Consider the following 109,077-nt stretch of genomic DNA (forward strand, 5'->3'; position numbering starts at 1 on the left):
TTCGAACCCTTGCGGCTGTTACACCCTAACGCTTTAGCAAAGCGCCCCCTTCGGCCTCTTGGGTACCTCTCCATATGGCTCCCCGAACAGGACTCGAACCTGTGACAACTCGATTAACAGTCGAGTGCTCTACCGACTGAGCTATCAGGGAAAGTACAAGTTCCAATTTATCAGAATTTGTCGCACTAGTCAAGCGCTTCCCACACGCTGAAATCCGCTCCAACCAAGAGGCTCAGCTTGTCCGCCAGCCACTTCACCCCAGCGGCTCAAGCTTGCCCGCCCCCCGCTCCAGCCGGCTCCGGACGCAGCTCCAGCAAGTGCAGCTTCCCCCGGCACCGCCCGCAGGAATACTTGCGCGGATCCATCCGCCGCCGCCGCAAATACTCCATGCCGCAAGCCCGGCAAGCCAGCTTGTACCGAAACGGCGCAGGCGCCTTGCGCGGAGCCGCCGACTTGCAAAACCGCGAGCCCCCGACCGCCTTCAGCAGCTGCTTGAAGTCCTCGTCGGCATGTTTGTACCCTTTACGCTGCAGATGCAGATGGTAGTGGCACAGCTCGTGCTTGATGATTTTCTCCACTTCCTCCGCCCCGAACCGCTCATACTGCTGCGAGCTGATGTCGATGTTGTGGCTCTTCATGAAATACCGCCCGCCGGTCGAACGCAATCGCGCATTCCAGACCGCCTTGTGCCGGAAAGGACGCCCGAACGACTCCAGCGAAATACGCTCCACCCACATCTGCAGCTGCTGATCATCCATCGCGCTTCCCTCACTTTTTCAGGCCGGTTTACTTGAATTTTTACCTTACCTTAGGCTACACTGTCAAGTAGAAGTTCGACGAACGAGAAGCGAGAGGAGCGTCCTGCACCCCGTATGGCCAAAATGAAATACGCCCTGCTGCAACAAAACGATCGCGTGGATTTCGTCGAAATGCCGGCGACCCACGTCTACCAACTGACCGCCCTGAACCGCAGGCTGCACAAGGAGCTCGACAAGCTGACAGCCGGCAACGTCCCCAATCTGGGGCATATTCTCGCGGAATGCGAGCAAGTCGAAGTGGTCGCGGGTCAATGCACGATCCTGCACGGCCTCCATTATTTGAATGAGCTGGAGCATACATTTGCCTCGGTCGAGGAAAAGTCCTACCCGCTCATCTCCCTGCTGACCGAGATCCGTGCCCTTCAGGCGCAACTGGAGCAATGGTACGAAGAGGACGAGGAAGGCCTGCACTAATTTCGACTCCCCCGTTGCGGCCGCCCGCTGGACCTGCACCCAAGCGCCCGTTTGCCCATATGCTAGTAGAAGCTAACTACGAATGCGTATGGGCGACGGCCCCGCAAGGCAGGAAAGGGGATGCGACAATGCCGCAATGGCTTTGCCATCAATTGGAACGTGCGTTTCAGAAGAAGGATCTCCGACAGATTCGGCTGCTCAACGACTGCTGGTATTTCTACCGCACCAGGAACACGATCGACATGAAAGATTCCATTCCCCTCCCCCAAAAATAACGTCCGCAACGCCAAACAGCCCAACCGGTCTGCTCGCCATCCGAGCCAAAAACCGATCAGGCTGTTTTTTCATCCAACCACCAAACCTTTATTGCGCAGACTTCGGAGCCTTCATCGTCAAACTGACGCGCCCCTTCTTCTCATCTACGCCGATGACCCAGACCGTCACCGTATCGCCCACCGACACTACATCCCTCGGATGCTTCACGAACCGGTCCGCCAGCTGCGAAATGTGGACGAGCCCGTCGTTCTTGATCCCGATGTCCACGAAAGCGCCGAAGTCGATCACGTTGCGCACCGTCCCTTGCAGCTGCATGCCGGGCTTGAGATCCTCGAGCTGCAGCACGTCCGTACGGAAAATCGGCGGAGGCAGCTCCTCCCGAGGGTCGCGCCCCGGCCGCTGCAAGCTCTCCCAGATGTCGCGCAGCGTCGGCACCCCAACGCCCAGCCTGTCCGCTACCTGCTCCGGCTGCAAGCCCTGCAGCTTGCCCTTCAGCTGCGCCGTACCGATGCCGCTCTTCGCCAAGCCGACCTCGCGGAACAGCTTGTCCACCACGTCGTACGACTCCGGGTGGATCGGCGTGTTGTCCAGCGGATTGTCTCCGTCGCTGATGCGCATGAACCCGATGCACTGCTCGTATGTCTTGGCGCCAAGCCGCGGCACCTTCTGCAGCTGTTTGCGGCTCGTGAACTTGCCGTTCTCCTCGCGGAACTTCACGATGTTCTTGGCAATCGTGCCGTTGACGCCCGAGACGTACGACAGCAGCGACGGAGACGCCGTATTCAAGTCCACCCCTACGTGGTTCACCGCGGACTCCACGACCACCTTCAAGCTCTCCTCGAGCCGCTTCTGCGCGACGTCGTGCTGATACTGCCCGACGCCGATTGCCTTCGGCTCAATCTTGACGAGCTCGGCGAGCGGGTCCTGCAGCCGCCGCGCGATCGAGATCGCGCTGCGTTCCGCCACGTCCAGCTCGGGAAACTCCTCCTGCGCCAGCTTGGAGGCCGAATACACGCTCGCCCCCGCCTCGCTCACGATCATATACTGCACGCGGCCCGGCGCCACCTTGCGGATCAGGTCCGCGATGAACTGCTCCGTCTCGCGCGAAGCCGTCCCGTTGCCGATGACGACCAGCTCCACGCCGTACTTCTGGATCATGCCGGTAACCCGCTTCTCCGCCTCCGCTATCTTGTTGTTCGGAGCGGTAGGGTAGACGACAGCAATCTCCAGCGTCTTCCCCGTATCATCCACAACCGCGAGCTTACAGCCTGTCCGGAAGGCAGGGTCGACGCCGAGCACGATTTTCCCTTTCACCGGCGGCTGCAGCAGCAAGTTCCTCAAATTTTCCGCGAAAATAGCGATCGCCTGCTCCTCGCCCTTGTCCGTCAGCTCCCCGCGAATCTCACGCTCAATTGAAGGCGCGATCAGCCGCTTGTAGGCATCCTCGATCGTCACCCGAAGCAGCTCCTTCACGACCGACTCGCCGCGAATCGTTTGGCGCCCCATGTAGTCATGGATCTTGTCGGCCGCCACCTCTAGCGACACCTTCAGAATCTCTTCCCGCTCCCCGCGGTTGATCGCCAGCGTCCGGTGAGGCGGCAGCTTCTTCACGGGCTCCCGGTACGCATAGTACATCTCATACACGGACTCCGCCTTCGCATCCTTCGCCTCGGACACGATCAACCCCTGATCCCGCGTATAGCCGCGAATCCACGTCCGGATCTTAGCATCGTCCGCCAGATTCTCCGCAATGATGTCCATGGCCCCCTGAAGGGCTTCCTCCGCGCTCCCCACTTGTTTCTCAGCATCTATGTACTTGGCCGCCTCCTGCTCCGGAGAACCGTGCCTAGGCTGCGTCAGAATCCACATCGCCAACGGCTCCAAGCCACGCTCCTTGGCCACGCTCGCACGCGTCTTGCGCTTTTGCCGGTACGGCCGGTACAGGTCCTCGACCTCCTGCAGCTTGGCCGACTTCTCAATCGCGGTCCGCAGCTCCGGCGTCAGCTTGCCCTGCTCGTCGATCAGACGCTGCACCTCAAGCTTGCGATCCTCCAGGTTGCGGAGATATTGCAGACGCTCCTCAATACTGCGCAGCTGCACCTCATCCAGCTCGCCCGTCATCTCCTTGCGATAGCGCGCGATAAACGGAATCGTATTGCCGTCGTCCAGCAGCTCGATCGTCACCTTTACCTTCGACAAAGGCACCCCAAGCTCCGCCACGATTTGCTTCAGGATGCGCTCCTGGGTCGCCGCCTTGTGCGCCTCCGTCAGCTTGCCCTTCTCCTCTTTCTTTTCCTCCGCCGTCAAAGTCGCTTCGATTTCCTGATTCGCCATCTCTCTCGTTCCCCCTCTATGAAATAACCCGACTTGCCGTTTGTCCATCCCGAAAAAACCAAAAAACGAGGGAGCCCAAACACCCTCGTCTCAAGTCGAATCTTAGAACTCGATCAATCCCACGCTAATTTGCAAAGAATCGTCCACCTTGCGCATCGTTTCGTCGTCCAAATGCGTAATTTTGTCCGTCAGCCGCTGCTTGTCGATCGTCCGAATCTGCTCCATCAGAATGACGGAATCCCGATCAAATCCATGCGTCTCCGCGTCGATCTCGACATGCGTCGGCAGCTTTGCCTTCTGAATCTGAGCTGTAATCGCGGCTACAATGACCGTCGGGCTAAAGCGGTTGCCGATGTCGTTCTGGATCACCAGAACCGGTCTCACCCCGCCTTGCTCCGAACCTACCACCGGAGACAAATCTGCAAAAAACACATCGCCACGTTTTACAATCAAGCTCTACACCCCGCTAACTAAGCGATCGAGGGTACTATCCGCGTCTTCCTCCGCCTGAAATGCCTCCGCTGCCATGTGAAGATTGATTTTTGCCATCTCCATGTACCCGCGTTGCATCATCTCGCGAAGATGCCGCTTCTTGCGTTCCAAGAGGTACAGCTTCATTGCTTGACGGATGAACTCGCTGCGGTTCGAATTTTCCTTCTCCACAATCCCGTCCACCTCTTGCAACAAATGATCCGGCAAACTAATCATAATCCGTTTGGTGTTATGCACATTGGCCACCGATTTCGCACCCCCAAAACATTCGGTCACCCGAGCCAGCCAAAATTGCCAACCGCCCCCAATGACCCCACCCATGTTACCATTATGTCGTTCACGAAACCATTTTATACAAGATAAATATATGCCCTTGATGTAGCAATTATGCTATACCGGTTCTGCATGCACAGATACTCCGGCTCCCACCATAACCAATTCGATACAAACCTGCAAAGTCCTGCTCAATTCGCCATTTTTCACGCTGGAAACTGTTTCCTCCGTGCCCTCGGCCGCTACCGTATCAAGGGATTCAGCACTTTGAAAACTTCGCCATTCTTGGTATACACCCTCGGCACGCGATGCGAGATCATGCAGGTCACTTCATAGTTGATCGTCCCCAAACGGTCCGCGATCTCCTCCACCGGCAACCGTACCGGCCCCTGCGTTCCGAACAGCACAACCTCATCCTCCAGCGTCACTTCCGTCGACACATCCGTCACATTGATCATGCACTGGTCCATGCAAATTCGCCCGACCACCGGCACACGCACCCCTTTCACAAGCACTTCTACGTGCCCGGACAGCATACGGCTGTATCCATCTGCGTATCCTACAGGCAGCGTGGCAATCCTCTCCTCGCCTAACGTGCGGTACGTCGTGCCATAGCTGATCCCCGAATCCGGCGGCAACGTCTTGATCATCACCGGCCGCGTCACCAGGCTCATAGCAGGCTGAAGCTCGATGCGATCCTGCAGCACCTCCTCGGAAGGGTACAAGCCGTACATGCTAAGTCCGATCCTCACCATGTTGTAGGACAGCTCCGGACAATCGATCGCCGCCGCGCTGTTGCCTGTATGGATGTAGGGAAAGCGGATACCTTGCTGCTGAAAATGAGAAATAATGCGATCAAACTTGCGATGCTGCATTCGCGTATACGTCTTGTCGCTGTCATCCGAGCTGGCAAAATGCGTGTAAACGCCTTCCACTTCCACGTGGGGGAGTTGCATGGCTTCTTCAATAAAGGCAGTTGCTTCGTCTTCGTCGTAAAGGCCCAGCCGGCCCATGCCCGTGTCGATCTTGATGTGGATCTTGAGCTTGTTGGGCGCTTGTGGTTGTTGCGGTTGTTGCTGCTGCACTGCGGCTTGCTGCAGGGTTGCATGTTGCTGGGTTGCCCCTAGCCTTCGGTCGTCTTGGCCCGCGTCGGCTTGCTGCGGTAGGCTTGTTGCTGATGGGGATGCTATTGGTACTGTTGTTGCACTTCTGAGTGATGCTGCTTCATTTTCGAATGTTTGCGCGGTTGCTGCGCCTGCCGCAGCTTGCTCGGCGGCCAGCAGCACTTCCCGGCTGAACACCGTCAGCGTGATGTCGTGGGTTAGTGCGGTTGTTACCGCTTCAGGCGGCGTGTAGCCCAGCACCAGGATCGGAACTTGGATACCGGCGTGTCTTAGCTCGATTGCCTCGTCCAGGAACGCTACGCCTGCGTAGGACGCTCCTGCGTCGAAAGCCTCTCGCAGCACTTCAACCGCGCCGTGCCCGTAACCGTCGGCTTTCACCACCGCGAGCATCGCCATCTCGGGCGGCAGCAGGCTGCGAAACGAGCTGACGTTGTGATGCAATGCATCAAGAGACACCTCTACCCAAGTCGGGCGGTAAAACGTGTCCACCAGATTCACCTTCTTCATTTACACACATGTAACCATGTTAAACGCTATCCAATCCGACTGTCAAATGGGAATGGTTCCATCTGATTGCTCGGTGATGCTATTGCAAGGGGCTATAGCTCTTGAGCGTAGAGAGGATCTTGTTTGGGTACATCTTATTGAGAGTGTCCCGTTCAAACGCAAGGAGTTCGATTTGATTGGCGAACATCTGATAGCCTTTGTATGCAAACGAAGTATGGAGCTTGGCTTTGAAGGTGCAGTTGCTTTCCACAAGCTGGTTAGCAATGCTATAGCAAAATTGAAGCAGGCTCGGCCTGCCAAGGCGCGCCAATAAGGCGAGCCTTTTTTATTGGAGGCGCGCCATGGAACGACTTGAAACCTATGGCGGTAGTAAAAAAAGGGAATCCTGGCAGCCAGATTATCGGAGCTGCAGCGATTCCCTTCTTTCATGCTTCAATAAAATTACTTGCCGACTTGCCCTTGCACCGACTGCGCGATTCGGATCATCTCCGTCTGCAGCGGCAGATCGCTAGTGGACAAGCGGTATTCCATGCCGTCATACGTCCATGTCAACGTGCGTAAGCCGTTCTTGTCGCCCGTCACGACGCCAAGCGTATAGCCCAGGTCCACGATGTCGCCCGGCAGCGAAGTTACCGTCTTGGTGCGTGGCTGCGTCTCGATCAGCGTGTAGTTGTACTTGCCGGAATAGCGGAACAGAATGGCTTGCTCCTCGCCGAGCTTGACCTGCTTCACTTCCTGCTTCTTCACGCCCTCAGGCGTGTACTCCGGCTCTACAATGCCCAGCAACTGCTGGAGGGCCTCGTTGTTCGTTGTGCCTGTTGTGCTGCTTGTAGTGGCGCCGTTAGCGGCTGGCGTAGTTGTGCCAGGCTTCGCTCCGGTAGCCGTATTGTTCGTCGTGCCCGTCGCGGAATTGTTCGTGCCGGAGTTCGTCGTGCCCGTCGCGGCATTGTTCGTGCCAGAGGCAGCGTTGTTGGAGCCTGTAACCGCATTGCTTCCAGTGCCAGTTGTTGCTGCTCCGTTAGTACCGTTGGTTGCAGAGGAGCCTGTCGACCCGTTAGTCGCATTGTTGCTGCCACTGGTAGCAGGTGTGTTTGCGCCAGTTTTTGACGCGTCCGTCGTTGTGGAGCCACTCTTCGCCCCTGTAGCAGAGCCAGTTGTGCCGGCTGTTCCTGTCGTGCCAGATGCACCAGTTGTGCCTGTCATGCCTGTTGCACTCGTTGCCGCATTGCCATTAGTGCTGCCAGCTGTGTTGCCCGTGGTACCTGTGCCTGACGAACCGTTCATCGCGCCTGTCGTTGCACCTTTAGCGGCATCCGTGGTCTTCGTAGCTGTGTCAGGCGAGCCCGCCTTCGTATTCGTGCTCATCCCGCCGCTCGCATTCGTCGGCAACGAACTCAGGTCCCAGCTCGTCATATTCCGCTGCATATCAAACGAATCCTTCTCAAACTTCTTGCCAAACTCAAACGCCGTAAAATCCACTTCCACCATAATATTGTTGCGCTCATCGGACACTTGCACCTTTTGCGGCGCGAGCGACTTCTTGTTGAGCCAGATCTTCTGTCGGGCCAGGAGGCCGTTCTGGTAGTTGGCGGCCACGTCGAACACATAGGTATCCTTCTCGGCGTTAAACTGCCGCTCCGTGTCCGTCACGATGCTCTGAACGAGCGATTGGTATAAATACACCTGACCCGAGTTTTCCGGCCAGTCGCTTTGGAAGCGGAACATCTTATTCAGATGAGGCGTCAGCACGAACACCCCTTCGTCATTGCGGAGCACGATTTGCGTCACATCTTTGGACTCATTCGTCAGGGAGATCCGGTAATAATGCGGCTTCTGGTACCACACTTCCACATCATACTTCTGTGGCTGCTGCCCCGTCTGAAGCACCATCTTCCCCGTTCCCTGATAACTGTCCAATTTGCTGACCACATGATCGAGATCATTTACCACTTGCCCTGCGTTCCTTGTCCCACAACCGGTCGCAACCAGTGCTATGCTTATCACGATGGCCAATATCCATGTGATCCGACGCATTGCCTCATCCCCTCTTCACGAGATAGTGAACTACTTGTACCATCTGTATGAGGGAGGTTGTTCGATTATGCAGACAAGAGTGACAAGTTGTTTCTCATATTCCGCACCCCTGACAGTTATAAATCCAATAAAGCTCAATCTTAAAAAAATGAAAAACAAAACAAATCCGCTGACTCTAATTAATTCTTAGAATCAGTCGGACTTTGTAATATGAATTATATTAAAACTACATGATTGTCGGTTGATTTTTTATATTCTCTGTCACAATGAAAACACTTAGCTAAATTCTTTTCGAACTCAAGCTTTTCCCCACATTCACACACCCAACCAATAATACGAGCAGGTACACCTGCGACTAATGCATAATCCGGCACATCTTTAGTTACTACCGCTCCTGCAGCAACTAAAGCAGCTCTTCCTATTGTTCCGCCGCATACAATAGTTGCATTTGCACCAATCGACGCCCCACTCTTGATCACCGTAGGGAGATAGTCACTACTAGTATTTCTTGGGAAAGCCGAGCGCGGGGTTTTAACATTGGTGAAGACCATACTTGGCCCACAAAACACATTATCTTCAAGAATTACTCCATCGTATAACGAGACATTGTTTTGAATTTTACAGTTTGTTCCAACCTTCACTCCGGACGCAACGAATACATTTTGTCCCAAATTACATCGTTCTCCAATTACTGCCCCCCCCATTATATGCGAGAAATGCCAGATCTTTGTGTTATCACCAATGATAGCACCTTCATCAACATATGATGAAGAATGTAAAAAATAATTTCCCATTCAAAGATTCCCCTATCTATTTAGTTATAGTACTCTTTGTACCAACTGACGAATGATTGTAAACCGCTTTCGATAGTTACTTCCGGTTTAAAGCCCGTAACTTGGTAGAGTTCCGATATATCTGCATATGTTTCTTTAACATCCCCAGCTTGCATTGGTAAAAACTCAATTACAGCCTTTTTCCCGATATATTTCTCTAGTAAGTTGACAAATAGCATCAAGTCCACAGGCTGATGATTACCAATATTATACACTTTATATGGCGCACTGCTTGAACTAGGTTCCGGATTTAATGGATCCCAGTCGTAGTTCGGTTTTGGAGATAGATCGATTAATCGGAAGATACTCTCTACAATATCATCGATGTAGGTAAAATCCCTTTTCATATCCCCTTCATTAAAGATTTGAATGGGTGTACCCTCAACAATTCTTTTGGTAAAAGAAAAATATGCCATGTCCGGACGACCCCAAGGACCATAAACCGTAAAAAACCTCAAACCCGTTACTGGCAAACCAAAAAGATGACTGTATGAATGTGCCATGAGTTCATTTGATTTTTTCGTTGCCGCGTACAGGCTAATTGGGTGATCCACATTATCTTGGACGGAAAAGGGCATCTTCTTATTTAATCCGTATACAGAGCTGGAGGATGCAAAAATCAAGTGCTTGATATCGTACTTTCGGCATGATTCTAAGATATTCAAAAAACCGACAACATTAGATTCAATATAAGCATTTGGATTCTGAAGACTATATCTGACTCCTGCTTGAGCTGCCAAATTAATGACGATTTGAGGTCGAAACGCTTCAAAAATCTCATTAACTACATACCTGTCTTCAATGTTTGCCTTGTGAAAGGTAAAGTTTGGATGAACTAACAGGCGAAGTCGAGCCTCTTTCAGACTTATGTCATAATAATCGTTCATACTATCGACTCCGTAAACTTCAATACCGGAATCAAGGAGCCTCCGAACGACATGTGATCCTACAAAGCCGGCGGCCCCAGTAACTAGTACTTTCATGTTACCCCCTATTGATTGACAATACTTTTTGTTTTATTTATATCCAATTGCTCAGATGCCTTTTCCAAAATGCGTATGACATCTAATCCATTACGTCCATCGGAAACCGGTGTAATTCTGTCTCGAATACAGTCCAAAAAATGTTTACACTCCAGCGAGAGAGGCTGGTCATTATTTTGAAGAACAATTGAACTACCGTTATCGATATTCGATAAATCCTCACCGATTTTTTTGTTATGAAGGACTAATGATTGACGCTCCTCTTCGAATACAATCATTCCTTCTGTTCCTATAGCCGTCAAACGTCTTCTTATTTCCGGCCATAACCAAGAATTATGAAGGTGAGCTGTCACACCATGGATAAAGCCAAGATGCAGATATACATCATCTTCAACCTGTTCTTGCAATATGGATTGACCGAAAGTGTCGATCCGATTTGGCTGACTCCCAATTAGAAACAACATCACAGCAATATCATGAACTCCAAAGCTCCACAATACATTTTCGACGGATCTTACACGTCCTAGCTTCATTCTTTCCTGATGAATCGATTTAAGTGTGCCGATTGTTCCCTCTTCAATTAGTTGCTTCATTTTTTGTATAGCCGGCTGATACAAAAGCAGATGTCCTACCATTAGTATTCGATTATGTTTATTGGCGATATCAACTAACTTTTCTGCATCAAGGGATGACAATGTAATTGGTTTTTCTACGAACACATCTTTTTCCAATTGCAATAATTCGCTAGCAATCGAGTAATGAGTATGAGCAGGTGTAGCAATGATGGCCGCCGTCGCGTCCACTGTGTTAAACGCTTCTAAGTACTCTTGGAAAACCGGAATATCAGGGTAGTTCTCCACAATTCGATCCCGCAATGTTTGTTCAGCCTCAACAACTCCCGCTAATGCGCCCAATTGATGAAAAGTTCGAACTAAATTAATACCCCAGTTTCCCGCGCCAATAACAACAACCTTGTTCGACATGATACAACTCCTCAAAAAATTCTAATCACTGTAAATAAAATAATTTGCATATCTTTTTTAAGCGACATTTCACGAATATATTGAAGATTTAAATCCAATTTATCCGGCATAATCTTATGAATATAGAAGTCTTCCGGGTCTTTCACTTCACCCAACAATCGATTTTCATCAAAATACTTAATTGAAGCGTAATCTGTTATTCCAGGTCGTACACGGAATACTTTCTTTTGCTCTTCCTGATAAAATTTCACATAACGAGGTACCTCAGGCCTCGGGCCTACTAAACTCATTTCTCCTCGCAAAACATTAAAAAGCTGAGGAAGCTCGTCAAGCTTATAGGTTCGCAAGTAATGACCTATAGAGGTAATTCTGGGATCCCGACCAATCGTTATTTGAGTGCCCTGTGTCTCTGCATTGATATACATTGTTCGAAATTTGAAGATCTTAAATTCCTTCTGTCCCATTCCAATTCGAATCTGTTTAAAAAAAATTGGCCCTTGTGAAGTAAGTTTTATCAAAATAGCGGCTATCAGCAGCAGAGGACTCACTAAAACAAGACCTACCGCTGCAAAGATAAGATCAAAAAGTCTTTTATACGGAAGATAAGATTTCATGGGAATCGTTACCTTTTCGAATTATTAACTGTCGTCAGAATCATTTCAATAATATAGTTCACTTGCTCTTCTGACAAGCTTGGGTATAACGGAATGGAAACGGCTTCCTCGTAAGCCTTGCTAGCATTTGGATAATCTTCGATACTATACCCGAGTTTCTTATAATACGGGTGTTTTGGAACTGGAATGAAGTGTACGCTTGTCCCAATCCCTTTATCTTTCAATATTTCAATAAACTCGCTTCTTGTAATAAATAGTTTTTCAAAATCAATTCTTAGAACATAAAGATGCCAAGCGTGTGTGTGTTCGCTCGAGTCGAAGGGAGTTGTAATCAACTCTTGGTTGGAAAATGCTTTTTGATACATTTCGGAATATTTATTCCTTAGCGACTGCATCTCTTCCAATTTTGTTAATTGAACAAGTCCAAGAGCAGCTTGAATATCTGTCATGTTATATTTATAGCCAGGGTAAATGACCTCATAGAACCAAGACCCCTTTTCCGTATAACGGTTCCAGGCATTGCGATCCATTCCGTGCAAACTCATCACTCTTAAACGATCGGCCAACTCCTCGTCTTTAGTCGTTACCATCCCGCCTTCGCCTGTTGCTAGATTTTTAGTGGTATAGAAACTGAAGCAAGTCATATCTCCAATACATCCAATCGGCTCTTTCTTATATCGGGTATATACCGCATGAGCTGCGTCTTCGATCACTTTAAAATTATTACTTTTTGCCATATCCATTATAGTATCCATTTCACAAGGCAACCCTGCGAAATGAACAGGAATAATTGCTTTCGTGTTAGCTGTAATATGTTTTTCTAGTTTCGTATGATCAATGTTCATCGTAATCGGGTCAATATCACAGAACACAGGCTTGGCGCCAGTGTGGAGAATGGTATTCGCAGTTGCTACAAAAGTATAAGGTGTAGTAATAACCTCGTCACCTGGACCAATCCCTAGCGCAAGTTGAGCAAGATGTAAGCCAGCTGTACATGAGTTTAACCCAACCGCGTACTCGGAATCGACGTAATCAGCAAACTTGCTCTCAAACTCTGCCGTTTTGGGCCCCCGGCTCAACCAATTTGATTTGAGTGTTGATATCAGTTCTGCGATCTCTTGATCATCGATGTATGGCAATGCATATGGTATCTTCATCAAAGTACTCACTCCAAGGGAAGTTATGTTATTTTTTTTTTTCAATCCAGCATAATTTATGAGTTCTAAGCAAAGAAATGCAGTTGAAAATCGTATACATGGAAGGATGAAATTTTGTAACCCTTCTGCTAATAGGAGGAGCCAGAGTCAAACTCCACTCTCTTATCTCACCTAACGGGAATAACTCTTTGATTCTTCTAACAGGAATCCCCTTAACGTCCCGATTAGATGGATTGTCATATATAAAGTCATACCACAAAACTCCTCCACCTGGCTTTGTTTTTTCCCATATACGGCCTGCCAATTTTTGTTGGAAACTATCATCAAGTATTGAAGAAAATACGGTTGAAACATATACGATGTCGAATAGCTGTCCACCAAAATCATTTTCTGATGCATCCCCAACAATAATAGCAGTGTCTTGAGGAAGTTTTTTCCTTGCTGCTAGAGCTCTGTCCTCTTGTAGTTCATTTCCAGTCAAATTTTCTGGCAAAAATCCGAGCTGAATCAATTGGAGTAAGTTTCCCCCTCCTCCACAACCAACCTCCAAAACGGTTTTGATCTCGATCGGTTCAACCTTGCAATCTTTGATCCATCGAATCAATGCACGTTCCTTTTCCTGAAGAGACATATAAACGGATGGAATCAAGGAATTATACAGATTATTTTTTTTAAGGGAATTCCTCTCACTGTACCGTTGCTTAATTTGATCAATTTCGTTCATACGTACGTGTCCTTCCTGTCAAAATGACTTAATCAGATAGTACAGATATAAATTTTTTCGCCAGAATTTGGTAATCATGATTCAACACCACGTACTCTTTTCCTTTGTTACCCATTTCTAATAATTCACTTCTTGTCAGACGCATTAGCTTCTCAATGGCTTCCTTTACCTGTTCAGGTTTTTCAGCAGGCACAGATATACCGCATCCCGATTCCGCCACAATATCATTTCCCGCATCAATGGAATGGATCACCGGCTTGGCCGCCATCATATAATCCATTAATTTATTTGGGCTCACTCCATATTCATAGATTCTTTTCTTGTTCCATCCAATATACAGCACATCCATTTTACACAGAAAAGTCGGAATTTCATTTTTCGTTATTGAAGGCAAAAAATAGATGTTGGTTAGACCTAGCCGTTTAGCTTTTAACTCCAACTCTTCCTTTAATGGACCATTACCAACTAAAACAAAAGATATAGGACTCTCTTTCATTAATAACGCTGTTTCGAGCATGGGAAACAGAGCATTCGCTAACCCATGGTACCCTGCGTACCCTATGAGGAAGTGCTTTTTTAACGCAAGTTCTTCCAATACCGCTTGGTGGTGCGTTGGCAAGCTTTGAATACTGTTCTGCCAGTCCGAGATATGAACGCCATTAGGAATGCATGTGAATTTATGATCCTTCATCCCTCGAGATAACATGTAAGACCTCGCATACGGCAACATTGAAACAACTCGATCCGCTTTGCGGTACCCGTCGTCCTCTGCTTTCTGCATGAGCATAATTAGCGGGTGGTATGGGGACATCCCTCCTATTTCAACCGGCGTAAGAGGCCACAAATCATGCACTTCATAAATAAATTTAGCTTTTGCTTTTTTTGCAATGGCTTGAGCAGCATAAATATCAAACGGGTATGTGGAGGATGCTATAACGGCATCTGGTTTAACTTGATTTACTATATCCTTGGAATTCCAAATTAGCTTAATAACGAAGTTGAAAATATTGATAACCCTTTTTACTCCATTATCTTTGTAGGGTGTTGTGCGTACCCATAAATATTGAATTCCATCAATCCATTGCTCAGTCAGCAGACCTGTTGTTTCTGGGGCGTTAATACGCAAATGAGACTCCGTTGAAGCTACGATGGTTACCGAATGTCCTAGAGAAACCCATTCCTTCGCAAGGAAGTAAGGCCGGTATTCCATACCATGATAGGGCGAACCTGCATAATGATTAATAACTAATATGTTCATGAATTCACCATTTCTTTCAAATTCACTTGCCCCTCAGGATTCATATGCCCCACCAATTGATCGACAATGATCTGAATGTCAAACTGACTTTTGAGCACAAATCTTGCCTTCACAATCATTTCATTCCTTAGTCCGAAATCCGTAACCAAGGTCTCTATTGCATGAGCCAAAGCTGTCGGATTTTGATGGGGAACTATAATGCCTGCTCCGTTTTGCAACAATTCTGGAATGCCACCAGTGTCTGTGGATATTACGGGAATATCGAATGACATCGCTTCAATCAGAGATACAGGGATTCCTTCATGTTCTCCATTACCAAGGTCCACACTGGGTAATACCACACCAAATACATGACCATTCTTATACAAATTCATCAACTCGTGATGTGGTTTTTGTCCGACAAATCGTATGGATTGCGTTAAGTGGAGTTGGTTACAATAATCCATTAGTTCCTGTTTAAGCGGGCCGTCTCCAATTAGCCATAAATCTATTCTACAATTCTTATCCCGAAGCTGCTTAACAGCTTTAATTAGATATCGATGTCCTTTTACTTCTATTAAATTTGCAGGACATACAATTACTTTAGGATTCTCGTTAACAATGGGTTCCCGACACTCAAATTCCGGAAGTTTCACACCCATATGTAATACAACCATTTTATCCAGTGGCATTTCATGTACTCTCTCGCTCGCCAGCCGTACCCCGCTTGATGAAATGAATCTGCAAAATTTAGCCTTCTTTATTTTCAACTCTAAGAGATTATTATCGACGATATCCCACCTGTGTGCAGTAAAGCTCCATTCGATGCCGGACAATATACTTGCAATAAGGGCAGCCGTTGAACTATACGATACCCAATGGGCATGAATATGTTCAATTTTATGTTTTCGGCAAAACCAACTAAGCCAGGAGGCCTTCAGCAAAACTGAAAAATTTTTGACCAGAATGGATTTGTTACGGCTCTGAAAAAGGATGGAGATGGAACGAATCATTCTATTCGGATGACAAAAGAATTCATAAATAAAGAATACAACATAAATCAAGTGAAGTAATGGTTTTAATAGTAGTGGCAAGTTCAACTCTAATATGCTTTCATGAAAAACTTTTCCCCTTGGATGTATAGGTGCGATGTAAACCTTATGTCCTCGATTGGATAGTTCCGCAAGCTCAGGAATTAGGAATGACTCACCTGGTCCACAAGGAAAGCTGGAAGTAATGTATAAGATTTTCATATCTAAATACCTGTCTTCTCAAAGGATATTAACTCGTTCAACCCATCCAGAATGCTCCATTGGGGTTCAAAACCCAGTTCCTCGCTGATCTTTGAAATATCGGATACAGAGTGCCTTATGTCACCTTGACGATCCTTTTCATAGAGAGGGGGAATATTCTGCTGAAAAATTTCATTTAACAGTTGTATCAACGCCCTAATGCTTAGAGTTTGTCCCGAACCGACGTTATAACACTTGAATCCGGATTGAGTGGAAAGCATCGCGCCGATCATGGCACTTACCACATCCATCACATAAACAAAATCTCTCGTTTGCCCACCATCTCCGTAGATTGTTGGACTTTGCCCATTCTTCATCAAATGAATAAACTTGCTAATCACACCTGAATAAACGGAGCAAGGGTCTTGATTCGGTCCATATACATTAAAAAATCTTAGTGCTACAGAATCAACCATATAGGTTCGGTTGTACATTTGACCTAGCTGTTCCGTAATATACTTGGCGTATCCATACGGATTAATTGGATTCGGCAATAAATCCTCGTGAATAGGCGTTTGCGTGGTATCTCCGTATACCGCAGCACTGCTCGCATAAACTATTTTTTTTATATGATTCAATCTAGCTATTTCAAAAACATTATGGGTTCCCTGAATATTTTGTTCAAAATTGAGTTGCGGTTCTCGTATGGACACAGGTACCGAGACTAATGCAGCTAAATGAAAAACCCCATCCATTCCATACATGCTATTATTTAGTTCATTCCAATTAAGAACATCTCCATTAATAATTTCGAGCCTGCTACAGTTAACAGTCTCCTTTAAGTTTTCCATCTTACCGCTGCTGAAGTTATCTAGTACCTTGACTTGATGCCCTGCTTTCAAGAGCTCTTTGACCAAGTGCGAGCCAATAAATCCACTACCCCCGGTTACCAAAAAGTTCAACGAAATCCCTCCCCTCCATATTAGTATTTCAATACTTTTTCATACTGCTTTATTATCTGGTCCACCATGAAACTACTTGACAACGGCTCTTTACGATAGTCAAAAGTTAATGAATCAGGCAGAACGGAAACGTATTGACCTTGGAGATTATGAATCTGCATTATTTCATGGGTTCCACCTGGGTTTTCGACTGCTAGCACAGGGCACCCGCATGCGATAGCCTCAAGCATTATATTAGGAAGTCCTTCATAGCGGGAGCATAGGATAAATAGATCTGCATGACTTAGCCATTGATACGGATTATCCTGAAACCCGGAGAACTCAATGTGATCCGATACTCCCGCGGCTTTAGCCTGTTCTTGTAATGATGCCTTTAGTTCGCCTTCTCCAAGTATCCACACTTTAAGATCCGGGTTGTCTTTCTTCCATTCTACAAGCTTCACAATTATGCGATCAAAGCCCTTCTGATGAGTCAACCTCCCGGCACACACGATATGTGGACCGCGCATCCCCTCAAATGGGTTTATCACGGATGCTGTTAATTTACTAATTTTCTGTATATCCACAGGGTTATAGATTCTTAACATATTCCCTTTGTCCAACCCAAATGAAGCGGACATATCCTCAATCATATGATCGGATTGGCAAATAATAAGGTCTGCCTGTCTGTAGAACATTCTAAATAAAAATTTCCAAAGCGCCGGCCAACTCATCGTTGGTAAAAAAGCACTTGGTGTATTGGATTCCCTAATAATAAATTTCATTTGTTTTGGAAGCAATGGCTTAATCATTAGAAGAGCCAGATTCAAGTAACTAATTGTCGATAAGACTACATCTGGCTGAATCGCTCTTATAGTTCTTACTAAAGGAATAAAACTGCTTCTAACTCTCGAGCAATGTAAGTGATGAACTATAACGTCGCTAGAAACGTCCTTCTCATACTTTCCCCCATAATTTATTATTACTAGATGAGGATCAAACAAGTCTCTACTTAAGTGATTGAGCAAAGTAACAATCACCCGTTCTGCCCCGCCTCCATCCAGCGTTGGAACGATGAAAGCAACTTTTTTCTTTCTCATTGTAAGTCCTCCGTACTACTTCCACTTGATTTTTGTAACAAACAGAAATCCAATTATCGTTATGGCTAATATTACCAATTGATAGAACAAGATAAATGACTGTGTCGCTGTAATCGTAAAAGTAAAAACGGATAGAATGACCGCGATCACACCGGATGCAATGTTGCCATACTGAACGAACATGTTGTAGAACTTTTGACAATAAGAAGTAATTAGGCCTAGAACAAATCCAATTAACATTACTCCAAACCAAGAAAAATTGATAAATGCTTCGCCAGGCATACCAATGATCGGATGCGATCGATGGCCGTACGGATCAATCTCAGCTTTCCATGCTGCGAATTGTTCGATGTTAAGTGGTCTGCTAAACGGCCATACGTAATTAGGTAATGGATGAAGTAAGGAAGCGATAAATGTGCTGCCCAAGGTAATATCTCCTTGCAAACTATGTTTGAACATAACAACTGTTGGCAATACACGTGATAAGTCTATGCCTGCTACAAATGTCACAGCAGAGGCATTGATTGTGTATGTCAACAAATCAACGATTGACCCTGGTCGTTGTCCGATATTGGCAAAATGGGAAACTGAGTTCATAAATAATGCCAGAAACACAATTACGAATCCTAATAATACGAAATTCTTGAACTTGATTGGTTTTATCAGCATGGAATGAATAATTAACAACCACAAAATAACGATAAGTACCGCGGTCCTTGATCCGATATATCCATAAGCTAGAAAGCTTAACACAAATCCGATTACCCAAATAATAGGACGTGCCAGCTTGTTCCTAAAAATTAAATACAGAATGATGATAAAAATAATGATTCCAACATCTGCAAACTTGTTTATGATCTCGATGTAACCATAACCTGATTGTCCGACAAAGCGCACACCTTGCCCCCGAGCAATAAATGAGCTTATGGTAGCTGATAACCAATTGAAGATTCCGCCTAGCCAAAGCCAAACGACAGCAATACCAAGAAAATAAAATAAGAGCCCAGCAATCATATAGGATCTAAATCCATGTTTCGCCTGTTTCATTTTATCACGATATACATCTAAACTTTGTTGTTCCTCGCGTCCAGTCTTCTTCAATCTGGTCCAAAACAAACCAATCGTGAACGCAACCCAGAACAGGAATAAACCAAGAATACTTAAAGTAAAGGTAGGTCCTAACTGAGTAAAGTCACTCGCAGATACGCCATAAAGCCTTTCAGATACATCTAAGTTATATCGTTCGAACATGACAAAGGGAGCACATAAAAAGTATAAAATAAATCCTAACACTGCCATACCCTCAGGACATAAAAAGTTACCGTGGTTATCTTTAATAACTTTAAATAGGACTTCTAAGCTGACTGACATTAATAGCGATCCTAAAACCACAGATAAAAAAATCCAAATAAAATGGAATGGCGGTGTGTAAACGTAAGCTTGCAGCGAATAATAAATAAGTGCCAGCACAAAATTCCTTACATACCTTATCATCAAATTAACGTTCCTTTACACGTATATTTAGACGGTTCACCCATTTGTGCTTAATAGTTTTTGCTACTGACTGGATATGACTTTTGAAAAAAAATGCAGATAAAATAAGCTGCATCATCAAAAAAGAAATATTGTTCATAAAGGACAATGTACCGACTCCATTAGCTTTAGTCGATAAGATTGCAAGAGTAATGGAGAGGATGCCAAATACGAATAATTTTACATATTGCATCCTAATTGGCAGATACCGATTGGACACATAAGACCCGACCACCAAGTAGATCAATACGCCGAACAACTCTCCTAATACCACTCCTACTATACTTAGTTTAAAGTGAAATACGAGCACATAGGATGATGCTGTTGCTACAAGGATTGCAGTTGCCTGGATCCATAAAGAATGAAACGATTTTCCTTTATAAATATACCCTGACGAAAACACGGAGCCGAGCATTCTCAGCCCTACAGTAAGCGAGAATAATGCGGATACATTTGCTGCAACTTGCAGATCTTCCTTTTCTACAGTATAGGGTAATAATACCTCGATTACTATTTGCATTATTTGTGAACCAACAGTTATGACCAATAACAAAGTTATTGTGATTGCATTTACCTTATTTCTGAAGCTTTCATCTGCATGATGATCGAGCATGTGCGGTCCCCAGGCAGACAAAAATGCGGAAGTTATTAAGGTCATAGGTTGTGCCAAACTCAGTGCCAATGCGTAAACGGCCACGTCTGTTAATCCATTGCCAAAATGAATAAGAATAGTGCGACTTGCAATGGCTGGCACAACTGCAATAAGTGCCGTCAAACCCAAAGGCGCAGAAATTCGATATAATGATTTGAATAAGTCTGACCTCATCCAGTTGAACTTAATAGGTAAACCGTGCTTAAAATAAATATATAAGGCCACCAATAGCAGCGTAATTGACGAAGACCATAACAGCATAGACGAGTGATTGCTTACAGCGAGAAGTAATACAATCGAAAGACTGGAATAGAGCAGTCCGTTAATAATTCCTGTAACCAAAACCAGTTTTTTTTGGTAAGAGTACCTCATTCTCACATTGTTCATTTCAGTAAGGATTGTTGCTAACACAAGGAACAAACATGGAATCAAATAACTGTATGGCATTTCGTGTTCTAAAAAAAACATGCTTGTCTGTTTCCAAAAGAATGCCAATAGGATAGAAACCAGTCCGAATCCAATAATACTTCCAATATGAGCAGACGAAAGTATAGAATCCTTTTCATTAAATTCCTTATTCTTTTGTAGAATAATATATCCTTGATTCAACCCCATCATCGAGAGTAATGAGAACATTCCGCACATAGCCAATGCGCTCGATGCTCTCCCATACTCTTCTGTAGGCATAAAATTAGCTACAAGTATAATGAAAACAAAAGCAATTCCACCATTGGACAAAGCGGAGGCAAAGTATACTCCAAAATCTTTGAACACTCGCTTTTGTGAAAACAAAATTTAACCTCCTGACTTTATTCCCTCTCGATATATTCGTTTAGCCAGGCTTGAAACATTAGGATATTCCAAAGCACATAGCCCCAGTCTTTTTTTCCATCAGCATGCTCAGACCATAATTTTCTAACCAATAGCGGAGACAGATACCCCTGTTTTCGAATTTTGTTATCATCAAGAAGTGCATCCGCCCACCACTTAAGTGGTCCTCTTAGCCATTTACTGATTGGCACGCCAAAACCCATCTTAGGGCGATCAACTAGTTGTTGGGGTAAAGATTTTTTTAGTAATTTTTTTAGAATATACTTGGATTCACCATGATTTATTTTTAGACTTGTTGGTATGGACCAAGCAAACTCAACAATTCGATGATCTAGAAGTGGAATTCTAGATTCCAAACTTGTTGACATAGAAGCACGATCAAGCTTCACCAAAACGTCATCCGGCAAGTAGGAAATAGTATCCATATAAATCATTTTATGGAGGTCATCCAGATAAGAAAGAGGCGAACTTGAAAGTAAGGACTCTATCCCAGCTTGAGACGGCTGCAATACTAATTGCCCCATAGAACTGGTGTGAGATATATACTTCAAATACATATGCTCCATCGATTTGCTTTTCAGTAGCTCTGCCAAAAGCAGAATTTTACTTTTATCCCCCCAAATCATAGGAGAACTACTTTTCAAGAAGCTAGATAGCGGCGTTCGTATAATATTAGGCAGTTTAGACATTTGTCCCCAGATTCTAATTACATTGGTATACCTCGAATATCCACCGAATAACTCATCACCCCCGTCACCAGATAAAGTAACGGTAACATGCTGCTTAGATAGCCGAGAAAGCAATATTGTTGGAATTTGCGATACATCTGCAAAAGGTTCATCATATATAGTTTGAAGTTCAGGAATTACATTCAACGCATCTTTCGCAGTGACATAAAACTCCGTGTGAACCGTGTTCAAATAAGCTGCTACGTTTTTGGCGTGATGAGCTTCATTATAGGCTTCCTCATCGAATCCAATACTGAACGTCTTGATGGAACGTTTGCTCTGTTTTTGCATGGAAGCAACCACAGTCGACGAATCAATTCCACCTGATAAAAAAGCGCCTAATGGAACATCTGCAAGCATTTGTTGCCCTATGGACTTGTCCACCAATTGTTCTAAATGGTTAATTGCTTCTTCTTCACCGATTTCAATGGCTTCCTTGGTAGCAAGATCCGATATGCTCCAATAAGAACGGGTGGCGAACTCCTTAGTCGGAACTATTAATTCCAGCATAGTTCCTGGCATCAGCTTCTGGATCCCCTCCAAAATGGAATGAGGGGAAGGGATATAATTATGTTGAATAAATTGTGCTACGGCATTTCTGTTGACTGTCGGAACAAAGTCAGAATGACCTATCATAGCTTTTAACTCAGAGCTGAAAAAAAAATTGCCTTTATTAAATCCATAATACAAGGGCTTCTCACCCAACCGATCTCGGGTCAGGGTTAGTTTGTGATCCCTGCGGTCCCATACAGCAATAGCAAACATACCTACAGCCTGCTCTAAAGCAGCCTTTATTCCCCACCGTTCTATTGCGGCCAAAAGAATCTCGGTATCGGAATAGCCACGAAAAGTAAGAAACGCTTCTGATAGAAGCTGTTTCTTAATGTCTGTATGATTATAGATTTCGCCATTAAAGCTAATTACATACCGACCAGTCGAAGAAATCATAGGTTGCTCTCCATGTGCGGAAAGATCAACGATTGATAGACGACGATGTCCGAATACTACACCGTTCTCCTCATCGAACCAATAGCCTCCGTGATCAGGACCACGGTGCAAAATACGTTTTGACATACTCTGAATTTCTTTGATCGCTCGTTCACGATCGAAACTGTTATTGTATTGAATAAAACCAACTATCCCACACATCGCATTTCGCTCCTAGAACTTGCTTTGTTTGATTACTGATCGATACAATTTGATATATTCGGGCATTACATTCCGCCAATCATGCTCATCTCTTAGCCATTCTGTTCCTTTTCGCCCAATTTCACACAACTCTGGCCAACTTATTGCCGCAGCTTCTTGTAGTTTTGCCAGAATAGCCTCCACTGTCGGTTCTGTTACGGTGAATGCTGGTGGTGCATTTTTGTGCAATTGTTCAAAGTACGGGGAATCAATTGAAATATGAGTGATTAGTGGAGCTCCGATCATAAGCGCATCCCGGCTCACTCCGCCAAGTGCAGCCGAATCCGAGAACGAACGAATGAACTGATCCACCACAATCGTTCCTGGCTTTGACATTTCGTTGTATAGATCTTTCTTAGTCAACACAGGAAGCCATTTCACGCAGGGGGTAAGACCTAGCTCCTCCACTAACTTTTTTGATCTCTCCAGATCAGGTCCCCACTCGATCAATTCAAGAAGAGGTTCAACAGGAAGTTCAGATCTTAGTTCGCTGAACGCGTTGAGAAGAAGGTCATTCCCCTTGAACCCCCACATTTGTCTCGCCGGTGCAAAAAATCGCAAAGGATGATTCGTTGAATCCTTTTCAAGTTCGCCGGTTTCCGGGACTATATTGTAGGGAACCGGTAAGATTGATAGTCTTCCTGAACAAAATTGTTGTCCATACGGTATTTCGTACAGTTGAGAAAGAATCAATTGATCCACTTCTTTCAAAACTTTTCGAAACCGCCAAACTCGAAATATCTCACGAAGGTCCAATATATTTTTTAATGGTTTTTCCCTAGCGACAATGTAGGGATGTTTATCCAAATCACCGACCGAGTGATAAATCATCGGGATATCAAAATTAGTTAACCCACCTAGGAGGTCAGGACTAAAGCTGTGTATAACATCGCAATCCAATATATCCCTATACAAGAACGCAAGCTTCTTCTTGCTAAGAAACTCTTTACCGAAAGGCATTTCTACATATTTAACAAATTCCGGGATTTCACCTTTTACGAGACTATCATCATCCCACCACGGCATGTCTCTCTCAATAGTATTTGGCGAAATGAAAAGCTTTGCCTCCAAGCCTAGTTCAATACACCATTTTGCCATCCAATATGCATAATTGCATGTATTGCCTAAAAAATGCACTTTCAAATGGTTTCACTCATTTCTTCATTTGCTGAATAAATGCTTCGAGTTCTCTAATCTTACTATGCAGGAAATAAATTTCTTCCTCTACATGCATTCCCAACCGGGTTCTCATCGATTTTATTACAGAAGCTGCCGGTTGCTTTGGGGCCGACTCCAGCTGAACAGTCTTCAGAACTACAACCCCATCTCCTGAGGCAACATCAACTGTTCCATCTTTTTGAATCCGTACTACTTGCCCGGGAACATATAAGCTTGGATATTCAAATTCCGAGAAAGTTGCCTCCCACACAATTAACTTTTGTGAATTCAAATAAGTATAGGCGCCATTGAACGGCTCAGATGAAGCATTTATGATTCTAACCAGTCGCTTCGCATCCGATTGCCAATCTAATAAGCTATCCGATGGAATACGCGGGTAGCATCGCAATGCCAATTGCGGTTCTTTCGGTTGCGGCTTAGGTGCAATTGCCCCATTACTCAATCCATTTATCGATTTCACGAACAGTTCTGGAACAATATTCTCGAAGAAAGTATAGATATTACCTATCGTAGTTTGTTCATTTATTGGCAGATGTTCTTGTGTAACGATCGGTCCAGAATCCAGTTCTCCTGCTTCCATCTGGTGGATGGTCATTGTTACCCGTTTCTCATACTCAATTAATGCCCAATTTGCACACGCATTACCTCGATATCTAGGCAAGTCACCGCCATGGGCATTAAGAATCCCGAATGGAAAAGCACTTATCGCATCCTTACCGATAATGGTTAACCAGTTCACACTAATTGCAATCTCTGCCCGGCTGTTACTCATTAGTTCAACAATGCGGGGACTGTTGATTTGGGTATCATAAAAAAAAACAGCCCCCAGTCGTTCAGCTAATTCTTTAAAGTCCTCTGCAGTTTTGTCGTATTCAGGGGCTTCTTTGCATGTTCCAATTAACACGACTTCATGACCGGCCTCATGTACTTTAAGAATACTTTCGTAAAGCATATTTGTTCGCCCTAAGGCTGCAATTTTCATTTCCCCTCCATGGTACCCATATGAATAGGTTGAGCAAGTTCAGCCCAGATCTTGTCCGTTTCAATTTGGGACACGATTTCGGATATCGTAAGATTTGGTTTTTTCGCCCGCCTCATCAATTCTCCGACTTTAAGTCCAGCTGCTAATAACTCAATGGTCGGCATTGGCCCCACATGTGCCAGTGTCCTACTCATTCTTACAGGTTCCAAATTCATCATTGGATACATCTGAATGCCTAGACTCTTAACATACTCCATCTCACAGTGACCTGCAAATGGCACCAATACTATCCCACTCGATTGTTCCGCAATCTTTTTCAAATCGATTAGCCCTCGTTCACCAACCAGGACATTGCGATTCATATAGTCAGCAATAATCAAAGCATCTAAAGAATCCAAGTTGCTCTCGTTCAAGCTTTTCACACACTCAAAGAGTGTTACGTCTGCCTCCAGTTGTTGCAGTAAGTCATGAATAACATGGCCGAAATGATCAGAACTAAAGATGGCGATTTTATTTTTTCTAATCTCCAATCCAGCCTCAAATAACAGCTTGGCCACTAAATGTCCACAAGTTTTAAAGCAATTTACACCCGGATGAGTTTCATTTGTGCCCATCACAGGGATATTGTTTAATAAACACTCATTAAGATCAACATCACCTGGTCTAACTTCCCACGCCTCGCACATATATGGAATGACGACCTTGTCATTATTTAGTTTGTTGATCATAGTCTTGTCAATAGGCCGTACATGTCCTAGATTGGTAACAATATCGGCTTCAAATAGTTGCTGATCAATCTTGTTGTGGATATGACATATCCGGTCTACTAGGGTATCATGGATAGCAGCGGCGATTTGGTTCACTTCACGGACCGCTTGTTCGGATGTGCCATATCTTGTATCCCGGGAGATAGCATACACCTTCTCTGCACCGGCCAGTGCAGCAATGACAGGCGTGCATGCATACATGCCTGTCCCAGCTTCTGTATAAACGGTGAGACCCTTTAGATCGAGTTGCAAGGTCTCTTTAACCTCTTTAATTATTTTTGCTATTCGAAGGATATTCATCTAGCATCACAACCTATTCTATTGATCGAAGGACCCTTACCAACTGCTCCGATACTTTATTAATCTCACTGGCAGTCAATTTGTCATGAATTGGAATAGCTAAGCCATGCTTAAATAAACGTGCAGCAACACTAAAATCATTTTCATGATACGCGTACTTTTGCTTGAAATAACTCAACATATGAAGAGCCTGAGCCCCTAAATTCGTCTCAATCTCTCTAGACTTCAATTCGTTGATAATGGTCCGTCTGTCATATTCTTCATTCAGAACGATCATGAAGGTCTGCCAGCTGTGACCGTCCAAATTCTCAGGTAATTGAAACATCTCAATATCTTTCAATAATTGCTGATATTGTTGAGCAATTTCAAATCGTATATTTAGCATACGTTTAAAATATTCAACTTGGGTAATGCCTAATGCAGCTTGAAACTCAGTCATTCTATAATTCAAGCCTGGAACAACAAAATCAATAGATTGGTTCGAATATTCAATCCCGTGATTTCTTAGTTTCAACAATTCCAAATATAGTGATTTGTCATTGGTTGTAATCGCGCCGCCTTCACCCGTGGTTAATGATTTCCTGGGGTGAAAGGAGAAGCAGCCCATATGGCCAAAATCACCCGCAAATCGACCATTAATTTGAGTCCCCAGTGCACATGCCGCATCTTCTACAACGAATAATCCGTGCTCTCTAGCAATATCCATTACTTGATCCATTGCAACTCCGGCACCAAACTCATGAACTGGAATAATTGCCTTCGGTTTCTCGGGCCCTTCAAAACCTTTAATAGCAGCTAACAATGTCTCTGGTGTAATACAATATGTGCTCGGATCCACTTCTACCATTATGGACCTGGCTCCTACTAGTTCAACTGCGTTAGCCGTCGCCGGGAAAGTGAAATCAGGCACAAAAACTGCATCACCTTTTGAAATGCCCAAGGCGATCATAGCCAGATGCAGCGCCGCAGTTCCGCTACTAACAGCTACAACATACGGCCCATTCATGTAATCGGATAATAGTTCTTCAAATTGAAGAACTTTTTTCCCTTGTACCAGCATTCCGCTTTTCAATACTTCAACCACACTGGTTATTTGCTCCTCGGTAAAACTAGGCTGAGACAATTTGATCATAACAACGTCCCCTTGAAGTACTCGGCTGTTCTATGGATGCCTTCATCCAAATCCACTTTTGCTTGGAAGCCCAGTAATTCCTTAGCTTTCCCTACGTGCGGGATTCTCAACTCGATATCAGCTGAGTGTTTCTCTACAAACTCAATCGATGATTTGGAGTTCGTGACTCGGATAATTGTATTCGCCAATCCGTAAATTGTGGTGATAGCTCTTTGATTCCCGATATTGAAGGATTCGCCTATGGCTTCCTTTCTAGTCAGACAGCAAAGGATCCCATCAACCATATCGTCGACATAGCACCATGCTCTAATTTGCGTGCCATCACCGTGAATGATTAACTTATCGTTCTTGATGGCATTGAAAATAAAAGCCCGTATTGCACCCTCTCCAACTTGTCCAGGTCCATACACGTTAAATGGACGCACAGTTACACAAGGCAAATTGGTTTCTTTGTAATAGGAGTAAGCCAAATGCTCTTCAGCTAGCTTGCTCACAGCATACGTCCAACGAGCTTCCCCAACCGCACCCATTACAGCAGGACTCGTCTCGTCGGAACGAAATGCCATTTGTCCGAAAACTTCACTAGTACTAAAGCAAACAACTCTTTCACAGTGGTCCAATGATGCGGCAGCCTCTAATACATAAGCGGAACCGATCATATTCACTTTCATTGTCGTAACCGGGCTCTTGATAACTGTATCGATTCCGGCAATTCCAGCACAATGTACTACATAATCCGAGCCTACCATAGACTTTTTCAATAGTTCAAGATTCAGAACATCGCCTTCGATCACGGTCAAGTTCGGGTGACTATAGTAAGATTTGTATTTAAGGGCGTTCCGAGACATATTATCGAATACCGTGACCTGATTGTGTTCAATCAATCTGCCAATTAAGGTAGAACCGATAAATCCTGCTCCCCCGGTAATAAATATTTTCTTCCCTCTAATTTCCACCAATTTAGACACTCCTACTTTTTAGAGTAAGTAATAGCCCTTCGGCTTATTACTGTGTTTCATAGCATTTCGTGTATCAAGTAAGCTATTGGCCCGGTTCCCCAATAGATCGTAATCGAGATTGGTATGATCAGTAGTAATTACTGTAATATCAGCTGCTTGAATCAATTCTCCAGACAATGGAATTGATTCATACTTCTCTCCTTTATATTTGAAGGATGGGATGTATGGATCATGGTAGCTGATATTTGCGCCAAGCTCTTTAAGAATTTCAATGATTTTGAGAACAGGCGACTCCCGATAATCGTCAATATCTTTTTTATATGCAACCCCTACAATCAAAACATTAGATTTTCTTATGGATTTGGCTTCAAAGTTAAGAATATAAGAGATTTTATCGACAACAAACTGAGGCATCGCGTTGTTAATCTCGCCAGCTAACTCGATTAACCTAGTATGGTAGTTGTATTCTCTTGCTTTCCAAGTAAGATAGAATGGATCAATTGGAATACAGTGACCGCCCAAACCAGGACCGGGATAAAAGGCCATAAAACCGTATGGCTTTGTTTTGGCAGCGTCAATCACTTCCCAGACATTGATGCCCATTCTGTTGCAAAGCACCGCCATTTCGTTTGCAAGCGCAATATTGATATGACGGAAAGTGTTCTCATAAATCTTCTCCATCTCTGCAATGGCCGGACTTGACACCTCGTGAATTTCGCCGTCCAAAACATTCCTATACAAAGTAGCAGCTACGGTTAAGCACTGTTCGGTTACTCCGCCTACGACCTTAGGAGTGTTTTTCGTATGAAAATATTTGTTACCTGGATCGACGCGCTCCGGCGAGTAGGCTAAGAAAAATTCTACTCCGCAAACTAATCCCGAGTGCTCCAAGATGGGTTTGACTAGCTCTTCGGTTGTTCCGGGATATGTGGTGCTTTCCAGAACGACTAACATGCCAGGATGAATATGTTTGGCAATTTCTCTTGTTGATGATTCAACATAACTAGTATCAGGTTGTTGGTACACATCCAGAGGAGTAGGTACGCAAATCGCAACAGCGTCGACGTCATTGATAAAAGAATAATCCGTAGTGGCTCGCAATTGTCCGGAATCAACAAGTTGCTTCAAGTCGGAATCGACTACATCGCCGATATAATTTACTCCGCGATTCACCATGTCCACCTTTTCCACTTGTATATCGAAGCCTACAACTCGATACCCAGCCTTTGCCTTCTCAACTGCTAATGGAAGGCCGACATAGCCTAAACCGACTACACCGATTACTGCTGTTTTCTGATTCAGTTTATCTATTAACAGCTGTGCTCTTTCGACTACATTCAGACCCGATTTACCCATAATGCTCATTCCTCACTTCGCACAAAAATTTGCAATCGTATCAATAATATAGTCTTGTTGATCCATTGTCATCTCAGGATAAAGCGGAAGCGCCAACACTCGCTTCGAAACCGCCTCAGAAACTGGGAAATCCCCTGCTTTATACCCTAGGTCATTATAGACATGTTGAAGATGTAAGGGAACGGGATAATAAACTCCGCTAGCAATTCCTTTCTCCGTTAATTCGAGTTGTAAATCATCGCGAGCTTCAGACTCAATTACGTATAGATGGAAAACAGCTTCTCGACCAGATTTTACAGTAGGAGTCTTGATCGGTAGTGAAGAGAAAGATTCGGAATAATATTGCGCCTTTTCCCTGCGAGCTTGATTCCAGTCATCAATCTTTTCGAGTTTAACAAGCAGTAAGGCCGCCTGCAGCGTATCCAATCGACTATTGTACCCTATCATATCGTGATAATATTTCTTCTTACTACCATGAACTCGAAGCGTTCTAATTCGATCGGCGAGAACATCATCATTTGTTACAACAATACCGCCATCTCCGTACCCCCCAAGGTTTTTAGTTGGGAAGAAGGAAAAGCACCCCGCTTTTCCAATGGAACCTACTTTATTTTCATTAAGCGTGGCACCAATCGCTTGACAAGCATCTTCAATAACTGCAATCTCTTGACTTTTTGCTAGTTCCATAATCTTATCCAGATCTGCAGGCTGGCCGAAGATATGAACTGGAATAATGGCTTTGGTACGTGGAGTTATAGCTTTCTTAAGTTGATCAACATCAATGTTGTAAGTGTTCGGATCAATATCCACAAAAACCGGACGCGCTCCCACCTGCGAAATGACTTCCGCGGATGCAAAAAATGTAAATGGCGAGGTAATGACTTCATCGCCTGGGCCAATACCAAGAGCATCCAATACCAGCAATAGGGCATCAGTACCATTCGCAACACCAATCGCATATTTTACACCGCAGTATCGTGCCATTGCCTCTTCGAATTGCTTCACTTCCGGACCCATTATATAGTGCCCGCCATCCAATACCCGAGTAACGGCCTCAAGAATTTCCGGTCTAATCGTAGCATGTTGAGCTTTTAAATCTAGCAATGGAATATTCATATTTTCCCCTCCGAGATTCATCATAATAAAATCATTTTGAACCATTAACCGATTTTACCAGTTGCTCTACTTTTTCTTTTTCGCTTGGATCATGGTAGTACAAGATGTTCTGGATATTCTCATCATTCTTTTTCTGAACCTGAAGCGATGCCAAGTACCATCTTGCATACTCTCTACCTTGCGGAGTTTCAAAATCATTAGTGAAAGACTTGTATAATAATCCTTCAGCCTGCTTATAGTCTCCTCTAATAAACCACATTCTTCCTACGGAAAACGCCATTGGAGGCGTTACTTTGAACTCTCTGTTGGTGACCGGGTTGGATAACACATTTTGGAACTCATCGATCTTAGCAGAGAGCTGTTGATATTTCTCCCATGCTTGATCCCAATGAACAGTCATCTTTACTGTATCTTGCTTTTGCAAAGCATCGATGCCTAACGTGAACTTCAGATTAAAATAATTTTCATACAGCGAAATCTCCCAAGGATTGCTTTTTAGCGCAGTCTCCAGAAATTCACTCGCTTCCTCAGACTCGTTTTTGAACATGTAAATATTATACACTCTGTAGATTGTGCCAATATTATACGGATCAACATCAGACAACTGCTCTGTATAACTTTCGGCTTCCGATAAATATTTGGGATCCTTTTTTTGTTTGTAAATTTCTAGAAGTATATCAATTTTATACATCAGATACGCGGGATTATCTTTATCCAGTTTTAAGATGCTATTCGAGAACTTGTTAAATTTCGCTTCATCTATACTCGATAGACTCACCAAGTACGTGTAATCTCGAACGGCATTAACTTTCTTGGCACTTGTCACCAATAACAAGCACGCAAGAATGACGAGCACAGAAGGATAAACTAATCTAGATTTACCACTTGTTCCACTTACTCTGTTCTGACTATTGCTTGATGAAAGACTGGACAAGCCGCCAAGGCACATAAACAAAATAATGGTTAAATAAACAAAACTAAAATCAAAATCGATCAAACTATGAATGAGGAGGGGCAGTATAAAAAAGAAATAAACTAAATGACTCAATTCTAATCGACCAATACCACTAGTGAAGTAATTCCGGATGAATCTAATAAATATATACATTAAAAGCAGGATGAAGATGGCGAATCCAAGGATACCTACTTCATTGAGATATTGAAGATAGAAACTATGTGCTTGACGACTAATATATGGGGTGGAGGCATAGTTGTTGAACAATGCTGACCACGCACCGCCACCAGCCCCTAACCATGGATAATCTTCTACCAATTTCAATGAATCTTTATAATAATCCAACCGCATAATAGAACTATTGTCACTCAGATTAATTGATTGAATTCTCTCCGATAATCCCTTAGGCAGAATCTCAAGAAGCAGATTCGAAATAATCACAACGGATAGTAAACCTAGTACACAGATTAGTATCGGGATCAAAAAGTTCCGTTTAATACTCCTCAAGCCTAAGTCTACCGTTTTCCATTTTTCAAGTTTGGATTCAAGTAGCACAACGATAGCACCAACAAAGGAAGAAGCAACGATTAACACAAACAACCACAACCACCGGTTGTTTCCATTTGAAGATTGAAGAGCAGCAATTGAATCCAAAAGGAGGACAGAAATCCCTATGCTAATCAAGATATACGTCAAGGAGACAACTTGCTTTTTCCAGTGGATGAACACCAGAAAAAGCAGTATGCACACAGGCAACAGCAAGTAACCGCCCCTGGAGTAAGTCAATAAAAAAGACAACAGGATTGGAACCAGCATACTGCCATTGATGAACTTGGTACTCGTCTTAGACGAGAAAAAGATTAAGATCAGACAACATACGAGCAAACTAACAAGAATGGCAGAATAAGTATTCGGATATTGAAATACACTGGATAGCCGGTTGCTTAATATTGCATCTCTGTAGTGAAAAAAACCAAACCAATTTGCTAGCCCAAATACAACTATCAAATATCCTGAGTATACTAGCAGTTTTTGCAAAACATTTCGTTTATGCGAGTAATATTTACCTACCAGGAAGATAACCGCGCACATGGTACTGATCAGTACCATATTCATAGCCAAATATTTCGAGGCTGCTTGGAGTGATGATAAAAAATAGCTGAAGGGAACCAACCAAATATATACATCCAGAGATGTATCTCGGAGGTTAAATGTCCACCCTTTATATAGTCGAATAGCAACAAAGACAAGAAGAATGGCCCCAATCATATAAGTAATATATTGCGGCTTGAAAAACTCGACCGTGTTGCCGTTAAATAGAGCACGATAAAAAGGGGCTATGAACAGAAGCCCCCCAACAATACACAATACCAATATCGAATTAATATCGCTCACACTTGTTTGTGTTTTTGTCTTCGCACTTCGATAGACAGAGGCCTTTTCCAATTTCATTTTATTCAACCCTTTAATAGTTACTTGGTCTCAATTGATGCGACTAACTCTAGGGATGCACGGAAAGCTTCATTATTAATTTTTTGTTCTTCGTCGTCGGCGATGTATTGGGGGATATTATACTCAGGAACATACATCTTTAGGATTCTTCTGAAATCCTGTGAAGTCAAACTGCTTTCGATTCGTTCGAGACTCTCGGTCATCTGAACAACATGCTCATAATTGACTTCACGAGCTTTACCTATATAGATACGATCGTGTTTGGTGGCTTGTGTTCCTTCCTCTCCGCTCAGAATTTCTTCGAACAACTTCTCGCCTGGCCGGATTCCCGTGTATTCGATTTTGACATCCTTGTTGGGCTCAAGTCCAGACAGCATAATTAGGTCTTTGGCCAAGTCTGAGATCTTGACGGGCTTGCCCATGTCCAACACGAAAATCTCTCCCCCCTCCGTTAAGGCGCAAGATTGAATCACCAGTTGCACGGCTTCAGGAATTGTCATAAAGTAGCGCACCATATCAGGATGAGTAACCGTGACCGGCCCGCCTTCCTCGATCTGCTTTTTAAAAATAGGGACGACACTGCCGCGACTCCCTAGAACATTTCCAAACCTCACAGCTGCGAAGCTTGTATGACTAATTTGGTCGAAGCCTTGAACAATCATTTCAGCAATGCGCTTTGTCGTCCCCATGACACTGGTTGGGTTCACCGCTTTATCGGTGGAAATCATAATAAATTTATTTACGTGATTCAAATGAGCGCATTCGGCAAGATTTCTAGTACCTAATGCATTATTCTTGATTGCCTCATGAGGATGTCTCTCCATCATAGGAACATGTTTATATGCCGCTGCATGAAAAACAACATGCGGCTTATAGGTGCTAAAAATATCCATAATGCGTTGACGATCCTGAATATCAGCAACGATCGGATCAATGGGAACATACGGAAACGTCTTTCTCAGTTCCATTTCGATCTCGAATATACTGTTTTCTCCTTTTCCAAGTAACAGCAGCTGTTTCGGATGGAATGCCGATATCTGCCGACACAATTCAGATCCAATGGATCCGCCTGCACCCGTAACTAAGATTACTTGGTCAGTCAAAAAACCTGCAATTTCATCCAAATCGATTTTAACAGGTTCTCGTCCTAGCAAATCCTCCACGCTAACATCACGTATGGAATTCACAGTAATTTTTCCATTAATCAGGTCGTTCATACGGGGGATAATCTTGATACGACGGTTGGTTTTCTTGCAAATTTCTATAATATTCGATATTTCTAAACGCGTTGCGGAAGGCATAGCAATAATGATTTGGTCAATCTTGTACTGTTCTACCAGGCTTGGAATAGACTGCCGGTCACCCGCCACTTGGATTCCGAGAACCTCAAGATTTCTCTTGTTCTTATCATCATCGACGAAAACAACCGGATAGTATTCCGATTTACTACGTTTCAATTCCTTGGCTACCATGCTGCCAACATTTCCCGCTCCGATAATAAGCGCGCGTTGATGGTGAGGTTGCAGCTTGTTGTAAGTGTCTCCCATTATTCGCCACACAATCCTAGATGTTCCAATAGAAAATAATGTAAGTAGCGCAGTGATGGGATAAATACTGCGAGGCACGTTTACTTCGGGGTACATTGAAAGATGATGGAAGATCATAAAAATACAAGAGGCTAAGCCAGCCCCTTTAGCAATAGATAATAAGTCGTTGACGCTCGCGTAGCGCCAAACTCTTTTGTATATTTTAAAGTAATAAAAGCATACCAGAGTAATAACCAAATAACTTGTTATCACATACGGCAATGTCAGCCTATATTCCGCCAATATATCAAAATCAAATCTGAGCAGATATGATAAATAGACAACGATGGATATAACAAGAGAATCCAATAGGATCAATAGTAACAGCCGTACATTCTTAGTCATTTTTCCGCCCGCCATTATTGTTTTCTACAATTTTCTTCAAAGTGACGGCAATTATCATAAGAATAAGAGAAAGCATAAACACAGAGATGACATTCAAGAGACGATTTGGTCCGATCGCTGTTTCCGGCTCCAATGCGGGGGCGATTGACACAGCGGTAAATTCCGTTACTTGTCTTTGATATCCTTGCTGATCTTCACCCGGATTACTCGGATTTTGCTCTAAAGTCTCAATTCTTTTTTCATTTGTTGAAATTTTATTCTCAAGCATTTTTTTTTCTCGATCAGCTTTTGAAAGCTCAATTTTTTTCTCAGAAATAATCTCCTTGAGTTTGTAGTAATTCTCGTTCTCATGTTCACTAATTAATTGTATTGCTCCAGCTTTACCCTTTTCGACTGCTCCCTGACTGACAACACCATATAAATAGGGGTCATCCGCCAGTGCTTTTTTGGTCACAATTAGTTCTGGTGTCTGCTTGAGTTCTTCCTCAGCTGTTGCAATCTCACTTTGAATAAGCAAGTAAGACTCCGATACCTCGACCAACTGTTTTTTACTTTCTACAATACTCTGTGAGCGTTCTATAATTTCGATCCTCGATGCCAGCGCATTCGAAAATAAATTAACAATATTGGTGATCTTCTCCGGTTCATTCCCACGCAACTTTATTCTAACATACCCTGTACCCTCTAATTGCTCAAATTTCACAGCCCCCTTGAGAGATGCAGTCGTGTATCCGAGACTATCTAGTTTATTACGCTGCACCAGTTTAGAAGTAAAGGTATCGTTATTTATCGATGCTATGTAGGACTTTATAAGTTCCGGTTTTTCTTTTCCAATCCCTACTGTTGCGGAGGCTTCGTACACAGACTTAAGATAAAATAAATTAATGAATAAAGCACAGACGGCAACGGATAATGATACAGCAATTATTAATATCTTCTTCAACCAGAGTCTTTGGACAATGTCTCTAATGCTGAGTTCATCTTGCAATTTTATACCCTCATTTTCTATGTAAATTTGGTAGTAATTCGAAAGGTGAATAGTAGTTTCAACAGTATACTACAAAGTATGACATTATTTTATCAAACCTAGTTTAAGATGTAAACGGTTGGAAATAATTACGTTAGTCCTATACAACCTGACAGGGACACAGATAACCTCCCATGTCCCCCTCTGAAAATAGACGTTCCTATGCTCTAAGCGATGATTGGTTAACAACTCTGCCTATTGAGTAATATTCCAGACCAGCAGCATCTGCTTGCTCAGGAGTAAATAAATTCCGACCATCAATAAGGATTCCACTTTTCATTCGGGCAAACACTGTTGAAAGATCCATTTTTCTGAACTCCTCCCATTCGGTCAGTAGACAAACGGCATCAGCTTGATCTACTGCTTCTAAAGACGATTCACACCAAGTGATACTTGGAGCATCAAGTACTTTTTTGAAATTGCGCATGGCAATAGGATCATATACCTTTATCGTCCCTCCCAATTGGATAAGGGTTCGAACAATGTCGATCGCCGGTGATTCACGGACGTCATCCGTATTAGGCTTAAAGGCGAGTCCCCATATTGCTATACATTTTCCACTTATTTTTCCGATGGCTTGCTCGATCTTCCGAATAATGCCAAATCGTTGATCATTGTTAACTTCCACAACAGCCTTTAATAGTTTAAAGTTGTAGTTTTCGTTGCCTGCTATCTGGATCAACGCTTGCGTGTCCTTAGGGAAACAGGAGCCACCATATCCGATTCCTGCATTCAGAAAGGCTGCTCCAATTCGATTATCGAGTCCCATCCCTTTAGAGACTTGGGTAACGTCAGCCCCAACCTTCTCGCAGATATTGGCTATTTCATTGATAAAAGAAATCTTCGTCGCCAAAAATGCGTTGGAAGCGTATTTGATCATTTCTGCACTTCGAATATCTGTAATCATAATTTGTTCTGAGTAAGGACTGTATAGCTCCTTTAGTGTATATCCCGTATGTTCATCTTCCACACCGATAATGACACGATCCGGCAGTAAGGTATCCTTAACAGCGGAGCCTTCTCGTAAAAACTCAGGTACCGAAGCAATTTGGAATTGAAATGGCGATAGATGTGCAATCAAGCGCTGAATTCTATGATTTGTTCCGACGGGAACCGTACTTTTAATGACAATAATCTTATGTCCGTTCATAGATTTCGCAAGTTCACAAGCAACATTCTCAATAAATGACAAGTCTGCCTCTCCAGATGGTAACGGCGGTGTCCCCACCGCGATCATGATCAAATCAGCAAATTGTACAGCATTCTTCAAGTCAGTCGTAAAATGTATAAGACTTCTTTCCATACATTCTTTCATTAGTTCTTGCAGCCCCGGCTCATGGATTGGTACATGGCCTTCATTCAAAAACGCGATCTTGTTCCTATCTTGGTCTACACACATGACTTGATTCCCTTTATGTGCGAAACAGACTCCAGACACTAGTCCAACATAGCCGGTTCCAATTACTGCAATTTTCACAGAACATCTCTCCACTTTATGACATTTCAATACTAAGTCACAGCCTATTAAAGTCCCAAATTAGGAGACACTGTTCAATTCCTTCCACACTAATGTATTTTCATATATCTGAGGGGTTTCGTCAACTTTCTATATGAGAACTTAAATATCTGTTAAACTTTCCTTTCTAATAAAGACCTAACTCTAGCCACCCAGAGCAGTGTTATATTCAGAAATGCTGAATCCTTTCTTTACGAATCCATATTATGTAGAACTAATGAGGTACATTGAAAAGCCGTTCCAGTTATCTGAAACGACTTAATACTTTATTGCTCCATTAATACCCAATTCGTTTGTATTTGGTTACTGCATGCAAAAGCCTAGAACTCACACCAAATGTTACTAGCAATTCTCCATCCGGCCAATTTCTCTTCTGCCTTAAACATTGCTTTATCATGTTGCAAAGTGACTTTTGATGCAAATCAGAAAGGCCTGTTTGTTTCCATTCAGACTTGGGACGAAGACCGAATGCCAGTACACGTCGATCTAATAGTTGAATGAACAATTCACCAGAGTTCGTTATGGCAAACTCCTCTATTAACTCTTCGAATACAACATCCAACATGGAATCCAATGACGCAGACCCAAGCATTCTACTTCCTCCTCTATCCCAAAATCATGATCAAACCTCATCCCCCAAGCAACTGCGCCTTCCTAGCTTCCTTCTCGGCCTCATACTGGCTTCGATAGATTGCAACAGCGGTGGTCTCGTACTGATTGGCCACAAGTCGACCTTCTAGAGCACTAAGTACCCCATTGAACTCGGCATCGATCTGGAGCAAGGCGGCATATCCTTCAGCCGCAATGGCCAACTTCCGACTAGTATCCGACTCGGCTTTATATTGTGCGTAGAGTGCCGAGAGTCTTGACTCCGCAGAGTTGCGGAGTGCTGCCATTTGTGACTCCGCTTCACTGATTAGGGTTGCATAAGCAACCTTTACTGGTGTCGGCTGAGTCGGGATAATGCCTCCTCCTCCTCCTTGCGGAACCGTGGGCGTTGATGGAGTTGGGATTGGCGATGGAGATGGTGTAGGTGACTTTACAGGCTGAGTTGGCCCCTCCGGTTTTGTACCCGGTTTTGTACCTGGCTCACCTGTTCCAGTTGTCTCCACACTCACCGTGTATGTTTCCGAATCCCATTCGATCACCTTGCCAATTGACTCACTCAGAAATCGCATAGGGACATATAAGGAACCCTCAATGATCATGCCAGGGCTTTCTTCTGGAGGGGCTAGCGATTTCCCATCAAATATGTAATGTACTTGCTCAAAATAGACTTCAATTGGAGTAGAAGCGAGACTCGATGTATCAAATGCACCGATATCCCGGTTGACAGCTCGGTTTAGTTTATATTCGTGGATACTTACTTTTTGCATAGTATTGGGATCACTAATACGTACGGTATACGTTTCCCCATTCCAGTCCACATGTTTATCGAGTGAGTACGAAAGGAATCGGAGCGGTACGTATGTCGTACTGTTAAAAATAAACCCACGTTGTTCTTCCGGAGGGGACAGTTGCTGACCATCAAATACGAAATGCATAGGGACGAAATAAACTTCAATTAGCGCGTTGTTCTGGGCACCGGCACTAGAAGCAACTGAAACCCCTTGTAACATCATTAGCAGAACACAAGCCGCACATAACCTCTTTATCTTACTTACTACTTGATCCATCTTATTTGCTCCCCCTGTTTCTCCACATAACGATAATAGCTCTTATCCAAACGGCAGCAAGTCCCAGCACGCCTCCGCACAGATCAATACCAACATCCACCCATGATTCGTTCCGCCCTATCCGGAATCCTTGGTTCCACTCATCCATTGCCCCAATTATAGCAACAAATAACAATGAAAGAATTACGGACCATTGATTTTTTATTCTCCATCGAGTCAACACAAAGTACAACAACATGGCTAAACCCGCATATAGAAGTAGATGAGCCAGCTTCCTAACAACATACTCGATGAAGAGGAGCGGGGATTGCTTTGCTGAAATGTTCGTGTTAGAATAATGGATTTCTATAGCTGGAATGAACCGGCTAACTTGATCTTCATCTATGTAATGACTCAAAAAGGGTTTAAAGTTTTGCTGCTTGTATGGTTGTGAAGAAAATGCAAAGATCCCGCATATCCAGATCAACAACATAACTATCAGCAACCCACGTTTGGCTACGATTGGTTTCATCCTTTCTTGAGAGCGGAAATCAGATTACCTAGCGCTTCTTGTCTCACTTGGTTCTTAGCAGTTGTATACTGAGTGCGCCATCCTGCCACATCCTCAAGTCCCAATCCGGCCTTAGAATAGGCATGTTCAGCTTCTGTCATCAGTTGATTGAAAGACTGGTCGCATTGCTGTTCAGCTTCTATGACCTGCGGAAGAAAGGTATTCTGCAGTTCTTGCAGGGAGTACGTTTGTCCGCTTGCTGCTGGTTGCGAAAGTTTATTAATGATTTCTTGAGTAAGTCGATTGACTTGAGAAGTACAGGTTGTCTGTATGTTCGTCAGCTTCATCGCATATGTGCTTTTCAACTCAGCCCCGGTTGTTCCTGGTGGTGTTTCGGAAGGAGTCGAAGTAGGCTTGGCAGTTGAACTGGGACTTGGAGTGGGAGACGGAGTAGCCACTGGAATAGAAGAGGTTGGTGTTTGATAAGCTTCATTTGCAGCGACTTTTCTTTGCTCCAGCTCCTTCATGACCTTGGCTCGCTCAACCTCATCGTATACCCCTACCAGCTCGATCGGGTAATTGCGGTCTAAGATGATTAAACCTTTGCCATACTCGGTGGTGATGGATCTCAGGGCCTGGATTTCTTCTACAGTCAGCTTGGCCAATAAGAGATCACGAATTTTTTGTTTTTCCGCAGTTGACAGCTTCTCTGTAGATTGACCAATTAGATAATACACTTCTTTCAAGCTCAATCCGGAATTCAATAGGATCGCGGCTACATCTAAAGCATCTTGAGTGTTCACGGACTTGGAAGCAAATTGATTAGCCTTATCAATGGTGTTGTCCATGATCGATGGAAGCTGTTTGTCCGTTGACGGAGCAGTCCCTCCGTTATGCCTGGCTTCAATTCTCGCTTGAATATCGGCCAACTCGATGGACTTGATTTGATAATAAAAATAACCAACCACTGCTCCTATAGTAACCAAAATCGCGAATACTGCACTAAGGGTCCACCGTACCCAGCGCTTCGACCTTCTCCAAAATCTAAACACGGTGCACCTCCTTAGTCACTATTTGTTGCAAGTGATCTATAACGGTCATCAAGCTATTCCCCGCTTCAGAGTTTGACGATTGTTGAATCTGCTCTTGAGTTAGCCGATCCACGAAATCGAAGTTCAACCGCAGGTCTGATAACTGAGAGAGAGCCAATCCTTTACATCTTCCCTCTCGCTCCAGGACATCCAATGTACTACGATCCTCTCGAAATCCCTTCCTACGCAATAAAATCATCGGCTTGGAATTACAATAAGCTTCACTGACAGTGGACCAACCCGGCTTCGTAATGACCACATCCGCTGCTGCTACATAGTTTTGAGATTCGGGATAGCTTGCAGGAATCCGCATTACATTCGAACGAGAATTACTCATATGGCTAGGTACTAGGAAAATACACTCTTCATTTGACCAGAACGGATGAGCAGAAACAGCTTCATGATCGATGGACATCCCCATGCCGTAAAAAACGATGGTCTTCTTCCTATGCGGATCCACCATTTGACGAATTCGATGTACTTCTTCGGGATGAACCTCTCTCGAAAAAAAACCAGAGTTGGCATGCCCCATTCTCCCCCATCTCGGTTCCTGCTCGGCCCCAATTAAAGCGATAAAGTAGTCCATACAAGAGTAAGCCGTCCGCAAAGTATCCAACTGATGGGCAGGGAGTATGTCCTCATAAGCTGTAAACCAGGTGAAATTAGAGATTCCTACGGAGGGAATGCCGAGTTCATCAGCGGCCAAAAAGGGAATAGGACTAATATCAGATACAACACAAAGCGGTCTTTGTTGTCTAAGGAATTGCTTCTCCATTTGAACGCGCTTACGCCAAGAGTGGAGATACTGACGATAACGCTCACGCATTTGTATAAGATTCGGCTCAAGTGAAACAGGATCAAGGATATATCCCATCTCCGTTGAGATTTCAAGAAATTGGACACAACTCGACGAGAAGCTAGCTAGTGATTGCTGTAAAAAGGTCAAGGGATTACGAGATGCACATACAATGATTTGAATCGTTGGATGACTCTGTAGCCATTTTCGAATGATAGCGATACTTCGAGCTGCATGACCATAGCCATAATCCGAGACATACCAACAAACTTTCGTATTAATCATCTCGCAACCACATTCGTCCATGGAGACTGATAGCTCACGTTGTCCTCCTGGACAATCTGGCCGATCTGAACTTCGATTAGAACTATCGGTTCTTCAGCTCGGATGCCGTGTTTCATCCCATTGGGGATCTGAACTACATCATTTGCTTTAACAGGGATCGCTTCCCCCTCAAGTATAACTTCCCCTCGCCCACTTAGAATCGTCCAAGTTTCCACTCGGTAGAAATGAGCTTGATAGCCGAAGTTCTCTCCTGCATGCAGACTGATCCGCCTGGTTAATGCTTCCTCACCGTTTTCCAACTTAGAGAAATCTAACACCCTGTATGATCCCCATAGACTCTCTTCATACATTGGACGATGATCGAATCGTATCAGATCTTTAAGCTTGGGACTAGAGGCTTTATCGGAAACTAAAACACCATCGGGGCTCACAGCAACAACGGCATTCGATACCCCCATCACTACGACAGGAATGTCTAACTCGTTAATCAGATGCGTGTTCAAGCTGTCCTCACTGACGATCCCATTGCCTATCAGTTGGGTATCCATCTCTTCCGTGAGCGTGTTCCAGGTTCCAAGATCCTTCCACTCTCCCGCGTAGGGTAACACTACAATAGCCGATTCTCTTTCAACCACTTCGTAGTCGAAGCTGATCTTCGGCAGTCTGTGATACTGTTTCACCAGTTGCTCGTATTGAACCGGAAGCCCCTTCTCCAACAACTTCTCAATCATATATTCCAATCGGAATGCAAAGACCCCACAGTTCCATAGTGCCTTATAATCCTCGATAAGGGTCTTCGCATAATCCTCGGAAGGTTTCTCTTTAAACTGTTGAACCGGATAGTAGGGAGAGGCTCCACCCTTTAACTCAGGCAAGATATAACCGTATTTAGTGGAAGGATAAGTCGGCCTTACACCCATTAACGCCAAGTGCGCAGCCGATGGTTTTAGTACGGTCTCCAATTCCTTAAGCTTATTGAAGAAGTGGTCTTCGACATATGGATCAACTGGCAAAATAACCACGACCTCATCCAATTCTACTCCCTGAACGGAATACAAATAAGTGGCAGCCAATGCAATCGCCGGAAAGGTATCCCTACGCTCCGGTTCTATAAGGATGGGAACATCCCAACCTAATTGTTGACGGATCATATCAACTTGCGTATGGTTCGTCGCGATAATAGAAGATTCAGCGAGGCCACACAGAAGCAATTGACGCCAGACACGCTGGACCATGGATTCCATATGGCCGGGCTGGTGCTCGAGAATCTTTAAAAACTGCTTGGATCGGGCATCGTTTGACAAAGGCCATAAGCGTTTACCGGAACCGCCGGAGAGGAGGATTAAGTTCATAAGTTCACCGCTCTAATATGTTGTTTTATAAAGGAACATAACTGCAGATGCAAAAAATTCGAACTTTTATTTGATTTCGCTATACAAACCCGGAGTTCCCACACACCTCATAGGTCCTCTCTCGAGTACTCCAGATGCAGCGCAAGGGAGTGCCTCTTATTCATTTCAACCCTTGTAAAATATCAACAGAAAATAGTTCTAAATTCTTAAGCTATTTTCTTTCACCTATTTTTCTAAAAGGCACACCTACATTAATTGAGTATGGTTCTGTAGCACCATTTACAATACAACCTGCCCCCACTACAGATCCTTCTTTTATAGTAGATCCTTTCAAAACCTTCACCCCTGCGCCTAACCAACAATCTTCTTCAATTACAATAGGCTTATTAATCATTTTCTGTTCTTGAATTCTCCTATCTCTTGATATGCCATGATCCGAATCAATAATGTAACATTGTGCAGCAATAAGAGTATTAGCCTCGATTGTAACTGACTCACCCGAGAAAATTATTGTATCTTTCCCAATTGCAACATTGTCACCTAATATAATTTTACCATTTCCAGATATTTGTACTCCTGAATAAAGTTTTACGTTCCTTCCCCAGATAATGTGAGTTGCTTGAATATCTACCATCCCTAGCACTTTAACTTTGGCACCATACTTTAAATAAATTTTTAACTCTTGAAATTTACTAGCTAATTTATTTATCATCTTCCCCCACCTTTACGAATATACCTTTCTAGCCATACAGTTTGTCCAATACAATAAGGAAGCAATGAAACAGAATGTGCTAATATAACTCCATAGTAGGTTGGAAACAAACTTGTAAATATTATAGTTAACGGAAATATCAAACAAGCCCCTACTGTCATCAACACAAACTGCCATTTCATTTCGTTTAGTCCACTACAAATTGAAGCATATATACCCGACCATATCATTATTCCTTGTTCAATCGCAAATAATATCATTATATTTTTGTTTACATTAATAGAATTCTCTTTCAACCAGACATCAAACAAATCCTGCATGATTGGAAAAAAAGCAAATTGCGCAACAATAAAAATTACTGCAATTAATTGCAACACTCTTGTTGTTTTTTTAATCCATCGATAGTCATTTTCGGATTTTGCTTTTGTGATAGCAGACCATATTGGGAGAGTGATCAAAGAATAGACCGCAGTACTCAACGAAAAAATTTTAAAATATACGTTATACTCAACCACATATATACTTCCTATTAACCATGTAATCAAAAAAATACTAGTATTGTTTATTATCATTGCTTCCAATTGTAGACCCAAAAAGACGCCGCCTACTTTCAATGTATCTATTGCATACACCATATCAAAATAACGTATACTTGGTAACACGGCTTTTAGACGAGTTAAAAAAACAATTATAGTTGCAGTAAGTAATGGTAAATTTACAGAAAATAAATACACTAGTGCCAGAAGAATTATATTATAACTATCCCCATTGATATTACATATAGAAACAAATATTAAGATAAAAATGTTAGTTATAAGAGTTAACAAATTAGGTATTGATGATTCTTGTAAAGCATATAAAATTGATGAAACTAATCGTAGTATAAATTGCAACATGATACCCACTATTACAATAATAATTGCTATTCTTAGTTCATCTGCATTGATTATTTGATCAGAAATATCAAAAACTTTATTCCAAGGAATCGTTAGAGAAATCAAAAAAATGATACTAAAAACACCTAAAGCAACTACAGTCAAAAAAATGTAGGCAGATGAAATATATTTTCTGGTCCCCATTTCATCATTTTTAGCAATCGTAACTACTATGCGATTTCTTAGCCCATTACCGATTCCTAAATCAAAATTTAAAATCCAGCTCAACACAGAAAGTATTGTAAACCAAACACCTAGCAATTTATTATCTTCAAAGTATCTCATGTACGCAGGTATTGTAAGAAAACCAATTAATATAGCAAATCCTTTAACTAATACGCTATTGATGACATTAGATATAACCCTTCTTGTATTGCCACTAAATTGTCTAAGTTTTCTCATTACTATTTAGGACCTCTATTAATTTCGTTATGTCTTCGAAATAATCCGCATGTTTATTTATCCATGCCTTATCTTTATTCCACCACTTTAATTCCATTAAGAATGAAATTATATTATCTTCAAATCGGTTTCGAATAACTTCTGCAGGCACTCCTCCAACAATTGCATATGCTGGGACATCCTTTGTTACAACTGCACCAGCTGCAACAATTGCACCATCTCCAATGTTTACTCCTTCAATCAATGTTACATGGGAAGCAATCCATACATCATTCCCTATAATAACGGAATAATTTTTATTCTCATCTGCATAACGGAACTCTTCAAACTTTTGCTTGTTTACATACGTAAATCCATATTGTTGTTTCAAAGAATAAAATGACGGGTGGATTGATACAATAGTTGAAGTTGGATGTTGTCCACTAATAATCTTTACTCCCGGTGCTAATGCAGTATATTTTCCAATTTTAGCATTAATTATCTCTGAATCTCTACTAATTCCAGATCCATATCCTAATTCCACATTATTCACCCAAGCATGCTTGGCAATTGTATTATATCCTTCACATTTAATATTAGAAACAATTCTTGATGGCCAAACTTTACAAGTTTTATCTATTTTATATTTCTTTGTTGAGTACCAGTAAAATATTTTGTTTATAATTTTCTTTGCAATGTACATATAAATTTCTGCCCTCTTCCATTTCATGTCTAGCATGCTTTGTGAGGTGACAATTTCTAAAAGAAAAACTTAGTATCTCATTTTTTAAATATATTTTTCGTATTAGGTGCACGATTAGTGTAATGATATGAGTGTATTTAATAACTAAGTAAATCCCCTTTAACTACCACCTATCCATTTCATGTAAAGAGCAATATGCCCTTCATCCTATTGTGATTTATCGAAAAATGCTTTCAATCTGAACGAATTAAGGAGGAGATTGTTATTCCCAAATCAATTAAGGTATTACAATTGAGAAATGGATCTTATAGCGGATCCAAATTATTGCTTTACATAGGGTATGAGGTACGGATTGGAATGGAGGTTGGAAACGTTCCCGGCGCAACCTAATTTCATAGATTAGAATAATCCACATGAGTAGAAATAATGTGAACTGCTGCATCCATGCTAAATAAATGAGGTAACTGATATGCATTAGAAGTAGAAGGCTGTACTTGAAGCCCTGCTGCAGATTCAAAATATTTTATATTTCAAGTTTAGACATATTAAATATTGCTTAATACATGAAATGATATTAACATCTGGTGTTTTATGCAAAAACAATATAGGAGAATATTTTTCCGTATGATATGGTACTAAAAATTCATTCCCATATCTTTTATACCATTCTGGATATTTTCCTCTCTGAGTAGGATCCAGATGAGCAAATATCATTTCTTTTTTGCATAACAAGCTTAATATTGATTGATCCTCTCTATGCGACACAAATTTTCTTCCAGTTCCCTCTATATTATGCTGCCCTTCTTCTGGTGAAATCAAATTATAATCACAACAAAGAGTTAACCATCTCTTTACAAACGCTCGAGTTTCTTTACAATTAATAGTCAAAAAGAAGGTGGCTTGTATTTGGTTAGAATATTTATAACTATCTGTATCACAATTCATATTTCTAAAACAGGACGGCTTAGTGAAACACACTTCCAATAATGGAATGTCAGATACCCATATTTTTTTTTCAGAATCAATCGTTTCTATTAAAGTGTTAATATTTCTTAAAAAAAAAGCTCCTGAATCACTGTAAAAAATAATATCTCCTTCATCGCACTCTTCCATAACCTTCAATATAAAGTATGGTTTCCATAGCCATAGGCCATTACCACGTTTGACATCCAATATATATTTGTTCCTTTTTTTAAAATCCTTGTCGATATCTTCAGGACCAAAAGAATAAACTTTATCTAGTTTACCAATGTATTTCCCCGTCCAACTATTGAACTTCTGTGTGCGTTTATATTTTTCATCAGCATAATTAATAAGTATTTTCATAATGTCCCCATTATATAAAATTCAATTATTAATTAAATAGAATTCATATACACAGTAAAATAATTTGAATTCTATTACTTTAACTTTTTGACTACTCTTCCTGGATTTCCAACAATAACACTATTATCCTCAAATGTTCCACTCACAACCGCCCCAGCACCTACTACGGAACCATCTCCAATTATTGTACCTTTCAAAATAATTGTATTACAGCCAATAAAACAATTTTTCCCAATCCTAATCTCTTTTGTCGGGATAATGTCATTATCTACTGGCCCGACAGAATCGAACATTAGTCTATTTCGCTCTTCCCACTCTATAGGGTGGAAATCGTTATCTAGTATTTTGCAATTCCCCCCAATTGCAGTGTTTTCTCCTATATACACGCCCTTCCTCGCATAAATTGTCGCTCCAGAAATACCGACATTATCACCAATTAATATTTTAGCCTCAGCAGTGCGGGTAACAATAATAGTACGACTGTAGAGTCCAACTAAATTTGAAATAAATGATGATTTAATTGTAACATTATTACCAATTTGTATAGAGGCCCCCTTCTTGTTGAATATAAGAGGACAACCTTTCAGATTGAGTTTCTTGCCATACTTTATGTTAAGCAGTTTAAGAATGATCTTATAATAGTTGCAATTCATAGCATTTGTTCTCTCTTTCAATTAATCTCATTTAACACATTATAACTTCATTAAGAATAATAATCAGATAAAAACAATCATATTTCATACTAAGAAGTTCTTCTCATCTTTGCAAAAATGTTTTCCGAGACAAAATCAGTATTCGATCATTTTTTGAAGTTTAATGACCATTTATAGTTTGCTATTCCCGGAATTGAATAAATCACAACTGCAAACAAGAATAACAAAGTAATACATATAAGTACAGTTAGTATTAACTTACTTTGTTTATTGAATCGATTTACCACATCAATTATAATGAAAGGTTGAAACATTTTATAATAAAGTTCTATTCTACTTCCCCAATTTAGATGCAAAGCCAAGAAAGCCAAAGAAAAGTATATCATCTGAAGAGTTTCAAGTAATTCAGTTCTTTCTTTATTTTCAGAATTGGATTTGCTTATAACTAAAAAGCAATATACAATAAATAACACAGTAATAACTCTAGAATGTTTAGCCGAACTTAAGAAATTATTTGTCGAGTCCATATATGAATAAAGTCCATTAGATAAAGTACCCAATAAAGAAAAAATAGCCTGAAAATCAATGAAATTCCCTAAAATAAGGCACATTATCGGCACTAAGATTTTCGTAATTTTAGAAATATACCTTTTTCTTATTATTAATTTCCTCAATAATTCAATAACAATCACCAAAATCGAGGCATAATGATTAAAAAATGCAAGAATCGCCAGAAGCAACCACCATCTATCCCTTTCCTTTTCTGAAAGAGAATAATAGTAAAAAATAATTGCCATTGCAGAAGCTTGTCTCATTACAGTAAATACGCTGCTGTATGTCAAGAAAAAGTATCCAGCAATATATAAAACTGTGCTATTAACATCATTAAAATAATTTCGCAGGGCTTTTACAATAACTATACCTTGAAACATAGCATAGAGTAAAAATAGAAACTTATAATTTAACTCAAAAGTTAATCCGATGGTCCTGAACAAAATGAAAAAAGGTTCTTTTTCAGACAAGAATCCATACCAAGCACCTGCCCCATACCCCAGATCATAAAACGCCCTGTATGATTCATCGTCTGCTCCACCAAAGTCACGCAATCCTAACAATAACACCTGCGCAACTGCAAAAGACACTATTAATAGAAAATTATTCGATATTTTTTCGTTTTTTGGAATCAATTCATTTCTGCTTATATCTCTATATCCCTTATATTCTGGCCTTATCTTAATAATACAAAATAGAGGAACAACTAATATGATAAACGCAGTTACAAATATATGAATTGCCACGTTATTGACTCCTCAGTTGTAATAAATCAAGCTTCAAGCGCTAGTTTTAATGACCTTTTACACGGCTACCATAGCCCCTAAAAATTTGTGATTTTGGTGGAGATATTAATGTATCAGCAATTCTTACCTGCAATGATACACCCAATATTCTTTATATACGGTACCAAGAAGTTCCTAAGCCAAGTATGTCCATAATAGGATTTTGTAAAGTAGAACCATGACTTTACAGGTAAACCTTTCGGTCCGAAGAGTTTTCTTACTCTAGTCTTTCTTGGTAATGTCGAATCTTTATATGAATTCTCTATTCCATTGCTTTCGCAGAATCCTATAAACTGTTTGGCAAGTAAAATATTTATTTTCTTTATTCGCATTCTAAAGGAATAATCGTAATCCCCCATTGCATGCTCATACAATGGATCAATTATCCCGACTTGCTTAATGACTTCATGATTTATTAGAAAACAATTCCAATTCGCTAAATCGCATTTTACAAAACAACTATTAGACGGCGATAACATGGAACCAATATAGTAGTTCCACTTACCTTTAATAAATGTAGAACCTCCATATGTCTGCTTTAATGTTGACTGCGAGAGTGTACATCCAACAACACCGAGGGGTCCAGAACGTGAAAATGGCTCATGCATCAGAATCCACATATTTTCAAAAAAATCAACATCATCATTAACCATTAGGTAATAATCGTATCCTATTTCAATTGCTGCGTTCATGACTTTGTACATACCACGACTCCAGAACAGACTTCCTGAACCTTCTAATAAAATAGTGTTTGGATATTTTTCGCCGATTGCTTTTACCGTTCCATCAGAAGAGTTATCATCACAAACAAACAAATCAAACTGTGGTATGTTCTTCTGTTTGTGAAGACGCTCGATGCATCGCAAAGTTTTTTCTTTACGATTAAAACATGTTAACATTATTGCCAGCCTCATGATTATGTCTCCCATTAAGACCTAACTCTTTATTTTACTCTGATCTTATTAAAAATTTCGTGTGCTATAATATCCATAAAATTCCTTTTTAATAACACTATTCCACGAGTATCATATGCCCATTGAGTCAATGAACGATGTTTATTCCTTACAATTGTTGCTGCTTCAAAAGTATCATAGAGATAAATGTCATTTCCAGGAACTCCGTAAACCACATTCATGTCCCAAGGTCTCATTTGTAGCCCAAAACTCTTTACAACTTTATATGGCATAGAGATCGTATTAAGAATATACCTCGACTCTAAATTTCTTTTTTTTCCATATAAATCTACGCATAGCTCTTCTTCAGGCACGTTCAGTAAGTAACTCATCTTTGAATTTTCAAAATATGCATCGTACACACTAGCATCCGACATACTGTTAGGGAATTTATAGTCATAAGTATCTCCCATTAAAAGAGAAACCTGCATTTTATTCGTGCTATATTTATAATGTGTCCCTTGATCTGCAAAATTAGTACTTAAAGACGTATATGGATACACAAAGTATTTGTTTTGATCGATACAATATTGAATATGATACTTCAACCATGAGGTTTCCGGCCACGCTAAAACATCGCTTGGTACTTTTGCTGAATTTAAATTTTTATAGTCTCCATTTCTATACCAGGAATAAAAGTCATTCCACTGCTTTTTCAGCCAGACCTGCCCCCAAGATTGAGGATATTGCATAAAAAACGCATCATAATTGGTCTGAATTGGATAAAATGGCCTATCTGCATTTGCATTCCAATGGTGTGTATATAAGGATATACCAGCAACAAAATCTGATTCAGCATAAAATTCTGCTGCTTTTTTTGAATAACTGAAAAAAGCTGGGGAAACGCAAATATCATCTTCTAGAACAATTACTGCTTCAAATCCATATTCATTTAGATAATTTCCACAGGTTAAGACATGCTTACGTAATCCCAGCCTAGATTCAAACGTACGAACAATTTTTTTCCCGAACTTCCAGCTAAACTGGTTAGCATAATTTTCAACACAATCAGTCCCACTATTATCAATACTAATAATCAAATCTACATCTTCGTCATAATAGGCACTATTTAGTGAGGATAAAAGCCGATCTATACTGTTTACCCGATTATAACCAATTACTACAATTCCAAATCTACTCATTGGCTACATTCTCTCACTCTCTAAGATTTGTTTCAATTTTTCAATATCGGTAAAATATTTTGCATGTTCCGAAATCCAATCCATATCTTTTTCCCACCACTTCAATTTAAGTAGCCAATCTATTTCGTCAGTCTCAAATCTATATTTTATAACCCTTGCCGGTATACCACCTACAACAGCGTATGCAGGCACATTCTTAGTTACAACTGCCCCAGCCGCTATAATTGCCCCATCTCCGATTCTAATGCCAGCTATCAAAAGAGTATTATATCCAACCCAAACATCATTACCGATTTCTACATAATATTTTTTCTCTTTATCCGCATATTCAAACTCACTAAATAGCATATGACTCACATATGAAAACCCAGTTGGCGTTCTTATAGAATAGAATGCAGGATGGGTTGAAATAAATTTGTTAGTTGGATGATTTCCAAATACCACTTGAACCTTTGGAGCAATAGAACTATATCTACCTATTTTACAATTATTGAGTTTACTAAATGAAGAAACATAGCTTCCAAATCCTAATGAAGAATTAACAATAGTAGCAAATTTAGAAACTGAATTGGCTCCTTCAAAATTAGAGTTTCTAACTCTGCTTAAGATACTTATATGATTTTTTTTATTTATGTTCATGCTTAAATCCCTCTATCTTCAATCCAACTTTTTATTCGTTGTGCCTGTAATAAGTAATTTTTTTGGCCAATAACAAACTCTTTTGCGCGCTCACCCAGAGTTTTTCTGTCAATATCATCTAATTCCAAACCATACTTAATAGTCTTTACAATTCCACAAATACTTTCCTCTTCAAATACAAGCAAATGTTCAAAATATTCTTCCGGTATCCCTTCTAACCGAAAAGTCAGTACTGGAACACCAGAAGCCATGTATTCTAAGAGCTTGGATGGAAAACAATATGCCGAAGCTATTTCAGAAGGGAGTCTCATATTAATTAGCATCGTTGCCTGACTCTGCTTAATAAGAACGTCCTTTCTTGAGGGTAAAAAACCATAAAAGATTATTCTTGGGTCTTTAGTTGCTGCTTCTATTAAGTATTCCACATCATTTCCACCACCAGTAATCCACAATTCCAGATTTGGATCATCAATTTCTTTAAATGCTTTAATCAGTAAATCAAGACCATATTTTCTTTCAATCATTCCAGAGTACATAAGTACCCTTTTTCTCGTCTTCTTTATCTCTGGAACTGGTAAATCATCAGCATTCCATACCCCTTCCATCAACATCCATTTTCCATCCGGAATCCTTAAAAATTCTGCCATTTTAGCAGAATATAGAATATACCCATCGAATCTTTTCTGAAGTAGTTTAATTTGAAACCAATCTATTTTTTTTAGAATCGCTTTTACTTTATCTTGTCCTAAGTCCATGAATTGTGGTAGATCAGTAATAAATAAATATAGTTTTGCTGAAGGAATTATTTTTTTTATCACACAGGCAGTTGCCATAACTGATGAACGCATTGAATACACAAAAACAGTTACTTCCCCCCTACGATATCTTTCTGCAACCCACTTTCTGGCTTCTTTGATCATGGACCTTTTACATAAAAGCCTATTAATATATTTTATGTTTTTATAGCCAACACTTATATTATAAGCACCTGCTTTATGAGACCATTGAAAAGGCAAAACTATTTTATCTGTGTACGTGGGATATGGAGGAAGGACACTTCCATTAATAGAATCAAAAACATCACTATAAATATCTTCAATTCCTCGAATTAAATTCACCTGTGATACTTGGGCTGAAGCTAAACTATAACCCTTTTTGGACTTATTTATGAACTCCTCATTGCTCTCTAAACAACCAATCCATAATAAATCCTTCATAGCTTAATAATCCCTTCCAAAGCAACATTGGCTTTGATTTTGAATAGTAATTCAACAAACGACAGCGTCAGAGTTCACTGATTGTTACACCAGAAAATTGTTTCATTCGTCCTTTGGCTAACATATTGAAAGTTTTAGCACATGGTTCTCGCTTTCCTCTTCTTACTATGTAGATCTTAATTTGTCCCCAGTTTGTACTGCTTCTAATGGCTACACCATTGCTGTGGTCAACTGTATTTATTGACTTTTTATTTCCTTTACATATTTGATTATAGAAACTTCCTTTGCTAGCTTCTCAATAAGGTACTCACGACCACGAATACCCATTTCTTTTTGAACTGTGCTTCCCGAATTGTCAATAAACCAACGAATATGCTTCTTAACTGCACTATAATCTCCCGGTTCGCAAACTAAACCGATGTTTGCTTCCTCAATGATCAGTCTTGCTTCAGAACCCACCTCTAGAACACCTAGTATCGGTTTACCTGCAGCCATGATTCCATAGAGTTTACTAGGCACTGATACACCACTAATGCCCTTCGCATTTACGCACCAATGGACATCTCCTGCATTAAGACTATATACTAATTCTGATTTCTTTTGATAAGGAATAAAAGTTACGTTTTTAAGATTATTATCGTCTCTGAATTGCACCAATTTATTTTGAATTGAACCCTCACCAACAAATACGAAGATAACATCTTCTCTCTCTTGAAATTTCTTGACGACATGCATCAAGTTCTCAAGATCATAATAAAGTCCAAGGTTGCCGGAATACATTATGATGAACTTATTTTCTAATCCGTATTTCGTTTTGAATGCCTGTACTTTTTCATTATCGGATGGTAGAGGATAAATCTCCTTTTCATCAATCCAGTTATTGATGAACACATGATTCGGTACTTTCTCCCCACTGAATCGGCTTATAAGAGTTTCAGCCATGTCACGACCAACAACAATTACCTTGTCAGAATGTTTGCAACTAAATTTATCGAACCACATCATTAATTTAAGAACAAATTTATTTTTACTGTAACCAACTGCCATTGTTTGTTCGGGATTGAAGTCCTGAATGTTGTATATGTACTTGGCCTGCTTCATCCATTTCCCCCATACGCCTAACAGTCCTCCGAGTATCGGCGGTTGAGATATGGAGTATACATAATCCATCTTTCCGACCATAAATGTAGCAATCATAGCCCCGAAGAAGTAGGCCAGGATATTCTTAATCCTACTAGTTTTATTCCCCTTAGAGAATTCCGGAACACGAATACGTACAATCTTCACACCATTGATTTCTTCCCTAAAATAAGCTTTTGACTTATACTCGGATGAAACCTTCCCAGTATAAGAGGGAACAACACAAACAATTGTTATATCAAACACATGAAGCATTCCCTCTGCCAGTTCTTGTAGAATTTGACCTGTGGAAGCGACATCCGGAAAATAATAATGCGCATATATTAATAGTTTTTTTCTTTCAGTGTTCATCTTTCCACCTGAAAATCATTTTTTTCTGAACAGTTGCTCAAGCTTCCGACTGAAAAGCTTTATTTTTCTTGGATTACGCTTCGCAAGATGCAAAATGTCGATACGTACTTACCAGACCATCTTTTAGAGGGATACGCGCCTTCCATCCTAAGTTTAATAGCTTACTTGTATCTACTAGCTTCCTAGGTGTTCCATCAGGTTTAGATGAGTTGAAGTGAATATTTCCCTCATACCCTACAATGCTAATTATTAATTCAGTTAATTCTCTTATTGTTATATCTTGCCCAGTACCTATATTCACGATCTCACTGCTATCGTAATTAAGCATCAGAAACTCACAAGCATCCGCCAAATCATCTGCATGCAGAAATTCTCGCCTTGGCGTCCCCGTTCCCCAGACTTCAACGCTAGGCTCGTCATTAACCTTAGCTTCATGGAATTTACGAATCAGTGCTGGAAGGACATGTGATGTCTCTAAATCAAAATTATCATTAGGCCCATACAAATTAGTCGGCATAACAGAAATAAATCGCGTCCCGTATTGCCTATTGTACGACTGGCACATCTTGATTCCAGCGATCTTGGCGATGGCGTAGGGTTCATTAGTAGGCTCTAGCTCCCCGGTTAAGAGATACTCTTCCTTCATAGGCTGAGGCGCGAATTTGGGATAGATACAAGTGCTGCCCAAGAAAAGCAGCTTCTTAACTCCGGCTTGGTAAGCGCAATCGATCACATTGGTCTGAATCATCAAGTTATCACGGATAAAATCCGCAGGGTACTCGTTATTCGCTACAATCCCTCCCACCTTGGCAGCGGCAAGGAATACGTAGTCTGGCTTCTCCTCGATGAAGAAATTACGAACACTGTGGTAGTCCCTGAGATCCAACTCTTGGCTAGTCCGATAGACAAAGTTGTTATAACCCTTTGCCTCCAAATGTCTAACGATTGCCGATCCTACAAGTCCCCGGTGACCCGCTACATAGATCTTGTCTGTCTTCTCCATCTGCTTACACCTCGCAGCGAACTTTTGTTTTCGCGGATTGCAGATCTTCTTTCGCTTCGATTAGATCCGCGTCCACCATCTGGTTTACCAGTTCATGGAACTTGATCTTCGGTTCCCAACCAAGTAACTGCTTAGCCTTAGATGCATCACCTAGAAGAAGATCCACTTCTGTAGGTCTAAAATATTCAGGATCTACCGATACCAAGACTTGTCCTGTACGCTCATCTATACCTACTTCATGAACCCCAGTTCCCTTCCACATCACCTTGATGCCAACCCTATCAAACGCCAATTCTACAAATTCACGGACTGTATGGGTTTCCCCTGTAGCAACCACGAAGTCTTCGGGTTTCTCCTGCTGTAGCATGAGCCACATCGCTTCCACATAGTCTTGTGCGAAACCCCAGTCTCTCTTGGCATCCAAGTTACCTAGATATAATCGCTCCTGAACCCCCAAGAATATTCGTGTCACGGCTCTAGTGATTTTCCGAGTAACAAATGTCTCGCCCCTCAACGGAGATTCATGATTAAACAAGATTCCGTTACACGCGAACATCCCGTAAGCTTCTCTATAGTTTACTGTTATCCAATAGGCGTATAGCTTGGCTGCCGCATATGGACTTCTAGGATAAAAAGGAGTTGTTTCCCGTTGAGGTGTCTCTTGTACAAGTCCATATAATTCACTGGTAGAAGCCTGATAAAATTTTGTCTTTTTCTCCAACCCCAAAATTCGAATCGCTTCAAGTATTCGGAGCGCTCCAATCCCATCCGCATTGGCTGTGTACTCGGGGGTCTCAAAAGATACTGCTACATGGCTCTGTGCTGCTAAGTTATATATTTCATCAGGCTGAACTTCTTGAATTATGCGAATCAGATTGGTAGAATCCGTTAAATCCCCATAATGAAGAACGAATCGAACGTCCCTCTCATGCAAGTCCTGATAGAGATGATCAATTCGTCCTGTATTGAAGGAAGAGGAACGTCGTTTAATTCCATGTACAACATACCCTTTATTTAAAAGAAACTCTGCCAAATAAGCGCCGTCTTGACCTGTTATCCCAGTTATCAATGCCTTCTTCATGAAGTGTACTATCTCCTTAGAATGTATTGAACCTAATGACCGTTCCGAGACCAAACCATCACACCAACAGTCTTGAGAATTAGCTTAATGTCCAACATCAAGCTCCGTTCTGATATGTATTTCAGATCAAGTGACACCATTTCCTTAAAGCTCATATGGTTCCGACCACTGACTTGCCAAGGTCCTGTACATCCAGGCGTAACAATTAGACGCTGTTTATCATAAGCAGTATACATCTCAACCTCCTGGGGGAGTGGCGGTCTGGGGCCCACCATGCTCATATCGCCTTTTAATACATTCAGAAATTGAGGAAGCTCATCAATACTTGTCCTACGAATGAAGCTTCCTACCCTCGTAACTCTAGGATCAGCCTTCATCTTAAAGACTGCTCCGGAACGTTCATTTAGGTGCTGCAGAGTAGGCAGTAACTCCTCTGCATTGGTTATCATGGAACGGAATTTATACATCTCGAATACCTTCCCGTTCTTCCCGACTCTAGTTTGTTTGTAAAATACTCTCCCCTTGGGATCTTCCAACTTAATGAATAAAGCGATTAAAACGAAAATCGGAAACAAAAACACGATCCCCATAACGGCACCAACAATATCCATGAATCGCTTCATTATCTCGTATCGAGTTCGGCGGACTTGACTGTTTTTCCGGCTGTGTAATGGTTTGTTATAGTCACCGGCCTCGAGCTTGATGTCTAGCTCTGGCAAACTCACGGTCGAATTAGCCCCCTCTTGAAATCTAATAAGCATTTTTTACTATGACTTTTGTAGTTATTTATCCACATTGTATCATTAATTTGCATCATTTTGGCGAAGAATAGTGAGAAGACTACTCTCCTTTGGCTCCATAGTAATAATAGTAGTACGACTCTCCTTGCTTGCGGTCCAAGTTGTTGAGCACCACCCCTAGTATTCTAGCATTCACACGCTCTAGATTGGCCTTCACTTTGATAGCCATTTCCCGTTTGACTTCACCTGAATTGATTACCAGAATAACGCCGTCGCATCGGGATGCAATGACTTGGGCATCTGTCACTACTAGTGCTGGCGGAGTATCTATAATAATCATATCGTATTCGTTCTTGAGCTCATCCAGCAACCTCGACATTCTGGTTGAAGCCAGCATTTCCGATGGATTCGGAGGGATCGGGCCTGATGGAAGCAAATATAGATTCTCTATGTCCGTGTCTACAACCACTTCTCTACCAGTTCCGTGACTGGCTAAGATGTTCGTCAATCCCCAACGATTGGAACGCAGAAATGTATGATGCATGGTCGGTTTTCTCAAATCTGCGTCAATGATTAAAACTTTCTTATCTGCCTGTGCATAGGTAACCGCCAGATTGGTTGCTGTGGTCGATTTGCCTTCACCTGGGCCTGCCGATGTAAGCATGACAACCTGAATGTCACTATCAATCGAGGAAAAGTCGACATTGGTCCGTAGAGTACGATACGCCTCCGAGATGGGAGACTTCGGATTAATCTCGGTGATGATCGGTCTTTTATTGGTTGAGCGTTGCATTGACATGCTTGGCCTCCCCTGCCTTCCTACCTCGAGTTAGCTTGGAATCTTGCGAGGAGTGGATGTCTTCCGGTTTCATTTTCACTACCATGGTCAGAACCGGCAACTCCAAGTACTTCAACACATCTGCTTCGGTCTTGATAGTATCATCCAAATACTCCAGCAAGAAAATAACACCTATGCCCGCCATTAAGGCTACAACTAAACTGATTGCCAGATTCATAAATGGGTCAGGTTTTACTGGTGCAGGCTCATTAAGGATTTTAGCTTCACTCAAGAGAGATACATTATCGACGTTCATCACGTTCGGAATCTCTCTCTGAAATACTTTAGAGACAGCATTAACGATTTCTACTGCCTTTGAATGGCTAGGGTCTTGAACGATTAGTGTCATTACTTGCGTGTTGTTGACGGAATTCACCCTGACTTTACCGATGAGTTGTTCCGCCGTTAGGGAGAACTGCGGGTACTCTTTGGCAACGATCTCCATGATATAGGGAGACTTAATCACTTCTTTATATGTATCAATGATTCGAATATTCAAATTGACATCGTTCAGAGTTAGTTGCTCAATGCCTACACGCTCGGACGATTTGTTGACGATCAGCTTGGTTGACGCCTCATAGATTGGAGTCATGAAGAAAAAGCTAACCACTCCTGTAGTCGTACAGGCTACTACCACTATGGCAATAAGCAACCAAAGCCTTTTCATAATTATCTTGAAGTAATCTTTCAGGTCGAGTTCCATTCCAAACCTCCGCTAACCTCTAGTAAAAAACGAATCCTCCTCCCATCAACTGAGAGGAGGATTCCCTACGATCTTACTTATTGATCAACCGATATAACACCACTGCCGCTTGGGCTCTTGTTGAAATTCCATTCGGATTGAAGACGCCGTCGTCTTCTCCGATAATAATACCTTTGCTTGCCGCGAGGGCCACTCCTGATTTCAAAGTCGCATGAATGTCGCCAGCATCTTGGAAACCCTTAAGCGCTGCTGCTGAATCAGCATCCTTATACTGTTTGGCATACTGAAGCGCACGTGCTGCCATCGTAGCCATCTCAGCACGAGTTACAGGCTCATTCGGCGCAAACTCCTTGTCTGTACGTCCATTAACAAGTCCGATCTTAACTGCTGATGCAACGTATAGACTAAACCAATCGCTACCGTTCACATCATCGAAGCTTTCCTTGGCCGATGCGTCTTCCACACCGAGTGCCTTCACGAGCATTTTCGCGAACTCGGCGCGTGTTACTTGGGCGCCCGGCACAAACTGACCATTCTCCCGACCTTCTATAATTCCCTTCGCCGCGACAACCTCCACTTGACGTCCCGCCCAGTCTTTGACGGAGGCCATGTCGCTAAATGCGACGTTGTTCTGAACGACAATATACTTGCCCAAAGTGTTCGTAAATCCGCTGACTACACCAGCTTTCGCATCATACTTACCAACATAGTAGACTAGCTTGCCATCGGCAATCTTGGCCAATGTCAGCAACTCGGTGTCAAACTGTTTTGGATTTGTAACCGGAATTTTCAATTCAAACGGTTTGGCTACCGAGGTCGTAGCGGCTGTAGTTACAGCCGGAGCCTTAGTTCCCGCTGCTAATGACGCTCCCGCGCCATTTTCTCCCGTTAAAGTAAACTGGACCGTATCGGAAGCAAAAGTCGGTACTGTAAGCAGCGTGGTTCCTCCTGGTCCTCCGACTGCGAAATCCGAAAGCGAGGGAGGTGGAGAGAGCGAAATCGTAACATTGCCGCCCGCTTCGACCTCATCCAAATCCACTACAAAGGTAACTCCATTCACTTCAATAGCTATCTTGTCAACTCCGGCCGCCTTAGCCTTCTCAACAGTCGCTTGAGAGAGAGCAAGCTCAGTCGTACCAGCAGGTACATTCCCCAGGCTGAGCGTCGCTGTCACTGCAGCTTGACGCCTGCTTCCCTCTAGAGCACCTCCGGCCTTCTCATTAATCTTCTTGATGTTGTTCGCAATGTTATCAAACTGCTTGCTTAACGTAGCCTCGTCCAGATTCAATTTAGCCTTGCCGTCCTTGACTTCTACAGAGTCGGATACATTAAGCGTTGCCGCCTTCCCGTAAGCCTCTTCAAGTGCAGTTACTATGTTATCCGCGCTATCATCATCAAGATCTCCACCGACAGGAAGACCACTTAGAATCTTATTCAATTGCCCCTCTACTTCACCCAACAGATCATTGAAATCCCCTTCACTAATTGCCCCTGGTGCCGGTCCTGGGTCAGCAGGCGGATTCGTATTCGGATTCGTCGGTGGATTCTCAATTCCATTACCTGGCTCCTCCCCACCAGTCGAGCTAGGAGCAGTTAGTGTAATTTGCCCGGTAAACAAAAGCTTCCCGAAAAATACCTCACTTGCTGTTACCGTCGTAGTCACTGAAGTGCCGGCAGAGACAGCGGACGATAAGATAAACTTTCCACTCGTGCTATTGTATGTAATCTGGCCGTTGCTGCTGGTCCAAGTCAATAGCGAATTAGGCACAGCAATATCGAGAACAGTCAACCTTGGAGCCAACTCCGAAGTCGCACTAGTAGTAGTGATCTCAGCCTGGGAACGGATATAGCCGATCGCTAATACTTTGCGCACCTCGCCACCAAGATCGAATCTAGTTTGGAAGCGGTTCTTGACCGCAATCAGGTTCGCAGGGGTTATCCCGATGTTACTTAACACAGAACTAAATTTATATCCGGCAGTATCATTCAATACCGCTGTAATGGCTTGATTAATCTTGTCCTCCAACGCCTGAACATTCAGACCGCCTTGATTGTCCGCAAGTGCAATCAGCTCGGTTGGGGACATCGCCGAGAGGCCTTGTTTAAGCCCTTCAATAATAGCATTGATGAAAGAAGAAACATCCGTGAAGCCCAGCCCATTAGCTCCATCTAAACCGGAAAGTCCGCCAAGCTTAGCCAGATCTCCTGCAATTCCGCGCAAGGTTGGATTCTGGGTAATGTCTAGTAGATATTGGCCATCTACGTCATAAGGGAAGGCAAAATGCATGGCCAAAAGCAATAGATTTTGAGCGTTCAAATTTGGATACGAAGACGGACTCGCTTGATAGGTTGTATTATTCTGAACAGCACTCCAAATCTCTGTTACAAGAGCTTGTTCCGTCGATTGGGTATAGTCGATAGCCATTACTGAATCTCTTACCGCACGCAGGATGGATAGCTCATCCGATGTCAATTGACCATGAATGTCATTCAGTGGATTTAGAAGATCAGAGGGCAAACTCGCCGCATAGGAAGTTGCTGATTTGCCCCAATCACTCGGAATACCAGCGACACCACCGAAGGCTACTGCGGTCGCTATTGAAATTGTACTGATAGACCTCAACATTTTCTTCATCTCAAGCACCTCTTTATACAGTTTTCTATACATTTAATTAAAACAAATTTCCCATTTTTTCGCAGATGACTCCAATCGATTCTAGCATCATTCTACCACTATTTCAATCTGTAAATCGAACTTTCACCCTATTTTCTATCTAAATTTTGTAAAAAAACCTGATAGGAACCATTTTTTCGCTTCTTTTTGAGGTTCCAATAAGTCTATCGACTCGCTTGCCAAAACTTTTGTCGAATTTTCTTTGTAATACAATACTCTCTCTTGACCTACATGCTGCTCCACTATTCTATATGCCTTACTTAATTCAATCCCCCTCGTTTCCAAATGATGCACATCAGAGGAGAGGAATTGAACCAAATTCCTCTTGCACAGTTGGATGGAAAGCTGTTGGATCTTGGGGCCAAACAATCCATTCAGAGAATGGCTGGTCAATTGTGCTAGCACTCCCTTCGAAACCAAACTGTGTAACAAATCCGGGTCTGAAGCCAGCTCTGCATTTCGTTCTGGGTGGGCAATAATTGGCTGGACTCCGGAAAGCATGAGCTCAAAAAGGTAATCTTCCGTATATTCCGGAACATGGCCGGAGGGCAATTCAATCAGCAAATACTTCGAATTGCTAAGGGAAAGCAGTTGCCCTTGATCCCAGTCTTCCAGAAGTTGACGAGTAAGCCGGATCTCTTGACCGGTCAGAACCTGCAAAGGTATCTGAGCTCGGACCAATTCCTCATTAAGTCGATCAACGCTGGACCTTATCTTGTCGGCGGGGTTCATATATTTGCCGTTGGCATGATGGGGTGTTGCGATGACCGTATGAATCCCTTCATCGACAGCTGCTCGCGCAATCCTCAGCGATTCGTCAATATCAGTAGCTCCATCGTCCATTCCGGGGAGAATATGGGTATGTATGTCGATCATATGCTGTATGTACCTCATTCTTCATTATATAGGACTTGCGCAATTATTTCTGTGCCATAATTCACAAAGCATTGTAAATTTGTGACTCAAGCCGTTAGTCCATAATCACTCTTACACAAATATATCGGTATTTGATTGCAATAGTATGACAGAAAAACACAAAAAAAGCCCCCGTAACTACGAGGAGCCAGTCATTTCAAATTATTTCATGTTGATCACAATTGGCCGAGACCAACTTTGATTTTCCGATGCACTCATTAGTAGGTTTGTATGCTCATCCGAAGGGGAATCCTCGAGTTCGATGTCGCGACCCCGTTCGAAGATCTCCTTTGCTCGCTGATCCGAGCGTTTGGATGCAGCAATTATGCAGTAAAAGAAAAGTCCGCCCAGTACCCAACAAAACAATGCAACCCCTATCCCAACCATAAGTCCCCTCCATTTTCTAGTGTGCAGTTGATGTCTCGGGTCGGAGGCCCGTATTCGGCAGCTGGCTGACATACTGGAATTCCTCCAGCACAGTCCCTGTAGCTTTGCGTCACTGATTTTCACCAGCTTTGCCTATTCGTACGATAGTACTGATAGTAATCATATCAAATTGTTAAAGATAATCATCAGACTTCAGTAATGACATCCGTCACATCCCAATAGGAGGTTCGACCTAGATCAGGGGCTAGAAATTCCCTTCAGCTTCTCCAGCTTCGCCTTCACCTGCTTCAAATGCGGATACTTCTGCAAAAGCGTCTCATACCGGCGAATCGCCTCCTGCGGATTGCCTGACATTCGCGCCAGGTCGGCCAGGGCCAGATCCGCCCGCCAATGCAGGATGTCCCGATCGGCGGACACCATCCCGCGATACGAGTGGAACGATGTCTTGGATGCATTCAGCTGTTCCTCTGCGCTCTTCAACAACTGTACGGCTCGCCTCATCTGGGCTTGGGCCAGCTGGAACTTGGCGTCCGGGAAGCTCGGATCGGCCTCGATCGCGCGCAGACATACCCGCTCCGCCTGCTCATACTCTTGTCGGCTCATGTAAATTTTGTGCTGCAGCATCAGAATGTCCGACATCCGTGCAAAACGCGGTGTTCGTCGCGCTATCTCCTCGGCTTGCTGCAGGATGGACAACGCCTTGTCGACATCGCCTGCTCCCAAGGTCTCGCGCCCATAGAACAGCATCCAGCCAGGGTTATCCGGCTCTTCCTCCACCATAAGCTCCAGCAGGGCTATATTTCGGTTCAGCTTCCCCTTGGCTTGCAGGATATGCGGTTCATACCCGTCATGCCCCAGTCTGATCCGTACGGATTGACGATGGGCCACGGTATCGTACATGGTGCTCCCTTGCACCAAGATTTGTTCATGAACCCTTCCATGATAGCGAAGCCCCCGGCTCATAGGAATCATCCGAGGGATGGAGTAGTCGCTCGACACTTTGCCTTGGATGTAGTTGACTTGGCAAATATTAAGAATCGCCGGCAGCCGGGAGTGCTGGAACAGCGACGCCGCTTCACGAACCGCCCCGAGATCCTCGGGCAGCAGCCATTCGTCCGCATCCACCCAGAGCACCCAGTCTGTTCGCACGTATTCCAGCCCTTTGTTGCGCTTGCCGGCGAAATTATGGTCGAGATTCACATCGCGGATCACTCGGACCTTGGGCAGGCGCTCCGCCAGCTCGATCGTGCGATCCGTAGTGTCAGACTCCGCCAGCAGCAATATTTCATCGACCGCGTCGACCAGGCTGTTGATGCAGCGCTCAATACATCGCTCGTCGTTGTGCGTCATGATGGCGGCTGTCACGGTTACGGGCGGCAAGTCCAAGATACGTTCCACTTCTGCATTCGTCGGTCCTTCGTCCCGGTTGCGCAAAGCCCGCTCCACTCTTCCCGTCCAAGTGGCTTGCGGGTCCAGCAGCCATCCCCGGTCCAGCGCCCGACGCGCCTGCCCTACGTACCCTTGATGCAGCAGCGCTTCGCCTAAGTAAACCCAAGCCTGGGCATGCAAGGGGTTTGCAGTCAACAGTTCGATGGCCGCTTGTTCAGCGTCTTTGTAGCGTTTGGCCAGGAGATGCTGGCGCGCTATATCTGGCATGGGTCACCTGCTTTACAAAAGATAGAGAGAAGGCCAACCATGTTGTTGGCCTTCTCTGGGAAAACTAACCGGGAAACCATGTTCTGGGGATGGAAACGAAGAGCACCAATCTGCGTCGGATTGTCCCGTCGTCCAGGACGACAGAAATTCGAACCGCTCCGCCCTCCATCCTAGGAGGTTCTCCCTCTTCCCCGTAAGACACCGCTTCCAGCGTCAAGATGCCGTTCTCGGTTAAATCAACGTCTCGGATCAAATAGTTCTCGACTACGGTAGCGGAAGGATGGTTCATTCCCGCCGTGTAGGCCGAAATATCAATACTTCCAGCGGTCTGGAACAGCGGGAAAATAATCGTCTCGTCAACCGGGATCTGGAGCTGTACCCTGACTAATCGCGGCGGCAAAATGCCATCCGACAGCTCTACCAAATAATTGCCGGTACGTTGATTATGATCCGTATTTTTATGGAACGTCAGCACCGGATAAGAGAACGATACGTCGTGTACCATCTCATATTCACCGATCTCTCCATACACGGTCGCCGTAACCGTGCTCTCCGACAGGCCACTCATATAAGGGGACAAATTGATGGTCGCCTCGGTCAGGACAGCCGGGAAGGCAAGCTCCACCTGATTCTCCACTTCCAAATATAAGAAAAGCACTCTTATTTGCCCTGCTGAGTCCTCCAGATAGATGTACTGTTTTTCCACCCCTCCAGGAGCGCTCTCTTTTAACGTAAGGATCAAACTATTGCCGACGACCTGCGCTTCGCCAATCCGCTCCGATCCGCTGAAATCCACAGTAACCGGTCCCATCATGCCGCTCAGATAGCCGGCGATGTTGGCTGAAGCGGTTTGGTGACCTGTTGCAAACGCGAATCGCTTATCCACTACGCTTATTCCGAGCCATCCTTCTCCAGCACTATATTCGAACCCATCTTCAACCTTTAATTGCAAGGAATAGTTGCCTATGTCGGCAGCCAGGCCGCTAAGAACGGAGGGCGAAACTTCTATGAATGACAATCCCATAGAGCCGCTTACCATCACGTTCAAGCTTTCCAGGGCATCTCCATCAAGATCGGTGAAATACTGGGAAGCATCGAGAATAAACGGTACTCCTACGTCAACAACAAGTCCATCACCAGAATACGTGTAGATTGGCGGTTGATTCGTTCGAAGCGGGATGTCGAGCCGGCGGATTTGACCGATACTGTTCTTGCCCTCCACTTTGATCACCGTGTTCAGTGACGTATTCGCCTGCAATCTTAAGCTGAATGCGCTGGAAGAGTAGTTGTCGAACCAATCATTCAACTCCTCCTCTTCTCCGAAGCCAACCTCTACCCGCCCGTCAACGGAAACAATGCGGAACTCCTTCACTTGATTCGGGCCTGAACCCGGATTGAACATATTGGAGAGATGAACATATCCGCCGTAGACACCGTTCCAGGTGTCTGCCTCCAAGTAGATCGCCTCCGGCGCCTGCACCGGAATACCCGAGGTAATGGTCATGGAATCCGAGATTACAGCCCCATGCCCGTCGTTGAAGCGGATCTCAACCGTGGAGACCCCATGGGACATGCCTTTGAGCGTGAGCATCGAACCGGCAATAGTTGCCTGAACATGAGCATTGCTCGTATTCGCCGTGAAGGACCAAGCTCCGTCTCCGCCGATGTCGAAATAATTGCTCAAGTCTATGGTAGTCCCTGCACCTGGGTCCATCAGGATTGTCTGATCCTTAAGATCTCCGTAAACGGTGGACACCACTGTAGCTTTGATGGAGTGCGTGGCGGATGCACCGCTAGAATCGTAGGCCATCAAATTGTAATTGTTCTGATAGTTCCCGGATGAGAAGAGGCCGTTCATGTGTAGAATTCCACTGATTAAATTAACCGTTCCAAACCCGATCACAGAACCTGTAGCATTGTAGGTCAGAATATCCCCGTCCGGATCGGTAAACAAATCGTGCAAATCGATGATAGCCGTCTGGTTAGGCCGCACATTCAATACTTTATTGTTGTCGACTCCGATCTGGTTCGCAGGGTTGATTACCGGCGCATCATTGATGTTGTTGACGGTAATCACAAAATCATCCGAGCCGTAAGCCCCCTGGTCATCGGTAGCTGTTACTCGTATGGAATGGGTCCCTACGCTGTCGTTATTCGGCCGGCCGGTAAATGTGCGCGTCAGAGGATTAAAGCTGATCCACGGAAGGGTAGACAATAATTGACCGTTCGTCAGAGCAGCCGAGTACGTCAATGTAGAGGAATCGGGATCCAGGAAAGCATTGGCCGGGATGGTGAATTCGAATTCAGACTCTTGCGTCAGCGTCTGGTCCAGGATCGGCACCGATTCATTCACATAAGGCGCATCATTAACGGCCAGAACGGTCAGTGTAAAATCGGACACCACACTAGCGGAAGAATGGTCCGTCGCCGTCACGCGGATGTCGAACGTCTCGTCGTCGCCTTCTCTTGGCGTACCGGAGAACGTCAAGCTCGAAGTGTTGAAGCTGAGCCAAGACGGCAACGGCGACTCTACTCCTTCGTGCACACGGCTTGCTGAATAGGAAAGCGTGTCGTCAGGATCAATGTCAAAAAACGAGCCGCTCGGAAGCACAAATTGGAACGCTACATCCTCAGTGGCCGTCTGGTCGGGAATATCAGGCCCTTTCCTTGGCGCATCATTAACCGGTTGAATCACTATGGTAAAATCCGTCGAAGCCGTCGCATTGTATGGGTCGGTCGCCGTTACTCTTATCGCAAACGTACCATAATCATAGTCCCCTGGCGTACCGGACAAGCGGAGATCCTCATCCAGCTCGAGCCAGCTCGGAAGCGGATCGCCGTTCTGCAGGGAAACGGTGTACGTCAGCAGATTTGGCGTATCATCGGTAAACATGGTCGAAGCTGGAAGGGCGAACGTGAAAGGTTCATTTTCTTCCCCGTATTGGGTTGGAATGGGATCCCTGACTCGCGGTATGGCGTTGACGTGAAGGTTGAACTCCGCATGGGCCGTTAATCCTCCGGTATCGGTAGCCACAATCTTTATCTGATAGTTGCCTGCATCTCCGTAGCTTGGCGTTCCTTCCAGCTTCTTCGCCACTGGATTGAAGGCAAGCCACGCAGGCAGCGAATCTCCATTCGCCAGTTTCGCCGAGTAGGTCAGGCTGTCGCCAGGGTCGATGTCGGTGAATGTATTCGAAGGAACGACAAAGCTAAACAACGAGCCTTCCGTCACAGCCTTGTCGGCGATTGAATGAACCAAGGTGGGAGCGTCATTCACGGGTTGGACGGTCAATTGGAAGTCCGCAAATGCGCTTAGCCCTTCGCCGTCGGTTGCCGTTACCCGAATCGAATACGTTCCATCCTGGCCATTGGTTGGCGTGCCGCTGAACAAACGATCCTCCGGCGTAAACACGAGCCAGCTCGGCAAGGCGCTTCCGCTCGATAATGTTGCCGAGTAAGAGAGCTCATCCTCCGCATCTACATCGGTGAAAATGCCTTCCGGCACTTGATAGCTGAATGCAACGCCCTCGATAGCTTCCTGATTCGTCAACTCACCGTTCAGAACAGGAGCATCGTTCGTGCCTGCAACATACAGCATAATCGTTGCGGATACCGCGGCACCGTGAATGTCTTGCGCCTTAATAACGAAGGAGTCGGCACCGTTGTAGTTCGCATCCGGCATATACGTGTATTCGCCCTTAGATGCATTGGTAATGGTGACCGTTCCATGCGAAGCTTGCTCTTCCAGGCTATACGTCAACGCATCCCCATCCACATCCGTAATCGTCGTAATTTGACCGATGTACAAGACATCCTCGGTTGCGCTCACAACTCCGCTGCTGCCAGCCGTAGGAGCGTCGTTGACCGCAGCTATCGAAACCAGGATCGTGGTCACTGCGGATTCCTCATGAGGATCCGTCGCACGAATCACAAACGAATCGCTGCCGTTGTAGTTCAAGTAAGGCGTATAAGTGTAGGCGCCGGTGAAGGGATCTGTGATCTCCAAATAACCGTGCATCGGTTCCTGATCGATCGTATACAGCAACGTATCCCCGTCAATGTCCGATATCGTGTCCACTTGGCCGGCATAAACGGTATCTTCAGTCGCATAAATCATACTGCCGCTGCTCGCCGTTGGGGCGTCGTTGACCGGCGTTACCGTCACATGGAAGGTTACGGTAACCGATCCGCCGTGACCATCCTCCGCCCTGATGACGAACGAATCGCTGCCATTGTAATCGGCATGAGGCGTGTATGTGAAGGTACCGGTCGAATCATTGGTGACCATCACAGTACCATGCGAAGCATCTTGATCCACACTATAGGTCAGCGAATCCCCGTCGATATCTGTAACCGTCGTTACCTGCCCGAGGTATGCGGTGTCTTCCGTCGCACTAAAGGAAAGTAAGCTTGGCGAAGCAAAAGGGGGATCGTTCACCGGCTGGACATCCAGCACGAAAACCAAAGATTCGCTTGCCTCGTGATTGTCGGTCGCCGTCAATTGAATGAACAACGTCCCTACATCCCAATTCGTCGGCGTGCCGCTGAAAGTGAGCGTATACGGATCGAAAGTGAGCCATTCGGGAAGTGCTTCCTCGCCGACCAGCGTCGCGGAATAGGTCAGTTGATCGCCCGCATCCGGGTCGACAAATAGATTAGCCGGGACCGTAAAGGTGAAGGGGACGTCCTCGACCGCGATCTGTGCCGGGATCTCTGGCGCCACAGTATTCAAGACGTTAACTTGAAACTGGTGAGTAGCCGTACCGGGCAGATCAGGATGATCATCCGACCCCCGAACCGAAAAAGCAACAGGCGACCCATAGGACAACCCTGTAATGCGTAAATAGCCGTCACCCTCAAGCCAGACACTCGCGTTTACTCCGTGGGACGGCAGCCCGCGCACGGAATAGCTGAGCCAATCGCCGTCTTCATCGCTGAAATATTCGTTCATATCCAGCAAAATCGAGCCATTCTTGGCAACGGAAACGGTAGTGGTAGAATCGGAAGTAACAGGACTGTGATTTAGCGGAGGGATATACGGAGCAACGGTACTGAGCAGGTGCAAATAGTCTTCTTTCTCCTTGCCGGGGTGCTCGTTCATGTACTTGACCAACTCATCGACTCGGATCATGCCGTCACTATTGGAATCCAACGTGTCGGGGACCGCCGCAGTCAAACGAAATCGTTCATGCAGCACGGAGGTTTCATTCGGCTTGGATGCTGTTAAATTTACGATGGTCGTTCCTGGTTTCTTCATTCGGATGACCAGCGCGTGCTCGACAATCTTCACATCCGCCACACTGCCGTTCTGAATGTGAAGCGAGTAAGTCAACGTATCGGCCTCTTCAAAAATAGCGCCAAGGTCAATGGTCAAGGAATCGCCGACATGCAAGCTCTCTCCCGGTACTTGACTGGCGATTTCCTCCTCAATAGACCGCAGCAGGACCGGCGTTTGAGTGGATTCATAAACAACCGCTCCGACGGCAGCCGGAACAGCAACGACCAGAGGACTCAGTGCAGCGAGGGCGCCAATCATCTTGGCGGAACGGCCCAAAGCTGCCTTCTTCTTTTTATTTCGCTTTGGCATAAAGCTTCTTCTCTCCCTAATCCGATTATCCTTTCATTGTACTAAATAACAGCAGTATTAGTTGTCGAAATATGTCGAATTATTATGTGAATAATAACACACTTTTGTTTGAAAACAGAACAAATGTTCGGTATAATGGAGTTATACCCGATGTTGCTTTTCCCCATCTATTGTCGTATTGTAGGTGTACCAGAATGAACACTCTAAATTGGAAGGATGTCGAAGGAACATGAGTGAGCAGATTTTGCAACAAATTCTGGAGGAACTCAAGGACATCAAGAGAGAACAGCAAGAGATGAAGAAGCATGTAGCAGAGATCCCTTTCATCAAGCAAGCCTTAATTGAAACGCTGGAGATCACGCGAAACCTGGAGTCCTCCCAACGAGCCTTCGAGTCCAAAGTAGCCGCCGACTACAGAAGCCACGACATCAGCATCAAAATGCTGGCCGAACGCCAGTTCAAGCTTGAGGTCGAGTTCGAAGCAATCAAAAACCGCTAATTATACGCACGCCGACATAAAACAAGCCTCTCGCAAGCTCGACCGAGCTCGCGAGAGGCTTCTTTTGTTGCCCGTCACAACGAAAACAGCTCCAGCTGCTTCACGTCGCCTAGCCGTTCCAACGAAACCGGCGCGTGATCGCGGAAGTAGGCATGGTCGATTTTCTTCTCCTTGGTCATCACCTGCTTGCTGCTCGAAGCCGCTTGGCGCAGCCTGCAGCTGAACACGACAGGGAAGTAGTCCTGGAGGAACTTTCCTTCCGCGTGGGCCGTGAGCGCTATGATCTGGAACCCCAGCTGCTCGGCGATGAAGAAGACCGGACTCAATACGTGATCGCTGGAGGCTTTGCCGAACGGATTATCCAGGATGACGGTGCGGTGCCGCTTCATCCCGGCCTGAATATGCTGCCTCTTCTCGGCCACGTAGTTGAGCAAGCCCAGGAACAAGGTCATGTTCTTGCTCCACTTCTCCCCGCCGGACCAATTATTCGACTGCTCCCAGGAATAGGCGGCTTTCGTTACCGTATTCTCATTCGTGACTTTGCGGCATGTCACCTTCATCGACTTGTCCTGCAGCACGACCTGCAGCAGTTGCTTCGTCTCGAGCCACCTCTCGAGGTCCTTCCTCACCGTCGATTCCAGCTCCTGCCCCTGATCGTCCTTATACTTCTCTTTCTCCAGCTGCTCCAGAATCCAGTCCAGGTGGCCTCGGATGGCTCCCTTACCGTCCTGCTCATCCCACTCCGGCACATGGAAGCTGTAGATCGCCTTCCACTCGCTCTCCGTCTTCACCCTCGTCTTGTTCGGAATCTCTCTCAGCTCCGAAGCGATCTGCTTCAGATGCGAGTGGACGTGAACGATATATTGCTCGAGCTGCTGGTTATGGGTTCGCATCGTTTCTTCGGCAATGTGATTGACTCGTTGAATGCGATTTTGCATCGTTTGGTGAAAGGCCGCTACATCCTCGTATTCGGTTTTCTGCTCGACGCCTTGCTCGGCCATTTCCCTCAGCTTGACATCCTTGATCTGTCTCCGGCAAAAGGCTTTGAACAGCTCCCGGGCTTTCCTCAGCTGCAGAGCCTCGGACTCAACGGCTTCATACAACGCGGTCAGCCTGGCAATCACTTGCCGGATGACGGACATGCGGTTGTACTCGAAGTGGGTCAGGGCTTCATGCGTCAGCTCCGCCGCACGCACGACCGGATTCTCGAATCCATGCTGCAGCTTGTAGGGGAGCAGCTCTTGCGTAACCGCGCGCAATTCTTCGAGCTGAAGTTGGACCGAGCCCTCCAGCCGCTCGAGCTCTCGCTTCTCGGCATACAACTGCTTCTCCTCGATCAGGATTTGATCCGCCACGGCGGTTAGAGCTTCATGGAACACGATAGGTTGCCTGTCGGCATGATCCTTCCGGTATCGGTCCGACAGCTGCTTGACCTTCTCCTTCCAGGCCACGTAATCGTTGTATTCCAGCGAATACGCCTCTGTTAAGGCGACCCATGACGCTTTGCGCTGTTGCACCTGCCCCAGGAGCAGCGACATCCGATCTTTCCCGTCGAAAGGAAACTCCAGCTGCTCCAGAGGACCAAGCGCAGCATGCTCCGAGCAAAGTCGCGACATCTCGTTGTCCATGGACTCGCGCTTCTCTACAGCGTTCGCATACTGCAGCTCCAGCTCTTGCCGCCCGCGAGAAATGTGCTGCCGTCGGAGGTAGAGCGTGCCTCGTTCCAGCTTCAATCGCTCCAGGCTATGTTCGGTCGGGATGGCCATCGCGTCGCGAACCTCTGCGTACAACTCTTGTCTTTGCAAGTTTCGAAGCTCATCGTCCAGCCGTTGGGCTGCAGTCCGATGCTCCGCGTTGATATGCTCCAAGCGGGTGTACTCGCGTTGATGGCTGTTCCACTTGCTTTGCAGCGTTCGAGCTTGCTCCTGCAGCTCTTCGATTTCCTTCTTCAGTCCGTCGATCTCCACGCCCAGAGCGATATACTTGCGCCCAGCCTCGATCCATCGTTCCAGCTGGTTCAGCTCGTCCTTATGGACGGAGATCGTTCGATTATTCTCCTGGATGGTCATCTCGGCGGCTTCTATGGAACGCTTGCATTGAGCGGCCGATTGCTCAAGCTGACGAATCGTATTCCTCAACCGGGCAAGCTTCTCCTCCAACTCCTGCACACTCTCGAGCGGATATCGGCTAACGAACCGCGCAAAGTCCTTCACGATCTCTTCTCTATGCTTCAGTACCTGCTCCTGCTCCAGACGGTCGCTTCGCGACTGCTCCGCTTGCAGCCCTACGGCCTTCTTCCATTGTGCAAAAGCTTCCCGACTCCCATTGCTCCTCCAATGCTGCGGCTCGATCCAGATCGGAGCAGCGACAGTATCCATACCGCCTGCTTCCCCTTGCACGAGTCCGGCCGCCTCATTCGTCGACAAGACACGCACCGGATACTGGAGCTGATCCGCATAAGCGGCCAGCTTGGAGCATAGGGCCGCCTTCTCTTCTTGCGTCGTTATCAGGGTAGCCGACCATAAGGAGCGGGCAGGATCGTCCAGGAGCTCGAGTCGATCCACGTCCTCCAGATAGGCGATCCCCGTCTGCAGGCAAGAGAACCCATTTCCCCACTTCTTCAATTGCTCCTCGACGAACGGCTCGGCAAAAAAACGCTCCTGGCCCGCATAATCATCCACGAACCGAAAGGCCAACCGCTCTCGCTGAAGCAAAGCTTCCCTGGACTCGCTCAGCTTCTCCACATCCTCGGCCAGCTGCCGTTCAATGGAGGTTTGCCTGTCATAGACCGATTGCAGTCGCTCCCACCCAGGACGAAGCGCGGCAAGCACAGAGAGGATCGCCTTATGCGCCGCTTGCAGCTGCTCCTGCTTCTCTTCCAGTCTGCTCCGATGCCCGCTCTCTTCCCGGATTGTAGCCTGAGCAGCTTCATACCGCTCCTGTTCCTCGGACTTCCTCGCCGCCAGCTCCTTATTCAACTGGCCCAACGCGACGATCCGCTCATCCAGCTCCCTGTGACGCTTCACCCAGGCCGGACACAGCTCCTCGATCTGGTCCACTGTCGGGTTAGCCACGATGCCTCGAATCGTCTCCGCTCTGACCCGTTCCTTCTCCTCGGCGCTAACCTCGCGCTTCAACACCTCGTCCTGCAGCCGGCGGATCTGCTCGGACAGACTCTTAAGCGCTGCTGCCTCCGCCTCCATGCCGGATTGAACGGCATCGCTCGCTTCAGCATGCCCGCGCTTCTCTTCCGTCCACCTCGCTTCCAGCCCGTCCAGCAGAGTACGAATTTGTCCGCCATTGGACGTCCAAGCCGCCTCCAGCTCCAGCTCCTCCCGATTCTGCTCCAGCAGCTCCAGCTGCGCTCGAACGGACCTGGACGTCTCGTCCGCCTTCAGCCTCATCTGCTTGTATTCCGCCAGGCGCAGCGAATAATAGTGCCGCTCCGTCTCTCGGAGCTGCTCCTCCATGCGCCGCTTGTCCTCCTCGGCCAGCTGAAGCTTAGCCTCGCTTGCCGACAGCCCCTGCTGCTGCTTCGCGATATGCAGGGAGTCCTTCTTCTCCGCCAGCCTGCCTTGCTTCCCGCCCCACTCGATCCCTTGCTCCTGCAGCCGGGTCAGCTCGGCGGCTTTCTCGTGCGCGTGCTGCTGGGCAGCGATCCAATATGCCTTGGCCTCGAATTGCGAAGCGGCGTACTCGGACTGCTTGGCGTGCAGCTTGCTGAAGGACCCTACATATTTGTCCAGCTCCGCCAAGATCCGGGTGTTCTCTTCCACCTTCTCCTTCAGTTCCTTATACTTCTTGAAGCCGTCTCTATGAGTTTGAAAAGCCTCCGCGAACTCGCCCTCCGAATAGCCTGACATGGCGGTTTCCACAACCGGAATGAGCAGTTTGTCGAACAGCTGCATGGTCGTGCGGCACTCATCGAAGAAATGCTCGATCCCGCCTTCAGACTGATTGATCTTCGCGATCCATTCCCACTCGGTGGATATAATGTGGAACTGTTCCTCCAGGTAGAGCTGGTAGGCCTTAATCGTCGAGAACGTCTGAGCGTTCACCCGCTTCTGAACCATTCCCTGATAATAGTCCTGCATCTCGCCCTTCTCCGCAGAACGAGCCTTTCCGTCCGAGATTCGCACAAACGGAATGTGGTCCAGCTTGTCCGGATCATTAGCCGAGTAGTCATACACGTAGCGGATCGAATCGAGCCCTGTAGAAGTCAAGAATAAGGTCAAGCACGTAACCGCATATCTTCTGGGGCGTTCATGCACAATCCATTCAATCGCCACGTGAGCCGGACCATTCTCGAGAGAGAACGTATCCTTGATCTTGCGCCCCGCCAAATCCGTATGAGGAAGCACAGCTTGAAGCGCAGTCTGGATGAATACGGTCTTGCCCCCGCCGTTCTCCAGCAGGATCGCCCCGTTATGGCCGTCGAACTGAAACGTTTCATCGTTATATCGCTTATTCCCGTCCTCGTAGACGATGTTCGTGAAGCGAATTTTAGAGATGGCCGGCATGAGGCTCCACCCCCTTCTTGTCATGTTCGAACTGATACAGAAACTCCAGAATCCCCCGGTTGTATTCCAGCTCCATGAAGTATCTCTGCACGATGATCTTGGTTTTCTCCGTCAGCGCCATTTCCTGGTTTCCAATATCCTCGACGAGCTCCTGAGCCAGCAGGAATCTTCGCACCGTATCGATAAAACTGACCCGGCTGATCGTATTCCCGCTCTGCCGCTGGGCCGATTCCTTGATATCATCGAGCGCATCCCATTTCTGTATCAACGAGGTCCAGTTATAGGAGAATTCCTTCTCCATCGCCTTCAGCTCTTCGGCCGAGTGCTGCTTCAGCAGAGCCATCCGCTCGTTCACGAGCTCCGTCCACTCGGACAGATGAATGAAGCTGCGCGTGGGCTCCATCGTCTGGTAGCTGTCGTAGAATGCCCCCATCAGCACAATGATGCACACGTACATGAGATACACATCCGAATTCACGGCCTGGGTCCTCAGATAGTTCCGTTTGATCGTTTCGTTATTGATATGAAAAGGCGACAGCCTCGTTTCGGGAAACATAAACAATTGCTCGCCTGCGATGACCGTTACACAATCCACTTCACGGGCAAACTGCTCCACCAGTCCCCTCGCCTCGTCATCCGCCAAATACTCCTGCAGCAGCTCCTTCGCCGCCTGACCATCCTTCGCCAATTGCGCATATATCCGAAAAGCTTTCATAATAACCGCGTTCTCAACCGCCATCTGCTCGTTCTCCCCATGACACCGACATATTCTGGATCTGGAATCGGTCGTTGACTTGTATTAGCTCCTTGCGCTCGTTCACAACTAACGTCCGATTCCCTAGCAAGCGGAATACTTCGTCCAACCACTGACTCTCCCCGTCCTCCTCCGCATCCCGCTCCACAGGCGCAATCGGACTCCTCTGATGCAGGATCAGCCAGAAATCGTAGAAGGACCGCCAGCCTAACGCATGCGCATATTCCGTGACTCTCACCCGCTCCACATATTGCGCCAGATCGAGGCTCTGCAAGCCGGCGGCGGTTTCCCGTTCCTCCAGCAGATCGATCAGCAGCCCCATGAATAGCTTGTAGGCTTGCTTGCGGCTTTCCACATACAATCGGCTCCCTTGATCCTCCCCGAGCTCCGGAAAGCTGCTGTCCCGCACCAGCTCCCCTTGCTCCTCCTGGACATTCTGCTCGGCCCATACCGTGAGCAACGACCATTGCTTGCTCATCTGCAGCTGCAGGAACGGGGCCAGAATCCCTTTCATACTGTCCAGAGGGAGCGGTGAACTGAATATAAGGGAGGCGATGTCCTGTTCGAAGTTGAAGGAGTCCAGCCCCGTATAATAGAGCGACTCCTTCGCCGCTGTCAACGCTTGCGACTTGAGCTCCATGCTGCGATGGAACAGCTCGGCGTGCTCGCCATGCACCTTCTCCAGTTCATTGGAAATGCGCAGAATCAGCTCGTACGGCCTTTGATCCTTGTTCGTTGCGGCTTCCGCCTGCGTGCGGTTTCGGGTTTCCCTCACAAACTGCCGAAGCTCCTCGAATTCCTCGTTTTCCCGGTACAACCGCATATAGATATCATCCAGTAGCGTTTTATAGCGATGCAGCGTTTCCTCCGATACAATGTTCCGCTTGATCTCATGCTCGAGCTTCGCCATCCGCTCCTTCAGCGACTCCACATCGACGCGCATTTCGTTGATTTGCCTGAGCGCCCCTTGAAACTCGCCTTTCTCCAATTGCTTGCGCAGCACCAACTGATGAATCGACAGCTGGAATTCCGTATAAAATTCCTTGGTCGCGAATACCAGCTCCAGTCCGTCTTCGTCAAGCGTATAATATTGCGTGTTCGATTTCAGATCGAACGCATGTGCTTTCAGAATCGAGATTGAGGCGTTCTCAGGCTGCAGCGTCTCCCAGTTGAAGTAATCGAACTCTCTTTTCTTGCCCGAAGTCGGTCGGAACGTTTGCACAATCAGTCTGGCGGTATCGTCCATGTCCTCTTCCGTGAAAGTGTATACTTGCTGGGTCAATCGCTGCAGAAATTGCGCCAATTCTCTTATGCCGGCCTTGTTGTTGCGCATCAGCTTCTGCTCGAAGAAGAACAGCAGCGCGAGCAGCCCCATCTCCATAAGATCGACAGGCTTGTTGCTGCGATCGGTCTTCCGTTTGCCCCGCAGCTCGAATAAAGGATCGAAGAGCGCCAGCTTGGTCATCCGATCCCGAAACCCGGTCACCAACTGCTTCTCATCTAATTCCATACAGCCGTCCTCCAAATATGTCCCAATTCTTGCGTTTTCAAAGCTTCTTGCGGATAATACCCGCCTTCAGCCAGACAGGTCCTGATGCGTTGCCGCTCCTCTATAGAGAAAGGATGTAGGAACGCTTCCAAGGAGCTCTCGTCCTTGCGATGGGTCTGTTTTCCATAAGCATAGGTTTTGTCCAGACACGCTTGATAGAAAGGGATCGCAAGCTGGATAGGGGCTTGCAGCACGTGCTGAGCCCTCTCCGTCAAGGAGTGCCAGATATGGATGCCTTCATGATCCAGGTCTCCGAAATAGTAGAAGCGATGCTCCGCCTCTAGCAGCGGGATTTGTACGGGGAACAGCTCGATCGACTTGATAATCTTCTTCCCGCACCCGTATATGAGCGTCGCAAACGAGACATGCGGCAATGCAGGCAGCAGTCCCTGATAAGTGGTCTTGTTCTCCACAATCAAGTGCTTGTACACCGGAGCTGCCGCGGGCTGGCGCGGATTAAGCAACTGCGGATGAATCGCGAACATGAGCGGGTCCGCAACAGACAGAATTCGAAGGCGCTCCCAGAGCCTTACTCGTTCGAGCAGCTCCTTGCCCCCTTGCTCCGTGATCCATTTCTCGTCCCCGACGAGCTCGTAGCTTCGTTCCGGGGCCGGGACCGCTTCCGTCGGGAGCGGAGCTTGCCGGAGGTAGCGGTCCAGCCGATCGAGAATCGCGCGGTCCCCCTGCCACACGGCCGGATCTGCCGTAAAGTAGCTGTCGAGCTGGATTAGCGGGTGAAGGCGAAGCCTGGCGCGCTGCAGCTCCTTGTGGTGACCCTGCTTCAGCTTGCTCTTGTTCACTCTGTATTGATAAGCGAGCGAGGGCTGTTTACCGTTGCGCCCTTGCGCTCGCACCATTTGCACAATCTGCTCGTCTTCCAGCTCCAATATAGCTTCCGCAAGCTGTCGATAGGAACAAGATGAACCCGGGAAGAGCAACTCCAGCTCATCCAGCGGAATCGTTTGTTTGCTGTATGTGTAGAGATAGTCTTCGATGCTTCGTCTAATCGTCATTGGTTCACCTAGGTTGAAAAAAGTTATAAAGCTATTATAGCAAAAAAAACGGCATGAGCAGGTTCGTATCCATTCCTTCCATAAGCATTAAAACAATGTGCCGACTTGGAATTCACCCAGCTCGAACGTGCAATAAAAAAATCCCCAATATTGGGGACAATAGTAGGGGAGCAGCACTAGATCAGATGCAGTTCCTTGCCGCGATGCACAGCTTGCGATCTGCTGTTAACCTCCAGCTTCCGATAAATATTCTTTATATGCGATTGAACGGTAGCGACTGCCACCTCAAGCAGCTGGGCGATTTCCTTACTGGATAACCCTTTCCCGATCAAGCCAAGAATTCTCGTCTCTTGCTCTGTCAACAGAGAGGGGAGCAGCGGCAGATGATCCAGATTGGCATTGATGATTTGCAGCAGCCTCTTCACATACAGCAGAGATACTGTCCTCTCAGACGGTCTAATAAATCCGTTCTGCCGCTGCTGCAAATAGTTTAACAAAAGCTTCGCCATTGGCTCGCCTTCGTCGACAAAGCTTCGGCAATACCGTTCGCACTCGCCCAAATGCAGGGCAAACTCCAATTTTACCCATGCATCCTCTATGCTCCCCATCTGTGCGCACAGGATACATTTCAAGACTAGCGCACGAATCCGATCTCGCAAGCAATCCTCGTTATATGCCAATTGATACAAGCGATCCAGTAAGTGTAGCGCCTCATTCTCTTGCCCTAGCTTGATGAGCACTCTGGCCAGAAGTATATACTCTCCGAACCTGGTGTACACAATACGATCTGTATAAGTCAATCCGCACTCCTGCAGCCACTGCGCCGCGCGTAGTCCAGACTCATGCCGAAATGACAGGATTGCCTGCTGACCTTCTATTTTACTTCTGAATGACTGCTCATCCGGTGTGACAATGTTCGCTTTCGTCTGCTCCAACAGATCAATCGCTGCTTGAGGAGCACCTTTGGCTTGCTGAACCAGCGATCCAACCAACGCGGCCTGCACGACAATTTTGGCAAATGGCTGTATATCTTTTCGCTGCATCACAGCTCTGGCATACCTCTCAGCTTCTTCTAGCCGGTTCCACTCATACATTAATTCGCTATAGGAAACCATGAAATATCCAACGAAAGGATAATTCCTCTTCCGGTCCCATCTGGTCATCCAATGCAGGATAAAGGTCTCAGCCAACCGCAGCTCATTAATATGCGCAAGAATATCTCCGACTTGTGGGCCATGAGCAGAGTTTGCGCCTAATATTTGAAATAAACTTCCGTCAGGCAAGTAAGCATCAAATTTCTCAAAATATGCATCTGTTCGTACAATATCCTTTCGATTAAAAGCCATGATCGCCTGAAGAAAATAAAGCGTGCCTGCCGCTTGCTTGTGATCGGATGTCATTTCCAATGGATCCGTTACATTTTCCAGATGAGCTTGCGCTCGTTCGGCTCGTGCTTCGGCTGCCTCCGATTGTCCGATTCCCATTAAGATCCCAATATAAAATATATTAATCATAGGGAGCTCGAAAATATGCTCTTCCGGAAGAACGGTGAACCAGTGATGCAGAATTGTCCATTGTGATTTCATCAGCACAGGAAGAAGCTTCTCGATCACCCGAACGGCTTCCGAATAATGGTGTCCCTCGATCAGATAATCGATCGCTTCCTCGGCAAATCCGTTGGCTTCAAACCAACGGGCCGCATTTGCATGCGCTTGCCTCCAATGATCCTTGTACTTCTCCCGAAGCTGACGTTGCAGAAAGTTCGCAAACAGATGATGATAACGGTACCAATCCCTTTGCCCGTCTAGCGGAACCACGAACAAATTGAGACGCTCCAACCGCTCCAATTGAGCCTGCCCATCGGATTGCCCTGTAACCTGTTCGCATAACGAGCTGTTCATTCGATGTAAGATCGCGGTTTGCAATAAGAATAGTTGCGTCTGTTCCGTCTGATGCTGAAGCACTTCTTCGAGCAGATAGTCTGAAACATCTCGCTGCCGACCGTTGAAGCCACGAATAAAGTCGGGATCAATGCCATTCTCTTTAAGGGATAGTCCAGCCAACTGCAGTCCGCTGACCCAACCCTCCGTATGTTGAACAAGTAAACCTATATCCTCTCTCGATAGAGACAATTCCATACAATAGCGAAAGTAGCTTACCCCTTCTTCCAATTGAAAGCGGAAATCCTGAACAACGATTTTGTGGACCTGGCCTTTGGCTATCAGTCTAGTTGTAGGAAAGGGGAGCTCAGCGCGGGTGGTAACAAACATATGAATATGATCCGGCAAGTACTGCAGCAATTCTGCCATCGCTGTATGAATGATCACGGACTCCAAGACATGGTAATCATCCAACATAATAATCAGTTCACCGGTATACCTGCTCAATCCCTCGAGCAACGCAGCAACTAACCGTTCTGTCGATACTAACGAATATTCCGATAAAATCGGATGCATGATTTCCACAAAATCCGCGTACACCTGACCGATGGCCGTCGTCACATGATTCCAGAAGCGGAACGGATCATTATCCTTTTTGTCCAATGATATCCATGCCGCAGGTGCTTCGCACTGCTTGACCCAATCACTTAAAGCCGTCGTTTTCCCATATCCGGCAGGTGCGATCAGAATCGTTAGCTTCGTATTCAGCCCTTTATTCAATTTTTCGGTCATCAAGGGACGATGAACCAGTGCAGAACGTGTGAAAGGAAGCTGTAACTTGGCTCCTACGATCATACCCTAACACCTCTGACTGCCATTAGTGGAAAACCTTTCAATCTTTTATTATTTTAGCAGATCAATGATCATTATGGATATATGAAAAGACCCTTTCAATAAGGATCCCATTATCTTTTATGTTGTGAGTCAGTCCCGTATCGCGACAGCGTCTCTATGGAAATAACGTATTGATAATACTCGGGTGAGGCATCGTGAGGTGGGTCTGATCTGCGGGCGATTTTGCTATATAAGCTGTTCAAATAGCGGTTGCTTACCGGCGCATAAATCAGCATCTTCTCCACCTTCGGGCTCGCTTTAACAATTTCCTCTACATTTAACTTCAACCCTCGCAGGAAAATGCGGCTAGTCCGGTACGACGGTAAAATATACGAATTATGCAAAATAGCGATGTGTTTATTCTCAAAGTGTTTGGCCGTCGTCCCGATATAATAGGAGGTTATTGCAACCACCTCGTCCTTGCTGTTCATAGCCACGATCGCATGTCCATGATCCATATAACGCACAATATCCTGTATTACGCTCTCAACGGAATAATTGGCAATAATCTCATGACGATGCTGCAAATAAAAAAGTATATATTTCGACCATAAGGACTCACTATGACAAACGTGATAAGAAACCACGACAAATAAAACCCCATTATTTTACATATTATAAAATATATGTTTATTATTGTTTAATAATGTATTATAATAAAGTTAACCGAAATGAAAGGAGATGATCTCCATGAACACCGAAAGAATGGAATTCTTTGCGCCACCACAGGGCAACGTTGAAGGACCAGGAACGGTTTCACCAATCATTAAGTAAATCCTATCTGATTGTCGAATAACCGTGCAGAATGCTCCTTGATCTGTACGGTTATTTCGTCACGGAACCGTATTGTTGCACATATCGCTGCAAATCAGGTGATTGCACAGTATACAAGTCCAGTAGTCCGCAGTTGCGCTCCACCGTTTGCTCAATCCTTGCGAATTTCTTGAACAGCTTGGCTGTAACATGACCCGGCTGCACGTAGAAGGCAATCGTATCGACAGTCCCGTATAACGCCAGAAGCCTCGCCACCTCTTGCAAGCCTTGCATGAACATCCTTCCACAACGATAGTCCGGGAGCAGAAACACCGAAAATATTTCTATTTTGCTCAAATCCTTATAATTGTCTTCTTCCGTACCTAATAAAAACAAAGCCATCCCCGCCGCATTTCCATCATCATCGCGGCAAAGGAGCAACGTTTTATAGTATAGGCAGTAATTGATCGTGCGGACGAGCGAACCGAACGGATAAGGAAGCCCAAACTTATCATGATTGGCGATGAATAACTTGACTACTGCCTCATGATCCATCTCCTCTTCTGCTATGCTCCAGCTTGACATGTTCCGACATCCCCTCTTTGCTATAGTCGACTTCTAAGTGTAGTTTCTAACGATTCTCTGATCTGCGGATACTTGATCATCAGTGGAAGGAAGCGATCACCGGAAATGACCAGCAGCACACAAGGCGTCAAAGTACGGATGCTAGCTGTACGCGGAACGCTGCGCAACAGCGCGATCTCCCCGAAGTGGTCGCCATCGTCCAGCAATGCCACTCGTTTCATTGCGCCATCCTGCATCGCTTTGGTCACCTCAACCCGACCTCGGACGATAATGTAAAATTTATTGCCATCGTCTCCTTCATTCACAACGCTTTGTCCGGTATCCAATTTCTCAACTTCAAATAGCGCAACTATTCGCTGCAATGTTTCCGGATCAAGTCCAGCGAAGAAAGGCAATTGACCGAGCCTTGCTTGATCGATCGTGGCATTGCTCCCATTCCCCGTAAGATTGAAGCCTTGTTGTTTATTCCACATACGCTGATAAATCCCTTGATGACTTATGAGTTGTTCATGTGTACCGTCCTCCACGATTTCCCCTTGGTGCAGCACAAGGATCCGGTCTGCCTGCGAGGCGTACTTCAAGCGATGGGTAACGGAAACAACCGCTTGCTGACCGTTGTTGGCCAGACGTCGGATCGTCTCATTCACAGCGCTCTCCGTATCTGGATCAAGAGCCGAGGTTGCTTCATCCAGAAACAGGATTTTGGGCTTCTTCAAGAGCGCTCTCGCGATAGCGACCCGTTGCCGCTGCCCGCCGGACAGACTGGCTCCTTGATGTTGAACCTTGCTCGCATAACCATCCGGGAAGCGCTCAATCGTATCATGAACTTCAGCCATTCGCGCTGCTTCGGCAATTTCCTGAATTGTTGCCTCCGGCCTGGCGATTTTAATGTTATCGGAGAGGGTCGAATTGAATAGAAAGGTATCTTGAAATACAATACTGGTTTGACTCAGTAACGAGGAATAATCGAATCGTTGAATATCTTCGTTATCATACAGCACCCTGCCCTCGTCCGGATCATAGAACCGGAGCATCAGGTGCAACAAGGTACTCTTGCCTGAGCCGCTGGCACCGACGATAACCGTGTATCCTCTAGCCGGAATCGTAAGACTCATGTTTTTCAGCACAGACTGAGCCGGTTCATATCCAAAGCTAACATGGTCCAATTGGATGCCTTGGGAAATCGCCGGCAATTTCGGAGCATGATGGACGAGAACGACTCTAGGCTTGTAATTCAGCACTTCATCTACCCTCGCGAGACTGACTCGTCCACTTATGATACTGGGCAGCACTGCTGTCAAAGTTGTGAAAGAGTGGCCTACAACCATAAACAGGCTATTGAAGGCCAAGTAATTCCCGATGGATAATGCGTCTGTAAACGTCAAATAACCGCCATATCCAAGGATGAACGCATGTACAATCGCCAGCGCCAGCATAGGATAACGATGCAGGTTAGAATGGTTGAAGGCTCTGCGAACACCCAAAGTAAACATCGCATCCAATACTTTACGAATACGGAGAACCATCGTATCTCCCAGATTGAATCCGCGAATGACCCGATATCCCTTCAAATTCTCATCAGCAAGGCTTGTAAATTGCACTAATTGCTCTTGATACTCATGAGTCACCTTAGTAGTCCTGGGTCGCAGCACCTTATAGGGTACAAACAACAAGGTAGACAGCGCGAGGCAAATCAAAGTCAAGCGCCATTCCATCCCAAATAAAATAACAAGGCCTGTCACAATACTAAGAACGGAAAGGAGTCCAATTGTAACCGATCTCGTAATAGCCGTTTCGATAATTGGTACATCCGAGGTGTATCGCGACAAAATATCGCCGGTCTGGTATTTGACATGGAAGTCGTCCGATTGTTTCTGAATATGCTGCAAAAGCCTTGAACGAATATCCGTTAAAATATGATTGCTGAATTTAGCTGCAGCATAATCTCCCGCTGAGCCTGTAACGACATTCAGCAGTCCAACGGCAACTAAAACTCCGATAATAATCGATAACGCGTGTGCATCCTTCGGCATAATCGCATCATCGATCAAATACTTGTAGCTTATTGCGATTAAATAATGAAACAGAAGCTCAAACAACAGTCCCAGCCCTATTAGGGTAGAGAATCCCTTATGTAACGACAAATAACCGATAATCGTCTTTAACAATTTCATTCTCCTCGTATCATGACATTCAGAACACATGCTATCGGGTTAAATCATACAGAGGATGGACACAAATAAAAATCCCCAATATTGGGGATTAGGGGTGGGTAGCTCTAACTTGGTGCTCAGGATTATACAAGAGCAATGGGCTGAATCGATCGGCATAGACGCGATATAAAAATAGCATTTTGATAAGAAGCTTAACCACATGCTTGAAGAACTACGCAACGCTTAAAAAAAATAGGCTTCTCACAAAGTTCGACTGAACTCGTGAGAAGCCTATTTTTTCTCAATCATTTAATATATCAAGGATTTACCCTTGATTTCACATCATGCCGCCCATGAGACAAAGGCTTTTTCATGTGTTTTTGAGTCTCTTGGTGGGGTATTTGTCCGATTTTCTTGAAAATTCGGTTCGATAACTCCGTGTGAATAACAATGCATACGTAGAATTCGTGGGCAAAATGTGGGCAAGTTGTGGGCACTACCATCAATCTCAATCGTACAAGAAAGGCACACGATAATGGCTCATTCTGCGCGCCGCGGCCGTATCCATTCATTCCATTATTGGGTATAATTGTTTATAAGTAAAGATCGCGGAAGCGAACCGATTTAGCAACATATTTTGATAAAGGAGTGGTTCTCCATGTCAATGGTACGCAAACTCCATCCTCATATAGCAAAAGACTTAAGGGAGTTTTTATCTGAAAACAATATTTCCACCAAGAAGCTTGTCATAGATCTTGAAGCAGAAACCATCGAGGACTTTGATGATTACTCCGTCGATGACATTTTAAGTGTGGCTGGAATTCTGAAGCCCGGGGAAGCGCAAAAATTATTAGATCACATTCAGGAGTCACGGGAGGACTGGGGAGATGTCTAAACGGCATCACGATTTAATGTCAGTCGGTAAGTTAAGCTCATTCATTGCTTCCTCCCAAGACATAAATCCGCTCTCGCTGTTTAATTGCCGCTCTTCTTCTTCGCTCAATGGTGCAGCATCCGGCTCCAATTTCGCAATATCATCCCAATCAAGTTGATTCTGTTTTGCGGAAAGGTATTGCATAAAATCAAATGCCGATTGTTGTGCCGATTCGGTCAATTGATCAAATATTTGCATGACTTTATTTTTATCAATGGCCATCTTAGACACCTCCGATATGGAGTTCTTTCAATAAAGCCATTATATCACAATGTCAGCATAAACCTAATGGATTCGTGCTATACCTCTTCTCTTTATGGGTACACGGAAGAATACGTTTTCTGTGCGCCGCGGCGGCGTTCTTAAGCAGATTGTAAGCTATGAAAAACCTTTAGTGCATCTGGATGCGACTGTAAAAACCAGCTATACTTAAACTAAGGACGGTGATTACCATGAACTTCATCAGAAAAATAACCAACAGTGATGTATTAAAGCATATCGTCGATCTCCCTAAAGAGCTTCAGAATCAGGATGTTGAAATAATCATATTACCTATCGGGGAACCATCTCCATTCAAACAATCAATACCCCCTTCACCTACCGCCAGAGGTGCTCTAAAGCAATACGCCAACTTGGATTTAATCCAATTCGAACAAGGCGCTTGGGAAAAGGGTGTGCAAGAAAAACATGAACATCGTTGATGCAAATTTAATACTGCGTTAGTTGCTTCAAGATGCGGCTCAGTTCATTGAACAAGCCCGTGATAAAATTGAAGACCACAACATTTTTATTCCCAACGAAGTCATTGCCGAAGTCGTCTATGTACTGGAAAAGGTATATAAAGTGGAGCGAGTTCATATCTTTGATTCGTTACGGAACTTGCTCTCCTACAGCAACATATCCATGCATGACAGAAGTATCCTGATCGAGGCTTTAAAGGTTTACAGTGAAATCAAGATCGATTTTGTAGACTCCCTGCTCTTCTCCTACTCGAAGATCGGTGGACATACCGTCTTCGCTTTTGACAAGAAGCTTAACCAAATGCTTGATGAACTACGCAACGCCTAATAAAATAGGCTTCTCACAAAGTCCGTTCTGAACTCGTGAGAAGCCTATTTTTTTATTCATGTGGTCAAAATGTGGTCAAACGGCGTTCCCACAAGTGGGAAGCGTTGATGCACAAGGCTCTACGAGCCTATATTACATCATGCCGCCCATGCCACCCATGCCGCCCATGTCAGGCATTGCAGGCTTGTTAGGCTCTGGTTTGTCGGCGATAACGGCTTCGGTGGTGAGGAACATAGCCGCTACGGAAGCAGCATGCTGCAGCGCGGAACGCGTTACCTTCGCAGGGTCGACGATGCCGGCTTCGAACATGTTCACCCATTCGCCGGTTGCGGCGTTGTAGCCGATGCCGATGGATTCTTTCTTCAGGCGCTCGACGATCACGGAGCCTTCTTGACCTGCGTTCGCTGCGATCGTGCGAACCGGCTCTTCCAGAGCGCGAAGGATGATGTTCACGCCGGTTTGCTCGTCGCCGGAAGCTTGAACAGCTGCAACCGCGCCATAGATATTCACAAGAGCTGTACCGCCGCCGGAAACGATACCTTCTTCCACAGCTGCGCGAGTGGAGTTCAGGGCGTCTTCGATGCGGAGCTTGCGCTCTTTCAGTTCGGTTTCGGTTGCTGCGCCGACTTTGATAACCGCTACGCCGCCGGCCAGTTTAGCCAGACGCTCTTGCAGCTTCTCTTTGTCGAAGTCGGAAGTCGTTTCTTCCAGCTGCGCGCGGATTTGTTGCACGCGAGCGCCGATGTCCTTCTTGTCGCCGTTGCCGTCGACGATGATGGTGTTTTCTTTGGTTACGCGAACTTGACGCGCGCTGCCCAGTTGATCCGGACGAGTAGCTTTCAGCTCCAGGCCGAGCTCCTCGGTGATCACTTGGCCGCCGGTCAGAGCGGCGATGTCTTGCAGCATCGCTTTGCGGCGGTCGCCGAAGCCAGGGGCTTTGACAGCTACGCAAGTGAATGTGCCGCGCAGACGGTTAACGAGCAAGGTAGCGAGCGCTTCGCCTTCTACGTCTTCAGCGATGATGACGAGCGGCTTGCCTTGTTGAACGACTTTCTCCAGAACCGGCAAAATCTCTTGGATGTTGGAGATTTTCTTGTCGGTGATCAGGATGTACGGGTTGTCGAGGATCGCTTCCATCTTGTCCGTGTCCGTGATCATGTAAGGGGAGATGTAGCCGCGGTCGAATTGCATCCCTTCTACAACTTCCAGCTCCGTCAAGAAGCCCTTGGACTCTTCAACGGTGATAACGCCGTCGTTGCCGACTTTCTCCATCGCTTCTGCGATCAGTTGGCCCACTTCTTCGTCAGCGGACGAGATAGCGGCTACTTGAGCGATCGATTGTTTGCCTTCGATCGGCTTAGCGATCTTTTGCAGTTCTTCTACGGCTGCTTTAACGGCTTTCTCGATACCTTTGCGAATAACCATCGGGTTGGCGCCTGCAGTAACGTTCTTCAGACCTTCGCGGATCATCGCTTGAGCCAGTACAGTTGCGGTAGTAGTACCGTCGCCTGCTACGTCGTTAGTTTTAGTCGCTACTTCTTTAACCAGCTGAGCGCCCATGTTCTCGAACGCGTCCTCCAGCTCGATTTCTTTGGCGATCGTCACACCGTCGTTGGTGATGAGCGGGCTGCCGAATTTCTTCTCCAATACTACGTTGCGGCCTTTAGGACCGAGTGTTACTTTAACGGCGTTAGCCAAAGCGTCTACGCCACGGAGCATCGCTCTGCGGGCGTCTTCACTGAATTTGATTTCTTTTGCCATTATGGATACCCTCCCGGATTTGATTTTCTAAGTAATCGTTTGTATGTGTTGCCTTAAGCCAAGATGGCCAGAATGTCGCTTTCACGCATGATCAGCAGCTCTTTGCCTTCGAATTTCACTTCGGTGCCGGCATACTTGGAGAACAAGACGCGGTCGCCTTCTTTTACTTCCAGCGCGATGCGTTGGCCGTCCTTCAAGGTTCCGCTGCCTGCAGCGACTACGCGGCCTTCTTGCGGCTTTTCCTTAGCTGTGTCGGGCAGTACGATGCCGCTGGCTGTAGTTTCCTCCTTGGCGATTGGTTCGAGAAGTACGCGATCTCCTAACGGTTTGATCATGGAAAAACTGCCTCCTTTGGGATAGTGAGTGGTTTGTGAAGCTTTTGTTAGCACTCGATAGTGGTTAGTGCTAATAACACTACATATCATAATCATTTTTTTCCGATTTTGCAAGTCTCGAGCCGGGGCTGAACCGATCTTTTTTGCCTGCCGACAAAGGTTCTATGAATACTCGATTTTTCGACAGGTTGTCCAGAGTCCGCGCGATTATTTTCACGATCAATCCTGATGAAATTTATTCCAAAGGTCCCGGGTTACCAGCTATAATGAAGAGAGACCATAGACGGATATTTGGGAGTTGGAAACGATAAATGAAAAGATGGATGTATTACTGGATAACCTTGTTCTCGCTGTTGGGTCTGCTTCTATCATGGAGTCCGACCGTTCAAGCCAGTACCAATGTAGCTGTGCAAGACAATTTCACGACGAAATCCAACTTGTGGGACTATGCAGGCACGGCTAGCAGAACAAGTGAAGGCACCGTCCAGCTTACTCCGCCAACTGAAGGCATGTCAGGTGCGCTTTGGCTCAAAGAGGCGATCGCTCCGCCGTATACAGTTACCTTTAAGCTAAGGATGAGTCAGCACAAGTATTATAACGGCGCCTACGTGCCGGCTGACGGCATTACATTTATGTTTAACAAAGCGAAATATGCCTCGATTCCGTATAACAGTGTGAGCGGTTTTGAGATAGGCAACGGTTATGGCGTCGAATTTGATACCTATGTAAATATGGACCAGGGGCAATATTGGGACGCGATTGGAACGGAGCATATTACCCTTTTCAAAAACAGCCCCAACAGTGTAGCGTCGGGGGAGTTTCTTCAACAAGCAGCCACCCCCAGCTCCACTAATAATAAATTGACCAACGGTGAATGGCACGATGTACATATTGAAGTCAAGCCCGACTCTGTGAAGGTATATTTAGATGATCAGCTCTACATCGACAAGAACATAGAGTTGGATCAAACTTACTCTTATCTGGGCTTTTCCGCTGGGACAGGATGGTATTACAGCCGCCAAGAGATTGACGACGTCAGTATCCATCAAGATCGTGTAACCCGTGTATTCACTTCCGCATCCCCAGGCAACATGACATCCGGCAGTGAAATCCCGATCTACGTCCAATTCAATCAACTAGTGAAAATCAACTCGGCGTCTCAGCCGCGATTGCTGATGAATACTGGAGGCTACGCGGAATATGTATCCGGAAGCGGAACGGATGTTCTGACCTTTCGTTACATAGTAAGGGAGAATGATCCATCCACCCCCCTGTTGAATTACGCGGCTTCCTCTTCATTGTTTTCTGAAGCCATCTACTTGATGGATGATACGCCTGTGCAGCTCCCATATCCTGAGCTATATAGCTCCAACAGTCTCGCCGGAACACCGGTGGCCATCAAAATGAATGAGGTCTCCAACTACTTGGCTCCGATAAAGGTTATGGCTTCCGGAGATAAGAAGGCTTATCGCGCTGGCGCAGTCATACCGATTCAAGTTCGTTTTCCGGCAGCCGTTCAAGTAGGCGGTACTCCAATTCTTCATTTAAATACAGGGAAGTTCGCTTCCTACGTTTCCGGCTCCGAGACCAACACGCTGACGTTCGAATATGTGGTTGGAGACGACGATCAGACGGACCTGCTAAACTACGAGTCGGTCAATGCTTTGCAATTAAATGGCGGCTACATATCGGCTATGGATCAAAGCCCGTTGATCACGATACTGCCGCTTACTACGTCAGGAAGCAGTCTGGCCTCCATGACGCCGATTACATTGGACCAGACTATACCGGAAGTCACCTTCCAGTTAACGCCGCTCCAAACACCGCAACTAGGGAAAGTGAATATCCATTCGGTTGTGGAAGACGCCGGCGGCACTGCTGGCATGGAAATGAAGATTGTCATCGGCGAGTCTGCGGTAACCGAAGGTTGGATCCCTTATGAATCCGACTACGAGCTGGAGCTGAGTTCCGCAACTGACTATGCCGAAATCGGGCTGAGTGTCCGGGACCGGGCAGGCAATGAAACCAATTGGCACTTTGAATATTTGTATCCGCCCGAAGTGTTCACCGGCAAGGGATTGGCTCTTGGTTCAGCGATTAGATTGCCTGCTAATGAAGCGACAGCTCTCGTCAGAGGACATGAGGGAAGCATCGCAGAGGATTTTACGATAACCATGTGGGTAAAGCCTGAAAATATTGAAGGTTACCCCCTTTACTACCAGCCTGGCGATGGTGACAGTCCTTATAGAAAAATATGGCTTTCGACCTATTACGGCCAAACTGAATCCGGCTCTACAATCAACTACGATCTCTGGCTGTATGATGGAACAACTTACTACCAGGACCACTATTCAAGCTCCACAGTCATTCCGTATTGGCAATGGTCGCATCTGGCCTTCGTACAATCGAACGGACAGTTCTCTCTTTATATTAATGGGGCTCTCGACACGCCCGATACTAAGGATTTCGCTGACGATTTCGGTCCTTACACGTCCTCCTCTTCGCAGCCTATTCAGATAGGCAACCCTTATGGAGGGGGAGAAACATCCTTCGGTATGGGCAGAGCCTATACAGCTATCGACGACCTTCAGATTTGGCACAAGGCTCTGTTGTTCCATCTGGATGAGAATCTGGACTACGCCACACCCGTCACACCCAATCACCCGTATTATGACTATTTGAAAGCTTATTATCCTATGAACGAGGTCGTCGAAGGAAAGGTAGCCGATGCAATCGGCGACAGCGATGGCCTGCTGTACGGCAGCAAGTATTATTTTGTCAACAATCCGCATACGAACCTGCCTTACACTCACATGCAAGGACAGCCGTTGACAGGAACGCTGGAGGCATCGGACGAGCAAGGCTCCACTCTGACTTTCGTTATAGAATCCCAGGCTACAAGAGGGACTGTAGTGCTCGAGAATCCGGCCACAAGCGCATTCCGATATACAACAACCGGACCAACCTACGGGGAGGATTCGTTCTCGTACTACGTATGGAATGGCGTACTGCGCTCCGCCACGGCTACTGCCTACATCAACACCTTGTCGGTCGAATCGCAGCCTATCATCTCGAACTTGCTGATAACGCCCGACCCAACGATACCGACCAAGGGCGAAACGGTGTCCATCGCGGTATCGGTATTCGGGTATCCCACTCAAATCGGATGGCTGCCGGGATTGGCGACGGAGGAGGATTTCCTCGCTTGCGAATGTTTGGGACCTCTGGACAGCAACAATGACTACGCCGTCCATGCCAACGGCTTTTACACCGTATATATCGCCAACACGATCGGGTCGGTCGTCCGTACCTTCGAGATTACCCATTTCGATCGTATTCGTCCGGAGCTCGTACTAAACGGCGGCTCCACCTTGACAGTTTGGCAGAACGATCCTTTCGTCGATCCCGGATATAGCGTTACGGACAATGACTCGGTGGAGCCTACGGTGCTTATCGAGGGATCCGTAAACGTAGAAACGATTGGCGAATATCAGCTCGTCTATACGGCAACCGACCGGGCAGGCAACATAACAACCATAACACGAACGGTAACGGTCCAACCGAAAAGCGCCAATGCAACACTAAGCTCTCTTACCGTTAACGGACAAAGTGTACCTGACTTCACGCCCACCACGCTGAATTACACCGTTCAGGTTGGCTATGACACTCGCTCCGCAGCGCTCCAATGGACGGTGTCGGATGCTGTCTATGCCAGCTCCGCTTCGACTTGGAGCGAAGTGGGGAGCAAGCTCGGGGTCGGCCGCAACTCGTACACGGTCACCGTTACCGCCCAGAACAACAGCCAACTCGTATACACGGTTCATATCGAGCGAGATGGACGAACCGATCTTCTGGGAGCTCCCGGCTATTCTCCTATAGACAGGGAGTACCCGGCTCGATCCGTATTCGTCACCGCCGCTATCAACGGCACGGATTTCGAGCCTGTCGTCCGATGGCTGGCCGGGGAACAAGATCAAGCCGCCTTTGCCGAAGAGGCCGGGAATCCGTACGGAGATGGCATCGAGATCACGCAAAATGGCATTTACACGCTTTACGCAGAAAATATCGAGGGTGGCTACGATCTGGAAGTTTTCCAAGTCGACAATATCGACCGTATCGCACCTGCGATTTCTTTCACAAATCCATCGGATGCTGCAGTAACGCTCTGGGTAAACGACTCGTATTCGGATCCGGCATTCACCTTGTCGGACAATGTGGACTCGCTTGAACAGTTGGAAGTTGTGCGTGAAGGAAGCGTGAGCTTGGCGGCTCCGGGTGTGTCCTCCCTGAGCTACTATGCCAGGGACCGGGCAGGCAACATTTCCGATCGGGTATATGTAACCGTCACGGTAAACCAGAAGAGCTCAAACGCCAACCTTTACTTAATCTACGTGAATGATATTTACCTAACTCCTTTGGATCCGGATGTGACGGTTTATACAGTGAACGTTGGCTACGACCGCACCTCCATTTCACTAGGGTGGGGCATATACGACTTCAATTCCACAGCGACTTGGTCAGGACCTTTAAGCAATCTTGCGGTCGGGTCCAATACATTCACGATTACGGTCACGGCGCAGGATGGGACTCAGAAGATTTACACGATCTATGTCATTCGAGCCGAACTAGACAATCCGGTTATCGAGAATATTACGTTCACTCCTTCAGCGGAGATGCCGACGAATCAAAGCGTTACGATCAACGCCACAGTCTCCGGCAGCTATATCCAATCGTTCCGATGGGTGCCGGGCCAAGCAACAGCCTCCGATTTCCTGAATGAAGCGACCGGCCAATCTGTAGAGTCTTCCGGCTTCCTGGCGACTGCCAATGGGATCTACACGCTATATGCAAGGAATGTCCAAGGCGGCTACGATCTGAAGATCGTCGAAGTTAAGCATATTGACACCACTGCGCCAACGCTGCAATTGGCAGACCCGGAGCAGAACCAGATTACCATTTGGGTCGGGGAAGCCTTCCCTCCGCTGACATGGAACTTGACGGATAATATGGACCAGCTGGATCAATTGAATTTGACGAGCGGCGGCTGGGACGGCAACACCCATAAACCTGGCACTTATGCGATTACCTATTATGCTATGGATCGCGCGGGCAATGAGTCGCAACCGGTGACCATAATCATCCATATTTTGGCAAAGAGCAGCAATGCAGATCTTAGCGAAGTGTACTTGTTCGGACGGGTGCTGGACGGTTTCGATCCTGCCGTAACGACTTACACGATTCCGGTCGATTATGATACGACTTCCGCCTCCCTATCGTGGACTACAGCGGAGCCTACTTATGCCACAGTAAGCTGGACGGCACCGGAGGGAGGGCTGAAACCCGGAATCAACACGTACTCCCTTACGGTTCATGCCCAAGACGGGACTCAGAAAACGTATACGATCCATATAGACCGCGCAACGCTCAACGACCCGATTCTGGAGAACATTTCGTTGGATCCCGCTTACGATGTCCCGTCCAGAGAAGTAACCGTCTCAGCGACGGTCGTCGGCGACCATGTCGGGCAGATTCGCTGGTTGCAGGGTTATCTGTCCGAGGAAGAATTTGCGAATGGAGCGGGCTCGCCGCTGGGAGCATCCGGCTTCCAGGCAACGGAGAACGGCTACTACACGCTATTTGTAGAAAATATCGAAGGCGGCTATGACCTGGAGGTCGTCTGGATCGATAACATCGATCGTACCGCTCCGATCTTGCAGCTGGTCGACCCGCAGCAGGCGGCCGTCACGATTTGGGCCGGCGACACGTTCTCGCCGTCTATGACATGGTCGGATAATTACGATATGCCTGAGCAGATGAGCTTGACCCATACCGGATTCGTTAATGCAGCTGTGCCTGGCGAATATACGATTAGCTACTACGCGAATGACCGGGCAGGCAATGTTTCCGAGCCTGTCACGATCAAGGTTACCGTTGTAGCCCCGGTTGCCACGCTGACAGAGCTTCGAGTGACCGGCTACACCTTGGCTTTCGATCCGACCGTTATGGCTTACACGCTTTCGGTCCCGTATGAAACAACATCCATCGAGGTTCATGCGGCGGCAGCCGATCCGATCCGGTCAACGGCCGCGATCTCCGGTCCTGTGGGCAACCTGCAAGTGGGCAGCAATATCGTCAAGATCACGGTAACCCCGCAGATCGGGACACCGAGGATCTACACCATAGAAGTCATACGCGCCGGTCTGCCGGCACCGGTGATCGCTAACGTAGCGATCACTCCTCCGGCAGACACGCCGACGAGAGGCAGCGTCACGGTGACGATGCAGGTATACGGGACACACATTACGGCGGTCAAATGGTTGCCGGGCACCGCAAGTCCCGAAGCCTTCGCCTCCAGCGGCTTCATCGTTGTGAATAACAGCTTCGCCATCGGAGAAAACGGCGAGTATACGATTTGGGTCCAAAACGAAGTCGGCGCTTATGCGCTTAGAACGGTTACGGTCCAGCATATCGACCGCCAAGCGCCAGACCTGCAATTGCTGGGGCCGCTGCCGATGAACATCCCGCTCGGCTCAAGCTACACGGAACCAGGTTACACGGTAACCGATAATCTGGATGCTGTGGAACAGATCGCCGTGACGATAACCGGCAGCGTGTACACGAATGGTATAGGTCAATACAATTTGCTCTACACAGCCATCGACCGGGCCGGCAATACGGCTACGGCCGTACGCCAAGTCAACGTATACCGCCCGCTGAGCGACAACGCGAATCTGAGCTTGCTTGCGGTACAAGGGATTCCGCTGGAATTCCAGCCGCAGACGTTGCAGTACCAGATCCAAGTGCCCTATGAAGTAACCGCACTGACGATCGGTTATGCGCCGCAGGATGCCGCGGCTCAAGTGACCGTAACCGGGGCCGTGTATCAGGCGAATGCCAATACCGTCGCCGCGCTCCTGCAGCCAGGGCCCAATGTGGTGCAATTCCAAGTTACAGCCGAGAACGGAATTGCGAGAACATACACAATCAACATTACAAGAATGAGCTCGACAAATGCCTATATCGCGCAATTCGACGTGTTAGGGTCGGTCCTGTCCCCATCCTTCACTAGCGACACGATTGAATACGACTTGTTTATTCCAAACCAGCAAAACCAGTTCATCAGCTTCTTGAAGCTGTCGGACCCCGGGGCGCAGTTTACGGTGACAGGCGTCACCTATACGGTAACGAGCGTGACCTATGGAACGGCAACCGGATTCGTATACAATTCAAGCCAGACGGTTACTGGAGCCACGTACGGGTTGACGTTTGATTTTACCGGCTCAAGCGGCTTCCTGATCCAAGTGACGGCAGCTGACGGAGTAACGACACGATCGTATTACTTCCGACTGGATCGCCAACCGGCAGGACCGACGGCAGGCCTCTCCTACGCTCGTATGCTGGACGCGAGATCAATCGAGCTGCGGTTTCTGGAAGGAGTTAAACCTGGCAACTTGTCCTTAACAGGCCAGATGCAGGTACTGAGTCAAGGCATCCCGATCCCTGTGAGCGAGATCAAGCCCGTGTTTACCGGCACCGGCGTCACCCAGGTTGTCATCAGGCTGGCGCATCCGGTCTCAGATGCTTACGCCCCGATGTCGCTCAGCATATTGCCTGGACCTTTCGTGACGACTGCCGCCAATGCTCCGGTCTCGAAGCTCCACATTCCCGTTATGAACCTCGCTAATGTGAATGCGCTGTACGGAGCGATGGATACGATGCAGAACGGTCTCCACATCGACGACGTCTTGCGATTTATTCGCAGGGAGGAAGTATCCAAGGACTTGAACGGAGACGGGCAATACGACCGCGAGGATATGCAGTTGATGCTGAGCTTGATTGTGAATCAGCGTCTGCAGCTCCCCTAATCGATAAAACGACACAAAATGACCGCATCCTTTTCCAAAAGAATGCGGTCATTCTTGTGAGAGAACGAGTATAATAGACGTAGGCTAAAACACCTACAAGGAGGGAGACCTGTGACGATGCGATCGGGAAAAACGGGGTATGTTCGGACTATGCTGCTTCTACTCCTAGCGGCCGGCTTCGGCACGGTCTGGGCGGTTCCTTCTATGGCCGCCGTCTCCATCCCTCCACCCGAAGCACTCGTGGCGGCCGACGATTTCTCCTCCAACACCGGCTTGTGGGATTTCATAGGCAGCGCCAGCCGAACCTCCAATTACGTCGAGCTCACGCCTTCGCAAGACAACAAAGCCGGGGTGCTCTGGCTCAAGCAGAAGCTCGCGCCCCCTTTCAATATCAGCTTCAGCTTCCGCATCGATCAGGGGGGCACGCAACCGGCCGACGGCCTGGTCTTCCTATTCAACAAACAGAAAAACACAAGCCCGGTCAGCGGCGGAGGCTTGGGCTTCGAGCCCGGCAACGGCTACGGGGTAGAGTTCGATACATACCGCAACGCAGGAGACCCGAGCGCACCTCATATGAGCTTGTTCCGCAACAATACCGACCATACGATTCCAGGCACCTTGCTGTCGCAGGCAACTCCGCCGAATTTCATAGGGAGCTCCTTCCACACGGTCAAAATCGAAGTGACCGCAACCACGGTCAAGGCCTATCTGGATGGCACGCTTCGTCTGAATTGGACCGGCACGCTGGACAACACCTACGAAGGAATCGGCTTCGCCGCCGCCACCGGCGCAAGCACGAGCCGTCACGTCATTGACGATGTCGTTATTACGCGGCCGTTCAGCAACAATGCCAAGCTAGGCTCGCTCGCCGTCGACGGACACCCGTTCGTTTTTTCGCCCGATACGCCAGCCTATAACCTGACCGTCCCCTACGAAAGCGATACAGCCACACTACGGTACACGAAAGCCGACACGCGGGCAACCGTCACTTCGGTAACGAGTACCGTAACAAATGCCGTCTACGGCTTTACGCAAACGGAAGCTCTGGTCGGTCTGCAGCCAGGGCCAAACCCCATACAGCTAACCGTAACCGCGGAAAACGGCACAGCCAGCACGTACACGCTCACTATCATGCGCAACCATTCGTCCAACGCCTACATTCACAGCCTGCAGCCGCTCGGCCGAACGATTCTAGCGCCGGACTTCCGGAACGAGATCAGCGATTACGCGCTGTACGTCCCTGCAACGGAGCCGCTTGGCCTGCTGAGCATGACGTTATCCGACCCGAATGCGACCTATTCGCTGCGCGGCATAATGCCTAACCCGATGATGCAGCTCACAGTGCCTACGCAGCTTGAGACGACCGTGACCGCATCGACTTATTCCGAGCCTCAACTGCTCATGCTTGATCCGCAGCAATACGGTATCTACGAGCTAGCCGTGCTGGCGCAAGATCAGACCACAACGAGAACGTACCGATTCCATTTACAGCCGGTGCCCGAGCAATACCCGATCGCCTTCGCCCGAATCCGGGATCTCGCGACGATCGAAGTGGCGTTCCCCATGCCGGTCGTTTTGCCGGCGCAGCAGTCCCCGGCTATGTCGTTCCCTATCACAGGTGCGGGTGACGATTTGCAAGTCGTCCAAGCGCAGATCATCCCCGCCTCGCAGCAAACGCCCGGCATCTCTGCAACCGTGCTGCTGCAGCTGAATCGCGCCTTGCTGCCGACGGAGCTGCCTCGCCTGAGCCTTCTGCACGGCGCCGTTGCAAGTCCGACCGGTCAGCCGGTGCTGCAGCTGTTCGCTCCCGTCCTGACGACCCAGCAGCTGATCAGCTACGAACAGCAGCTCGACATTTTGGCGGACGGCCTTCACATCGACGATGTCGCACGCTATATGCTAGGTCCCGGCGACAAGGATTTCAACGGAAACGGCCAGCTCGACCGATTCGACGTGTACACGTTGTTGAGGCTCCTGCTTCCGTAGGCCTCGAGCCCGACAAAAAGGCAGCCTCCCAAGTAGCTCGACGGCTACTACAGGAGGCTGCCCTTTTTCAATCCACCAGCGGCGCCGGCCCTTCCCCGTACTCCTCTTCCCACTTCCGCTTCTGCTCGAGCTGCTTGCGGTAGATGACACCGGACAGCAGCACGCTGACCTCGTACAGAATGATGAGAGGAATCGCCACGAGAATGTCCGAAATAAAGTCCGGCGGCGTCACGAATGTCGCGACTACAACCAGAATCATGTACGCGAACTTGCGGATTTTTTTCAACCGAATCGGATTCAGCACGCGAATCTTGGTCAGGAACATGACCACGACTGGCAGCTCGAACAGCACCGACATCGGCAGCACAATATTGAACATAAACGTAAAGTATTGCGCAATGCCGTACGTCTCCGTAAGGCCCAAGCTCTTGGTCACCTCGGAGGTAAAGTAAAACGCCATCGGGAACACGATAAAATACCCGAAGGAAAACCCCATCAAAAACAGCAGCACACTGCCGGGAATGTAACGCAGCGCCGCCGTATGCTCGACCTCGGTCAATCCGGGCTTCACAAACAACCAGAACTGAAACAAAGCGAACGGCAACGACACACATAGCCCAACGGCAAAAGCAAACTGCATGAAGATCCGGATCGCGTCCCAAGGCGAGAACGTGTTCAAGGGCATGTTCATGCTGGCGGCCGGCTCTACGCTGACGAGATACAGGATCAACGGCTTCGCCGCGAAAAATCCGCCGATCATCGTCAACACCAGCACCGTGAGCACCCAAATAATCCGTTTGCGCAGCTCCGTCAGATGGTCCACCAGGGAAGCAGCTTCATCCTTCATTTCCAACTCACCAACCTAACTCATCGGATAACCTTTCCAACTTGCATAGAAAGGAAACTCGCTCAATCCGGCAGCTTCTTCTCGCCCGCGGTATCCGACGGCCTGCTGTCCAAACGCGGAGACGACGTGGAAGTAGAAACTTCCTTGCGCTGCTCCTGCTCGGAATCGTTCATAATTTCTTTGGCCCCGTTCTTGAACTCGCGGAGCGTGCGGCCGAAGGCGCGGCCCAATTCAGGCAGCTTGCTCGGTCCGAACAACAGCAGAGCGACCAGAATGATCAGAATAAACCCGGTTGCACCAATGTTTGGCATGCTTAACTCCTCCTTCTTCAAATGAAATGCATTTAACTAAAAACTAACCACGATCGGCAAACAATCCGCCATAACCTAGTTGAACGATATCGTTTCGTTCGATCGCCACACCCGCACAAACCCGTGGCAACAAAACGTCGAACACGGTAAATTTGTCGTGGATCACACCGCCGGGCAGTCCCATCACGGGGGTATCCCCCAAATAAGCCATCATCAGCATCGAACCCGGCAGCATCGGCGTGCCGTGGCTGACGATTCGCGCCCCGGCCTGCTTGATCGCGCCCGGCGTTCGATCGTCCGGATCGACGGACATGCCGCCCGTAATCAGGATCAGATCGACGCCAAGCTCTAGGAAATAGCGGATCTCGCGTACGATCGCCTCGCTGTCGTCGGGACTGAACCGCTGCTCCACCACCGCAGAGCCGAACGCCTCCACCCGTGCGCGCACGACCGGCCCGAATTTGTCCTCGATCAGGCCGGAGAACACTTCCCCGCCGGTCGTCACCAAGCCGACCCGCAGCGGGCGGAACGGCAGCACATGGATCGGCGCCGCGCCGCCATGGGCCTCGCGCCAAACCGCGGCGGCGGCCTCTACGCGCTCGACCCGCTCCCGCTCCACGACGAGCGGGATGACCCGGGTGCCGGCGATGGTCTGTCCGGACCGCACCACGGTGCAATCCGTCAATGTGGCCATCGCCAGTTGGCCTATGCCGTTCACGTCGTCGATGAACGGCTTCGCCACGCGCGCGAGCCCGCCCGCCGAGGCGCGCAGCAGCACTTTGCCCTCGCTCGGCTCGGTGGCGGCGAGGCCGGCTCCTCCGGCGGCCGCCGCCATCCGCTGCGCCGCCTCGTCCTCGTGCAGATCGGCCGTTCCGAGCTGCAGCACGTAGATGTGAGCTTTGCCGATCTTGTGCAACTCGGGGATGTCTTCCTCGCGGACGACATGCCCCTTGCGGAACAGCCGGCCTTTGAATTCGCCAGGCACGATGCGGGTCAAATCATGCGCCAGCGCCAAACCGACCGCATCCTCGACCCGTACCTCCGTCAATCGAGTTGCGCTCGGCGTTGCTGAACCCGTCGAATTGCTTCCGCTAGTCATTCTTCAGGCTCGCCTGCCCTTCCCTTCAGCTGGTTCAAGGCGGCAGGCAACTGCTCCATGACGGCGGCCAAGCTCTCGAGCACGCCCTTCGGCGTGCCCGGCAAGTTCAGCACGAGCGTCCGCTCGCGAATGCCCGCCACGCCGCGGGACATCATGCCGTACCCGGACCGCTGCATCATAGCGGCGCGCATCGCCTCGGCGAAGCCCGGCGCCAGCCGGTCGACCACCTTCAGCGTCGCCTCCGGCGTCACATCGCGGAGCCCCATGCCGATGCCGCCGGTCGTGAGCACCAGATCCACTTTGTAATAATCGATCATCTCGATCAGCGCCGCCATAATCTCGTCCCTCTCGTCCGGGACGATGCGGTATTCGATAATATCGCCTTGCAGCTCTTCCTCCACCAGTTCGCGAATCACCTGTGCACTGGTATCTTCGCGTTCCCCGCGGGATCCGAGATCGCTAGCCGTAAGCAGCCCTACTTTCCAGCGCATAAGCTTCCTCCCTCCAGCCTGTCGAAGAAATATGCCTCGTCTCTCGGACGGCGACCGCCTTCTGCAGCCCTTACTCGGCTTCGCCGCGAATGAAATCGCCATGTTTGCCGCCGGTTTTGGACACCAGGTATGTCGGTCCGATCGCCATCTCTTTCTCTAACGCCTTACACATATCATACACCGTCAGGGCCGCCGCGGAAACAGCCGTTAAGGCCTCCATCTCCACGCCGGTCTGACCGGTCGTCTTAACCGTGCCTTCAATATAGAGCACATCCGCCCCGTTGTCGGAAAAAGAAAGCTCCACACCCGTTAGCGGCAAAGGATGACACATCGGAATCCAGCTGGACGTTTGTTTGGCCGCCATAATGCCCGCCACCTGCGCGACCGCGAGCACATCGCCCTTGCCGACCTTGCCGGACTTGATGACGGCGAGCGTATCGGGCCGCATCGTCACCTGCGAGCGCGCGGTTGCGGTGCGCTTCGTCACGCCTTTCTCCGAAACGTCCACCATCCGGGCCCGGCCCTCTGCGTTGAAATGCGTCAACCCGTCCTGCTTGCTCTCCATCGCCAACGTTCGCACATCCTTCCCCTCAACCTCAGTATACTGCATTTTGCGACGAGTAACTGTTACAACTTTGTTGACAACAGCTTCGACTCGGTCACGACCGCATCCACACGCATGTCGTGCGCGTCCATCGGCACCTCCGGCACGACCTGCAAGTCATAGGCGAGCGCCAGCTTGAAAGGCTCATCGCCCCCACGCTCCGTTCGGCACCGTTCGATAAATCGGTCATAGAAGCCTCCACCGTACCCCATCCGCCCCATGGAGGCGTCAAACGCAAGTCCCGGCACAAGCATCACTTCCAGTCGCGTTAAATCTACCAGTACCGGGGCATGCAGCCCAGGCTCGAGAATGCCGTAGGCGCCCGGTTCCAAGTCGTCATACCCCAGGATAAGATGAAGCTGCAGCTGCTTGCCGGCGGCTATTACTTTCGGGACCGCTACCGGCACCCCTTTATCCCAGCCCCAACGCAAAATAGGTCCGACATCGACCTCCGCTTGGAGCGGGACGTAGGCGAACAGAACGGGGCTCTCACCGGCGGATACGCGCCTCAGCAGCAATGGTTCTAACACTCGATCGATCGCCATCCGGCAGATCGCCTCCGATTTGGCCGCCCTTTGTTCCGGCGCAAGCGCGGTTCGTTCGGCCTCCAGCCGCCTGCGGAGCTGTTTTTTGTGATCCTGCACCCGTGACCGGCCTCTTTTCAGAAAACTAGTTATCATTCTCAGTGTAGCATAATGAAGTTCAGAAGAGAAAGCGAGCGGTACGAAATGGAGCCTCCATCATCCGGAAAAAAAGGAAAGCCGCTCCTCCGAACGCGATCGGGAGAAACGGCCTATTCCATCTTCTCTACATCGTCCATCTGCTTATAAGCGTTCACATGCGCGCCGGCGATGCCGCTGCTGCCGATAATGTCGATTTTGAGTCATTTCGCCATTTACTTGCCTTCTGGTCTCTTGGTGGTTATGGCTGCGCCTGCTCGAGCTGCCGCTCGCGGTACTGCCCCGGTGTCATGCCCATTCTCCGTTTGAACACGTAATACAAGTAATTGCCGCCGGAAAAACCGTGCTCGACCGCCATCTGCTCGAACGTACGGTCCCCCTCTAACAGCTCGCGGCAGATGTGGGACAGCCTGACGTCCTCCACATAATCGCGAAATGTCACCCCGGCCTGTTCGCGAAAAATGCGCTGCAGCTGCCGGCCGCTGATGCTTAGCTTCTCCGCTACGTTCTCCAGCGTAATTAAACCCGCATGGTTGTCCTGGATAAACCGCGTTGCCAGTTGAAAGCGGAACGCGTTCATATCCCGCTGCGGAATGCCGGAGGCATCCTCTGGAACGATTGCCGCTTCATAGCCGCGAACCGTCCGCAGCAGGATTTGAATGATCGCCTGCTTGATCGTCGTATAAGCGCCGTGCTGGTTTTCCTTCCACGCCCGGGAAGCCGCCATGAACCATTGCATCGCGTTGTACCGGTCCACGGCCGTCTCCGGCGGAAGCTCTCGCAGCCGGCGGATACAGGTCTCCGCCTCCTCTTGTTCTCGCCCCGAGCCCCAGTCGTCCTCAGGCAGATGAGCGGAAGCATTGTCAGAGCCCCCACTCTCCAGCTCGCGAATATCTATATGCAGGCAGAGCTCATCCATCGCCTCATGCGCATCAGCCTCTTGGTAGTGGATCAGATCCGGTCCGGTGAGGTAGAACAGACCCTCATGCAGCGCGAATTCGCGGTCCTTGAGAATGACTTTTCCTTTGCCGCGAGGGATGAAATGAAATTCGAATTCGGAATGCTTGTGAAACGACACCGACTTGCCCGGTGCGAATTGCATCAGATGGCAGCGCAACACGTGAATCCCATAATGCCCCCAACGAAACTTCAAATCCAGCCGGTCTAACGAAAACCGGTCCTGCTCCAATGGCTGGAACGCAAACGGCGCCGCTCCTTTCTTCAGGGAAGGAGCTTTCCCCGGCTCCCCTCGGTTCGGAGTCATGTCGGTCGGTTACCCGCTTTCTTCTATTATTGAGCGAGCTCGGAAGGGCTCACGGCGCGGCCCAGCTTCACGGACAAGTTCGAAGCCTCCATCAGTCTCGTCAAATCCGCCGCCATTGCAATGTTCTCGCTCGCTACCGTATTTTGCTGAATATGCGACACCCATTGCTGGAACGCCGACGGATTGCGCTCCGGCTGCTCTTGCACCGTCCACTCCTTCGAAGCTTCCTCGCCGAGCTTCTTCGTGCGGAGCAGCAGCTTATCTTCCGGCAAGCCGTAGAGGATCGTGCCCTCCGTTCCGTGTACTTCCACGCAGAACGGGGAGTAGGCGTTCACGAAGCCCGCTTCCACGATGCCGATCGCGCCGTTCGCGCACTTCAGCACGGAGACTGCGTTGTCTTCGACTTCTTTGCCGGTGATGTAGCCGAATTGAGCGGTAACGCTCTCCGGCATCGAGCCGAGGAACAGGCGAGTCAAGTACATCGGATGGCAGCCCAGGTCGATCAGCGCGCCGCCGCCGCATTGCTCCAGGCTGAAGAAATGCGCCGGAAGCCAGCCGGCCGTAGCGCCGTTGTGCGACAGCCGCGCGCGAACGAGCGTCACGTCGCCGAGCAGCCCTTGCTCCAATATTTGTTGCACAGCCAGCGTGCAGCGATCGTTAAGCCGCGGCAGCGAAACCGTCAGCTTCACGCCCGCCTTCTCTACGGCAGCCAGAATGCCATTGACTTCCCTTTGCGTAGGAGCAATGACCTTTTCGGTGAAAATATGTTTGCCGGCATTCGCCGCTTTAATCATCACTTCGTGGTGGATGTTCGTAGGGGCGTCGACGATAACCGCATCGATGTCCGGGTTAGCCAGCATTTCATCCAGCGACTCATAAAATGCGACACCACGCTCCGTAGCTTCCTTCTGCCCGCGCTCCGGAATTTCATCCCATACGGCTACGATTTCCGTCTCCGGGTGTTCGGTCGCCTGCCTTGCGTAATCGCGTGCATGCACGTGCCAGAAGCTAATCATCGCTACTTTAATCATTTCATTCTCTCCCTTGGGCGGTTTAATGGGTACTATGTTAATACGACATGCTCCTACGGTAACACAAATAACCCTCCGACAGAAATGCAAATTTATGACATCGATACTATGAAATTGCGACATGAAGGAAGGGACATTTTACATCTGCGTGATAGTCCCGATGTAGTGGTGCTGGTGGAGAGCAGGGGCGGGGGCGGCGCGAGATGACCGTGAGACCATTTTTCGTTTGAGTGGTGGGCCGTGGGCCGTGGTGTTGGTGGATGGCAGGGGCGGGGGCGGCTGGAATGTGAGGCGGGTAAAGGCGGTAAAGTGTGGGTACGGCGTGCAGACAGTGGTGGGATGCGAGGTGCTGAGTGCGGCGGGCGGGCAGGTGGGGCGGCAGTGGGCGCATGCTGGATACCAAATTTCGCTATTGGAGAACCAAATTTCGCATACAGGCTCCACTTCGGCTAATCTGAGAACCTAAGTATCCTATTCGCGAATCTAGCTTCGCGAATAGAGTACTTAGGTTCTCAGTTCCACTTCCCGCCCGTCAAAGAAGGAAATTCGGTTCTCAGCTTGAGTACTTCGGTACCCAGCATTGTTACTCAGCACGGTTACTACATGGCCCTAGTCAACTCTATCCTCGCATCAGGTCGATTTGTACGATTTTTAATACAACCGGTGACCAATAGCAGCTAAATCCACTCATTCTTTACGATTTTTCATACAATTGGCGACTCAGATCAGCTACCTAACCCCATTTTTATTTGATATTTCGCACAAATCGCGACTTAGATCAGCTTCAGTGACTCATGGTGTATGATTTTTCGTACAAATTTTGCCGCCGCTGAGTTTATGCTCTAGTCTCCGCCCTTTCAACCCCCTAGCTTCCCTTTCCCTCCTACACGATCCCTCTCAGCCAGTCCACTGCGGATTTCAACCCTATATACTAGTGAATCAGCGGGTTTTCAGGTAAACTTGAACTACATAATCATGGATCAGCTTTCGGAGGGACTATCAACATGCTGTTGCAAGTGAACCAAATCAACAAAAGCTACGGAATCAGACCGATTCTTACGAATATATCGCTGCAAATTTTGGAGAGAGAGCGGATCGGACTTGTCGGGGCGAACGGCGCGGGCAAATCGACGCTGCTGCAAATTATCGCAGGGCTGATGTCGGCGGACTCCGGGGATATTTTCAAGTCGAAGGAAACGCGGGTCGGCTACTTGTCGCAAAATTCGGGTCTGCAGTCGGGCGAGACGATGTGGAACGAGATGCTGACCGTGTTCGCGGACTTGCTCCAGATGGAGCGGGAATTGCGGGAGCTGGAGCGCCAGATGGCCGATCCGGCTGTACAGGCGAGCGAGAAGCGGTACGAGGACGTGCTGCAAAAGTACAGCCTGCTGTCGGAACGTTTCCGCGAGCGGCGCGGGTACGAGATTGAGGCGCGCATTCGCGGCGTGCTGCATGGGATGGGCTTCGGCAGCTTTGCACCGGAGACGCCGATCGACACGCTCAGCGGGGGGCAAAAGACGCGGCTCGCGCTAGCCAAGCTGCTGCTGGAGGAGCCGGATTTGCTCGTCCTCGACGAGCCGACCAACCATTTGGACATCGACACGCTCACCTGGCTCGAGGGGTATTTGCGCGGCTATCCCGGCGGCATTCTGGTTGTCTCGCATGACCGGTATTTTCTCGATGCCTTGGTAACCGGGATCTATGAGATCGAGCGGCATGTGTGCAAACGATATACAGGCAACTACAGCCGGTTCGTGGAGCTGAAAGCTGCCGAATACGAGACCGACCTCAAGCATTATGAGAAGCAGCAAGAGGAAATCGGCCGGATGGAGGATTTCGTCCGCCGCAATATTGCCCGCGCTACGACGACCAAACGCGCCCAAAGCCGCCGCAAGGCGCTGGAACGGATGGATCGGCTGGACAAGCCCGCTGGCGATCTGAAGAAGGCTTCCTTCCGTTTCGAAGCCGGGCGGGCGTCGGGCAAGGAAGTGCTGCATGTGAAGCAGCTTGGAGTAAGGTTCGAGGGGCAGTCCGGCGCTTTGTTCCGCGGGACTTCGTTTGAGCTGCGACGGGGCGAGACGGTCGCTTTGATCGGGCCGAACGGAGCCGGCAAATCAACGCTGCTCAAGGCGTTAATCGGCCAACAGCCGTATAACGAAGGAACGCTCCTGTGGGGCACCCATGTGGACGTTGGATACTACGATCAAGAGCAGCAAGGGCTGACTCCTTCGAACAACGTGCTCGAGGAGCTGTGGGACGCATACCCGCACCTGGAGGAGGCGCGCATCCGGACGGTGCTCGGCAACTTCCTGTTCAGCGGCGAGGACGTGTTCAAGCCGGTGTCCGCCCTGAGCGGCGGGGAGAAGGCGCGCGTGTCGCTTGCCAAGCTGATGCTGCAGGAGGCGAACCTGCTCATCCTAGACGAGCCGACGAACCATCTCGATCTGATCAGCAAGGAGGTGCTGGAGGCCGCTTTGCTCGATTACGACGGGACGCTGCTGTTTATTTCCCATGACCGTTACTTCCTGAATAAAATGGCGGAACGCGTGCTGGAGCTGTCGGCCGGCGGCGTCACCAGCTACCTGGGCAACTACGAGGATTACATCGAGAAAAAGCAGGAGCTGGCCGAGCTGGAGGCCGAGCGGAATGCGGCTGCAGCCGGAAAAGGCAGTAATGGCGGGAAAGCCGGAGCCGGCGTCAATGCCGGTGGTTCTGGTGGTACGAGTGGCGGTGCCGGCACGGGAGCTGGCGTCGGTGCAGGTGGCGCCGGTGCGCTGGGTACGGGCGGCTCAGGGAATGCCGGCATCGACAAGCAGCAGCAGCGCGAGGAGCGCAGCCGGCAGCGCAAGCTGGAGCAAGTGGAAGCCGCGATTGCGGTGCTCGAGGGCGAGCTGGCTTCGCTCGAGGCCGAACTGCTGAAGCCGGACGTGTACAACGACTACATGGCCGTCCAGGAGTGCCAGCTCGAGATCGACGGCAAGAAAGAAGCGCTGGCTCCACTGTATGAGCAGTGGGAAGCTTTGCTGGTGTAAGCAGCTGACCTTTCGCTTCCATAACCTGAAGCCGGGGCTCGTTCTTTGGAAAAACCGCAACCATTACTGTTTTTGGCAGCTGCAGTTGCCTCCCGTATCGCGGCGGCATAAAAGCAATACTCCCCTTATGGGGAGTCTGAAGATAGCTTGAGCAGCAGCAGCGGTACGGCTGCGAACACAATCATCGTCCCTCCGGCGACGATGCCGGAGTCATTGAGGAGCAGCGCCGCAATCGCTCCGATTGTAATAGCGGAACAGCCATCCATGAGGAAGGGGTGGCTGTTTTGCCATTTTCGGAGCTCTCGCGGCCACAGGACAACCGCCAGCATAACGAGCAAGCCGGCGAGCAGCACCTTGCTCCATGCGGAGACGCCGAGCAGATGGATGTTCATCTGCAGCTTGCGGACGACCATCGCCCAGACGAGGTCGACACGCCCGTCCCGCAGCCACTGCATGGCGTTGCCGATGTGGCTGGGGGTGGAAGATGCGGCGGGAAAGGCCGCGTTGAGCAGCCAGAGCGCAGCTAGCGCCAGAGCGACGAGCGCCGCGATCGCTAGCGCCGTGCGCATGAGGCGCGAGGCGCGGGCTGGAGCGGCGGCAGCGGCGGAGGCACGCGAAGCGGCGCGAGGCGCGGGCTCTGGCGTGGCCTCGCGGGCCACGCCCGAAGCCGCTCGAGCCCCGCGTGCCTCGCGCGCAGAGCAGCCACCGGCGGGCGGCAGCGGGGCG

At 47.0% G+C, this 109,077-nt stretch carries 86 protein-coding genes, 1 tRNA gene and 1 riboswitch; of the genes, 10 read left to right on the forward strand and 77 right to left on the reverse strand.

Annotated features, from left to right (window positions below):
- Positions 1–75: 75 nt before the first annotated feature.
- Both PKO02S_RS04535 and PKO02S_RS04540 read right to left on the reverse strand, forming a co-directional pair.
- A tRNA-Asn gene (locus PKO02S_RS04535) sits at positions 76–151 on the reverse strand.
- A 115-nt stretch (positions 152–266) separates the two neighbouring features.
- Positions 267–758 carry a SprT family protein gene (locus PKO02S_RS04540; RefSeq protein ID WP_127579910.1) on the reverse strand — a complete coding sequence of 164 codons (492 nt, stop codon included), beginning with the start codon at positions 756–758 and terminating at the stop codon, positions 267–269.
- A gap of 114 nt (positions 759–872) precedes the next feature.
- On the opposite strand from PKO02S_RS04540, the gene PKO02S_RS04545 reads away from it, so the two are divergent.
- Together PKO02S_RS04545 and cmpA are read left to right on the forward strand one after the other, a co-directional pair.
- Positions 873–1,232 carry a hydrolase/acyltransferase gene (locus tag PKO02S_RS04545; RefSeq protein WP_127579911.1) on the forward strand — a complete coding sequence of 120 codons (360 nt, stop codon included), beginning with the start codon at positions 873–875 and terminating at the stop codon, positions 1,230–1,232.
- A gap of 128 nt (positions 1,233–1,360) precedes the next feature.
- On the forward strand, positions 1,361–1,507 hold the full coding sequence (cmpA, locus tag PKO02S_RS04550; protein ID WP_127579912.1) for a cortex morphogenetic protein CmpA: 147 nt from the start codon (positions 1,361–1,363) through the stop codon (positions 1,505–1,507).
- A gap of 88 nt (positions 1,508–1,595) precedes the next feature.
- On the opposite strand, the gene PKO02S_RS04555 is transcribed toward cmpA, so the two are convergent.
- From PKO02S_RS04555 to alr, 4 genes are all read right to left on the reverse strand, one after another.
- Entirely contained in the window at positions 1,596–3,842 is a 2,247-nt protein-coding gene (locus PKO02S_RS04555; RefSeq protein ID WP_127579913.1) for a Tex family protein, read from the reverse strand.
- 102 nt (positions 3,843–3,944) lie between these two features.
- Positions 3,945–4,295 carry a type II toxin-antitoxin system PemK/MazF family toxin gene (locus PKO02S_RS04560; protein WP_127579914.1) on the reverse strand — a complete coding sequence of 117 codons (351 nt, stop codon included), beginning with the start codon at positions 4,293–4,295 and terminating at the stop codon, positions 3,945–3,947.
- A gap of 3 nt (positions 4,296–4,298) precedes the next feature.
- Positions 4,299–4,580 (reverse strand): CopG family ribbon-helix-helix protein, encoded by a 282-nt coding sequence (locus PKO02S_RS04565; RefSeq protein ID WP_127579915.1) that lies wholly within the window; start codon positions 4,578–4,580, stop codon positions 4,299–4,301.
- Positions 4,581–4,849: 269 nt separating this feature from the next.
- Positions 4,850–6,220, reverse strand: coding sequence for an alanine racemase (gene alr, locus PKO02S_RS04570; RefSeq protein WP_246066835.1), 1,371 nt, complete (start codon positions 6,218–6,220; stop codon positions 4,850–4,852).
- On the opposite strand from alr, the gene PKO02S_RS32230 reads away from it, so the two are divergent.
- Positions 6,213–6,551: a hypothetical protein gene (locus PKO02S_RS32230; RefSeq protein WP_164821293.1), complete on the forward strand. Its 339-nt coding sequence runs from the start codon at positions 6,213–6,215 to the stop codon at positions 6,549–6,551. The two genes, alr and PKO02S_RS32230, sit on opposite strands and share 8 nt — an antisense overlap.
- A gap of 128 nt (positions 6,552–6,679) precedes the next feature.
- On the opposite strand, the gene PKO02S_RS33735 is transcribed toward PKO02S_RS32230, so the two are convergent.
- The 51 genes from PKO02S_RS33735 to PKO02S_RS04825 form a co-directional block, all read right to left on the reverse strand.
- Positions 6,680–8,272, reverse strand: coding sequence for an outer membrane lipoprotein carrier protein LolA (locus tag PKO02S_RS33735; protein ID WP_127579917.1), 1,593 nt, complete (start codon positions 8,270–8,272; stop codon positions 6,680–6,682).
- 215 nt (positions 8,273–8,487) lie between these two features.
- Positions 8,488–9,066 carry an N-acetyltransferase gene (locus tag PKO02S_RS04580; protein ID WP_127579918.1) on the reverse strand — a complete coding sequence of 193 codons (579 nt, stop codon included), beginning with the start codon at positions 9,064–9,066 and terminating at the stop codon, positions 8,488–8,490.
- A gap of 20 nt (positions 9,067–9,086) precedes the next feature.
- Positions 9,087–10,088: an NAD-dependent epimerase gene (locus PKO02S_RS04585; RefSeq protein ID WP_127579919.1), complete on the reverse strand. Its 1,002-nt coding sequence runs from the start codon at positions 10,086–10,088 to the stop codon at positions 9,087–9,089.
- 8 nt (positions 10,089–10,096) lie between these two features.
- Positions 10,097–11,071 carry a Gfo/Idh/MocA family protein gene (locus PKO02S_RS04590; RefSeq protein WP_127579920.1) on the reverse strand — a complete coding sequence of 325 codons (975 nt, stop codon included), beginning with the start codon at positions 11,069–11,071 and terminating at the stop codon, positions 10,097–10,099.
- A gap of 11 nt (positions 11,072–11,082) precedes the next feature.
- Positions 11,083–11,685, reverse strand: a complete 603-nt coding sequence (locus tag PKO02S_RS04595; RefSeq protein WP_127579921.1) for a sugar transferase — start codon at positions 11,683–11,685, stop codon at positions 11,083–11,085.
- Positions 11,686–11,693: 8 nt separating this feature from the next.
- Entirely contained in the window at positions 11,694–12,842 is a 1,149-nt protein-coding gene (locus tag PKO02S_RS04600; protein WP_127579922.1) for a DegT/DnrJ/EryC1/StrS family aminotransferase, read from the reverse strand.
- 28 nt (positions 12,843–12,870) lie between these two features.
- On the reverse strand, positions 12,871–13,566 hold the full coding sequence (locus PKO02S_RS04605) for a class I SAM-dependent methyltransferase (RefSeq protein ID WP_127579923.1): 696 nt from the start codon (positions 13,564–13,566) through the stop codon (positions 12,871–12,873).
- A 28-nt stretch (positions 13,567–13,594) separates the two neighbouring features.
- On the reverse strand, positions 13,595–14,824 hold the full coding sequence (locus PKO02S_RS04610; RefSeq protein ID WP_127579924.1) for a glycosyltransferase family 4 protein: 1,230 nt from the start codon (positions 14,822–14,824) through the stop codon (positions 13,595–13,597).
- Entirely contained in the window at positions 14,821–16,056 is a 1,236-nt protein-coding gene (locus tag PKO02S_RS04615; protein WP_127579925.1) for a glycosyltransferase family 4 protein, read from the reverse strand. The genes PKO02S_RS04610 and PKO02S_RS04615 overlap by 4 nt, the downstream gene beginning before the upstream one ends.
- Before the next feature lie 2 nt (positions 16,057–16,058).
- Complete coding sequence (locus PKO02S_RS04620; protein WP_164821294.1) at positions 16,059–16,997, reverse strand: NAD-dependent epimerase/dehydratase family protein; 939 nt, start codon at positions 16,995–16,997, stop codon at positions 16,059–16,061.
- Between the two features lie 20 nt (positions 16,998–17,017).
- The gene (locus tag PKO02S_RS04625; protein ID WP_127579927.1) at positions 17,018–18,076 is read right to left on the reverse strand and encodes a glycosyltransferase; all 1,059 of its coding nucleotides are present in this window, start codon (positions 18,074–18,076) and stop codon (positions 17,018–17,020) included.
- 15 nt (positions 18,077–18,091) lie between these two features.
- Positions 18,092–19,570: a hypothetical protein gene (locus PKO02S_RS04630; RefSeq protein WP_127579928.1), complete on the reverse strand. Its 1,479-nt coding sequence runs from the start codon at positions 19,568–19,570 to the stop codon at positions 18,092–18,094.
- 4 nt (positions 19,571–19,574) lie between these two features.
- Entirely contained in the window at positions 19,575–21,053 is a 1,479-nt protein-coding gene (locus PKO02S_RS04635) for a lipopolysaccharide biosynthesis protein (RefSeq protein ID WP_164821295.1), read from the reverse strand.
- Positions 21,054–21,070: 17 nt separating this feature from the next.
- Complete coding sequence (gene asnB, locus PKO02S_RS04640; protein ID WP_127579930.1) at positions 21,071–22,969, reverse strand: asparagine synthase (glutamine-hydrolyzing); 1,899 nt, start codon at positions 22,967–22,969, stop codon at positions 21,071–21,073.
- Positions 22,970–22,981: 12 nt separating this feature from the next.
- Positions 22,982–24,151, reverse strand: coding sequence for a glycosyltransferase family protein (locus PKO02S_RS04645; RefSeq protein ID WP_127579931.1), 1,170 nt, complete (start codon positions 24,149–24,151; stop codon positions 22,982–22,984).
- 10 nt (positions 24,152–24,161) lie between these two features.
- Positions 24,162–25,169, reverse strand: coding sequence for a methionyl-tRNA formyltransferase (locus PKO02S_RS04650; protein WP_127579932.1), 1,008 nt, complete (start codon positions 25,167–25,169; stop codon positions 24,162–24,164).
- Positions 25,166–26,236 (reverse strand): hypothetical protein, encoded by a 1,071-nt coding sequence (locus PKO02S_RS04655; RefSeq protein WP_127579933.1) that lies wholly within the window; start codon positions 26,234–26,236, stop codon positions 25,166–25,168. The genes PKO02S_RS04650 and PKO02S_RS04655 overlap by 4 nt, the downstream gene beginning before the upstream one ends.
- 13 nt (positions 26,237–26,249) lie before the next feature.
- The gene (locus PKO02S_RS04660; RefSeq protein WP_127579934.1) at positions 26,250–27,368 is read right to left on the reverse strand and encodes a DegT/DnrJ/EryC1/StrS family aminotransferase; all 1,119 of its coding nucleotides are present in this window, start codon (positions 27,366–27,368) and stop codon (positions 26,250–26,252) included.
- Positions 27,365–28,324 carry an NAD-dependent epimerase/dehydratase family protein gene (locus PKO02S_RS04665; protein WP_246066838.1) on the reverse strand — a complete coding sequence of 320 codons (960 nt, stop codon included), beginning with the start codon at positions 28,322–28,324 and terminating at the stop codon, positions 27,365–27,367. The genes PKO02S_RS04660 and PKO02S_RS04665 overlap by 4 nt, the downstream gene beginning before the upstream one ends.
- A gap of 21 nt (positions 28,325–28,345) precedes the next feature.
- Complete coding sequence (locus tag PKO02S_RS04670; protein WP_127579936.1) at positions 28,346–29,683, reverse strand: nucleotide sugar dehydrogenase; 1,338 nt, start codon at positions 29,681–29,683, stop codon at positions 28,346–28,348.
- 12 nt (positions 29,684–29,695) lie between these two features.
- Positions 29,696–30,799 (reverse strand): DegT/DnrJ/EryC1/StrS family aminotransferase, encoded by a 1,104-nt coding sequence (locus PKO02S_RS04675; protein WP_127579937.1) that lies wholly within the window; start codon positions 30,797–30,799, stop codon positions 29,696–29,698.
- A 31-nt stretch (positions 30,800–30,830) separates the two neighbouring features.
- Complete coding sequence (locus tag PKO02S_RS04680; protein WP_127579938.1) at positions 30,831–33,206, reverse strand: O-antigen ligase family protein; 2,376 nt, start codon at positions 33,204–33,206, stop codon at positions 30,831–30,833.
- A gap of 20 nt (positions 33,207–33,226) precedes the next feature.
- Positions 33,227–35,137: a polysaccharide biosynthesis protein gene (locus PKO02S_RS04685; protein WP_127579939.1), complete on the reverse strand. Its 1,911-nt coding sequence runs from the start codon at positions 35,135–35,137 to the stop codon at positions 33,227–33,229.
- Positions 35,130–36,125, reverse strand: a complete 996-nt coding sequence (locus PKO02S_RS04690) for a Wzz/FepE/Etk N-terminal domain-containing protein (protein ID WP_164821296.1) — start codon at positions 36,123–36,125, stop codon at positions 35,130–35,132. Before PKO02S_RS04690 ends, PKO02S_RS04685 begins: the two co-directional genes overlap by 8 nt.
- A gap of 199 nt (positions 36,126–36,324) precedes the next feature.
- A complete protein-coding gene (locus PKO02S_RS04695; protein WP_127579941.1) occupies positions 36,325–37,641 on the reverse strand; it encodes a UDP-glucose dehydrogenase family protein in 1,317 nt (438 codons plus the stop codon).
- 316 nt (positions 37,642–37,957) lie between these two features.
- Positions 37,958–38,272, reverse strand: a complete 315-nt coding sequence (locus PKO02S_RS04700) for a hypothetical protein (protein WP_127579942.1) — start codon at positions 38,270–38,272, stop codon at positions 37,958–37,960.
- A gap of 37 nt (positions 38,273–38,309) precedes the next feature.
- Complete coding sequence (locus PKO02S_RS04705) at positions 38,310–39,356, reverse strand: copper amine oxidase N-terminal domain-containing protein (RefSeq protein WP_127579943.1); 1,047 nt, start codon at positions 39,354–39,356, stop codon at positions 38,310–38,312.
- Position 39,357: 1 nt separating this feature from the next.
- Complete coding sequence (locus PKO02S_RS33795) at positions 39,358–39,867, reverse strand: VanZ family protein (RefSeq protein WP_127579944.1); 510 nt, start codon at positions 39,865–39,867, stop codon at positions 39,358–39,360.
- Positions 39,864–40,898, reverse strand: coding sequence for a hypothetical protein (locus PKO02S_RS04715; protein WP_127579945.1), 1,035 nt, complete (start codon positions 40,896–40,898; stop codon positions 39,864–39,866). The genes PKO02S_RS33795 and PKO02S_RS04715 overlap by 4 nt, the downstream gene beginning before the upstream one ends.
- A complete protein-coding gene (locus PKO02S_RS04720) occupies positions 40,891–42,018 on the reverse strand; it encodes a hypothetical protein (protein WP_127579946.1) in 1,128 nt (375 codons plus the stop codon). The genes PKO02S_RS04715 and PKO02S_RS04720 overlap by 8 nt, the downstream gene beginning before the upstream one ends.
- Positions 42,015–43,370, reverse strand: coding sequence for a sugar phosphate nucleotidyltransferase (locus tag PKO02S_RS04725; protein WP_127579947.1), 1,356 nt, complete (start codon positions 43,368–43,370; stop codon positions 42,015–42,017). Before PKO02S_RS04725 ends, PKO02S_RS04720 begins: the two co-directional genes overlap by 4 nt.
- A gap of 211 nt (positions 43,371–43,581) precedes the next feature.
- Entirely contained in the window at positions 43,582–44,082 is a 501-nt protein-coding gene (locus PKO02S_RS04730) for an acyltransferase (protein ID WP_127579948.1), read from the reverse strand.
- Positions 44,079–45,419 (reverse strand): lipopolysaccharide biosynthesis protein, encoded by a 1,341-nt coding sequence (locus PKO02S_RS04735; RefSeq protein WP_127579949.1) that lies wholly within the window; start codon positions 45,417–45,419, stop codon positions 44,079–44,081. The genes PKO02S_RS04730 and PKO02S_RS04735 overlap by 4 nt, the downstream gene beginning before the upstream one ends.
- Positions 45,406–46,128 carry a CatB-related O-acetyltransferase gene (locus PKO02S_RS04740; RefSeq protein ID WP_164821298.1) on the reverse strand — a complete coding sequence of 241 codons (723 nt, stop codon included), beginning with the start codon at positions 46,126–46,128 and terminating at the stop codon, positions 45,406–45,408. The genes PKO02S_RS04735 and PKO02S_RS04740 overlap by 14 nt, the downstream gene beginning before the upstream one ends.
- Positions 46,129–46,614: 486 nt before the next feature.
- The gene (locus PKO02S_RS04745) at positions 46,615–47,427 is read right to left on the reverse strand and encodes a hypothetical protein (protein ID WP_127579951.1); all 813 of its coding nucleotides are present in this window, start codon (positions 47,425–47,427) and stop codon (positions 46,615–46,617) included.
- A gap of 74 nt (positions 47,428–47,501) precedes the next feature.
- Positions 47,502–48,080 carry an acyltransferase gene (locus tag PKO02S_RS04750; RefSeq protein WP_127579952.1) on the reverse strand — a complete coding sequence of 193 codons (579 nt, stop codon included), beginning with the start codon at positions 48,078–48,080 and terminating at the stop codon, positions 47,502–47,504.
- A 146-nt stretch (positions 48,081–48,226) separates the two neighbouring features.
- Complete coding sequence (locus PKO02S_RS04755; RefSeq protein WP_127579953.1) at positions 48,227–49,378, reverse strand: EpsG family protein; 1,152 nt, start codon at positions 49,376–49,378, stop codon at positions 48,227–48,229.
- A 113-nt stretch (positions 49,379–49,491) separates the two neighbouring features.
- Positions 49,492–50,331 carry a glycosyltransferase family 2 protein gene (locus PKO02S_RS04760; protein WP_164821299.1) on the reverse strand — a complete coding sequence of 280 codons (840 nt, stop codon included), beginning with the start codon at positions 50,329–50,331 and terminating at the stop codon, positions 49,492–49,494.
- A 29-nt stretch (positions 50,332–50,360) separates the two neighbouring features.
- Positions 50,361–51,512, reverse strand: coding sequence for a glycosyltransferase family protein (locus PKO02S_RS04765; RefSeq protein ID WP_127579955.1), 1,152 nt, complete (start codon positions 51,510–51,512; stop codon positions 50,361–50,363).
- 3 nt (positions 51,513–51,515) lie between these two features.
- Entirely contained in the window at positions 51,516–52,151 is a 636-nt protein-coding gene (locus tag PKO02S_RS33575; protein ID WP_127579956.1) for a CatB-related O-acetyltransferase, read from the reverse strand.
- 2 nt (positions 52,152–52,153) lie between these two features.
- The gene (locus PKO02S_RS04775) at positions 52,154–53,368 is read right to left on the reverse strand and encodes a glycosyltransferase (protein WP_127579957.1); all 1,215 of its coding nucleotides are present in this window, start codon (positions 53,366–53,368) and stop codon (positions 52,154–52,156) included.
- A gap of 237 nt (positions 53,369–53,605) precedes the next feature.
- Positions 53,606–54,859: a glycosyltransferase family 4 protein gene (locus tag PKO02S_RS04780; RefSeq protein WP_127579958.1), complete on the reverse strand. Its 1,254-nt coding sequence runs from the start codon at positions 54,857–54,859 to the stop codon at positions 53,606–53,608.
- 73 nt (positions 54,860–54,932) lie between these two features.
- Positions 54,933–55,862 carry a GDP-L-fucose synthase gene (gene fcl / locus PKO02S_RS04785; RefSeq protein WP_127579959.1) on the reverse strand — a complete coding sequence of 310 codons (930 nt, stop codon included), beginning with the start codon at positions 55,860–55,862 and terminating at the stop codon, positions 54,933–54,935.
- A 4-nt stretch (positions 55,863–55,866) separates the two neighbouring features.
- On the reverse strand, positions 55,867–56,943 hold the full coding sequence (gene gmd / locus PKO02S_RS04790; RefSeq protein ID WP_127579960.1) for a GDP-mannose 4,6-dehydratase: 1,077 nt from the start codon (positions 56,941–56,943) through the stop codon (positions 55,867–55,869).
- A 32-nt stretch (positions 56,944–56,975) separates the two neighbouring features.
- Entirely contained in the window at positions 56,976–57,704 is a 729-nt protein-coding gene (locus PKO02S_RS04795; RefSeq protein ID WP_174819877.1) for a sugar transferase, read from the reverse strand.
- A gap of 79 nt (positions 57,705–57,783) precedes the next feature.
- Positions 57,784–58,476: a CpsD/CapB family tyrosine-protein kinase gene (locus PKO02S_RS04800; protein WP_373865189.1), complete on the reverse strand. Its 693-nt coding sequence runs from the start codon at positions 58,474–58,476 to the stop codon at positions 57,784–57,786.
- Entirely contained in the window at positions 58,457–59,224 is a 768-nt protein-coding gene (locus PKO02S_RS04805; protein WP_127579963.1) for a YveK family protein, read from the reverse strand. Before PKO02S_RS04805 ends, PKO02S_RS04800 begins: the two co-directional genes overlap by 20 nt.
- 73 nt (positions 59,225–59,297) lie before the next feature.
- A complete protein-coding gene (locus PKO02S_RS04810) occupies positions 59,298–61,859 on the reverse strand; it encodes an S-layer homology domain-containing protein (protein WP_164821300.1) in 2,562 nt (853 codons plus the stop codon).
- 135 nt (positions 61,860–61,994) lie between these two features.
- Positions 61,995–62,774: a tyrosine-protein phosphatase gene (locus tag PKO02S_RS04815; protein ID WP_127579965.1), complete on the reverse strand. Its 780-nt coding sequence runs from the start codon at positions 62,772–62,774 to the stop codon at positions 61,995–61,997.
- Between the two features lie 479 nt (positions 62,775–63,253).
- Positions 63,254–63,343, reverse strand: a riboswitch (cyclic di-GMP riboswitch).
- A gap of 94 nt (positions 63,344–63,437) precedes the next feature.
- Positions 63,438–64,856 (reverse strand): tetratricopeptide repeat-containing glycosyltransferase, encoded by a 1,419-nt coding sequence (locus tag PKO02S_RS04820; protein WP_127579966.1) that lies wholly within the window; start codon positions 64,854–64,856, stop codon positions 63,438–63,440.
- Positions 64,857–64,920: 64 nt separating this feature from the next.
- Complete coding sequence (locus tag PKO02S_RS04825) at positions 64,921–70,443, reverse strand: putative Ig domain-containing protein (protein WP_127579967.1); 5,523 nt, start codon at positions 70,441–70,443, stop codon at positions 64,921–64,923.
- Positions 70,444–70,672: 229 nt separating this feature from the next.
- On the opposite strand from PKO02S_RS04825, the gene PKO02S_RS04830 reads away from it, so the two are divergent.
- On the forward strand, positions 70,673–70,942 hold the full coding sequence (locus tag PKO02S_RS04830) for a hypothetical protein (protein WP_127579968.1): 270 nt from the start codon (positions 70,673–70,675) through the stop codon (positions 70,940–70,942).
- A gap of 74 nt (positions 70,943–71,016) precedes the next feature.
- On the opposite strand, the gene PKO02S_RS04835 is transcribed toward PKO02S_RS04830, so the two are convergent.
- From PKO02S_RS04835 to PKO02S_RS04870, 8 genes are all read right to left on the reverse strand, one after another.
- Positions 71,017–75,462: a chromosome segregation ATPase gene (locus tag PKO02S_RS04835; protein WP_127579969.1), complete on the reverse strand. Its 4,446-nt coding sequence runs from the start codon at positions 75,460–75,462 to the stop codon at positions 71,017–71,019.
- Complete coding sequence (locus PKO02S_RS04840) at positions 75,446–76,201, reverse strand: DUF6063 family protein (RefSeq protein ID WP_246066836.1); 756 nt, start codon at positions 76,199–76,201, stop codon at positions 75,446–75,448. Before PKO02S_RS04840 ends, PKO02S_RS04835 begins: the two co-directional genes overlap by 17 nt.
- Positions 76,191–77,726, reverse strand: coding sequence for a replicative DNA helicase (locus tag PKO02S_RS04845; protein WP_127579970.1), 1,536 nt, complete (start codon positions 77,724–77,726; stop codon positions 76,191–76,193). Before PKO02S_RS04845 ends, PKO02S_RS04840 begins: the two co-directional genes overlap by 11 nt.
- Entirely contained in the window at positions 77,717–78,778 is a 1,062-nt protein-coding gene (locus PKO02S_RS04850; protein WP_127579971.1) for a Wadjet anti-phage system protein JetD domain-containing protein, read from the reverse strand. The genes PKO02S_RS04845 and PKO02S_RS04850 overlap by 10 nt, the downstream gene beginning before the upstream one ends.
- 176 nt (positions 78,779–78,954) lie before the next feature.
- Positions 78,955–81,513: a winged helix-turn-helix domain-containing protein gene (locus PKO02S_RS04855; RefSeq protein WP_127579972.1), complete on the reverse strand. Its 2,559-nt coding sequence runs from the start codon at positions 81,511–81,513 to the stop codon at positions 78,955–78,957.
- Between the two features lie 110 nt (positions 81,514–81,623).
- On the reverse strand, positions 81,624–82,010 hold the full coding sequence (locus tag PKO02S_RS04860) for a hypothetical protein (RefSeq protein ID WP_127579973.1): 387 nt from the start codon (positions 82,008–82,010) through the stop codon (positions 81,624–81,626).
- Positions 82,011–82,377: 367 nt separating this feature from the next.
- Positions 82,378–82,890 carry a hypothetical protein gene (locus tag PKO02S_RS04865; protein WP_127579974.1) on the reverse strand — a complete coding sequence of 171 codons (513 nt, stop codon included), beginning with the start codon at positions 82,888–82,890 and terminating at the stop codon, positions 82,378–82,380.
- A 20-nt stretch (positions 82,891–82,910) separates the two neighbouring features.
- A complete protein-coding gene (locus PKO02S_RS04870; RefSeq protein ID WP_164821301.1) occupies positions 82,911–85,058 on the reverse strand; it encodes an ABC transporter transmembrane domain-containing protein in 2,148 nt (715 codons plus the stop codon).
- A 643-nt stretch (positions 85,059–85,701) separates the two neighbouring features.
- Between PKO02S_RS04870 and PKO02S_RS04875 the strand changes: the two genes are divergently transcribed.
- Positions 85,702–85,938 (forward strand): hypothetical protein, encoded by a 237-nt coding sequence (locus tag PKO02S_RS04875; RefSeq protein ID WP_127579976.1) that lies wholly within the window; start codon positions 85,702–85,704, stop codon positions 85,936–85,938.
- A gap of 6 nt (positions 85,939–85,944) precedes the next feature.
- Here PKO02S_RS04875 and PKO02S_RS04880 read toward each other — a convergent pair whose 3' ends face one another.
- Positions 85,945–86,199: a hypothetical protein gene (locus PKO02S_RS04880; protein ID WP_127579977.1), complete on the reverse strand. Its 255-nt coding sequence runs from the start codon at positions 86,197–86,199 to the stop codon at positions 85,945–85,947.
- 230 nt (positions 86,200–86,429) lie between these two features.
- On the opposite strand from PKO02S_RS04880, the gene PKO02S_RS04885 reads away from it, so the two are divergent.
- Positions 86,430–86,678: a hypothetical protein gene (locus PKO02S_RS04885; protein WP_127579978.1), complete on the forward strand. Its 249-nt coding sequence runs from the start codon at positions 86,430–86,432 to the stop codon at positions 86,676–86,678.
- 22 nt (positions 86,679–86,700) lie between these two features.
- Positions 86,701–87,045: a type II toxin-antitoxin system VapC family toxin gene (locus tag PKO02S_RS04890; protein ID WP_246066837.1), complete on the forward strand. Its 345-nt coding sequence runs from the start codon at positions 86,701–86,703 to the stop codon at positions 87,043–87,045.
- A gap of 132 nt (positions 87,046–87,177) precedes the next feature.
- Here PKO02S_RS04890 and groL read toward each other — a convergent pair whose 3' ends face one another.
- Together groL and groES are read right to left on the reverse strand one after the other, a co-directional pair.
- Positions 87,178–88,806, reverse strand: coding sequence for a chaperonin GroEL (gene groL, locus PKO02S_RS04895; protein ID WP_127579979.1), 1,629 nt, complete (start codon positions 88,804–88,806; stop codon positions 87,178–87,180).
- Between the two features lie 53 nt (positions 88,807–88,859).
- The gene (gene groES, locus PKO02S_RS04900) at positions 88,860–89,141 is read right to left on the reverse strand and encodes a co-chaperone GroES (RefSeq protein WP_127579980.1); all 282 of its coding nucleotides are present in this window, start codon (positions 89,139–89,141) and stop codon (positions 88,860–88,862) included.
- A gap of 311 nt (positions 89,142–89,452) precedes the next feature.
- Between groES and PKO02S_RS04905 the strand changes: the two genes are divergently transcribed.
- Together PKO02S_RS04905 and PKO02S_RS04910 are read left to right on the forward strand one after the other, a co-directional pair.
- Entirely contained in the window at positions 89,453–97,006 is a 7,554-nt protein-coding gene (locus PKO02S_RS04905; RefSeq protein WP_127579981.1) for an immunoglobulin-like domain-containing protein, read from the forward strand.
- Positions 97,007–97,123: 117 nt separating this feature from the next.
- Complete coding sequence (locus tag PKO02S_RS04910) at positions 97,124–98,992, forward strand: cadherin-like beta sandwich domain-containing protein (RefSeq protein ID WP_246066839.1); 1,869 nt, start codon at positions 97,124–97,126, stop codon at positions 98,990–98,992.
- A gap of 67 nt (positions 98,993–99,059) precedes the next feature.
- Here PKO02S_RS04910 and tatC read toward each other — a convergent pair whose 3' ends face one another.
- From tatC to PKO02S_RS04950, 8 genes are all read right to left on the reverse strand, one after another.
- Positions 99,060–99,839 carry a twin-arginine translocase subunit TatC gene (tatC, locus tag PKO02S_RS04915; RefSeq protein WP_127579983.1) on the reverse strand — a complete coding sequence of 260 codons (780 nt, stop codon included), beginning with the start codon at positions 99,837–99,839 and terminating at the stop codon, positions 99,060–99,062.
- A 62-nt stretch (positions 99,840–99,901) separates the two neighbouring features.
- The gene (locus PKO02S_RS04920) at positions 99,902–100,150 is read right to left on the reverse strand and encodes a twin-arginine translocase TatA/TatE family subunit (protein ID WP_127579984.1); all 249 of its coding nucleotides are present in this window, start codon (positions 100,148–100,150) and stop codon (positions 99,902–99,904) included.
- 43 nt (positions 100,151–100,193) lie between these two features.
- Entirely contained in the window at positions 100,194–101,249 is a 1,056-nt protein-coding gene (locus tag PKO02S_RS04925; RefSeq protein WP_127579985.1) for a molybdopterin-binding protein, read from the reverse strand.
- Positions 101,246–101,740, reverse strand: coding sequence for a MogA/MoaB family molybdenum cofactor biosynthesis protein (locus PKO02S_RS04930; protein WP_127579986.1), 495 nt, complete (start codon positions 101,738–101,740; stop codon positions 101,246–101,248). Before PKO02S_RS04930 ends, PKO02S_RS04925 begins: the two co-directional genes overlap by 4 nt.
- 70 nt (positions 101,741–101,810) lie before the next feature.
- A complete protein-coding gene (moaC, locus tag PKO02S_RS04935) occupies positions 101,811–102,305 on the reverse strand; it encodes a cyclic pyranopterin monophosphate synthase MoaC (RefSeq protein WP_127579993.1) in 495 nt (164 codons plus the stop codon).
- Positions 102,306–102,367: 62 nt separating this feature from the next.
- Positions 102,368–102,988: a 5-formyltetrahydrofolate cyclo-ligase gene (locus tag PKO02S_RS04940; protein WP_164821302.1), complete on the reverse strand. Its 621-nt coding sequence runs from the start codon at positions 102,986–102,988 to the stop codon at positions 102,368–102,370.
- A gap of 277 nt (positions 102,989–103,265) precedes the next feature.
- Entirely contained in the window at positions 103,266–104,288 is a 1,023-nt protein-coding gene (locus PKO02S_RS04945; protein ID WP_127579988.1) for an AraC family transcriptional regulator, read from the reverse strand.
- Between the two features lie 26 nt (positions 104,289–104,314).
- Positions 104,315–105,319 carry a Gfo/Idh/MocA family protein gene (locus tag PKO02S_RS04950; RefSeq protein WP_127579989.1) on the reverse strand — a complete coding sequence of 335 codons (1,005 nt, stop codon included), beginning with the start codon at positions 105,317–105,319 and terminating at the stop codon, positions 104,315–104,317.
- Positions 105,320–106,323: 1,004 nt separating this feature from the next.
- Between PKO02S_RS04950 and PKO02S_RS04955 the strand changes: the two genes are divergently transcribed.
- Complete coding sequence (locus tag PKO02S_RS04955) at positions 106,324–108,351, forward strand: ABC-F family ATP-binding cassette domain-containing protein (protein ID WP_127579990.1); 2,028 nt, start codon at positions 106,324–106,326, stop codon at positions 108,349–108,351.
- A 125-nt stretch (positions 108,352–108,476) separates the two neighbouring features.
- Here the strand turns inward: PKO02S_RS04955 and PKO02S_RS04960 are convergent, their stop codons facing one another.
- Positions 108,477–109,010 carry a hypothetical protein gene (locus PKO02S_RS04960; protein WP_127579991.1) on the reverse strand — a complete coding sequence of 178 codons (534 nt, stop codon included), beginning with the start codon at positions 109,008–109,010 and terminating at the stop codon, positions 108,477–108,479.
- Between the last annotated feature and the right edge of the window lie 67 nt (positions 109,011–109,077).

The sequence above is a fragment of the Paenibacillus koleovorans NBRC 103111 genome (genome assembly GCF_004000845.1).
GTDB lineage: Bacteria > Bacillota > Bacilli > Paenibacillales > NBRC-103111 > Paenibacillus_AA > Paenibacillus_AA koleovorans.

Excerpts from the sequence above, each read along its gene's own strand:
- PKO02S_RS04610 (WP_127579924.1), bottom strand. The coding sequence starts at position 14,824 with ATGAACATATTAGTTATTAATCATTATGCAGGTTCGCCCTATCATGGT.
- PKO02S_RS04845 (WP_127579970.1), bottom strand. The coding sequence starts at position 77,726 with ATGGAATTAGATGAGAAGCAGTTGGTGACCGGGTTTCGGGATCGGATG.
- moaC (WP_127579993.1), bottom strand. The coding sequence starts at position 102,305 with ATGGAGAGCAAGCAGGACGGGTTGACGCATTTCAACGCAGAGGGCCGG.
- PKO02S_RS04880 (WP_127579977.1), bottom strand. The coding sequence starts at position 86,199 with ATGGCCATTGATAAAAATAAAGTCATGCAAATATTTGATCAATTGACC.
- PKO02S_RS04850 (WP_127579971.1), bottom strand. The coding sequence starts at position 78,778 with ATGACGATTAGACGAAGCATCGAAGACTATCTCTACACATACAGCAAA.
- PKO02S_RS04655 (WP_127579933.1), bottom strand. The coding sequence starts at position 26,236 with ATGAATATCCTTCGAATAGCAAAAATAATTAAAGAGGTTAAAGAGACC.
- PKO02S_RS04630 (WP_127579928.1), bottom strand. The coding sequence starts at position 19,570 with ATGATAAGGTATGTAAGGAATTTTGTGCTGGCACTTATTTATTATTCG.
- PKO02S_RS04780 (WP_127579958.1), bottom strand. The coding sequence starts at position 54,859 with ATGAACACTGAAAGAAAAAAACTATTAATATATGCGCATTATTATTTT.
- PKO02S_RS33575 (WP_127579956.1), bottom strand. The coding sequence starts at position 52,151 with ATGAACATAAATAAAAAAAATCATATAAGTATCTTAAGCAGAGTTAGA.
- PKO02S_RS04580 (WP_127579918.1), bottom strand. The coding sequence starts at position 9,066 with ATGGGAAATTATTTTTTACATTCTTCATCATATGTTGATGAAGGTGCT.
- PKO02S_RS04820 (WP_127579966.1), bottom strand. The coding sequence starts at position 64,856 with ATGCCAGATATAGCGCGCCAGCATCTCCTGGCCAAACGCTACAAAGAC.
- PKO02S_RS04775 (WP_127579957.1), bottom strand. The coding sequence starts at position 53,368 with ATGAAGGATTTATTATGGATTGGTTGTTTAGAGAGCAATGAGGAGTTC.
- PKO02S_RS04600 (WP_127579922.1), bottom strand. The coding sequence starts at position 12,842 with ATGAAGATACCATATGCATTGCCATACATCGATGATCAAGAGATCGCA.
- PKO02S_RS04670 (WP_127579936.1), bottom strand. The coding sequence starts at position 29,683 with ATGGGTAAATCGGGTCTGAATGTAGTCGAAAGAGCACAGCTGTTAATA.
- PKO02S_RS04750 (WP_127579952.1), bottom strand. The coding sequence starts at position 48,080 with ATGAATTGCAACTATTATAAGATCATTCTTAAACTGCTTAACATAAAG.
- PKO02S_RS04555 (WP_127579913.1), bottom strand. The coding sequence starts at position 3,842 with ATGGCGAATCAGGAAATCGAAGCGACTTTGACGGCGGAGGAAAAGAAA.
- PKO02S_RS04720 (WP_127579946.1), bottom strand. The coding sequence starts at position 42,018 with ATGATTAATACGAAAGTTTGTTGGTATGTCTCGGATTATGGCTATGGT.
- PKO02S_RS04920 (WP_127579984.1), bottom strand. The coding sequence starts at position 100,150 with ATGCCAAACATTGGTGCAACCGGGTTTATTCTGATCATTCTGGTCGCT.
- PKO02S_RS04825 (WP_127579967.1), bottom strand. The coding sequence starts at position 70,443 with ATGCCAAAGCGAAATAAAAAGAAGAAGGCAGCTTTGGGCCGTTCCGCC.
- PKO02S_RS04835 (WP_127579969.1), bottom strand. The coding sequence starts at position 75,462 with ATGCCGGCCATCTCTAAAATTCGCTTCACGAACATCGTCTACGAGGAC.
- PKO02S_RS04705 (WP_127579943.1), bottom strand. The coding sequence starts at position 39,356 with ATGGATCAAGTAGTAAGTAAGATAAAGAGGTTATGTGCGGCTTGTGTT.
- PKO02S_RS04685 (WP_127579939.1), bottom strand. The coding sequence starts at position 35,137 with ATGACTAAGAATGTACGGCTGTTACTATTGATCCTATTGGATTCTCTT.
- PKO02S_RS04625 (WP_127579927.1), bottom strand. The coding sequence starts at position 18,076 with ATGAGAAAGAAAAAAGTTGCTTTCATCGTTCCAACGCTGGATGGAGGC.
- PKO02S_RS04945 (WP_127579988.1), bottom strand. The coding sequence starts at position 104,288 with ATGACTCCGAACCGAGGGGAGCCGGGGAAAGCTCCTTCCCTGAAGAAA.
- PKO02S_RS04885 (WP_127579978.1), top strand. The coding sequence starts at position 86,430 with ATGAACTTCATCAGAAAAATAACCAACAGTGATGTATTAAAGCATATC.
- PKO02S_RS04540 (WP_127579910.1), bottom strand. The coding sequence starts at position 758 with ATGGATGATCAGCAGCTGCAGATGTGGGTGGAGCGTATTTCGCTGGAG.
- PKO02S_RS04815 (WP_127579965.1), bottom strand. The coding sequence starts at position 62,774 with ATGATCGACATACATACCCATATTCTCCCCGGAATGGACGATGGAGCT.
- PKO02S_RS04800 (WP_373865189.1), bottom strand. The coding sequence starts at position 58,476 with ATGCAACGCTCAACCAATAAAAGACCGATCATCACCGAGATTAATCCG.
- PKO02S_RS04910 (WP_246066839.1), top strand. The coding sequence starts at position 97,124 with ATGCGATCGGGAAAAACGGGGTATGTTCGGACTATGCTGCTTCTACTC.
- PKO02S_RS04725 (WP_127579947.1), bottom strand. The coding sequence starts at position 43,370 with ATGAACTTAATCCTCCTCTCCGGCGGTTCCGGTAAACGCTTATGGCCT.
- PKO02S_RS04735 (WP_127579949.1), bottom strand. The coding sequence starts at position 45,419 with ATGAGAAAACTTAGACAATTTAGTGGCAATACAAGAAGGGTTATATCT.
- fcl (WP_127579959.1), bottom strand. The coding sequence starts at position 55,862 with ATGGAGAAGACAGACAAGATCTATGTAGCGGGTCACCGGGGACTTGTA.
- PKO02S_RS04650 (WP_127579932.1), bottom strand. The coding sequence starts at position 25,169 with ATGAAAATTGCAGCCTTAGGGCGAACAAATATGCTTTACGAAAGTATT.
- PKO02S_RS04675 (WP_127579937.1), bottom strand. The coding sequence starts at position 30,799 with ATGAATATTCCATTGCTAGATTTAAAAGCTCAACATGCTACGATTAGA.
- PKO02S_RS04865 (WP_127579974.1), bottom strand. The coding sequence starts at position 82,890 with ATGTCAAGCTGGAGCATAGCAGAAGAGGAGATGGATCATGAGGCAGTA.
- PKO02S_RS04905 (WP_127579981.1), top strand. The coding sequence starts at position 89,453 with ATGAAAAGATGGATGTATTACTGGATAACCTTGTTCTCGCTGTTGGGT.
- PKO02S_RS04875 (WP_127579976.1), top strand. The coding sequence starts at position 85,702 with ATGTCAATGGTACGCAAACTCCATCCTCATATAGCAAAAGACTTAAGG.
- PKO02S_RS04660 (WP_127579934.1), bottom strand. The coding sequence starts at position 27,368 with ATGATCAAATTGTCTCAGCCTAGTTTTACCGAGGAGCAAATAACCAGT.
- PKO02S_RS04830 (WP_127579968.1), top strand. The coding sequence starts at position 70,673 with ATGAGTGAGCAGATTTTGCAACAAATTCTGGAGGAACTCAAGGACATC.
- cmpA (WP_127579912.1), top strand. The coding sequence starts at position 1,361 with ATGCCGCAATGGCTTTGCCATCAATTGGAACGTGCGTTTCAGAAGAAG.
- PKO02S_RS04680 (WP_127579938.1), bottom strand. The coding sequence starts at position 33,206 with ATGAAATTGGAAAAGGCCTCTGTCTATCGAAGTGCGAAGACAAAAACA.
- PKO02S_RS04700 (WP_127579942.1), bottom strand. The coding sequence starts at position 38,272 with ATGCTTGGGTCTGCGTCATTGGATTCCATGTTGGATGTTGTATTCGAA.
- PKO02S_RS04810 (WP_164821300.1), bottom strand. The coding sequence starts at position 61,859 with ATGAAGAAAATGTTGAGGTCTATCAGTACAATTTCAATAGCGACCGCA.
- PKO02S_RS04765 (WP_127579955.1), bottom strand. The coding sequence starts at position 51,512 with ATGAGTAGATTTGGAATTGTAGTAATTGGTTATAATCGGGTAAACAGT.
- PKO02S_RS04605 (WP_127579923.1), bottom strand. The coding sequence starts at position 13,566 with ATGAACGAAATTGATCAAATTAAGCAACGGTACAGTGAGAGGAATTCC.
- PKO02S_RS04615 (WP_127579925.1), bottom strand. The coding sequence starts at position 16,056 with ATGAAAATCTTATACATTACTTCCAGCTTTCCTTGTGGACCAGGTGAG.
- groES (WP_127579980.1), bottom strand. The coding sequence starts at position 89,141 with ATGATCAAACCGTTAGGAGATCGCGTACTTCTCGAACCAATCGCCAAG.
- PKO02S_RS04745 (WP_127579951.1), bottom strand. The coding sequence starts at position 47,427 with ATGAAAATACTTATTAATTATGCTGATGAAAAATATAAACGCACACAG.
- PKO02S_RS04795 (WP_174819877.1), bottom strand. The coding sequence starts at position 57,704 with ATGCTTATTAGATTTCAAGAGGGGGCTAATTCGACCGTGAGTTTGCCA.
- asnB (WP_127579930.1), bottom strand. The coding sequence starts at position 22,969 with ATGTGTGGGATAGTTGGTTTTATTCAATACAATAACAGTTTCGATCGT.
- tatC (WP_127579983.1), bottom strand. The coding sequence starts at position 99,839 with ATGAAGGATGAAGCTGCTTCCCTGGTGGACCATCTGACGGAGCTGCGC.
- PKO02S_RS04955 (WP_127579990.1), top strand. The coding sequence starts at position 106,324 with ATGCTGTTGCAAGTGAACCAAATCAACAAAAGCTACGGAATCAGACCG.
- PKO02S_RS04740 (WP_164821298.1), bottom strand. The coding sequence starts at position 46,128 with ATGAAATGGAAGAGGGCAGAAATTTATATGTACATTGCAAAGAAAATT.
- PKO02S_RS04590 (WP_127579920.1), bottom strand. The coding sequence starts at position 11,071 with ATGTCGAACAAGGTTGTTGTTATTGGCGCGGGAAACTGGGGTATTAAT.
- PKO02S_RS04730 (WP_127579948.1), bottom strand. The coding sequence starts at position 44,082 with ATGATAAATAAATTAGCTAGTAAATTTCAAGAGTTAAAAATTTATTTA.
- PKO02S_RS04595 (WP_127579921.1), bottom strand. The coding sequence starts at position 11,685 with ATGAAATCTTATCTTCCGTATAAAAGACTTTTTGATCTTATCTTTGCA.
- gmd (WP_127579960.1), bottom strand. The coding sequence starts at position 56,943 with ATGAAGAAGGCATTGATAACTGGGATAACAGGTCAAGACGGCGCTTAT.
- groL (WP_127579979.1), bottom strand. The coding sequence starts at position 88,806 with ATGGCAAAAGAAATCAAATTCAGTGAAGACGCCCGCAGAGCGATGCTC.
- PKO02S_RS04760 (WP_164821299.1), bottom strand. The coding sequence starts at position 50,331 with ATGAGGCTGGCAATAATGTTAACATGTTTTAATCGTAAAGAAAAAACT.
- PKO02S_RS04840 (WP_246066836.1), bottom strand. The coding sequence starts at position 76,201 with ATGGCGGTTGAGAACGCGGTTATTATGAAAGCTTTTCGGATATATGCG.
- PKO02S_RS04925 (WP_127579985.1), bottom strand. The coding sequence starts at position 101,249 with ATGACTAGCGGAAGCAATTCGACGGGTTCAGCAACGCCGAGCGCAACT.
- PKO02S_RS04805 (WP_127579963.1), bottom strand. The coding sequence starts at position 59,224 with ATGGAACTCGACCTGAAAGATTACTTCAAGATAATTATGAAAAGGCTT.
- PKO02S_RS04950 (WP_127579989.1), bottom strand. The coding sequence starts at position 105,319 with ATGATTAAAGTAGCGATGATTAGCTTCTGGCACGTGCATGCACGCGAT.
- PKO02S_RS04585 (WP_127579919.1), bottom strand. The coding sequence starts at position 10,088 with ATGAAAGTACTAGTTACTGGGGCCGCCGGCTTTGTAGGATCACATGTC.
- PKO02S_RS04860 (WP_127579973.1), bottom strand. The coding sequence starts at position 82,010 with ATGGATCATGGACATGCGATCGTGGCTATGAACAGCAAGGACGAGGTG.
- PKO02S_RS04855 (WP_127579972.1), bottom strand. The coding sequence starts at position 81,513 with ATGATCGTAGGAGCCAAGTTACAGCTTCCTTTCACACGTTCTGCACTG.
- PKO02S_RS04545 (WP_127579911.1), top strand. The coding sequence starts at position 873 with ATGGCCAAAATGAAATACGCCCTGCTGCAACAAAACGATCGCGTGGAT.
- PKO02S_RS33735 (WP_127579917.1), bottom strand. The coding sequence starts at position 8,272 with ATGCGTCGGATCACATGGATATTGGCCATCGTGATAAGCATAGCACTG.
- PKO02S_RS04930 (WP_127579986.1), bottom strand. The coding sequence starts at position 101,740 with ATGCGCTGGAAAGTAGGGCTGCTTACGGCTAGCGATCTCGGATCCCGC.
- PKO02S_RS33795 (WP_127579944.1), bottom strand. The coding sequence starts at position 39,867 with ATGAAACCAATCGTAGCCAAACGTGGGTTGCTGATAGTTATGTTGTTG.